Source organism: Vreelandella neptunia (assembly GCF_022489065.1).
In the GTDB taxonomy this organism is placed as follows: domain Bacteria; phylum Pseudomonadota; class Gammaproteobacteria; order Pseudomonadales; family Halomonadaceae; genus Vreelandella; species Vreelandella neptunia_A.
This window is the reverse complement of the sequence record NZ_JAKVTW010000019.1, coordinates 1-96,282: the sequence shown is the minus strand read 5'-3', so window position 1 is coordinate 96,282 and position 96,282 is coordinate 1. Positions and strand designations below refer to the sequence as shown.

The following is a 96,282-nucleotide window of genomic DNA, read 5'->3' as shown; positions in this document are numbered from 1 at the left end:
ACCATCTAAAGCTGCCCAGTGATTCTTGATATACGTATCTAGTAATTCGTCCTCGCTTGTGTATAAAAACATAGCGTGATTTGGGATACTTCGATATCGCTCCAACAGATCGTAGCCACGACTAGCTGGCTCAGATCCAGGGCGCACTTTTACACCGGCTTCTGACAGCTCCTCAAAAGTTGGTGTTTCTGGTATCTTTCCTTTATCGCTCATGTTGCTAACGAAGCTTTTCTAAAGCTTCTTGATCTGAATCTGCACGACTAAAGTACCAATGGGTGCTTCTCCACTCCATATAAACTTTATGATGTGGTTCAATCATCATTCCTTTTGAAGCCTCATATTCGGTTGCCAAGCCTAAGAATTCTTCTTCAGTAGTATCTTTCAGAGATCGAATTTCAGGGTGGCGTCGACTAATCCAATCTATAAAAGCAATAACTCCTGAGTATCTAATTGGATTCATAGTTTACCTCCAGTTGTATGTGATGTTCTTAAAGCCTAACGCTCAAAGTCAGGTGCGCTTTTAAGCGTCACCTGCACTGCCTTGTTCGGTGTTGTCTGGCTTTGGTATATGTGCAGACCATTTCTCCTTAACGTAATCCTCAAAGCCATCAAGACCCGGTGCTCTGACGACATTAGCAAGCTCCCGACCTATCTGTGTCAAAATAACATTGCCAATGGAAATTTGATTGTCCGAACTCTTTTGCATTACCAACTTAAGAGGTCTTCCACAGTACGTTACAACAAATTCTTTTGGGAGCTTTATTCTTTGAAATCCAGTTACGCTATTAAACTGGATTAACCCAATGCTATCGAGATGAGTTAATGCGCCAAAATTAATTCCTATATCGTTGTAGATTTTGTCGCTTGGATCGAACACTAGCGGAGTGAAGCCACCAATGATCCATCCAAGTCTGCATAATGACTGAAATATCTCGGCATCTCTTTTGTCTAGATCACCCAGAAAGTTCACAGTACGCTTTGAGTACGTGCCAGGTGAGTTAGCTTCGCCAGCTAGAACACTAGACCAAATGGTCTGCATCTCTGCATCCGATACTATTCTCGATTTGTCATAAAAGTTGGTAATCCAATCATTTTCGATATTGTCTGGATTAGATTTGTCGTCGAGCAGTGGTATAGCTTGCTCCGTGATCTTTTCCATGTTGTCTTGTCGCTGGGCTTCTTCTTCGACGAAGCGATGCATTGCGCGGCGATGAAGGTCTGTAATTTCGATTTCCGCTTTTGCCTTAATTAACCCAGCTTCTGCCTCTGCCTTAGCTACTCTTGTAATTTGCCATGGCTCGAATAAGCCACCCACTGCGGATGAAACCTTCTTTATCAAAGTGTCTGCTGGCTTTGATAATTTGCCGAGATTTACTATGGAAACTGATTTATCTTCTGACATATTTTGACACCGAACAGTTTATTAGTGCGCATGCGCGTTTTTCTGGAAAGCCAAGCCTCACCAAAAACCTATAAAACATTGATAAAATTAAAAAATTAATAACTTTCATGCTTGATCTCGCTAGGAAAATGCGCATGCGCGTTATCATTTTAAGTCATCTTTACAAATTGCATATAAACACAAAGAAATTCATCAACCACTTGTTATTTTTATGTTTTATAAAACAGTACACAGAAAATTGAGCACCCACCCATGTCAGGGAGACAGAAAAGCACGCATTGCAGATTGTAGATGCCCAATTATACTTTTTTAAATACAGTTAATTGAGGATTTCCCCAAATGGCTAGCAGCCCTTTACTTAATGAGGTTCGCACCTCAATCCGCGTTCGTGGGATGAGCATCGGAACGAGAAAACATATATTTACTGGATACGTTTTTTCATTCGATACAATAATTGCCGCAACCCCAGAGAGATGGGGGCAGCTGAAGTAGTACGTTTTCTGGGCTACCTCGCCACTGAACGGAATGTGGCAGTTAACGCCCAGCGTATTGATGCTATAGCTTAGTTACTATGCAATTATTCCTCCTTTAGCCACGCTACCGCCTCGGTGCATCTGGGCTGCGTTAAAACGCTCCGCTTGTGACCGTATTTATCTTATTAATCATACTTTATTCATAAATCTGGCTTAGGTCACGTACCTTGGTGAGAAAATACGTTGTATTTAAGTTGAATAATTTACTTGGCTTTTGTCCGGGCATCGCTGCGCGATGCTTCCGCGGGTGCCGCGCTTCGCTCGTTACCACGCGCTACGGGATGTGGCTGCATTGGGTTCAATGTAATCGTTATTTATCGGTGTCATTGATGTGTGTTGTTTAGCGGGTTTGGTGGCGTTGGCTTGGCATCGCTTCGCGATGCTCCCGCGGGTGCCTCATTTGCTCGTTCCTCGCAGATTCGTTACCACGCGCTACGAAATGTGGCTATGCATGAATTAGTGCCAACCAAGGGCACTGCTGCTTCGCTCTTTACTAGGCGCTACATAAAGCCCCTCCCCTAACTCTTAGCTTACTGCTGGCCTTCCTTTGCAAATCCGATTAGCCTGCTAATTCACTATTAAGGGTTTGGCATGCAAGAGACGACTCCTCGGCAGCGCTTGGCGGGCGTGCTGATTCTGCTTGGTTTGATCGCGCAAATTATTGGTTTCACCGGCTGGTTGAGCACTGCACATACGGTGAGCTATTTGCTGTGGGCGGCGGTTGTGTTGCTGTGGCGGGATATTCCTAAACGTTCGCGCATTCAGGCGGGCGTGCTGATTGCACTGGGTGTGGGCATGCTTTTGGTGGCGCGGTTTGTGTATGGCGCTGAGGTGGATTGGCCTGCGATGTTACAGGGCAATGCTTTTGTGGCGGCGATGCTAGTGGGCGTTAGCTTTATTTCGCTGATTGGTAAGCAAGGTACTAAGGGCGCGTCGGGTAAGCGTGTTACCGGTGCTAGCGGCGTAATGAGTACCTGGTTGGGGGTTCACTTCCTGGGCACGATTTTAAATCTCTCCACCGTGTTTATGGTGGGCGACAAGCTGGCCCGGCGGGGGCCGCTGACCACGCCGCAACTGTTAGCGCTTAACCGCGGGCTTTCCAGCGCGGCGCTATGGTCGCCGTTCTTTGCTTCCATGGGCGTCGTGATCGCACTGGTGCCTGAGGTTGAGTATGCACAAATCGCCGTGGTGGGCTTTCCCATTGCGATGCTGTCGGGTCTGTTGACCACGCTAGAGTTGCGTCGCCGGTTTGATCTTAGCGAGGTGGATGGCTACTCACTGGCGCCACGCAGCCTGTTGATGCCGGTGGGTATGGCCGCGCTGGTGATGCTATTTCACTTTGTGCTCACCCCTACCCTGACCATTGTCAGCATTATCACCTTTCTACTGCCTAGCGTTGCCGTGCTGAGCAATTTGCACCGCGGGCCACGCTTTACCCTACGGCGGATTGGTCAACACACCACGACGCGCTTACCCGCCATGCGCGGGGAGATTTCGCTGTTTTTAGCCGCAGGCCTTTTGACGATTGGCCTTTCGACGCTGGTCACGGCAGCGGCAGGCAGCGACTGGACGCTGTTCACCCGCTTTGGCACAACCCAGGCGATGATTAGTTTTGCAGCCATTACGCTAAGCGCGTTAGCGGGCCTACACCCGATTATTGGCGTGTCGGTGTTGGCATCGATACTTAACCTGCAAAACGGGGAGCAGACGCTGTTTGCGTTTGTGGCCTTAAGCTCATGGGCGGTAGGCACTAGCGTGGGGCCGCTTTCGGGGATCAACCTGTCACTGCAGGGGCGCTACGGGGTAAGCGGTTATCGCATTATGAAGAATAACCTGCTGTATGCGGCGGTGATGAGCCTGCTTTCGCTGGGGGCGATCGCAGGCGTCAGTCTACTGGTGGCCTAGTGAATCATGTCTCAATGATTTTGCTGGGAAAACGGTAGAAGTAGCGATGGCCGCACTCATGGCAAGGCTCCAGGCGCGCAACGGTAGGCAGCATTACCTGAGCATCGCAGTGGGTGCAGGCCATTAAACCGGGCGCGGCCATTTCACCTTCGCAGTAGTCAGCGCGAGCGGCTTCCAGGTCTTCCTCAAAGCGTTCGCGCTCCACCACGCTACGGTCGGCAATCGAAAGCAGCGATTCCGCTACGCGGCGAGAAAGCCCGTCTATGTCGATGCCTAGCCAGCTGGCTACCTGTTTGCCGGTATCCGCCATGAAGTAGCGCATATCTTTCAGGTCGCGCTCTACCCAGGCGCGCAGCAGCGCTAGCTCGTCTTTGGTGTACTCTTCAAGCTCCGATTCAAACTCAACCGCGTCGTCCAAATCCTTCTGTAAATTCTCCCAGGTCAGCTCATTGGCGCCCCCCTGCATCCGCTCCAACAAACGTTCGTAACCTTCGCGTAGGCGATTGTCATTCTGTTGTTCACTCATGGTGCCTCTCCTTTTGTCGACGCATGCGGTTTCCTATCATCGGCTTACCGTTCAAGGATACACCTGCATAGGATACAATCGACCTTACTTATCTGACAGATGTCATCTCACATTCACTTTGCGCCCCTTTTGGGCGAATACGCCAAGGCATTAATAAACCGATGGACGCACACTACAGCCCTCGTGATATCGAACGCGACGCCCAGCAGTACTGGGACAAACATCAGTGCTTTAAAGCAGTAGAGGACGCGAACCGCGAGAAGTTTTACTGCCTCTCCATGTTCCCCTACCCCAGCGGTAAGCTGCACATGGGCCACGTGCGTAATTACACTATCGGTGACGTGGTGTCGCGTTACCAGCGCATGCAAGGCAAAAACGTTATGCAGCCCATGGGCTGGGATGCGTTTGGCATGCCTGCGGAAAACGCCGCCATTCAGAACCAGGTGCCGCCCGCCAAGTGGACCTACCAAAACATCGACTACATGCGCAATCAGTTGAAGGCACTTGGCTTTGCCTACGACTGGAGCCGTGAATTCGCCACCTGCGATACCAGCTACTACCGCTGGGAGCAGTGGTTCTTCACCAAGCTGGTGGAAAAAGGCTTGGTGTATAAGAAAATGTCGACGGTCAACTGGGATCCGGTTGACCAAACCGTGCTCGCTAATGAACAGGTCATTGATGGACGTGGCTGGCGTTCCGGCGCGCTGGTTGAGCGTAAAGAGATCCCGCTGTGGTTCTTGAAGATTACCGATTACGCCGATGAACTGCTGGCTGATCTGGATAAGGTTGAGTGGCCGGAGCAGGTCAAAACCATGCAGCGCAACTGGATTGGCAAATCCCGCGGAGTTGAGCTCACGTTTGATATCAAGGCAAAAAACGGCAGCGCCTGCGACCCGCTGGCGGTATACACCACGCGCCCGGATACACTGTTAGGCGTGACTTATGTCGCGGTTGCGGCAGGCCACCCGCTGGCCAAGCAAGCGGCTGAGCAGAACAGTGAGCTGGCAGCCTTCTGCGATGAGTGCGCCAAAGGCGGCACTTCTGAAGCGGAAATGGCCACCAAAGAGAAAAAAGGCATGCTCACCGGCCATAGGGCGGTTCACCCGCTAACCGGCGATGAAGTACCAGTCTATGTGGCGAATTTCGTGCTGATGGAGTTTGGTACCGGCGCCGTCATGGCGGTACCCGGCCACGACCAGCGTGACTGGGAGTTTGCCACCAAGTATGGCATTGCGATCAAACCGGTTATCGCCGATGAAAGCGGCCAGCCTGCCGACGTTTCGGAAGCGGCCTACGCCGAATACGGCATGGTCGTTAATTCTGGTGAGTTCGATGGCCTAGGTTTTGAACAGGCTTTTGATGCCATCGCCGCCAAACTGGCCGAGCTTGGCCGTGGCGAAGTCAAAACCAACTACCGCCTGCGCGATTGGGGCGTTGCCCGTCAGCGCTACTGGGGTGCGCCAATTCCGGTCAAATACGGCCCGGAAGGTCAAACCGTTCCGCTGACCGATGACGAACTGCCGGTCTCGCTGCCCATGGAAGTCACCGTCGATGCCTCAGGCTCGCCGCTGAAGAAAATGCCAGCGTTCTCAGACCTTGGCGATGGCTGGACCCGGGAAACCGACACCTTCGACACCTTTATGGAGTCCTCCTGGTACTACGCGCGCTTCTGCTGCGCCGATAACACTGAAGCGATGCTGGACGAACGTGCCAACTACTGGCTGCCGGTAGATCTCTACATTGGCGGCATCGAGCACGCCATTCTACACCTGTTGTATGCGCGCTTCTTCCACAAGCTAATGCGTGATTTTGGTTTGGTTGATTCTGACGAGCCGTTCCAGCAGCTGCTGACCCAAGGCATGGTCATCGCCGAGACCTTCTACCGCCCTACCGATAACGGCGGCAAGCAGTGGTTCAACCCTGCCGATGTGGAAGTGAAGCGCGATGAGAAAGGTCGCCCGCTGAGCGCTATATTAATGAGCGACGGCAAGCCGGTTGAAATGGGTGGCATCGAGAAGATGTCCAAATCGAAAAACAACGGTGTTGATCCGCAGTCGATGATCGATAAGTTCGGTGCCGATACCGTGCGCCTGTTTATGATGTTTGCCGCCCCGCCCGAGCAATCCCTGGAGTGGTCGGACTCCGGCGTTGAGGGTGCCCATCGCTTCTTGAAGCGACTTTGGCGTCAGGTTAATGATCATCTGGAAGCGGGCACTCCCGGCAAACTGGATATCAGCGCTCTCAATGACGACCAAAAAGCACTACGTCGTAAAACCCACGAGACCATCAAGAAAGCCAGCGACGACATTGGTCGCCGCACCACTTTCAATACGGCGATTGCGGCCGTCATGGAGCTCTCCAACGCGATTGGTAAGTTCGATGATAGCTCTGAGCTTGGCCTCGCAGTAACCCGCGAAGCGTTGGAAGCCGGAGTACTTCTGCTCTCACCGATTACACCGCACCTATGCCACAGCCTCTGGGAAGCGCTTGGCCACTCGGGGCCCGCTATCGAAGCGACCTGGCCGGTAGTGGACGAGTCTGCCCTTACCCGCGATAGCATTGAGCTGGTGGTGCAGGTTAACGGTAAGTTGCGCGCCCGTCTCGAGGTGCCTTCAAGTGCCGATAAAGCGTCTATCGAAAAACTCGCCATGGAGCACGAAAACGTTCAGCGTTTCCTTGAAGGCAACACCGTGCGTAAAGTGATCGTGGTGCCCGGCAAACTGGTTAACATTGTGGTGAGCGGATGAATCGTCGCAAGTTTCTTACCTTAAGTATTGCCGCTTCGGCGGCGTTACTGCTCAGCGGCTGCGGGTTTCGGTTGCGAGGCTCTGAATCGCTGCCTACGCTGCCCCCGCTTGCCTTAGAAGGCGACACCAATAGCGCTGTCGCTCAGCAGGTCGCTACGCGCCTTCAGCAGTTGGGTACTCAGGTAACGGCTGAGGCGCCATGGCGGGTCACATTGGGCACACCCACCTTAATTGAGCGCCGTTTGGGTGGCGATGGTCGCGGCAGCCGCGAGCATGAACTAACCCTGAGTACGTCACTGTCGGTTCAAGAGCGCGCGTCGAATGCTTACCATATTAACAATGCTACGCTTTCGACCAGCACACGGATTCGCGTCAGTGATGACGACCTGCTTAACCGTGAAACACTGATGATGGAAGCGGAACAGTCCCTTTCACGCCAACTGGCTCAGCGTATTATTGAGCGTCTTAGCTACATTGAGGGTATGCAGTGAAGGTATTTGCTGATCAGCTCCCCGCTGCGTTGGCAAAAAAGCTTCCCCGGGTAGTCATCGTGGCGGGGGATGAACCCTTACAGCATCGCGACGCCTGCGACGCTGTAAGGAGAGCGGCGCGCCAAGCAGGCGTTGAAGAGCGGGAAGTGCTGGATGTAGAGCCCAATTTTGCTTGGGGTCGCTTGATGGAGATGTCTAGCAACCTCTCGCTGTTCGCGACCAGTAAGCTGATGGAACTGCGCTTGGGAAATCACAAGCTAGGGCAAGAGGGCAGTAAAGCGCTAGCGCAGTACGCTGAGACCCTGGATAACAGCGATGACGTTTTGCTCATCAGTATGGGTAAGCTAGACGCCAAACAGCAAAAAAGCGCTTGGTTCAAAACGCTGGATAAGCACGGATTATTTGTACCAGTCTGGCCCGTAGATGTATCCCGGTTGGGTTATTGGCTGCGGGATCGCGCTTCACTGCACGGCTTACAGATTGACCTTGAAGCGGCTCGCCTGCTGGGTGAGCGCACCGAGGGTAACCTGCTAGCGGCCGACCAGGAGCTGCAGAAACTATCTCTGATTCACACCCAGGGCACCCGCTTGAACGTCGAAAGCATTGCCCAGGGCGTTGAAGATAGCACCCGCTTTGATGTCTTCAATTTGGCCGATGCCTGCTTAAAAGGCGAACCTAGCCGCGCATCGCGTATCGTCAATGGCTTACGTAGTGAAGGGGTCGAGGCCCCTATCGTGCTATGGGCACTTACCCGGGAGCTGCGCACCCTACTCTCGTTGCATCAACACCTTGATCAAGGCCAAAGCTTTGAGCATGCCTGCAAAAGCCAAAAGCCGATGATTTTTGATAAGCGACGCCCGGGCTACCAAAAGGCGATTGGCCGCTTACCTATGAAACGGCTGCATAAATTGCTGTTAATGGCGCAGCGACTCGATTTAGCCGTTAAAGGTGCCGCGGCGGTGCCTCTTTGGCCTGGTTTACACGATCTCGCCATGACCATGGCTGGAGGTAGAGGATTACTTTCTGAAACTGCATGGACCTATCGCATTAGTGCAAATAATTAGCACTTTGCACATTAGACTTAAAAATTGAGTCATTTGTTTCTATACTACTGATTCAAGACAAAATAGTTCAGGCCACTAAAAAGCTTGTCCCACCCCGACTAGTCTATAAGGAAGAAGACGATGAAAACATTGCGTGCTTACCTCTCAACTCTGCTGATCACGGCGCTCATCATTACCAGCTTGCCTGTTGCCGCCGCGCCTGCTGCACCTCAATCCATGGATTTAGTCTCTACCCAATCTGTTTTGTCAGCTGATCGTGCGGGCGCTGACCGTGAGCGTATTAACGAAATTCTGGCTCGTGCCGACGTGCAAGATCAGCTGCTAAAACAGGGTGTTGACCTTGACGAAGTAGATGCTCGTGTTGCTGCCTTAAGCGATTCTGAAGCAAAGCAAATGGCTGATCAGCTAGAGATGATGCCTGCCGGTGCCGGTGGTGGCGTTATCGGAGCACTCTTTGCCGTCTTTATCATTCTATTGATTACCGATATCCTCGGCCTGACTGACGTTTATCCGTTTACGCGTTGATAGGCAGCTGATGACCACTAAGTCTACAAATATGCTCTCTAACGCCCGCTTCGCGGGCGTTTTTATTATGCTGTTACTGCTGAGCGGCTGCGCACGAAACCCGGTACTTTTACAAAGTACCTATCAAGCGCTTCCGCCCCATGCCGAAATCACCAGCGTGCCCTTTTACGCTCAAACGGAGTTTCAGTGCGGACCTGCCACGCTGGCGATGGTGCTTAACCATCAGGACGTCGACACAGACGTTGAGCAACTAATCCCCCAAGTGTTCTTACCTGAACGCGATGGCAGCGTACAGCCAGAAATGCTGGCGACTGTGCGACGTTATGGTCAACTCGCTTACCCCATTCGTGGCACCATGGATGCGTTGTTAGGGCATTTGGCCGCTGGCGATCCGGTGATAGTAATGCAGAATTTATCACTCCCTATCTACCCAATGTGGCACTACGCTGTCGCCATTGGCTACGACCTGCCCAATGAAACGCTTATTCTGCGCAGTGGTGAAATTGAACGCCATACAATGTTGTTTAGCCGTTTCAATGCCACCTGGGCGCGCACTGAGCGCTGGGGATTTGTGGTTGCCGAGCCCGGCACGCTACCCTCGGGCATAACCGCCCGTAATGCCCTTGAGGCAATTAGTGCCTACGAAGAAACTAATGGCCCTCGTGCTGCGCTATCAAGCTGGCAATCGTTTACCCAGCAGCATCCCACCAATGCTATTGGGCAATTCGCACTGGGTAACGCGCTTTACGCTGATGAGCAACCCGATAAGGCACGCCATGCGTTTGAGCGTGCAACACAACTCGATGAAGAGATGGGCGCTGCATGGCTGAACCTAGGCCTTTTACTGCTACAAAACGATGAACCTGAGGCGGCTCGTGAAGCTTTAATCCAGGCCGCATCTCTTGAAGGAAGTTGGCAAGCAAAAGCACAATCATACCTGGTTGAGTTAGACGTAACCCATGAATAAATGACAAGAAAATAGCGCAAGGAAGCACAAGTCTAATCCCTGAATTAGTAAACATGATGGATAGTAGAAACCCCCTCTCAATGCTTAAGTAATAAAGGCCGTAGCCAATTATTCGACCATGGGTTTATCAACCATCCGTGGTAGCAATAATATGCAGCTTCGGCCTTTTCAACTGAAAAGACATTCTTGTTATGCTGATAAAATTGCTGACAAAATTCGTCACGCACTATTTTTAAGAGGTAAATTGCATGGATAGCAACCCAAAAAATAGCGCTAATTTTAAAATGAAGCACAAATACCAATGGCACCTTACTCGCTGGAAATTAGTGTCCCTTTTCATGGTCGTTTTTTTCATAACATCCTTATTAATGGCTATCTATTTAGCTACTTCGCGTCAGCAGATCAGTACTAATTATACGACATTGGTTGATGAAATCGTGCGCGCTCAGCTTGCTGCGCCCAACCTAAGACTCGCCATTGAAGAGAATAACAGCCAAAGAAAAACACACGACATTAGCCACCTTAAAAACATTGCAACCCTCTCTACACAGCATTTAAATAGGATTCAACTCAAGCTATTTAACAAACAACAATTAAGCAATGACATTATTTATATGCAAGATAATTTTAGCAACTTAAATGAAAACCTAGCTAGCTTACAACAGCAATTAGAGACAGCTGAAGAGACGCAATTCATCCCAGCATCATTGTATAACAACGCGGTCGATATTGAAGAAAACCTTAAGTGGACATATAGCACTCTAATTGATGAAGTTCATAATGCATCTAATCAGCAACGCTTATTAATGCAACGCCTCTCAATTGCAGTTAGTGTTTTACTTATATTAGTCATAAGCGCAGCTGTAACATTATGCATTGCAGTAATTCATCTTCAGCGCCAAAGAAACCAGATGCAAAAATTAATGCTAACAGATGAACTGACCGGACTCTATAACAGACGCCATTTAGTAAATGTTGCGTTTGCGGCATTAACTCAAGCGAAGCGTGAAAAAACCTCTCTTAGTATATTGCTTTTAGATCTAGATTTTTTCAAACGAGTAAACGATACCTATGGGCATCCGATAGGAGATGAGGTATTAAGACAAGTTAGCGAACGTTTACGCCAATGTAGTAGGCCTACTGACACTCTTGGCAGAATCGGCGGAGAGGAGTTTTGCCTATTAATGCCAGCGACTCACACTCATGATGCACTTCAAGTAGCTGAGCGTCTACGCCGAGAAATCGAAAGTATAGCACTAAAAGGCCTAGAGCTTAACGCTACACCAACCGTGAGCATTGGGGTCACAACAAGTAATGGGGGATCATTTACATTTGATGAGCTTTACTCATTCGCTGACAAAGCACTTTACCAAGCTAAAGAACTGGGGCGTAACCGGGTTGAAAGCGTGTTACCCCCCAAAACATCAAATTTTGACAACATTGAGGGGGCTTATACCCACTCAGTTATCCACTAAACTCCGCTTCGTTGAAATTCACACCGCTAAAAAACTCGATTTAAGCCATTCTGCGCTGCCACACGATAGGCTTCTGCCATCGTTGGGTAGTTAAACGTCGTATTAACAAAATACTTAAGCGTATTCGCTTCGCCCTTTTGCTGCATAATCGCTTGACCGATATGCAAAATTTCAGAGGCTTGGTCACCAAAACAGTGAATTCCAAGTATCTCCAGAGTGTCTTGATGGAAGAGTATTTTTAGCATCCCCACGGTATCGCCGGTGATCTGAGCGCGGGCGGTGTCTTTGAAGAAGGCTTTGCCCACTTCGTAAGGCACTTTTGCCTCTGTTAACTCACGCTCGTTTGGACCGAAAGAGCTAATTTCGGGGATGGTATAAATCCCGGTGGGCACATCACTGACAAAGCGATACTCTTTATCCAGCAACTCATTACATGAGTTCAAGCCTTGATCGTAGGCGGCGCTGGCTAAACTTGGCCAACCGATCACGTCCCCCGCAGCATAGACGTGGGGCACTTCGGTGCGGTAGTGCTCATCAACACTGAGCTGACCCCGCCCATTAGCGCTCAAGCCAATATTTTCAAGACCCAGGCTATCGGTATTACCCGTCCGACCGTTGGCCCACAAGAACGCATCAGCGCGAATCTTCTTACCCGACTTTAGCCTTACGACAACGCCAGACTCATCGCCTTCAACACTCTCGTACTCTTCATTATGACGAACCAATACACCGTGTTTACGCAGGTGGTAAGAGAGCGCATCGCTGATTTCATCATCCAAGAATGACAGTAGGCTGTCTCGGTTATTGATGAGATCAACCTTGACGCCTAATCCCGAAAATATCGACGCGTATTCACAGCCAATCACACCCGCTCCAAAAATCACCAGGGTGCGCGGCGTATGGGAAAGACTCAAAATGGTGTCAGAGCAGTAAATACGCGGATGACGGAAATTAATATTCGCCGGACGATAGGGGCGTGAACCGGTAGCAATAACGATTTTTTTAGCGACCAGTTCCTCCATCCCTTCCTGACGGTCACGTACTACCAGGGTGTGCTCATCCTTAAAACGGGCGACGCCATGAAATAGGTCGATACGATTACGCGCATAAAACGTAGTGCGCATTTCGACTTGCTTATCGATGGTGCCGCGGGAGCGCTCCATCACTTTGGGAAAGGAGAACCAGCGTGGTTCACCAATATCGCGGAACATACGGTTAGTGTTGAACGCCATGATCTGTTTGACCTGATGACGCAACGCTTTGGAAGGAATCGTACCCCAATGGGTACAGTTACCACCTACCTGTGCTTGCTTCTCAATAATCGCTACGCGCTTGCCATGCTTAGCAGCGTTAATAGCAGCGCTTTCACCCGCAGGCCCTGTACCGATCACCACGACATCATAATTGTGAACCGCCATGCACTCTGCGTCTCCTGTTTCCGTTTATTTAGCGCCCTGCTAACTGCATGTCATTTTATTAGCGACGAGATGCGTCGTAGCCTAAATCAGCACCACGGCTTTCATCGCTACGACGGCGTACGCTACCTCGCTTGCGATTCTCTTCTTCGCAGACTTCGTCTTTACCACCACAAATGTCGCAGCCGTCTTTCATGCCTATTTGATTCAAGCCACCACAAGAGCCTGCAATCGGCTTACGACCCATAATGACGCCAACGGCCATAACACCCATAATCAGTGCCATAAAGCCGAATACCAGTAGCCAAATCGCCATATCAATCTCCCAGCGTTTCATTGCCTAGCTTTAAATTATTTGCCTCACCTGCCGACAACAGTCGTTCAGATAAGTGCCTCGCGGTCTTTATTCATTTCCCCTATTATACCTCAGCAGCGCTATGCATATCAGTGCTCTTCATATCAGCACTTAGTCACGCCTTAATCATACTGACTCATAAACAAACGGGGCCAGCCTAAAAGGCCAGCCCCGCTTATCACTACAATCGACATTACACCGATTGGTTAGCCACCGAAATCATCCAGAAGGATATTTTCGGGCTCAACGCCCATATCAAGCAGCAGTTTGATAACCGAGGCGTTCATCATCGGCGGCCCACACATGTAGTACTCGCAATCTTCCGGCGCCGGGTGGTCCTTCAGATAGTTTTCGTACAGCACGTTATGGATAAAGCCCGTTGGGCCGTCCCAGTTATCCTCTTCCTGCGGATCAGAAAGCGCTAAGTGCCACTCAAAGTTGGGGAACTCTTCAGCTAACTGGTCGTACTCTTCGTTATAGAAGGTTTCACGCCAGGAGCGTGCGCCATACCAGAAGCTAATCTTGCGGTCAGACTTCAAACGCTTCAACTGGTCGAAGATATGGCTACGCATCGGCGCCATACCAGCACCACCACCGATAAAGATCATCTCAGCGTCAGTATCGCGGGCAAAAAACTCACCGAACGGCCCCATTACCGTCACTTTGTCGCCTTCTTTTAGATTGAAGACGTAAGTCGACATCAGGCCCGGTGGGTGATTTGTGCCAGGAGGCGGTGTCGCGATACGGATGTTGAACTTGAGGATACCCTTCTCGTCCGGGTAGTTCGCCATGGAGTAAGCGCGAATCACTTCCTCGTTGTTCTTATGGGAAATTTTGAACATATCAAACTTTTCCCAATCACCCCGATACTCCTCCTCGATATCAAAATCTGAGAATTTGACATCGTAAGGCGGTGCAACAAGCTGTACATAACCACCGGCGCGGAAGGCTACTTCTTCGCCTTCAGGCAGCTTCAGGTTCAGCTCTTTGATAAAGGTGGCAACGTTGGGGTTAGCGATAACCTCACATTCCCACTTTTTCACGCCAAAGACTTCTTCAGGCACTTCGACCTTCATGTCCTGCTTGACAGGCACCTGACAAGAGAGGCGCCAGCCCTCTTTCTTCTCACGCATGGTGAAGTGCGACTCTTCTGTCGGCAGAATAGAGCCACCGCCCTCTTCTACACGGCACTTACACTGAGCACAAGAACCACCGCCGCCACAGGCGGAAGAGAGAAAAATGCCGTTAGCAGCAAGCGTATTTAGCAGCTTGCCACCTGCCTGGGTCTGCAACGTATGCTCAGGGTCGCCATTGACCTCAATGGTCACGTCCCCGCTACTCACAAGCTTGCTGCGCGCTGCCAGAATGATCGCCGTTAAACTAATAACGATGATCGTGAACATGACAACACCGAGCAAGATGACAGTTGTATCAACCATGTCGGTTTCCTATTGCTGGAGGTTTTCTATTACCAGCGGTGCTTGGCACCGCTGGGAAAAACCGGCTCCGATTAAAGCTGAATGCCAGAGAAGGACATAAAGCCCAACGACATAAGCCCCACGGTGATGAAAGTAATGCCCAGCCCTTGGAGGCCACCCGGCACATCGCTGTACTTCAGTTTTTCACGAATACCCGCCAGGGCGGCAATTGCCAATGCCCAACCGGTGCCCGCGCCAAAGCCATATACCACGGCTTCACCAAAGTTATAGCTACGCTCTACCATGAACAGTACGCCACCAAGAATGGCACAGTTAACGGTAATCAGCGGTAGGAATACCCCTAGCGCGTTGTAGAGCGACGGCACGTACTTATCAAGGAACATCTCCATGATCTGTACTAGCGCGGCAATAACACCGATGTAGGAGAGTAGACCCAGGAAAGACAGGTCAATGTTTTCAGCACCACTGATACCGGTCCAGGTCAGCGCACCTTCTTGTAGCAAGTAGGTGAATACCAGGTTGTTTACCGGCACCGTTACGGTCAATACAACGATTACGGCGATACCCAGGCCAATCGCTGAGGAAACTTTTTTAGACACAGCCAAAAAAGTACACATCCCCAAAAAGAAGGCCAGTGCCATGTTTTCAACAAACACCGAGGCAACAAAAAGACTCAGATAATGTTCCATGTTACACGGCCTCCTGAGGCTTGGTGTTTTCCTTCATTTTGAACTCATTATCTTCAATTTGCTCAGGGTTAACAGAACGCATCACCCAGATCAGTAAGCCGATAATAAAGAACGCGGAAGGCGGCAGTAACAGCAAGCCATTTGGCACGTACCAACCGCCGTTTTGCACGGTTTGGAGAATCGTAAAGCCGAATACGCTGCCAGCGCCGAGGAGTTCACGGAAGAAGCCTACAACCATTAGTACGAAGCCATAGCCCAGGCCATTGCCGATACCATCTAAAAATGACATGCCTGGTGTGTTGGACATCGCAAAACCTTCTGCACGCCCCATGACGATACAGTTGGTAATGATCAGGCCCACAAACACCGAGAGCTGTTTGGACATCTCATAGGCATACGCTTTCAGAATCTGATCAACCACGATAACCAGCGAGGCAATAATGGTCATTTGAACAATGATACGAATCGAAGAAGGAATATGATTCCTGATCAACGATACGAACAGGTTCGAGAACGCCGTTACGAATATAACCGCCAGTGCCATAACGAGCGAAACGCTCATACTGGTGGTTACCGCCAGCGCAGAACAGATCCCCAGAATTTGCAGTGCAATGGGGTTGTTCTGGAAAATCGGCGCTGTTAAAACGCCTTTTGCATTTACGTCCGCCATGATCAGGCCCCCTCAACGTCTTCGAAGTCGGTCTCGGTCTCTTCGGCGTCTTCCGGCTCAGTGCCACTACGGAATTTAGCCAAATAGGGTCCGAATGCTTCTTCGCTTAACCAGAACTGCAGCATGTTCGTTACGCCGTTACTGGTCAGCGTAGCGCCAGATAGCGCATCTACTTCGTATTCGCTGCTAGCACCGCCTTTGGTCAGGTGAATTTCCGGTGAGAGGTCGCCCTCTTCATCGTAAATTTTCTTCCCTTCCCACTGGGCTTGCCAGCGCGGATTGTTAACTTCAGCGCCCAGACCTGGCGTTTCGCTGTGCTCGTAGTAAGTGATACTGACAATAGTATTGCCATCACCCTCTACTGCCAGGAAGCCACGCATTAAGCCCCAAAGGCCTTGTCCACGAATAGGTAACACGATTTGTTCCGGATCTTCTTCATCACCAATCAGGTATACCGTGGCGTAATTTTCGACGCGAGATAAACCTGCAATATCAGTATCACCGGAAAGCGTGCGGCCCGAGGCCGGATCACGAGCAGCTTCGAAACTATCATAGGTATCAGGATCAAACTCATCTGAGTACTCACCGGTATCCAGATCAACGACCCGTGCGGTAATTTCCTCGCCGAACACCGCTTCAACGTCCATGCCGGGCTCATATAGCTTCGCGACATTTAGGATATTCGTTTTACGGTCGAGCTCCTGATTAAGCTGCTGCATTGGCCGCAAAGCGACCGCCGCGGTCGAGACAATGACAGAACACACGATACACAGTGAGAACGCCACAATCAGGACTTTTTTGATGGAGTTGTTACCTTGTGCCATTAGGCAGTCTCCTCGGCCGGTACGCCGGTACGCTTAACGCGACGCTTGATGTTGGCCTGGACGAAGAAATGGTCAATCAGCGGTGCAAACAAGTTAGCGAACAGAATCGCTAGCATGATGCCTTCCGGGAAAGCCGGGTTCACAACGCGAATCAAAACGGTCATAACACCAATTAGCGCACCAAACAGCAGACGGCCCTGGTTGGTCATGGAAGCTGACACAGGGTCAGTGGCCATGAACACCATACCAAAAGCAAAACCGCCGATTACCAGATGCCAGTACCACGGCATGGCAAACATTTCGTTGGTGTCTGAGCCAATGAGGTTAAACAGCGTGCTGGTAACGACCATGCCCAGGAACACGCCTAACATGATTCGCCACGACGCAATCCGAGTCCAAAGCAGCACAGCTGCACCAATGAAGATTGCCAGCGTCGAAACTTCACCTACAGAACCGGGGATAAAGCCAAGGAAGGCGTCCCACCAGCTAAAGGCATCCGTCAGCGCAGACATACCATCCTGAAACGCTAAAGAAAGTGCTGTTGCGCCAGTGTAGCCGTCGGCGGCAACCCATACAGCATCACCAGAGATTTGCGCCGGGTAAGCGAAGTAAAGGAATGCACGGCCAGTCAGCGCCGGGTTCAAGAAGTTCTTACCCGTGCCACCGAAGATCTCTTTACCGATCACAACGCCAAAGGTAATGCCTAGCGCGACCTGCCAAAGCGGGATAGTGGCTGGCAGAATCAATGCAAACAGTACGGAGGTAACGAAGAAACCTTCGTTCACTTCGTGACCGCGCTTGATCGCAAAAAGCACTTCCCAGAAGCCACCGACAGCGAAGGTGACCAAGTAGATAGGCAAGAAGTAGGTAGCACCGAGGACAAAGTTGGCCCACAGGCTGCTGGCGTCGTGACCTGACGCCAAGGTCATCATAATCGCTTCACGCCAGCCACCCATAGAGGCGTAGCCCGCATCAATAGCCGTGTTAGCCTGCCAACCCGCGTTCCACATGCCGAACAGCATTGCCGGGAAGGTACACATCCACACGGTGATCATAATGCGTTTAAGATCGATGCCGTCGCGCACGTGGGCAGTGGTTTTAGCCACGCTCGGTGGCGAGTAGAAAATAGTATCGACCGCTTCAAATAACGGATAGAACTTTTCGTACTTTCCGCCTTTGTGGAAGTGCGGCTCGATATTTTGGAGTGTCTGTTGAATACCCATCATCAGGCCTCTTTCTCGATCATGGTGAGATTGTCACGCAGGATGGGGCCATATTCGTATTTGCCGGGGCAAACATACGTGCACAGCGCCAGATCCTCTTCGTCCAGCTCCAAACACCCAAGCTGCATGGCAACCTCAATGTCGCCCACGATCAACGAACGCAGTAGCTGAGTTGGCATGATATCCAGCGGCATTACCGTCTCGTAAACACCTACCGGCACCATAGCACGCTCGGAGCCATTGGTAGAGGTCGTCGGCGCGTAGTTGGTCAGACCTTTAATCTTGGAGATATAAATACCCATGACCGAGTGGCGATTAGCACCAGGAGACAGCCAACCCATAAATGTGCGCTTGTTGCCTTCTTCCAGCAAACTCAATTGATTGCTGAATCGGCCTAGATAAGTCAACTTACCTTCAGCGGCAAAACCAGAGAACACTGAGCCAGAGATAACGCGAGTGTCGTCAGGTTTGATGACTTCTTGAGCCAGGAGTTCATCGGTACTAGCGCCGACTCGGGTACGTATCAAACGCGGGTTCTCAGCGCGCGGCCCACCAATGGCGACCACTCGGCTAAGATCCAGCTTACCTTCCACAAACAGTTTACCGAACGCGATAACGTCCTGATAACCGATGTGCCACACTTTTTTATGCAGTGCGACTGGGGAGAGATAATGGATATGAGTACCGACTAGACCGGCTGGGTGAGGACCTGCGAAGCTTTCGGTTTTAACACCCTCTACATCGCCACCCGGAATTGAAGCATTTTCACCCGTACACAAGAAGACGTTGCCCTCGGTCAGGCGCGCTAACACCTTGAGGCCATCTTCAAATGCCTGCGACTGCTCATTGATGATCAGTGCAGGATCAGGACATAGCGGATGGGTATCCACGGCGGTGACAAAAATATCAGCCGGGCTGCTATCAATAGCCGGTGTACGCGAGAAAGGACGCGTGCGTAACGCTGTCCAAAGTCCCGATTCTACCAGTTGGTCGACAACGACCTGACGCTCAAGCTGTGCAATGGCACTACGATCATGAGCAGCGAATTCAACCGCTTCCTCAGTTTCGTCGACTTTGATTACGACAGACAGTAAACGACGTTTTTCGCCACGGTTAATTGCAAGCACTTCACCGGCAGCGGGCGCTGTATAGCGCACACCATCAATTTTCTTATCGGTAAAGAGCAATTGGCCTAGTTTGACCTTATCCCCTTCCTGAACTTCCATGGTTGGCTTCATGCCAACGTAGTCAGTACCCAGGATTGCCACGTGGCGCACAGGCCGCGCATCTTCAATACGCTGCTCGGGCGCTCCCGTGATGGGGAGATCCAGGCCTTTTTTGACTTCGATCATAGTCTCGCCCAGTTGTTGGATCGGATATACGAAGGTATGGGGTTCGAATGCTTATCTTCTGCTCAGCGAATTGTTAGTTTCTGCTCAGATTGTTACCAGTCCGGCCCAAGCAGCACTTGAACCACCCCGAAAAATCCATCGTATTATAAAGATAAGCGCGTCCAATGACCACATCCCTGAGGGGCGCCAAAAGTGCTATATACATTAATAAATCACTTGAATTAGACAAAAAAAACGCCACCCGAAGGTGGCGCTGTCTCGTTACTTAGGCTTAGAGCCCCACTATACGGCTACTCTAGCGCTGCGTTAGCGCGGTAGTTTCAAAAATCGTACATTAGACATTTGCTGCAAAATACGTACAACTTGGCAGCTATAGCCAAATTCGTTGTCGTACCACACATAAATGACCGCTTGATGACCATTGGCGATGGTCGCTTTAGCATCGACAATGCCGGCATGGCGGTTGCCCACAAAGTCCGACGACACCACTTCAGCGGAATCAACAAAGTCGATCTGTTTCTGGTAAGCGGACTCAATTGACATACGGCGTATATAGTCGTTTAGCGCGACAGCGTCCGTCGTTTTATCCAGAGTCAGATTGAGAATGGCCATAGAAACATTAGGGATCGGCACACGAATAGCATTACCCGTCAGCTTACCCTCTAGCTCGGGCAGCGCTTTCGAGGCGGCCTTGGCTGCGCCGGTTTCGGTCAACACCATGTTCAGTGCCGCACTGCGGCCACGACGATCGCCTTTATGGTAGTTATCGATCAGGTTCTGGTCGTTAGTGTAGGCATGCACGGTCTCTACGTGACCATTGACCACACCATACTCATCGTTTAACACCTTCAATACCGGCACGATAGCATTAGTGGTACATGATGCAGCTGAAACAATTAGGTCGTTATCGCCGATAGATTCGTGATTAATGCCATACACGATATTTTTGATATCGCCCTTACCTGGCGCGGTCAGCAGCGCTTTAGCGGCGCCTTTGCACTTCAAGTGCTGGCCCAAGCCCTCCTCATCACGCCAAATACCCGTATTATCAACGATTACGGCATTATTGATGTCGTAGGCGGTGTAATCAATCTCACTCGGCGAATCGGCATAGATAACCTGAATGACATTGCCATTCACGGTTAGCGTGCGCGCCTGCGCATCCACCATGATGGTGCCATCAAAAGGCCCATGCACGGAGTCACGACGCAGCAGGCTGGCGCGCTTCTCAAGATCTTTTGCCACATCACCACGGCCACGAACCACTATGGCGCGCAACCGTAGCAAGTTACCGCCACCAGCTTTCTCCACCATCACTCGTGCAAGCAAACGGCCAATACGACCGAAACCATAGAGCACAACGTCTTGTGGCTCGCCGGTACTGGCACCTGGCTGGAAGCCATCAATAATTTCATGCAGCTCTTTACGCAGGAAGGCTTCTACATCTCCCCCGCCCTGGCGTTTGAACATCACTGCCAACTTACCTACATCGACGTGCGCAGGGCCGAGGTTTAACTCAACCATGGTTTTAACAATCGGATAGGTGTCTTCGACGGAGAGCTCAGTACCCTCAATTTTCCGCACGAAACGGTGGTCTTTAAGAATACGAATGACCGACCGTTTAATAAGCGAACGTCCGAACATGGTGGCAACGACATTATTCTGACGATAGAGCTGCCCTACTAACGGGATCATCTGCTCCGCCAAGGCTTCGTTGCCTTGCCATTCTTGAAAAACGTTTTCGAGCGCTTGCTGACTCACGTGCGGCCTCATTAGGTAATGGACAATATTCGAGAGGCATTATCCGGGGCGAGCTCAGTCATCGCAATGAAAGGATAGTCGCACAACATGTAGGGGTATTACAGAAATGCCGATCTCACTACAAAACCACTCTCATTACAGATTAACCCGCTAACTAAAGCCACGGCACTCTAACTGAAACGGGTGATCGTGTATGATCTGTTTTCCGTTTCAGCGCAAAACGATATCTTGATTATGCCGACTTTCTCTCTGCTCGAACCGCCCCAGCCCGAAGGGACTCGCGATACGCTCTACTGGACATCGCCGCCGGGCAGCGCGACTGCTCTGGCTCTTTCACGGGTTGCCAAGCACGCCCCGCTATTGGTGATCACCCCCAATACGGCTAGCGCGCAACGTCTGGAACAAGACCTCTACTTTTATAGCGATGTACCCGTAATGCCTTTCCCCGATTGGGAAACGCTACCCTATGATAGCTTTTCACCCCACCAGGATATTGTCTCGGCAAGACTGCGGACGCTGCGTCAGCTTCAAGATGGCGTACGCGGCATCGTATTGGTTCCAATCAATACACTGATGCAACGCCTTCCCCCGGTCGAATATATTGCCGGGCGGGTGATGACGCTCAAAACCGGCGAGCGGTTAAATCGCGAAGCGTTCCGGGAGTCACTTTCGCGGGCGGGCTATCGCGCCGTTGAAACGGTGTATGAGCCTGGCGAATATGCCATGCGCGGCGCGTTGATCGATCTATTTGCGATGGGTATGGATGAGCCGATCCGCATTGATCTGTTTGACGATGAAATCGACTCCCTGCGCCACTTCGATCCCGGCAGCCAGCGCTCGACCGACAAACTAGACACCTTGGAGCTGCTACCCGCCCACGAATACTCACTGAGCCGTAGCGCCATCGCCTGCTTTCGCGAGCAGTTTGAAACCCTTTTTGATGTCGATCCACGCCAGTGCCCTCTTTACAACGATGCACTAAAAGGCATTCCTTCACCGGGGCTTGAGCACTATCTGCCACTGTTTTTTGAGCAAACCGCCTCACTGTTTGACCATTTAACCAACGATACCCGGGTAGCACTTCTGCCGGGAGTTTTTGATGCCGCTGAACAGCACTGGCAGTCTATCGATGCCCGCTATGTTAATTTGGGCGTTGACCCGACCCGGCCACTGCTGCCGCCACACCGGGCATTTTTCCCGGTCAGCGATGTTTTTTCGGCGATAAAAGCACGCCCGCGCATAGAGCTTACTGAGGATAGCGAGCAGCGCCACGCGCATCTGCCTGAAGCAGCGCCATTGCCGACGCTCTCTATCAATGCTCGAGCCAAGCAGCCGCTGGGCGAGCTTACGGCGTTTTTGAAGTCGCATGCCAAAACCCGAGTGCTGTTTGTAGCGGAATCACGGGGTCGCCGTGAGGCGCTGGAAGAGATTTTGGCACCACTTCAGCTTTCGCTCCCACACACCGATAGCTTTCATGACTTTCAGTCCAGCGATCATACCTATGCCATCACTGAAGGCTTGGTGGACAGCGGCCTGTGGCTGAATAACCCAAGCATTGCGGTAATCAGCGAAACCGAGCTATTTGGCGATGTAGTACGCCAGAGCCGGCGGCGCGAAAAAGCCACCGATGACAATGAGCTTGCGGTACGCCATCTGTCAGAACTGCGCGAAGGCGCGCCCGTGGTTCACCAGGCCCATGGCGTTGGGCGCTATTTAGGGCTGGAAACGTTAGAAGCTGGCGGTCAAGCAAACGAGTTTTTAGCGCTCTCTTACGCCGATGGGGCCAAGCTTTACGTACCGGTCGACAGCCTGCACATGATCTCCCGCTACAGTGGTGCCGGTGATGAACTGGCACCACTACATAAGCTGGGTTCCGATCAGTGGGAAAAAGCCCGCCGCAAGGCCGCCGAGAAGATTCGCGATACGGCTGCTGAGCTTTTAGACGTTTACGCGCGCAGGGAGGCGCAGCAGGGCGTCGTCTACGAAGCACCGGGCGAGGAGTACGTTCGTTTTGCCAGCAACTTCCCCTTTGAGGAGACCGCCGACCAGCACGCGGCGATTGAGGCAGTCATCAGCGACATGACATCTCCACAGCCGATGGATCGCGTGGTATGCGGGGACGTAGGCTTCGGCAAAACCGAAGTGGCCATGCGGGCGGCGTTTCTGGCCGTGCAGTCCGGCCGCCAAGTAGTGGTTCTGGTGCCGACCACACTGCTGGCGCGCCAGCACTTCGAGAATTTCCGCGACCGTTTTGCCGACACGGCCGTCAATATTGGCTTGATCTCTCGCTTCACCAGCGGCAAAGAGTTTACCCAAACGCTAGAGAGCATTAAAAGCGGCCAAACGGATATCGTGATTGGCACGCACAAGCTGCTCGCCAAAAGCGTTGAGCTGCCCAAAATGGGCCTCCTCATCATTGATGAGGAGCACCGTTTTGGGGTAGCGCAAAAAGAGAAGCTCAAAACACTGCGTGCAGAAGTCGATATTTTAACGCTAACCGCGACGCCTATTCCGCGCACGCTGAATATGGCCATGAGCGGTATCCGCGACCTATCGATTATCGCCACTCCACCCGCTCGGCGTTTGTCGGTTAAAACCTTCGTTCAGCAGCACGATACCAGCATTATTAAAGAGGCCCTGCTGCGCGAGATATTGCGCGGCGGCCAGGTTTATGTGCTGCATAACGAAGTCAAAACCATTGAGAACAGCGCCGAAAAAATCCGTGAGCTGATTCCTGAAGCGCGTGTGGCGGTGGCCCACGGTCAATTGCCTGAGCGCAGTCTTGAGCGCATCATGTCGGATTTCTATCACCGCCGCTTTAATGTATTAGTATGCTCGACCATTATTGAGACCGGCATTGATGTACCTAGTGCCAACACCATCATTATTGAACGCGCCGATAAGTTTGGCTTGGCACAGCTTCACCAGTTGCGGGGCCGCGTTGGCCGTAGTCACCATCAGGCGTATGCCTACCTATTAACACCGCCGCCTAAAGCGATGACCCGCGATGCTATCAAGCGCCTGGAAGCCATTAGCGCTTCTGATGATTTGGGCGCTGGTTTCACCCTGGCCAGCCACGACATGGAGATCCGCGGAGCGGGCGAGCTACTGGGTGACGAACAGAGCGGGCAGATGGAAACCATCGGCTATACGCTCTATATGGAGATGCTTGATCGCGCAGTGAAGGCTATTCGTTCAGGCAAAACACCCAATATTGATGCGCCCTTCAATACTGGTGTGGAAATTAGCCTTAATCTGCCCGCATTGATTCCCAATGATTACATTCACGATGTGCAACAGCGCTTAGTGATGTATAAGCGGATTGCCAATACCCAGGGCGATAACGAACTCAGAGAGCTGCAGGTTGAGTTAATCGACCGTTTTGGCCTGCTGCCTGCGCCGTTAAAGAACCTTATTCGCCAAACTAAGCTTCGCCATCGCGCAGAGCAGCTTGGCATCAGTAAGATCGAAGCAGGCGAAAGCCGCGGGCGCATCCTGTTCGATGGCTCTACTCAAGTGGATCCTTTAACACTGGTAACGCTCATTCAGACTTCTCCCAAGCACTATCGATTAGACGGCTCTGACACCTTACGATTTGAATTACCTATGGAAAGTGTCGACAAGCGCTTCCAGCAACTTGAAAACCTACTCAGCACGCTTAATCAAAAAGTAGCGGCGGCGTGAAGCTTGGGGCAAACTTGCCAGTAGCCATGCCATAGTTGACCCACAAGCGTGAGTCATCATCAGTGGCCCAACACCGCGCATCAGCAGTGAATTAACATATTAGGAACGATCATGAACATTCGCGACACCTTTACCCTCTGGGGCCCCACTAGCTTGGCAGTGCTCTTAGCCGCAAGTTTAGCAACTCCCGCTTTTGCGCAAACAGCTGCCGAGCAGGCCGACAGCCAACCTCAAGAGCAAGCTCAAGAACAGTTACAGGGGCAGGAGCTGGAGCAGGATCAAGAGCAGCAGCAACAAGCACAGGAAGTCAGCATCGACGCCGTTGATAGCGCCGCTCAGGTAGCTGACCAAGATGAGCTGCCACGTGGTCATTTCCGCCTACCCGAACAAGGCGATGTTATTGGGGAGCGTTACACCGTTGTTGTCGAAGACCCCAAGCAGACGCTGATCGACATCGCTAGGCGCCACAACATTGGCTACGAAGAAATTCGCATGGCCAATCCGGATGTCAGCCTTTGGGTGCCCGGCGCAGGTACCGAGGTAGTGATCCCAGCTCAGTACATTCTACCGCCCGCCCCACGTGAAGGCGTTGTGGTGAACCTTTCTGAGCTACGCCTTTATTACTACCCTGCCGACAAGCCCGGTATCGTGGAAACTTACCCGGTAAGCGTAGGGCGTGAAGAGTTCGCTACACCAGTGGGCATCACCCGCACCACGGTAAAAGTGAAAGACCCTGCCTGGGCACCGCCATCGTCCATGCGTCGTGAAGCAGCTGAACGTGGTGAACCTGCACCTTCTGTAGTTCCACCAGGCCCGGATAACCCCCTTGGCGAGCACGCTATTCTACTCGCAATGCCGAGCTATCTGATTCATGGCACCAACCGTCCTGATGGCGTGGGTATGCGCGTAAGCCGAGGCTGTATTCGCATGTACCCGGAAGATATCAAATCGCTTTATGAGCGCTTGCCCAGCGGCACTCAGGTCAACCTGATGGATGCGCCATTCAAAGCGGGCTTTGCAGCCGACGGCACACTGTTTGTACAGTCTTTCCCGCAGTTGGAAGAGAACGTAGAAGGCTTTGAGCCACTGCTTAACGCCCTAGAGCGCGTCACCGCACTGACTGAGAACGACGTTGAAGTAGACGCTGAACGCATTCAGCGTGCTGTAGAAGCCCCAGATGGCCAATTTATTGCCCTTTCTGGGCCTCAGGCGCCTGTAGCAGAACCCGAGCCTGTGGAATTGATTAATGAGGTCGAGCTTAGCGCCTCTACGACGCCTAACGAAGACGCATAAGCAAAAGGCATAAACAAAAAACCCCGCCGAGGCGGGGTTTTTTGCGTAGCTAGTGACAAGAACCGCTTGCCTTACGTATTAACTTACTACGTATTACTAACTACAGCTTTCATCCAGCAACTGATGAGAAAGTCTGAACTCACTCAACAGCCCAAGCAGAATTACTTCTGCATTGAACGCTGGAACATACGGTTCATTTCTTCACGGTTCTGCTCAGACATCTGCAGAGCAGCCTGCGCATCGCGCTGGGCTTGGTTTGCAGTGTTCATAGCTTGTGAAGCCATGCTACGTGCTTCTGCAGCGTCAGCTTGTGCAGATTCTGCAGTCATGCGAACTTCTTCCAGCGCGCTGGTAGAAGCACAACCTGCAAGAATTGCCAGTGAAGCGGCAGCAGCAGTCATCTTCAGAGTAGTTTTCAGAGTCATAGTGTTCTCCTTGAGTCGTCCTTGGGTACTACATTAAGGGTATGACAAAGGTAAGGCTAGTCACTTAGATTAAGTTCCAAGCTTAAATTTGTCTACCTGCGGTGCAGGTTCTTTACAGTGACTTGTTGCGATGCTCGCAAGTCAAACGCTGTTTTATAATAGACCACAGCGGTTGTCTATAGCCACTTTTTAAAAACCTCGAACTTCCTTCAACGGCAATAGCTTAACGGATCACTACACGGGTGCCAACACCCACTAGCTCTGCCAAGCGATCAATTTGCTCGTTGGTAACGGCAACACACCCTTGGGTCCAGTGGTAGCGACCGTGGATATCAGGATCCGCGCTCCCCAGGCCATGAATCCCAATTGCCCCACCCAGGGCCGTATTTTGCGGCGGGTGGCCGTTACGGCGGTAGTAATCGAAGTAATCTTCATAATCAGTTTGGGAATAAATTCCCTTTTCAAGCGCCATGCGAGCATGGGCTGGTGTGGGGAAATCAATCCCCATAAACGTACGCCACTGGCTTTCGTAATTAAAACGGTTGATACGAAACTCACCCATTGGGGTCACATTATCACCACGGACACGCTGGGTTTTAGCACCTGCGCGCCCTAATGATATAGGCCCAAAACGCTCTAACAGGTCATTACCCCGGAATACACTGAGGGTCGCTTCTTGATCATCAACCAGCACCCATACCTCGTTGGAATGGCGCGGCAAATGGGCACGAGTCAGCATTGTGGCCACAAGGTCAGAGGGGGCAGCCTGACTGGGCCCAGTGACGGCAGCGCTGGCCACGGCTGGCAAGCTCAGTGCCATAGCTAGAAATCGACGGCGATTGACTAAAAACATGGCAGCTCTCGAAACAAATTAGCCTGTGGTTGACTAACTAGGCGCATATGGTCGCTTTTATACCTTATTCCCACATCCGCCGTTAGTAATTTCGTCATATACGTAATACTGGTGACACCCCGTTGTGCAAAAAATGACTGTTCATTCGCGCTTAAAATCCGTTTACTCGCCTGCAACCCTAACTAACAGGCGATCTACCACTCAAAACTGGTTTCACGCAAAGCACCTATTTCACGCTTGGCAGATTGAAGATTGTCTAGCAGTTGAAGACGTAAATCGGCTTGATTCCCCACCGCAATCATAGCGGGATTGTGCGCGGGGCGTCGCGCTGCACCTTCGTCGCTATGCAGGCGCTCAAGCTGAGTTACCAGCCAATTTAACCAACTTTCTGGCTGAGCCATTAAGTCGCGAAGGCGTTGTAACTCTGCTAAAGCCGGGCCGTCATCGGATAACAACACGTTCCAGCGGTGCTCTGGCAAGCGGGCATGCTCCGTCACTTCACGCAAAAGCGACTCCAACGCCAACTCAAAGAGCGCCAAGGCGCTCTCCTCTAACGCCATCTGCCGTGCGGGAGCATGCTCATCCTCCCCCGCCTCTAAAGTGGCTAGCAGCTCCGCCTGATAGAGTAGCTGATTGGTACGCGACCTTGCATTCACTTGCGCTTGTCCTCCACGTGCCATTTGCCAGCATCGAACATGGCTTTCCAGCCGGTGGCTTTGCCCTCTTCATCCGTCATCACGTACTGCTCTTTACTCTTACGCGAATAGCGGATTTGTGCGGGACGACCATCCGGATCTTCACTGGGCGCTTTGAGAATAAAGTGATACTTCTCCGGCAGCTCATCGGCATGCGCTTTCAGCTCTTTCACCAACGGTGGCCGGGTTTCACGATTTTTAGGGAATTTACTCGCGGCCAAAAATAGTCCGCTTGCCCCGTCACGCAACACGTAATGGTCGTCTACTTTTTGACAGGCAAGCTCAGGCATCGGGATCGGATCCATTTTCGGCGGTGCCACATCGCCACTCTTCAGCAGCTTGCGGGTGTTTTTGCACTCGCTATTGGTACAACCAAAATACTTGCCAAACCGACCTGACTTCAACTGCATCTCAGAGCCACATTTATCGCACTCAATGATCGGACCGTCATAACCCTTGATCTTGAATTTGCCGCTCTCCACTTCGTAGCCGTCACAATCGGGACTGTTACCACAGATGTGCAGCTTACGCGTTTCATCGATCAGGTAGTTATCCATCGCCGTGCCGCACTTGGCGCAGCGACGCTTGGCACGCAGTGCGTTGGTTTCGGCCTCTTCACCCGCGTCTTCAGCCACCGCTTCCTCACCAGGAATCAAGTCGATGGTCGTCTTGCAGCGCTCTTTGGGGGGCAAGTTATAGCCGCTACAACCCAGGAATACGCCTGTGGAAGCAGTGCGAATCTGCATATGACGACCACAGCTTGGGCAGTCGATATCCGTCGGTACCGGCTGATTCGGCCGCATACCATCTTCGCTTTCAGCCTTTGCCAGCTCTTCACGAAACTCGCCGTAGAAGGCATCCAGCAGTGCCTGCCAGTTGCGTTCGCCTTCCGCCACCTCATCTAGGCTATCTTCCATACGCGCGGTGAACGAGAAGTCCATCAAATCGGGGAAGGACTCTTTCAATCGCTCAGTAACGATGTCGCCTAACTTTTCGGCATAAAAGCGGCGATTTTCCAGCTTTACATAGCCACGGTCTTGGATAGTGGAGATGATAGAAGCGTAGGTAGAAGGACGACCAATACCCTGCTTTTCCAACTCCTTAACCAAGCTTGCTTCGGTGTAACGCGGTGCTGGTTTGGTAAAGTGCTGCTGAGGATCAAGCGCTTCCAGTGCCATAGAGGTGCCTTTGGGCAAATCAGGCAAGCTTTGATCTTCGTTTTTACCACTGGGCTTCATCACCCGTGTGTAACCATCAAATTTGAGCACGCGCCCTTTGGCACGCAACTCATAGCCATCAACCTCAACGCTCAACGTGCTCGACAGATACTCAGCGGGGGTCATTTGGCAGGCCACAAATTGGCGCCAGATGAGTTCATAAAGGCGTTCTGCGTCCCGCTCCATGCCAGCCAGGTCTGATGCTTTGCGCTCTACGCTGGAGGGGCGAATGGCCTCGTGCGCCTCCTGGGCACTCTCTTTGCTGCTATAGCGATTAGGCGCCTCTGGGAGGTAGCGGTCGCCAAACTCTTCACCGATATAACTGCGAACGCCTTCCACTGCATCTTTTGAAAGATTGGTGGAGTCGGTACGCATATAGGTGATGTAGCCCGCTTCATAAAGGCGCTGGGCCATGGTCATGGTTTTCTTCACAGAAAAACCTAACCGACCACTCGCCGCTTGCTGCAACGTGGAGGTAATAAAAGGTGCAGTTGGCTTGGAGCTGGTGGGCTTATCTTCGCGGGAAGTAATCGCCAGCTTGGCTTTTCTGAGCTGTTCAATGCGCGCCAAGGTGTCTTTTTCAGAGGTGGGCCTAAAGGCCTTACCGTCTTGACGTACCAGTGCAAAGCGCACCAGCTCACCTTCGGGTGAGGCCAAATCCGCATGCACATCCCAAAACTCTTCAGGAATAAAGGCACGGATCTCGCGCTCTCGCTCAACGATCAAACGAACGGCAACAGACTGTACCCGACCCGCCGATAGGCCACGCGCTACTTTTGCCCACAGCAGCGGCGAAAGCATAAAGCCCACCACACGGTCTAGGAAGCGCCTAGCTTGCTGCGCTTCGACTCGCGGTATGTTAAGCGCACCAGGTGCTTTGAACGCGTCCTGAATAGCGTTTTTGGTGATTTCGTTAAACACCACACGCTTGTAGCGGCTGTCGTCGCCACCGATGGTCTCGCGCAGGTGCCAGGCAATGGCTTCCCCTTCGCGATCCAAATCCGTTGCGAGATAGACAGCGTCAGCTTTTTCAGCCAGCTTTTTTAGTTCGGCAACGACTTTCTCTTTTCCGGGCAGCACCTCATAGCGGGCTTCCCAGCCGTTGTTGGGGTCGATCCCCATCCGCCGAATAAGCTGATCCTGACTTTTACGCTTTTTATACGTTTCTTTCTCTTCCGCCGACATCTTGCGTGTCGCTGCGGCCTGGCGCGCGCGCTCCTTGGGGTCGGAGGCTGCCTTACCTGAGCCGCTGGTCGGCAGGTCACGAATGTGACCTACGCTCGACTTCACGATGAAATCGTTGCCGAGATACTTGTTAATCGTCTTCGCTTTCGCTGGCGACTCGACGATGACCAGTGACTTGCCCATAGTGCTCCACTTTCCTAATGCACGGGCTGTCTAGCGCGTGCTCTGAATTCGGTGCCGTATCGCCGGAATGAAACCGCCCGAGAAAAAAGATACGGATGAAAAAATGCGCCTACCCTACCCCAGCCCTTGGCTAAGCGCCAGTGGCAACCAAGTCCTAGGCAGAATCCATGATTTTTAGGTTGATAGGCATAGCTTTTAGACATAGCTTCAGACAAAGAGTAGCTAGACACTAGACTGCCACTGGCATTACGGCAACCCAAAAGGTGTTAAAGCAAACAAAGCGCCCCCACCAAATAGGCGGGGGCGCGTTAGCTAACGTACTGTTTTAGTGCTTTTCGGGGGGCTTGCCACTCACGCCGTTACCTTTGGGCTGCGCCGCTGGCTTAGCGCCTTCTTCATCAGTTGGTGAAGGTTTCTTCGCCTTCTCCTCTGCAATCACTGAGGATTTAACCGACGCCAGCTGTGCTGCTTTTGGCTTAGCGGCAGCCGGCTTGGCTGCAGGCTTCGCAGTTGGCTTGGCTGCGGCTGGCTTGGTTGATGCAGACTGAGCTACGTCTGACTTAACGGCTGCGGATTTAGCTGATGGCGGCGTAGACCCAGCATCTTTAGCCTTATCAGCCTTAACCACGTCTGACTTTGCAGATGCTACCGGTGATTCACTGGCCACTGCAGGTTTAGCAGCGGTGTCAGCCTTTACGGCTGTAGCCGCAGGCGTTGTAGATTTCGCCTCAGTAGCTTTTGGCTTAGTGGTAGTTTTTGGTTTAGCGGCAGCTTTTGGTTTAGTGACGGCTTTCGGCTTTGGCATCGCTTTTGGTTTAGCAGGCGTTACTTCCGACGTGGGCCGCGCCTTATCAAAAAGTGCCTTAACTTGAGTAAACCGTTCGGCAGCATGCTCTGAAAGCTCGCCGCTGGCAGCAAACACGTGTTCAAGGTGGCTAATGTAGCCGTCGATATCGTCGTTACTACTACCCTTGAGCAAAATAGGCAGTGAGTTTAATGCCTTATCGCGATCCAGCTTCAAGATAAAGAACTGCTCGCGCACTAGGTTTTTAAAATCGCTCAGTTTAATGCCTGGCTCAAGCTCCGCGCGAGAAGCGCGTAGCCGCTTAAAGTTGCGCTCGTCAGTGGCTGGCGCCCCACCTAGCACATAGATAAGTGAACGCATAACGGCTTCATGGGCACTACCTTGGGCAATCTTCTCGCGCAAGGCTTCCTGGCGATGTTCAACGAAACGTTGATGTTCAGGCTCAGCACCTGGACGACGACGATGTACGTGGGCGTCTCCATAGAGGCCAACGGCGGCTTGCAGCAGCGGTTGACCGTAAATATCCATGAACATCTTTTCAGTGCTGCTATCGCGTAAATCGCGCATCGCATTGAGGCTTGCAACCAGCTGGTCTGACCCCATGGTCTCAAGCGCTTTGTACAGGTTTTCCTGTGACACAGGGTGACGATTTTTCCGCACAGCATCCGCCATCACCGGAAGCGGCACAGAAAGCGGATTGCGATCAGAAAGTAGCTTGTAGCCCAAACGGATCGGGTGCATGCGACGAATCAAACGCGCCGACTCAGGGGTTATCATGGCTTTTAGCCAGGGCTGAATAAAGAGACGGTACATACCCAGATTAATTTCCGAGATACGCGCAACCGTTGCAAAGCGACGATCATCCTCAGGCTTATGCATGACGGCCTGATCCAGCTCTTCAAAGTTACGCGGCATGAACTCAAGCAAGTAGTCACGCTCGAACAACTCGGCATCTGCGCCCTTCTCAGCCGGGGATATGGAGGTTTCGTAGAGCCCTGGCGGCAGGACGTCAATGTAATCCATATTAGCGGTGAATTCGGTATGCTCTTTGCGCGACACACTGCCCGAAACAAATATCCCTAGGTGGCCAGTGGTATCATGCTGGCAATAGACGATGGTTTGCTCGTTGGCAATGATGTCGTCCGTGTTTTCATATAAATCACGAATCCACCCTAGGGCTTGCGGCGGCGGGGTAATATCATCACCACGTGAACAGAATACGACCACCGGCGAGCGCACGTTACGTAGATCAATGCGTCGCCCATCCCGGGTCACCAGCTGCGCGGTCGATAGCCGATTACCGACAAAAAGGTTATCGACAATATATTGAATCTCTTCACCGCCCAGTACGACGTGCCCGCCCCACCAGCGTTCAAAGTCGAGGTATCGGCCCGCTTCGGTGTCAATATTGTCGTAAAGGTGGTACTGCTTTTTCCAGTAGGTATTAGCCGGGTTTAGGCGCTCAAAGTTTTGCACCAGCATTGCCCCGTCAAACAGGCCATCGCCAATGTCACTCGCCAGCGCAGTCATCCAACTACCGCCCGACATCCCACCGGTATAACGCATAGGCGCTTTGCCATGCTCGCCCGCCCAGTAAGAGAGCGGTGCTCCGGCAATCAAAATAGGACCAAATACGTCCGGCTCTAAAGCCGCCGCCATCATGATTTGCCAACCTGCCTGACAATTACCCACCACCATGGGCTTTTCGGTGGTTTCTGGGTGCAGCTCAATCACATGGCGAAGGAAAGCAATTTCTGACTCGACCACATCTTCAACTGTTTGACCCGGCTCTGGAAACGGCAAAAAACCAATAAAGTAGCACGGGTGCCCCGCTTTCAGCGCTACACCCAGCTCACTGTCAGGCTTAAACCCCCCGATCCCTGGCCCATGCCCTGCACGCGGATCAACCACGACGAAAGGGCGTTTACCTAGATCAGTCTCAGTCCCTTCATGGGGCAGTACGCGCAACAACTCATAGTTCGTTGGCCGCGGTAGCGTCCGACCATCCATAAGCACTTCGGTATCAAACCCCAACACACTTGGCTTAGTTTGCTCCATATGCTCAAGGTACTGATTGCCACGCTCACGCATGACGTCCAGGTACAAAACGCTGCGTTCCATGCTATCGCGCCAGTAATCAAAGGCCGCACGCCCAAACCCAAAGGGGTCGAACAAGGAAGCGACCGCTTCACTACCAGGTACCGCTGTGGAACCACTTTGTTGCTTACGCCAAGCACTAGTGAAAGCACTGACAGGAAACAAAGGATTGGCGAGAAAGTTCATAAGTTCTCCCATTGGATTGATGCGCCGGCATCAATCCCGATAGCAATGATGCTGCAATGCAATATAGTCTAGGCCACAACGTGCTTGACGTCGATCTTTACACCTAACAATTACGCCCTATGCGACTAATGAGGCTCTATTTAAGCAGCGCCCGAGACTCAGTGTTAGCATGCTTTGCCCTGATGTTGAAGCCTATTTCGGGTATTACAACTTACGAGCTTACAGGGCGTTCTCAATGGGATTAATATGCTATCTATCCGGCTATCTTCGGCACTTCTAGGCACGATCTAGTTGCTGCGCCCTCAGGCCTGACGGTGTCCTGTTGACGGCGAGATATGTTACATTAGTAGGCATAGCGCGATGATATATCGGAAGCACTTCGTATTAATTAATCAGGTATCAATTGGCAGGCCTTGAAAGGGCTCGACGCCCTCAACTGACCTCGGCCTACCGCACAAAAGAGAGGCTCTGTCCCTATGAGCAATATCCCTCCGCAACGCGTGTCTAGCGGTGAAAAATACCGTAATGAGCATGGCATGACGGTGATCAAGGACGGCATGAAGCAGCGCAAAGCGCAGGCAGAAGCCCCTTCTCTTGAACGCAAGCCCAAGTGGCTACGGGCACAGATCCCGGGAGGGGAGCGTTTTGAGGCGGTCAAGAAAAATGTCGCCACTCATCGACTGAGCACTGTTTGCGCTGAATCTCACTGTCCCAATATGGGCGAGTGCTGGAGCAACGGTACGGCAACAATTATGCTTATGGGCTCAGTATGCACGCGTGCCTGCCGCTTCTGCGCGGTAGATACAGGTAACCCACAAGGTTGGCTGGATCACGAAGAGCCTGAAAACACCGCTAAGTCGGTAGAGTTGATGGGGCTGCGCTACATCGTACTCACATCGGTAGACCGCGATGACCTTGACGATGGTGGAGCGTCGCACTACGCCAACTGCATTATGGCGATCAAAGCGCGTACGCCTGAGGTAGTCGTGGAAGCCTTAACGCCCGACTTTGATGGCGAGCTAACCGCTATTGAACGCGTCGTCGACTCAGGCCTGCAAGTGTTTGCCCAGAACGTTGAAACCGTTGAACGGCTAACAGGCCGAGTGCGTGACCGTCGAGCAGGTTATCGTAAAACCCTTGATGTACTTGCCCATGCCAAACGCTATCGCCCCGATATCATTACCAAAACCAGTTTGATGCTGGGACTGGGCGAGACTGACGAAGAGATTTTGCAAACCTTTGATGACCTTCGTGAAATCGGAGTCGATATCGTCACGCTAGGCCAGTATCTGCGTCCGACCAAAAACCACTTGGCGGTTGAACGGTGGGTTACCCCGGAAGAGTTTGATCGCTACCGTGTTATTGGCCTGGAAAAAGGCTTTATGGAAGTCCCTTCCGGCCCACTAGTACGCTCCAGCTACCGTGCTGACCGGGTCTTTGAGAAAAATAACCTGGGCCTTGCGTCACCAGCAGCCATTCCTGGCCAAGAACAAGAAGCTAATCCCAACCTGATCCCAGCGCTCAACGTAGGATAGTGATTACCGCGACACAGAGCCTGCCACTATATTGAGTTAAATTTAGTTAAGCGGTTGAAAGGGCTTAGAGAGAGCTTTAAGAAAGCTCTACCCCTGCTCTTATCAACCGACTTATAGGGGCTTTATAGTGGCGAGCTCTCGATATGAACCAATTCGCGGTTCAGCCGCACAGCCAAGGCGTTCGCCAACTGCTCTCCTACCCGGTGATTGTCGGGCAGTGCTACAAAATCAGCTAACCGCACCATGGGCATACCCGCATAACCGCAGGGGTTAATCCGTAGAAAAGGCGCCAGGTCGCCATCGACATTTAATGCCACGCCATGAAAGCTTGCACCACGCCGAATACGTAGCCCCAGAGAGGCAATCTTCGCCTCTCCCGCTGCTGTCATTACATAGACACCTGGCGCATCAGGGCGAGCACGTGCATCTACACCGTAGCTGCTTAAAACATCAATTACCGCGTTTTCCAATGCCGTGACTAAATCGCGTACGCCAATTTTGCCTCGCCGCACATCCAGCAGCGGATACAGAACCACTTGACCAGGACCATGATAGGTCACCTGCCCGCCTCTATCCGTGTGTACGACAGGAATGTCACCCGGCAGCAGTAAATGCTCTGGCTTGCCTGCCTGCCCCTGAGTAAATACAGGATCGTGCTCGACTAACCAGAATTGATCAGGGGTATAGGTATCGCGGGTATCGGTCAGCGCACGCATTGCCTCCCAAACCGGTAGATAGGCTTGGCGGCCAAGGTTATACAATCCAATTGGCGAGGCATCGCTCACGGCTATACCACCATATGGACACGACCCGTGGCCTTGAGCGCATCAAACAGCTCTTTAATATGCTGCTCTCCGGTCGCTCTTATCACGACACGAACCGATTGGAAACGACCATTGCGGCTGTCGACAACCTGCATGGTCGTGGCATCGAAATCAGGCGCATGGCGCACAATGACCTGACACACAGAGGCAGGAAAATCTTCGGCGGCATCGCCAACGACTTTTAACGAGTAATCACAGGGGAAAGTGATTTTTGGCGGCTCTTGAACCGCCGGTTGACGTAAATCGCGCAGTCCCTGTGGAGTACCTTTTTTCATAGCAACCCCATCATTACAGATACAATATCCAAGGCCTAATCTGGACCAGATTTAATCAGTAAAGTTACTAATTAGGCCATTAAAGAAGCGCTGAACCTGATCAAATAAACGCTTGAAGAGGCCACCCTCTTCAACATTTTCAAGTGCCACTAAGCGACGCTCACCAACTACGTCGTCACCCAGATGAACTTCTAGAGTGCCAACCTCATCACCAATAGCGATCGGTGCCTGAAGGTCCGGGTCAAGGTTAAGTCGCGCGCGCAGCTCTTCATTACGGTTGCGCGGCAGGGTCATAAAGACCTCTTCATCGACACCCACCCGCAGCTCATTGATATCACCACCCCAAACACGCGGTGTGGCCAGTACGGCACCGCGCTCGTAAAGTTTCATGGTCTCAAAAAAGCGGAAACCATAGCTGAGCAGTTTTTGGGTTTCCTGGGCACGCGCCTCATCAGAGGTGGTGCCCATTACGACAGAAATCAAACGCATATCGTCGCGCTTGGCTGATGAAACCAGGCAAAACCCCGCTTCCGTCGTCCAGCCGGTTTTTAGGCCATCGACCGAAGGGTCGCGCCACAGCAAACGGTTGCGGTTTGGCTGATCTATACCGCCAAAGGAGAACGTGCGCTCTGAATAGATTTCATAGTGTTCAGGGTAATCATTAATAATATGCTGCGATAAGCGAGCCATGTCGTGGGCAGTTGAGTAGTGATTATCACCTGGCAAACCGGTCGCATTTTGGAAATTTGTATTGTCCATTCCCAAGCGCGTGGCATGCTGATTCATCAGATCGGCAAAAGGTGTTTCTCCGCCCGCTAAATGCTCCGCCATCGCAACACTGGCGTCATTACCAGAAACGATGATGATCCCATGAAGCAAGTTGTCCACCGAGACTTGATCACCTACCTCAATAAACATCTTAGAGCCGCCGGTGCGCCAAGCATTCTCACTGATGTTAATCATATCAGTCAGGTTAATCGTACCGCGATCGAGCTCACGCTCAACCAAATAGGCCGTCATAAGCTTGGTCAAACTCGCCGGCGGAAGGCGCTCATCGGAATTATGCTCCGCCAGTATACGTCCGCTGTTGGCATCCATGAGTATCCACGAACTCGCCGCTAACTGAGGCGCCGCTGGGATAATGGTTTGCGGCTGTGGAATTACCGGTTGAGGAACTTGCTGCGCACTGGCCGGCACAGCAATCGTCGCCACAGCAGCAAAAAGGCACAGGCGTGCAGAGCGACCAATGGATGTAAACACGTTCATAACGTCAGTCTCACTTACTCGAAAGCTTACTTGTAAAGCTTATTTAAAAACACAGAGGCGCGGAAGACGCGCCACAAGAAATAAATAGGGGGCTAATTATCGCACAACAAACACCTGGGGGAACCCTGCTTGACGCAGCGTTTCACGTGCTTGCGTCTCTTGCCCAGGATTAATAGGGCCTACTTGAACACGGTAGACGTCGGCATCACTCATAATACGTACTTTATGGGGCTGTTCCACTTGCAAACGCTGCTGCAACTGCTGAGCGCCCTCTGGGTTACCTAAGGCAGCAATCTGGAGATAAACCGCCTCGCCTGACCCGCTTTGGCTGGGCGCTGGCTGGGATACGCTGGTTTGTGATCGTGACACCGGTGCTGCAGTATCTGGAGCCGCAGGACGGGTAGAAGCTGGCGGAGCGCTTGAAGCGACTTGCCTTGGCTCTGGAGCCCTTGCCTGTGCGGGCACACCCCCGCCCCTTCCTTGCTCAGCTAGCCACTGTTCTGGGTTAATAGCTTCCACTTTAACCGACCCAGTGCCATGGTCGAGAAACCCAAGGCGGGACGCTGCGGCGTAGGAGAGATCTATTTCACGGTCACTATGAAAAGGGCCGCGATCATTGACCCTAACAATCACCGATTGCCCGCTATCGAGGCTGGTGACGCGAGCAAAGGTAGGTAGCGGCAGCGAACGGTGTGCTGCTGACATTTTGTACATGTCATAGATTTCACCGTTTGACGTTGCGTAACCGTGAAACTTTTCACCATACCATGAGGCGGTACCACGTTTTTCGTAGCCCGTTGCATCGGGCAGAACGTGGTAGGTTTTACCCCATACTTCGTAGGTTGACCGGTTACCACCCCGAGAGGGCTGTTCAATTCGCGGCTCGGCATCAGGCACCTTGGTCACATCCGGTGGCTCAAGGGGGTAAGCATCACCACTCATCGCATAGCGACCACCACTGGTACTGGCAGCCGTTGAAGCGGGAGCAGTTGCTTGATTGGCTGAGCTAGGCGTGTCAATCCGCTGGGGCTCGTTACTTGCACAGCCACTGACCAGTGCCAACAAGGCAACGACCCCACCCGCACGCCGGGTTATCGTCAGTTTGCTATTCATGCCTCATCCTCATGCCGCTTATCGTGCAATTCGGCGATCGCTTCCGCCAGCTCAGTTACTGCCATGGCGTAGAGGTGGCTGTGATTGTAGCGGGTTATCACATAAAAATTATACTCGCCAAACCGATAGTGGGTCTGCCCATCCGCGTACTCAAGCGCTAGCGGAACGACCAACAAATCATCATCGAGCGGCTCATTGGGCTCAAGCCCATGGACGGCAAGCTGAGCGATACTGACCGACGGAGGCGATGTCTGATTGAATGAAAGCTCTTGTAGTAGCTCGACCGGCAATACGTCAGGGCCACTCGCCTGATGATAAATATCAGCACCTGGCTGCCATTTGTGTTCGGCGAAGTAATTCGCAACGCTGCCTATCGCATCAACCGGGTTTTCCCACAGATCGCGACGGCCATCGTCATCGAAATCCACTGCATACGCTTGATAACTGGTAGGAATAAACTGCGGATAGCCCATAGCGCCCGCATAAGAGCCCTGTAGTTCGGTAGGATCCACCTGCTGCTCGTAGGCTATTCGTAAAAACGCGGCCAGTTCACCGCGGAAAAAAGCGCCCCGGGCCGGATGGTGAAATGCCAACGTGGCTAGCGAATCCAGAACACGGTGCTGGCCTTTGTGGCGGCCGTAATAGGTTTCAACACCAATAATAGCGGTAATGATTTCAGCAGGAACACCATACGTGCTTTCAGCTCGCGCTAAAGCATCAGCATGCGCGTCGATAAACTCAACGCCCTCTTCAATGCGCTGTTGGGTCATGAAAATAGCGCGATACTCATGCCATTTCAGACGACGCTCCGCGGCCCCTTCCATAGCATCCAAGACACTTTGAGTGAAGGTTGCCTGCCCAAGCGCCTTTTCTAGCCACGCTTGCGGCAGCCCTTGCTCGACCAACTCTTCCATCAGCAGCTGACTGTCCGCATTCTGCGGCGGAGCAAAATGCTGAGAAGGCTCATCGGCAAATACTGAGGGCGTTACCCAGCACATCATGGCTGCCAATAGGTAGCTGTTCGTTTTCCCTTGAACCTTGTTCATTAACTCTCCACTCCTGAGCTCTTCATTCCAGAACGATGAATCCTAGAACCATCCATTCCTGAGTTTTCCATTGCCGAGCAACACAGGCGTCTGAACTATATGTCTGGGCTGGGCAGCTTCGCTAGCGGGACAGTAGCCGCCGGTGAGCATGTATGGACATGAGAATACCGAAACCCGCTAACAAGGTCACGCTTGAGGTGCCGCCATAACTCACTAACGGCAACGGTACGCCTACCACGGGTAGAATGCCGCTCACCATGCCCATATTGACAAAAACATAGATAAAAAACGTTAGGATAATACTGCCCGCCACCAAGCGGCCAAAGGTGTCTTGAGCAGCGCTGGCCATCCATAATCCACGGCTGACGATCAATAGATACAGACACAACAGCACCAACATACCGACCAAACCAAACTCTTCACCCAAGACGGCAATGATGAAATCCGTATGCCGCTCCGGCAAGAACTCTAACTGAGACTGGGTACCTTGTAGCCAACCTTTGCCCCACAGCCCGCCGCTCCCAATGGCCGTGGTTGACTGAATGATATTCCACCCTGAACCCAGTGGATCGCTTTCAGGGTTTAGAAACGTCAACACCCGTTGCCGCTGGTAGTTGTGCATATTCATCCATAATACCGGCACGCCCGCAGCCCCCAGCGCGGCAATGAAACCTATTAAACGCCATGACAATCCTGCCAACAGCACGACGATTAAGGCAGCGCTAGACACCAGCAGAGAGGTGCCTAAGTCGGGCTGAATCGCCGTTAATACAACGGGCACACCGATAATGACCCCGCACACCACAATATCGCGCAGTCTCGGCGGTAGTTCACAGCGATTAAGGTAGGCTGCGACCATTAACGGGGCCGCCAGCTTCATCATTTCAGATGGCTGAAAACGAATGACACCAGGAATCTCCAACCAGCGTTTGGCCCCCATTCCGACATCGCCCACGACATCAACAGCCACCAGCATGGCTACACCAACACCATAGGCCAGGGGGGCAAAGCGTAGAAAAGTAGAGGGCGAGAATTGGGCAATAATCACCATGCCTACCAGGGCGATGCCAAAACGTACGCTCTGGCCAATCACCGCATCAATGGATTGTCCGGAGGCGCTGTATAGAACGATCAAACCGCTGCCCATCAGCACTAGTAGCAGGCCAAGCAGCCAGGGATCGATATGAATCCGTTCCCAAATACTTTTGCGCCGAGCAATCCCACTCTCAGGCGGGCGAACAGGGTAACCACGCATCGAGCGCGCTATATAATGCCAAGGCATGGCTTAGTTACCCTCCACATTGGCATCATCTTCTTCTAACACTTCGCGCACTTCCTCTACGTCAGGCGCCTCATCCTTGAGCAACCAGGCATCAGTCATGGCTCGCGCCAAATGAGCCGCATGGGTACTGCCGCCGCCTGCATTTTCAACAATAACGGAGACAGCAATCTGGGGATCTTCTAATGGCGCGAAAGCCATGAAAAGCGCGTGGTCTCGTAACCGCTCTGCTAACTCATCGGCGTTATAGCGCTGATCCTGGCCTAGCGAAAATACCTGTGCAGTGCCTGATTTGCCGCCCATACGATACTCAAGCCCCACACCGGTTCGGCGCGCCGTGCCCTCAGTGCCACTAATCACTTTCTCCATGCCGCTAAAAACCCTATCCCACCAGCTATCGCTGGCTAACTGGATGTCATCCAAGGTTTCTGGCAAATCTCGTGGGACGGGTGTATCACCAATCTGTCGAGCCAGGCGCGGCTTCACCCAGTGGCCGCGATTGGCCAGGGTTGCTGTGGCGCTGGCGAGCTGCAAAGGCGTCACTTGCCAGTAGCCTTGTCCAATACCCACTGAAAGCGTTTCACCGGGGTACCATGGCTGGTTAAAGCGACCACGCTTCCAGTCGCGCGAGGGCATCAAAGCGCCGCTCTCTCCCTGTACGTCGTGGGCAACACGCTGACCAAAGCCAAAATTGCTCATCTGCTCATGCAGGCTATCGATGCCTAAATCATGCGCCAGGGTGTAGTAGTAAGTGTTGTTTGATACGGCAAGAGAACGCTCCATATCGACACGACCATGTCCCCAGCGCAGCCAGTTGCGGTAACGGCGGGAGTCATTAGGTAACTGGTAATAACCCGGGTCATTGATCGTGCTATCGGGCGTAATAACGCCCTCCACCAACCCGGCTAGTGCCAGAAAAGGCTTGATCGTTGAGCCTGGCGGATAATGACCACGAATAGCGCGGTTAAACAGGGGCAGATCAAGATTTTCCTGCAAGCCGCGATAAGAAGCGACGTCGATGCCAGTGACAAACTGGTTACTGTCAAACCCTGGTGTTGACACCATGGCGAGAATTTCACCGGTAGCGGGCGCGATAGCAACAATAGAGCCGCGACGCCCATCCAACAGCTCATAAGCCAGCATTTGAAGTGACTTATCGAGAGTTAATGTTAAATTCTCACCCGGCACTGGGTCCGTGCGGCCTAGCTCTCGCAATACGCGGCCTCGGGCGTTAGTTTCCACTTTTCGCAAGCCAGCCTGACCGTGCAGCTCCTCTTCATAAAAACGCTCAATACCGGTTTTACCGATAAAGTGAGTACCTGCGTAGCGTCCCGCATCAAGTGTTTCCATCTCTTCGGCGTTAATGCGGCCAACGTAACCTAGCGCATGGGCCATTATTTCCGCGTCAGGATAAAAACGCAGCGGCTGAGCCTCTATCTCCACCCCCGGTAGACGGTGGCGATTTACGGCTAAGCGGGCGATTTGGTCTTCGTTTAGATCGCTGGTCAGCAGCGCAGGTTGGAAAGGTCGTTGCCGTTGGCGCGAACGAACATTGAACGCTTCAATCTCCTCTTCGGGTAGCTCAAGAAGATCAACCAGCAGCGCCAGCGTCTCGTCAAGGTTATCGACGCGTTCGCGTACTAGCGTCAGGTTATAGGTGGGGCGGTTTTCAGCCAGCAGAACGCCATTTCGGTCATAGATCAAGCCCCGATTAGGTGGCAGTGGCTCGACACGCACCCGGTTATTTTCGGATCGGGTGCTGTACATATCATGCTGAACGATCTGTAAATAAATTAAGCGCCCCGTTAACAAACCTGCCAGCGTCAACACCACTAATACCGCAAGCAGCGCTCTAACACGGAAAATACGCAATTCTTGCTCGGAGTTTTTTAGCGTGTTGGGGCGCTTGAGCATGGCAACGATGACTCTCAAATCAAACAATCAAATCAGACAAAAGGCGCAGCAGGCCATCACACTGATCGCCCGCCATCTCAGTCAGCCGTTAGCGGTGATAAGGGTGACCGATCAATAATGTCCAGGCGCGGTAGAGCTGCTCGGCCAGCATTATCCGCACTAGCGGATGGGGCAGCGTCAGCGGGGAGATCGACCACTTTTTATCGGCCATCGCCGATAGCGAGGGTTCGAGACCATCCGGCCCACCCACCAGCAGCACAACATCGCGCCCGGCCATGCGCCAGGCGTCGGCTTCTTGCGCTAGCTGTTCGGTGGTCCAAGGCTTACCTTTGACTTCCAATGCCACGACGTATTCATCACCACGCAGCTTATCGCGAATACGCTGCGCCTCTTGGGCGCGTGCTTTGGCGATATCGGCGTTTTTGCCACGCTGGCCGAGGGCTATTTCTTCTATCTCGAGATTAAAATCTCGCGGCAGCCGCTTGCGGTAAGTGTCGACGCCCTCTTCTACCCACGCAGGCATTTTGCTTCCTACCGCTAACAGCCGGATCTTCATGACATGCCGGCTCGCTCTTGAAAGCGCTCAAGCGACTCACCAATGGCACCCGAGTCACTCGGTAGATCTGCCCATAAGCGCTCTAAGTCATAGAGGGTACGTGCTTCGGGCATCATGACGTGAACCACAACATCACCTAGGTCAACCAGCACCCAATCGGCGTTGTCACCACCTTCTACGCCTAAAGGGCCAAGACCCGCAGCCTTAGCTTTTTCCACTACATTTTGCGCCAAAGCGGCAACATGGCGGGTCGACGTACCGCTGGCAATCAACATGAGGTCGGTGACCTCGGTTAATTTGGCAACATCCAACTGCGTAATGTCGCGTGCTTTCAGTTCTTCTAGCGCGTCAACCGCTAGATTTTTCAATGTATCGATGTGCATGACTCCTAAAGACAACCTCTTGGGGTAATCGGTCAATAAAGCCGGCCATTGTAACGGCTTATTCGGTGACTGCCAGCGCTATTCACACTGCCGGTAAAGTCCGTGGTGGGTAATAGCCTGTTCAACAGCGGGCGGTACCAGATAGCGTACACTCTTGCCAGCTTCTAGCCGCTTACGAATATAGGTCGCGGAAATCGCCATTAACGACGGCAGCTGAAGTGACAAATAGCCCCCACATGGCCGCTGCATTAATGTCTCTACGCTATCGACTGCTCTATGCGCCACCAGTTCCCTTAATGACGCTGGCAGTGGATCGCTATAGCCGGGGCGATCAATAACGACCAGATGGGCATATTCAAATAAACGTGCCGGCTGGTGCCACTGGGCCAGCCGCAAGAATGCATCGAAACCGATAGCCATTACCAAGCGCGCTTGCTCACCATACTCGCCACGCAGCTCAGCAAGCGTATCAGCACTGTAGGAAGGCCCTGCCCGTTGCAATTCGCGATCATCAGCTACCAGACCTGGCGTATCGCCGATGCCTGCTTGTAATAGCGCCAACCGCTGCTGCGCCGACACCAGCGGCTGATCCCGCAATGGTGGCTGTTGCGCGGGTATCATGTGAAGTCGATCAAGCGACAGCGCTTCATGCAACTCTACGGCACTACGCAAATGGCCCAAATGAATAGGGTCAAAGGTGCCGCCTAACATACCAACACGTTGCACAACCTGACTCATACCGCCACCTTACTCACGCACCTGACCATCACCGAACACGACGTATTTTTGGGTGGTTAACCCTTCTAACCCTACCGGACCGCGGGCATGCAGTTTGTCGGTTGAGATACCAATTTCAGCTCCCAGCCCATACTCAAAACCGTCCGCAAAACGTGTCGAGGCATTGACAATGACGGAGCTGGAGTCGACTTCTGCCATAAAGCGCCGCGCCAGTGAGTAGTCCTGGGTGACAATGGCATCGGTGTGGTGTGAGCCGTACAGCTCGATATGGGCGATGGCTTCATCAACGCCATCAACCATCTTGATCGCCAGCACCGGAGCTAAATACTCGGCATACCAATCTGACTCTTCAGCCACTGCCGCTTGAGGCAACAGAGCCCGTGTGCGCTGGCAACCGCGAAGTTCGACTTGATGCTCGGCATAGGCCCGGGCCAACTCAGGCAATAACAGATCAGCAATGGGCGCATCGACCAGCAACGTTTCCATCGTATTACAGGTGCCGTAGCGGTGGGTTTTGGCGTTGACCGCAATGGCTAAGGCTTTGGCAGGGTCTGCAGTGGTATCGATATAAACATGACAAACACCATCAAGGTGTTTGATGACCGGTACGCGCGCATCGCGGGTAATACGCTCGATCAGCGACTTACCACCGCGCGGGATAATGACATCCACATACTCAGGCATGCTAATCATTGCCCCCACGGCCGCACGGTCGGTGGTCGCTACCACCTGAACGCTTCCCGCAGGAAGGCCGACATCGGCAAGTCCTGCCTGAATGCAGGCACTGATGGCCGCATTTGACTCACTGGCTTCTGAGCCGCCACGTAAAATACAGGCGTTACCCGATTTGAGGCACAGGCTGGCGGCTTCCAGCGTTACGTTAGGACGCGACTCGTAAATAATGCCGATTACGCCAAGCGGCACACGCATTTTGCCAACCTGAATACCGCTGGGACGATAGCGCATATCACTAATTTCGCCCACCGGATCTGGCAGCCCCGCCACTTGGTGTAAGCCCTCAATCATGGCGTCAATACGCGAATCATTTAGGGCTAAACGGTCCAGCAGTGCACTCTCTAATGCGTTCTGACGACCGCGCTGTAAATCCTCAGCATTGGCGTCTAGAATGCGACCACGCGCTTCTGACATACGCTGCGCCATCGCCATCAAGGCACGGTTTTTCAGCCCCGTATCCGCCCGACGGAGCTCGCTGGCTGCATGGCGTGCTGCTTGTCCCAAAACCTTGACATAGGCGGGCACATCTCCGGCTGACAGGTGCTGATGGGCCTCTTCTTGGAACGGTGTTGAAACGCTCATACAGTCTCCGTACGTCATCGTGCGTGCTAAGGTGAATGATGGCCTAAACAGTGCCAGGGTAACGTGTGCAGCGGCTATGAATCCATAAGCTCACTGCTGTTGGCTGACATAAGCACACAGCCATTTTTACGTTTGTGCTTATATTACGCCATTTCATCGTTATACTGAGGATGATTAAAGCGCTAATGTGTGTTGTGTACGTTTGTCGTCATACGCTCACCCACTTGCTCAGATTTTTCTGGTTATTCAGGACGAATAGTAAGTCACCATGCAAAGCAAGTACAAAATACGACTGCTACGTGCCAATCTTTTAGCTGCTGCTGTGGCGTTGGCGCTCTGGACACCGTCAACGCCACCAGCGGCTGCACTGGTGCTATGGCTATCAGTCGGCTGGCTATTTATAAACGCCTTCATGCTCGATTTCAGCCACCGCCGCTCCCGAGGCTTACCCTGGCAGATTGTGCCGGGCCTGCTGTTGGTCGCTTTAATTGCGGCTGCGCCAGAGCGACACGGCATTTTAATTTGGGCCTGGGCTGCAATGCTGATGCTGCCGCAAAATAATTGGGTGGCCGCTTTTAATCTCAGTGCGGCACTGATTAGTTCTGTTCTGGTGGCCCCTCAGTTGGATATGCCAGCCTTGATTTTGCTGCTCTGCTGCCTGCTGATACTTGGCTTGCTGGCCCTCTCCAGAGCACAGCAACTTATCGATATGAACGGCTCCATTCGCCAACGCTTACGCTTGATTCCAGGTCTCAATCTTTGGGCTGGTGAACAATTACTGCGCGACATTGCTCGTGAACAAACGCGCTGTGAGCGCGAGGGCATATATGCGGAAGTATTTATTCTGCACGTTAAGCGCCATCAACTTTGGCCCACTGCTCAAAAACTTTGTGAATTAACGCATGATTTTGAAAATGTATATCGCTTAAGCAGTACCACACTGGTTACCCTGATGCTTGCACGCTCACCTACAGAAGCTGCTCAACGACGCAGTTTGCTGCTCGCAGATTTACCCGACAACATTACCAGTGAATATATTGAATTAATTGATATCGAACCGACCTCCCTATCGGTGTTTGAGATGAACAAACTACCGGCTGAGCGGGTGCGGGAGACGATATGATTGAGCACCATATTCCCAAGCGGTTAATGACGCTTGCTTATGCCGCCAGTATTGCACTGATGACAGGCTACGCTCTTTGGCTATACGCCATGGGCGACTATCGCGACCTGCTTATTCCCACCTTCATGACTCTGCTGCTGATGTCAGCCTTGCTAATGCATATTGGGCAAGGGCTAAAGAGCTACCTGCCGAGCTTTGTGTTGCTATGTTGTACCTACTCGGCTGTATTGGGTGCTTTTTACTATCACCCCCAGATGTCTCCCATTTGGCTAGGCCTGCCCATTACCGCCGCTTTTTTATTATTACCGTTATGGGCTGCGCTAGTTCTCAATATCGCTATTGGTCCCTTGTGGTGGCTACTGCCTGCCGTCGCTTCTGCACCCTCTGCGATCATTGTTGGTTATGTCGCTTTAACCCTCCTCCTGGCGCTACCTCGCTGGGAGCACGCCCGCCGTCGTGCACTCCTTCGAGCTACCGACCCAAACGATAGCGACTGCAATGCCTACAATATTGACACGCTAAAAGAGCGCTTGAATAGTGAGTTTCAGCGCGCGGCCATGCTCAATCAGCAGTTGGTGGTGTTAGTGCTCCATTTACCGCAACTGGATATGGCTGAGGAGCAGTTTGGCCATCGTGCACAGACAGCTTTATTAGGTGCACTGTGCAGCGAAGTAAATAGTCGCTGCCGGGATCACGATGTGCTTGGCCGCGCTGATAACGCCACTTTCTGGCTAGTCCTGCCGGACACCAGCGAAAGCGGCGCACTGCTGGTGCGAGAGCGTTTACAGCGCGCGCTCTCACAACGAGTGCTGGTTGAAACTGGCCAGCTTGAAGCTCGCATAGCGGCCTGCTTGCCCAGTCGAGCAGAGAGCTTCGAGCGTTATGTAAAACGGCTTGAAGCTCGCGGCAATTCACTCGCTAAGCTTTAAACGCTCGTTAGTCTAAGCCCCTATATTTATCGCCGGAGAAGTATGTGCCGCTAGTCGATATGCTTCACTCGTTAACACCATCGCCGCCACTATTAGTGTGTTTAGTATTGATAATTTCATTAGTGGAATCGCTTGCGCTGGTGGGGCTTCTGGTGCCAGGGGTGGTGTTAATTACCTCAGTGGCTTCTCTGGCAGGGCATCAAGATATTGCACTGGCGTGGCTGATGGGAGCAGCCTTCGTAGGCGCTATATTGGGTGACGGAATCAGCTTTTCACTCGGCTACAAACATCGTGAGCAAGTAACTCAGCGCTGGCCTCTTTCACAGCATCCCGAATGGCTGGGCCGAGGTGCACGCTTCTTTGAACGCTACGGCATATGGTCGGTGTTTATCGGCCGCTTTGTTGGCCCTGTCAGACCTATTATCCCGCTGGTTGCCGGCATGATGAGGATGTCACCGCGCACCTTTATTTGGGCCAACGTAACGTCTGCGGCGCTGTGGGCGCCTGCCTATATTCTGCCCGGCTACTTATTGGGCCGCACATGGCAGCACCATTTAAATCTACCGCCAGCCCTTGAAGCGGCACTGCTTATTCTGGCCGCTATTATGGTCACACTCGCGGTCATTTTCTCCTGGGGTCGGCATCAAGCAACACGGCATGGGCGACTTTACCGGGCCATTGCCGGTAGCGTGCGTAAACTGCCATTGCTTAGGAGGCCCTGGCTAGCGATGAGCCAGTCAGGAGATGTACCACTAGCCTCACTGCTGCTGTTGGTCTTAGCGCTCGGCAGTCTCTCAGGCTGGACACTGATGGTCATTGCCGAAAGTGGCCCGCTGAATATGGATATATTTATTTATCGTCTATTTGCTGGGCTGCAAAGCGATGTGTCTTACGCCGTGGGTAATATATTGGCGCGAATAGGCGACACCTTCGGCATTATCGCCTTAGTGCTACCCTGGGCGGTGTGGTTACTAATAGTTAAACGCTGGGATGCCTTATTGCACTGGGCGGGCGCATTTGCAGGCGTAGCGCTGCTTAACATCATTGGGAAAGGCGTTTTCGGACGTGCTCGGCCTGACACACCGGACTATCTAATGGGGTCGTTCTCATACCCAAGCGCACATACATCTACCGCGGTGGTGCTGTTTGGTTTAACGGCGGCATTTATTGCCGCCGAAATCCCGCGCCAGAAACGCTTTTGGGCTTACTGGATAGCCCTTGCACTTGCACTGCCGATGGCGTTATCAAGATTGGCCGTGGGCGTTCACTGGTTTAGCGATTTGGTGGGAGGAGCGCTGTTGGGGCTGGTGGTCTGCGCACTGACCCTACTGCATTGGCAACAGCAGCCTCGCCCCCCTCTTCGCCCCTGTCCTTGGCTGCTACTCGGCATTTCATCCCTGGTACTTATCAGCGCCCGCGTCAGCCTACTGCCGCCAGTCTGATGCAAACCGATGCTTGTTTAGCCAAGCGCTAACCAAAGGCCCACACCAATCATCAACGTACCAGCGATACGGTTAAGCAAACGTACATTACCGCTCTTGCCGAGCACATTGCGCAATGTTTTACCGCCGGTCGCATATACCAGCATACTGGCAAATTCGATGGTTAAAATGACCGCAATCAGAAGGCTAAGCTGACCCGACAGCGGGCGGCTGCCGTCTAGAAAAGGGGGTAGCAACACCATAAAAAACGTCCATCCCTTAGGATTTGCCACTGCGGTCACAAAGCCCTGCATAGCAAGCTGTAGCCGACTGGCCGGGGGGCCAGCATCCAGCTCACTAGGGATCGCCATCCGCCCACGTGAACGCCACATCATCACGCCTAAATAGCCTAAATATGCGCCCCCCACCCACTTAAACAACACGAACAGCTCTGGTTGACGAAGCATCAATGCCGCAACTCCAGCGCCAGCTGCCGCCGCTACCAAGCCTACCCCGATCAACTCGCCAATCATCATCCACAGCGTTCGCTTAACGCCTTGGGTCATGCCCAGCACCATGGCGAGCGTCATACACATGCCGGGGGTAAGCGAAACAAACAGAAACGTTGGTACAAAAACCGAGAGCGTCGCCCACGACATCATAGGTCAGTCATCCTTCGCTGATGAGGAACTGTCAGTACTGTCTACTTCGCCCCAGCGCGGCATTAGCGAATGCTCAATCCCCAACTGGTTTAGGATCCGCGCCACGATAAAGTCAATCAGGTCATCAATGTGCTGCGGGCGGTGATAAAACCCCGGCGCCGCTGGCAAAATGACCACACCAAGACGGCTTAACGTCAGCATGTGCTCAAGGTGAATGGGGGAAAACGGGCTTTCACGGGGAACCAGCACCAGCGTACGGCGCTCCTTGATCGCGACATCGGCCGCCCGCTCGATCAGATTATTACTAGCCCCTGTAGCAACCGCTGAAAGTGTTCCCGTTGAGCACGGGCAGACCACCATAGCGGACGGCGCGCCGGAGCCTGAGGCGACCGGGGCCATCCAATCCTCGCGGCCGAAGCAGCGAATTTGCCCCGGTTGGGCACCACTGCGCTTGCTTAACGCCTGCACTAAACGTTTGGGCTGTGCTGGCAGCTCACTATCGGTTTCTGTGGCAATCACCATGTGGGCAGCCTTGGAGATCATCACCCATACTTCATGCCCCGCTGCGACCAACACATCAATCAGGCGTAATCCGTACTGGGCGCCAGATGCACCGGTAAGTGCGACGGTAATCGGCTTTTTAAATTCCACTTCAGACTGATTGGTCACGCTTGCCCCTCTTTGACGGCGGCTTTTTGGGCATTCGTCAAGGCGGCAAGCAAGCGTTCGTGCACGCCCTCAAAACCACCGTTAGACATCACCACGATACGGTCTAGTGGTGAGGCTTGCGTGACCACCGCCGTCACCAGCTTATCGATGTCATCATACAGCTGAGCACGCGCCCCCTGGGAGGCCACTAACGCTTCCATCGACCAATCAAGGCCGGCGGGCTGAAACCAAAACACACCGTCAGCGTCAGCCACACTCTCGACCAGACGCTCGCGTAGCGCGCCTAAGCGCATAGTGTTGGAGCGCGGCTCAATCACAGCCAGCAGTCGCCCTTTGGTTGTTGCTGCGCGTAACCCTTTAAGCGTGGCGGCAATCGCCGTGGGGTGGTGAGCAAAATCATCAATGACCTGAATGCCATTGATTTCACCGCGCACTTCCTGCCGCCTTCTGGGGGTTTCAAAGCGCGCAAGCGCTGCGCAACCACGCGCCAGATCCACCCCACAAAGATTGGCGGCCGCCAATGCTGCCAATGCATTACGGGCGTTATGCTCACCGGTGAGAGCCCATTCGACGACCCCATCTTCATCCTGGCCATGTTTATTCTGGCCTGACTCACCTTCGCCACCACAATGAAGCACCTGGAAACGGCTGGCATCGGCACGCTCGAGGGTAAACTGCCATTCACTAGTCGCCTGATCCCCAAAATGGGCGACCGGTGACCACACCCCCTGGGCAAGCACTCGTTCAAGGGCAGGCTGCTCATCGGCCACGAGTAGTTGGCCTTGGCTTGGAACAGTACGCACTAAATGATGGAACTGACGCTCGATGGCCGCTAAATCGGGGAATATATCCGCGTGGTCGAACTCAAGGTTATTGAGTATTGCAATATCCGGGCGGTAGTGAACGAACTTGGAGCGTTTATCGAAGAACGCCGTGTCGTACTCATCCGCTTCTACTACAAACGGTGCCTGTGCATCGCCCAAGCGCGCCGACACGCCAAAGTTACGTGGGACACCACCGATCAAGAACCCTGGGGTTAATCCACCGCTCTCCAATAGCCACGCCAATATGCTCGCCGTGGTCGTCTTTCCATGGGTACCCGCTACTGCAATGACGCGTCGGCCTGGCAAAACATGCTCTGCCAACCACTGCGCGCCAGAAGTATACGGCACACCGCTGTTGAGCAAGGCTTCGACTTCTTCATTGCCGCGTGACATTGCGTTACCCACTATCACAAGATCTGGCCTCAGATCCGGCTCTGGCGATAGGTGGTCAGCGTGATAGCCTTCCATTAAGGTAATGCCCGCATCAACCAATTGGGTACTCATGGGCGGGTAAACATGCTGGTCAGAACCACTTACCTGATGACCCAGCTCACGTGCTAACAGCGCCAGGCTGCCCATAAAGGTGCCGCAGATACCAATAATATGCAGATGCATGGCTTTCGCCCCGTTATTCGCCAATAAACTAATCGCACAGACGTTTAATAAAAAACCAAAATATGGCGTAAAAATGACCAATTAGACTAGCATGTTGGCTCCATTTGCTCATCCACTCATCGCACTAAACCGCCATGATTGGGGTTAAAAATGCCCTTCAAGTGACAAATCTTTCCAGTTGTTGCAGGATGCGGCCACCGTTTACTAATGGTGGCTATTTCTCTTTTTCCCATTTGTCACGCTGACCTAAGCCTAAATATCAGCGAAAGGAGCCTTCCGATGCGCATATTAATCCGCTATTTTTTTCGCGGCGTTCGCTTAGTGCTTGCCCCGTTTATGCTGATCTCTGAAAAGCTCTCAACGCCTAAGTCAGTTGAACGATCGCCTGAAGAGCAAGCCAATATTGACCAGACATGCCAGCGTCTTGCGCTGTATCAGTTTCGTACTTGCCCGTTTTGCATCAAGGTTCGCAAAGAGATAGCGCGACTAGGTTTGAACATCGAGGTGCGCGATGCCCAACTCGACCCTGAGCATAAGCAGGCACTTTTGGAAGGCGGGGGGAAAGTCAAAGTGCCCTGTCTCAAGATTATTCATGATGACGGGCGTGAAGAGTGGATGTACGAGTCTGATACGATTAATGCTTGGCTGCACAAGCAGTTTGACTAACCGATCACTACTCAACAGCCCCTAAAGAGTCTGAGGTGCAGAGAAACTACCCGAGGCCGACGAGGATCGGCCGCGGGATTAAAACTCTATTTTTTGCGCCTTAACATCGAACTCAACGTCAATCGCTATACTCTCTTCTGCGCTCGGTGGCTCACCCAGTTCGACTTGAAGCGCCAACACACCCTCTATTTTACCAGCAACATGAATCCATTGACTGGTTCGCTCGTAGTGGGTCAACGTTACGTCTACCCCTCCCTCGTCGGAACCTTCCCTTTCGGAAGTATAAAGCGGTGGGGAAAGCGATGTGCCTAGCGGATGAATGACTACAGCACTGACCAACTGCTCTTCGCTTACTGTCAGGCTAATTGAGAGCGCTTCTTGAGTATCCCAGGCCTCCTCATCCATAAAGCCGGTAATATCGATAGTGACGTCATCTCCGAGTTCAACGAACGATGCATTTGAGTCATTACCATGACTTAAAATAAACCATTCGCGCTGCTCGCCATCCAGCGACCCTTTGATCTGAGCCGCTAATTCCGGCGCGTTTGCCTGCGGATCCTCACTAGCTTGCCCAGCCACGCTATCTGGCGCTGCCTCACCGGCGACAGCCAAGGTGGGAAGGAACCAAGCGATGCCTGCAATTGCGATTTTTTTCCACATAACGCCTCTCCACCTATTTTCGACTGCTCTTTTTAATTACTACTTTCGTCTAATCAAAAACCGCTGATGTGCCGCTATCAGCCCTGTCATGTAGCAGACGAATGATGCCTGTCATTATTTCGATTGTATGACGCGATAGGCACTCTCTATGTTGTTAGTCTGTATTACTAACAAGGCTATCAAGCTGACCGTGTCTGTTTTACGGGGATTTCCGCCGTTTAGCGAGAGGAAAATGCCCGTAAAACGAACAATAAACAATGACCCAAGGGAACAATTATGACGCTCAAGAAAACCCTACTGGCTTCTGTTATTGGTGCAGTGGTTGCAGGTACGACATTGCTGCCAATGACGGCAAGTGCTGAAACACTTCGCATTGGTTACTCTGCCGACCCTGAAACGCTCGATCTACATGAACAGCTTTCTGGCGGCGTGCTGCGCTTTTCTCATCTGGCGTTCGACCCGCTCGTACGCTGGACAAAAGATTTCGATTTTGAGCCGCGCTTGGCCACAGAGTGGGAACAAGTAGACGAAACCACTATGCGCATGACATTGCGTGAAGGCGTTACGTTCCACTCGGGTAACGAATTCACCGCTAAAGATGTGGTATGGACCATTGAGCGTCTGAAAGAGAGCCCTGACTACCGTGCCATTTTTGAGCCGGTTGCCAGCGCTGAAGCCGTTGACGATTACACCGTTGAGATCGTCACTACCGAACCTTACCCGCTGATGCTCAACCTCGCGACTTACATCTTCCCAATGGACAGCGAGTTCTACACCGGTGAAACCGACGATGGCAGCGACAAAGCTGAAATCGTCAAAGCGGGCAACTCCTTCGCTTCTCGCAACGTTTCAGGTACAGGTCCGTTTGTTGTTACTGACCGTCGTCAAGGCGTTCGGGTGGATTTCGAGCGTTTTGAAGACTACTGGGATACTGAAAGCGAAGGCAACGTATCCAACATCGTGATGACGCCTATCGCTGAGAACGCCTCGCGCGTTGCAGCGCTGCTTTCTGGCGGCGTTGACTTTATTGATGCCGTACCGCCTAACGATTTAGACCGTGTACGTGAGGCCGATGGCGTAAACCTGATTGAGATTGACGGTACGCGTATCATTGGCTTCCAAATGAACGAAGAGCGCGTTGAAGCCTTCCAGGACGCCCGCGTTCGCCAAGCGGTTGATCTAGCCATTAATCAGGAAGGCATTGCTGACCGTTTAATGCGCGGTTTTGCTAACCCCGCAGGTCAATTCTCTCCTGAAGGTTACTCCGGCTATAACGAAGAGTTAGTGCCGCGCTACGACATCGAACGTGCTAAGGAGCTCATGGCTGAAGCAGGCTATGAAGAGGGCTTTAGCGTCGAGATGATCGCTCCAAACAACCGCTACGTGAACGATGCTCAAATCGCTCAAGCGGTAGCCAACATGCTGGCACAAATTAACATTGACGTTAATTTGCGCACCATGCCACTAGCCCAGTACTGGCCCGAGTATGATACTCGCCAATCAGACATGGCAATGCTCGGCTGGCATTCCGATACCGAAGATACTGCTAACTTCTTCCAGTATCTCTCCTTCTGTATTGATGAAGAGACCGGCGCTGGTCAGTACAACTACGGCAACTACTGCAACGAAGAGATCGATGCTCTGGTGACCGAAGCAGATAGCGAAACGGATCTGGAAAAACGCAACGAAATGCTGCGTGAAGCCGAGGCGATGTTGTACGAAGACGTAGGCTTCATCATGCTGCATTGGCAGAACCTTGCCTACGCCGCCGCAGACGGCGTTGAAGCTGAACCTGTGGTTAACGCTATCGACTTCCCCTATTTAGGTGACCTAGTCATTAACCGTAGCGAAGACTAAAACTCGCCTTGCTAATCAGTAGCATAGCGTTTTGTCAAAAGAGTCGCTGCAGCATTAACTGCTAGAGAGTTAACCGCAAGGATGCTTCGCTCCCTAATCGCTTAGGGGGCGAAGCCTTTTGTTTTGCCCCTACTCCCTTTGATGAACCCTTCACATAGGTGGCGTACGCCATGATTGCCTTTTTAATCAAGCGGCTGATGCACGCGATTTTGGTGATGTTTGTCATCAGCGTGCTGGCCTTCGCCATTCAGGACAACCTGGGTGACCCCGTACAGCAGATGGTCGGCCAGTCGGTGCCGGAAAGTGAGCGCGAAGAAATTCGTGAACGTTTAGGCCTCAATGACCCCTTCCTGGTGCAATACGCGCGCTTTGCTAAAAATGCCGTTCAAGGTGATTTTGGCTACTCCTACTTTTACCGCGAACCGGCGTTAGAAGTTATCGCCCGTCACTTACCTGCCACTTTAGAGCTGGTATTTGCCGCAACGCTGATTATCGTGCTGTTTTCAGTGCCTATCGGGGTGTATAGCGCAATCAAGCCGCGTTCGCCGATATCCCGGCTGTTTATGGGCGTCTCAATAATCGGTATTTCTATCCCTGTCTTTCTGACTGCCATTGTACTCATTCAAATTTTCGCGATTGGCGTGACAGTAACGCTATTCCCCGAAAGCACCGGATGGGGCGCTTGGCTGAATGATTTCTTTTCGACCGAAGGCAATATGCCCTCCTTTGGTCGTGGCTATGACTTGGTCAATGTAGTGGGTAATTGGGACACCAATTTAGCCACTTGGAACGGCTTACAACATCTGGTGTTACCGGCCGTCTCATTGGCCTCTATCATGCTACCGCTGTTTATTCGTCTTATCCGTGCCGAGATGATGGAAGTGCTGCAGTCGGAATACGTCAAATACGCCCGTGCAAAAGGCATCTCAATGCGGCGTGTCTATTTCGTGCACGCTCTCAAAAACACCATGCTACCGGTCATCACCGTGGGTGGTGTTCAGATCGGCACCATGGTGGCCTACACCATCCTTACCGAAACCGTTTTTCAATGGCCTGGTATGGGTCTGATGTTCTTGGACGCCATTAACCGTGCTGACATCCCGCTCATTGTCTCCTACCTGATGATTGTCGGCGTTATTTTTGTGGTCACCAATACCATTGTTGATCTGATCTACGGCATGGTGAACCCCACCGTAAAACTGACTGGGAAGCCCGCATGAGCACCTCAACTAATTCTCCATCAGCGAGCGCTACACCCAGCCGCTGGGAGCGCCTGCGCGACTCTTATATGTGGTACAGCTTCAAACGCGACTACACTGCTCAGCTGTGTTTGGCCGTGTTTATCTGTATGGTCATCGCTGCCTTTGCCTCACCGCTGTTGGCGCCGACAGACCCTTACGACCTTGCTCAAATAGACATCATGTCATCAGAACTGCCGCCCTTCTGGATTGAAGGGGCGGATGAGCGCTACTCCCTAGGCACGGACGCACAAGGCCGCGATCTGTGGTCGATTGTGCTGTATGGCACCCGCGTCTCACTGCTGATTGGCTTCGGTGCGGTTATTTTGCAGGCGCTATTGGGGGTCACGTTTGGCCTGATGGCTGGCTATCTGGGCGGTCGTGTTGATACCATTTTGATGCGTCTTGCCGATATTCAGCTCTCCTTTTCGACGCTGATGGTAGCTATCGTGGTAGGCGCCTTGGTGAAAGCGACCATGGGTAGCGCCTTTTACAGCCAGTATGCAGTAATGATGCTGATCCTGATTATCGGCTTGGCCGAATGGCCACAGTATGCCCGTACCGTGCGCGCTTCCGTGCTGGCTGAGAAAAACAAAGAGTACGTTGATGCGGCCCGCGTCATGGGGCTGCGCAGCAAGCGCATTATGTTCCGCCACGTGCTACCCAACACGATGTCGCCGATTTTTGTTATTTCCACCGTGCAGATTGCCAACGCCATTATTTCTGAAGCGGCGCTGTCGTTTTTAGGATTGGGCATGCCGGAAACACACCCCTCATTAGGCTCATTGATTAAATCAGGCTTTGACTATATCCAGTCAGGCTCCTGGTGGATCACCTTAATTCCAGGTGCGGTACTTGTTGTGTTGGTGCTGTCGATCAATCTACTCGGTGATTGGCTGCGTGATGTCATGAACCCACGACTCTACAAAGGCTGAGGACACCATGGCACTACTTGAAGTCAATAATCTTGATGTCCGCTTTGCATTGCGCCAAGGTGAAGTACACGCCCTGCGGGACATTAGTTTCAGTCTTGAGCGCGGTGAACGCTTGGGTATCGTCGGTGAGTCCGGCGCGGGCAAGTCGGTGGCTGCATTCTCGCTACTCAACCTGATCGCCAAGCCAGGCTTTATCGCGGGTGGCACGGTAAATTTCGATGGCCAGGTACTTAACCGCATGTCTGAGCGCGGCCTGCGTAAAGTCCGCGGCAACCGCGTTTCGATGATTTTCCAAGACCCCATGATGACGCTGAATCCGGTGCTCTCCATTGGCGAGCAAATGGTTGAGTGTTTGAAAGCGCATCGCCGTATCTCGTCCAAGGAAGCCCGGGCGATTGCTCTGGACAAACTGCGCCAGGTACAAATTCCTTCACCCGATAAGCGCCTGGATCAGTACCCCCATGAGCTTTCGGGCGGTATGCGCCAGCGGATTATTATCGCTATTGCCCTGTTACTCGACCCTGACATCATCATCGCTGATGAGCCGACCACGGCGCTCGATGTGACGATCCAGGCAGAAATCATGGCGCTGCTGCTAGAGTTATGCGAGGAGCATAACGTTGGCTTGATCCTGATCACTCACGACCTAGGCGTCGTCAGCCAGGTCACCCAGCGCATGTTGGTCATGTACGCGGGACGCGTCATTGAACAAGGTCCAACTCGAGAAATTATTAATGACCCGCAGCACCCCTACACCCAGGGGCTAATCAACGCCCTGCCGCAGATGGCAACCCCCGGCGAAAGGCTCAATCAGATTCGTGGCAGCATGCCGTCGCTCTCCAATCTGCCAAGCGGCTGCGCGTTTCATCCACGCTGTGATTTTATTAACCGGGCCGATGGCCAGCCCCGCCCCGCCTGCACCCAACAGGTTCCTGAATTTGTCCAGTCCGGCAACTGCCGTGTAGCGTGCCATATGGTGGCTGAAATGCTTGAAGATCGCCGTTTGAAGGAGGAAACCTCATGAGTGCGCACGCTGAGGCCATCACGGAAAGCCATACGCCTACCCCGCGTCAGAACGAAGAGAGCGCTGACTCGCTGTTGCAAATTCGCGATCTGAAGAAGCGCTTCTCTCTTTCTGGGGATTTCCTCGATCAGTTGCGCTTTAAAGGCGGCAAGCTGGTTCGGCATCAAGAGCACGTCCACGCCATCAACGGCGTCAATCTGGATATCAAACGCGGCGAAGCACTCTGTGTGGTCGGCGAGTCGGGCTGCGGGAAATCCACAGTGGCACGCACCGTTATGGGGCTGCTTACCCCCACAGAGGGTGAAATACGCTACGACGGCAACCGCATTGATAACTTAAGCTCGCGCCAACTGCTACCGTATCGCAAGCGGATGCAGATGATCTTCCAGAATCCCTATGCGTCACTCAACCCGCGTATGACCATTCAACAAACGCTGGAAGAACCGCTGCGGCTGCACCACCCTGACTGGAAACGGCCGCAGATTCTCGACAAGGTGGAAGAGGTCATGCGCTCGGTGGGTATCGACCCAGACTGGGGCAAGCGCTTTGGTCACGAGTTTTCCGGTGGGCAACGCCAGCGTATCGCCATTGCCCGCGCGCTCGCCGTCGACCCTGAGTTTATCGTTGCCGATGAGCCCATTTCTGCGCTGGATGTCTCGATTCAAGCGCAGGTGCTCAATCTGCTAATGGAAGCCCAGCAAGAGCGCAACCTGACCTACCTGTTCATTACCCACGATCTAGCCGTAGTGGAGCACTTTGGTACCCGCGTGGCCGTGATGTACTTAGGTACGGTATGTGAGATTGCCACCACAGCGACGCTATTTGAAAAGCCGCGCCACCCCTATACCCAGGCGTTGCTCTCGGCAATCCCGCGCTTGAAGGATGACCGGCCCCAGCATATTCGCCTCACCGGCGAGGTGCCGACCCCGGTTAATCTGCCTAGCGGCTGCGTATTCCATGGGCGCTGCCCCTACGCGAATGCGCGCTGTAAGCAAGAGATTCCTGTTCTGCAAACGCAGGATGACGGAACCCGTGTGGCATGCCACGCTGTTGAGGAGGGGCGCCTATGAAAGGGGCGCCATACATTACACAGCGAGCCAAGGCGCTGAGAGGTAGAGCATGGAAATTCGCTGGCTAGAAGATTTTATCGCCCTGGCCAGAACGCGGCACTTCTCACGCGCAGCAGATGATCAACACGTTACCCAGCCTACTTTCTCCCGGCGGATTAAACTGCTTGAAGAGGAGATGGGCGTAACACTGATTAATCGCCAAACGTTGCCCCTCTCGCTCACTCCCGCTGGGGAGGAGTTTCTGACCCTGTGTGAACAGGTGACCGAGCGAGTGCGGCTGACCCGCGACCGCGTACGAGAAATCAATGCCGGCCAGCAGCGACGCATTATGGTGGCGGCACCACAAAGCCTATTAGCGCATTTTTTGCCTGAGTGGCTTGCCTCCACCGGTTGGCAAGAGCGCGTGCAGCCCTATTTAAGGGCGACTGGTTGGGTAGCCAATGACTATTTTCAAGCCTTGGCACGCGCCGAGTGCGATCTGGCTATTTGCTACTGGCCGATAGGTCGTTGTGATCTGGATATTGATACCAGTGCATGCAACTACCGGGTGATTGGCCATGAAAGGCTCATTCCGGTAACGGGGCTAGACGCACAAGGGGCGCCTTGCGCCCTTCTACCGGGGGCACGCCACCAACCTGCCGCCTGGCTTGCCTACCCAAAACGCGGGCTGCTGGGCTCAGCGGTCAAAGCCCATTTGGCTAGGCTGCCACAAAGCACCTATTTAACGGCCCAGAGTGAGAACCTCTATGCAGCGGGGATAAAAGAACTCGTGCTGCTTGGCTACGGTATGAGCTGGTTACCTGAGCGCAACGTTGCCGCTGAACTTGCACAAGGCACGCTGGTAAGAGCGGGAGATAGCCGCTGGGATGTGCCTATGGAACTAAGGCTATACCGGCATCAAAGCCATCACCACGCTGAACTTGATGGGTTCTGGAGTGAACTCGTTACGCCACGTACTTGAAGCTGTATTAAGGCCGTATTTTAAGAAAGCTTACTTGAGAAAGGACACGGTTTGCATGTCAATAACGCTTTTTAACCTGCAACGCGATCATATAGCCCACTTACAACGTGCTTACGAAACTATCTTAGCCAACCAAGGTTTCGATAGCCTGGCTATTTACAGTGGCCATGCCAGTGTTCATTTTGCCGATGACCATACGCCCACTTTTCAGTCGTATGGCCACTTTATGCACTGGGTGGGCTTGGCCGATGTTCAGCACAGCTGGCTGATTATTCAGCCTGAAAAGCGCCCACAGCTCTATCTGTATGCACCGGCCGATTTTTGGCATTTACCTACGCATTTACCCGAAGAACCCTGGGTAGCCGAGTTCGACGTTCACTTCTGCAGCGACAAGATCACGCCATCAATTAACGGCAATGCCGCCATTATTGGTGATACTGAACGCCTCTCTGCAAGCGCTATACCAACCTTGAAAGCAGCATGTCAGCCGGAACAACTCGTCAATGCGCTGGATGAATTAAGGTTATTCAAGACGCCCTATGAAATCGCCTGTATTCGCGAAGCGAACCGCTTAGCATTAGCTGGCCATGAAGCCGCCCATGCAGCATTTATTGGTGCATCTGGTGAACTAGATATTCAGTTGGCCTACTTAGCGGCGAGTCGTCAGCGCGAGTCAAACGTACCCTACCAAAATATTATTGGTTTAAATGAGCATGCTGGCGTACTGCATTATCAGCACTATGACCTTACCGCGCCGAAACAGCGCTACAGCCTGCTAGTGGATGCGGGGCGTCGGTTCCGGGGTTACTGCGCCGATATTACTCGCGCTTATGCTGGTCCTGATGCACCCGCAGCGTTTGGAGAGCTAGTCACGGCAATGCACGGTTTGAAAGATGAATTAGTCAGCAGCATTGCCCCAGGGGTTAGCTTTATTGCACTGCACGAGCAAATGCATCACCACCTTGCTGAGATATTGATTGCCCACGATCTCTTCAAAGGTTCCGCTGAACAAGCGGTTGCTGAAGGCGTCACCCGGGCTTTCTGCCCTCACGGATTAGGTCACTCATTGGGATTACAAGTGCACGATGTAGCCGGTTTACGACACCCGAACGGCACGCCAGCGCCTGCGCCTGAAAACCATCCAGCGCTTCGACTAACGCGAACTCTGAGTACCGGCATGGTCGTTACTATTGAGCCAGGGCTCTATTTTATAACTATGCTGCTTGCACCACTGCGTAATAGCACACTGCCCCTTAACTGGAAGTTGATTGACCAACTCTCACCCTGTGGCGGCATTCGCATTGAAGACAACGTTGCGGTAACGGAAAGCGGTTTTGATAACCTAACACCCTGAGCATTTTACGATTTACCAGTAGCTAAAACGAACAATGCCCGGCGCAAGGCCGGGCATTAGGTGCTGCTAAACAACTTGCGACACTTAGAAGCGGTAAGTAACACCACCGCCAATGGTGACAGGTTCAATGTCGACTTCACCGCCCACATTAATGTCTGCGTTTACGTCTGCATAGCTTGCGTAACCGTTCAGCAAGATATTGTCAGTCACGGCTAGGTCAACACCCACTTGGCCGATGGCGCCGTAGCTCTCTTCAACATTTACACCGCTAGGCTCACCAGAGAAGCGAGTGTAGTTAAGGCCAGCACCCACGTATGGCTGAACTTTAGAATCCAGACCACCCATTGGGTAGTAGTTAACTAATAGGTTAACAGGCAGACGATCTACGCTACCTACATCGCCTTGAGCAGATGTATTCAGGTCGTGCTCGAATTTCTCAGAGCTGTTGAGCTCAACGCCCACCTTATCGGTAAACAGGTAACCAGCGCCAAATGTGAAGCCGCGAGCACTCTGCACGTTAAGGGAATCACCCGCCACGTTACCGTTTCCTGAACCCGTATCTGTCTGGGCAACGCCACCACGGACAAATACATCACCAGCGTTATAAGCGAGAGCCGCTTGGCTTGCCAGTGCGAAACCAGCAGTGATTACAGCGGCAGAAATCAGTTTCATATTACTCATCAGGTTCATCCTCTATGCTATGCGCCGTTCCTTGCGCGTTAGGATTGCGATACTTGCTATCCAACTTTCCTATACAGTATAGAGTATACGAACACTGTTTCCAAATTTCTTGTAAAATATTGTTATAAGTAATTCACGGCCGATAGTTTTTCTCTACATAAAATTCAGGCATAAAAAAAGTCCCCCGAAGGGGACCCAGGTGGAGCACGCCAGCTCACTCGGTTTATCACTACAGTTAGTAGCGATGTAGGTGAAGAAGGGAGAGAAGCACGTTTACTAATCCGTTGTTTCTCTATTCAGTCACCCTTTGCCATATATATTGCGATCTGCGTGCCATTTTTATTAAATGCCATTAATATCAACATTTTAAATAAAAAATCGACCTTCAGCATCAACCTGCATCGCGTTGCAGCAAGTAATTTGCACCAGTTTCGCTCACGAGAAGGCTAAATCGCATCATAAATGCACAGACATCGTTAGCTTGGGCTTAATAAGACACTTTATTGCGACCACCACGTTTAGCTCGATAGAGCGCCTCATCCGCAGCCACCAATAAGGTTTCTCGCTCATCTGCGGGTACGCTTGAGCTACACACCAAGCCTGCGGAGAGCGTGCAGGCAAACTCAATCTCGCCCTGCCTAAAGCTTAGCCGTGAAAAGTACTCACGAATATCTTCAAGACATTTCCAGCCGTCTTCCGCTCCACAATGCGGCAGCACAATTAAAAACTCCTCTCCGCCATAGCGACCAATCACATCCGTCTGACGAAGACGTTGTCGCAGCAGCGTCGCCACTGAGGAAATCACCACATCCCCTACTGCGTGGCCATGGGTATCATTAACCATCTTAAAATTATCGATATCAATCATTGCCACAACGACAGGGTACTTCTGACGGTAGCCGCGTGTGGCTTCATTCACGGCTGCACTTTTAATACTGGCATGCTTGAGTAGCCCGGTTAAACTATCCTTGTTCAATAACGCTGACAGGGTTCTTGCTCTCGCTATCCGGGATCGCACTGAAGTCACCAACTGAGCCGCTAATATAGGCTTAGCTAGAAAGTCATCGGCCCCAGGGCTGAGGGTATCAATTTGCTTATTCAGATCCGTTTCTGCAGAAAGGAACACAATGGGTAAATTACTCCACTCGTCATACTGCCTAACCACTGCGGCTAAATCAGCCCCATTGTATATAGGCATATGAACATCCATGAGCAGCATTTCAGGGCGGAATAAGCTTATATGCTCCATTATTTCGCAAGAAGTCTCCAGAATAAGCACCTCCATACCAGCAGCCTCCAGCACCAATTGATAATACATTGCCAATTGGTCGTCATCATCGATAATCATGATGCGTGCGGGTGGTGCCTGCCTATCGTTTAACAACTGCTCCAGCCGGTTAACTAATTGGGGAATATTAAGAGGCTTTAAAAAGTAACCTTGTGCATTCATTTGCGCGGCATGAATTCGCGCATCAAAGGTGTCTTGTTCACTAATGAAAAGCAGTGGGCAGGAAAGCTTACTAAGTGAGGCCAACTGACCCAAATTGCCCCTTACGTCCACGATTACAATGTCCGGTGCTACTTTGCTAGAAAGCTCACTAACCTGCTCAATTGATGAAAAAAGCCTAACAGTATAACTAAAATTACTTAATTGCTCTAAAATGCTGTTGCCTAAATCGAAGTCTTCTTCGATTAGCCAAATGACGGTGGCAGACGATATAGCGCTTTCGCCAGCCACTACGCTAGGTCTCGACTGGATGTCGAGCAGTACTTCGCTTTGCAGTTTTTGTAGCTGCTGAGCAAACGCTTTTAGCACTGAGGAAGCAGGTAGCGCATCGCTTGCCTCTAACCAGCTTTGCAACGTCACTTCTAGTGTTCTCGCTTGTTGTCCAACAGCATGAAAGCCAAAGGTACCTGCAGAGCCAGCTATTTTGTGCAAACGTTGCGAAACATTATCCAGCGCCATTTTTGACGATGCATTCACCACTTGCCTATCGCTATTCAAAGTACAGTCGCTAATCTGCACTTCAAAAGAGATTTGCATAAACACTTGGAAAAGCGCCGCCAAGTCGGCCTTTAAAGTAGCTAAGTAGCTCTGTTTCAATACCGCTAGCTTGCTCTCCAAGGTCTTCTGCTTATCCTTTACCACCCGATTTCTCCTACATGCTAACTACATTGTTTGGCCATTTTGACGGCTAAAGACTTACCAATAACAGCGCTAACTTCTGGTATCTTAATTTAATTGCAGCAAAAACTGTTACCAAAAGCACACCTAAATTAAAAAAAAGATACACAAACCCAAGCTATTCACTTTTCATAAAATTGATGTCGTCTGGAGCATCATCAACCAATTGAAATGCCACTCAGTATCCGTTGGCCTTGGGGTTTACCTCACGTACACTTGTTTGAATCTGATATTTATCATGCTTTCGACAAGCCGAGGCCCGCTATGGCGTTTGAATCCACTTCTTCCTATATCGCAACCGATGCGCTCAAGCAGGCGGTAAATGCCGCCGTGGTACTGGAGCGACCACTACTTATCAAAGGTGAGCCAGGTACTGGTAAAACGCTACTGGCGGAGGAGCTGGCAGAATCACTCGGCACAAAGCTGATCACCTGGCATATCAAATCAAGCACCAAAGCGGCCCAAGGGCTGTATGAGTATGACGCAGTCAGCCGCCTGCGAGATTCACAGTTGGGCGTCGAAGGTGTGGAGAATGTTGGTAACTACATCAAGCCCGGTAAACTATGGGAAGCCTTTACTGCAGGTGAGCGTGTGGTGTTGCTGATCGATGAGATCGACAAAGCGGATATCGAATTCCCCAACGACCTGCTCCAAGAGCTGGACCGTATGGAGTTCCACGTTTACGAAACCGGTGAAACCATCCGTGCCGAACAGCGCCCGATCATCGTTATTACCTCGAACAATGAAAAAGAGCTGCCGGATGCCTTTCTGCGCCGCTGTTTTTTCCACTACATCGAGTTCCCTGATCGCGAAACCATGCAGGCAATTGTTGATGTTCACTTTCCTGATATCGCCCCCAAGCTGGTCAGCGAAGCCTTAGAGGTGTTTTTCGAGCTGCGTAAAGCGCCAGGCCTCAAGAAAAAACCCTCAACGTCTGAGCTAGTCGATTGGCTCAAACTGCTAATGGCTGACGACATTGCCCAAGAAGCGCTCTATAACCGTGACCCAGCCAAAGCGCTGCCACCGGTGGCCGGCGCACTGGTTAAAAACGAGCAGGACACCCAACTGCTTGAACGGCTCGCGTTTATGATCCGTCGCCAGAAAGGCACAGGGCGCTAAGCCATGTTTATCGGCCTGTTTGAGACGTTAAAGCGCGCGGGCGTGCCGGTATCGCTGCGTGAGCTATTGGATCTTCACGCCGTGGTGGAGCGCGGTGTGGTATTCGCCGACATGGAGGCTTTCTATCAGGTAGCCCGCACGGTGATGGTTAAAGACGAGCGCCACTTTGACCGTTTTGATCGCGCCTTCTCCGTATGGTTTAAAGGCCTCGAAGATATGGACGCCGCCATTGAGGCGCTGATCCCCGACGAGTGGCTGCGCCGTGAATTTGAGAAGCAGCTTACTGACGAAGAGAAAGCCAAAATCGAATCCCTGGGCGGCCTCGAAGAACTCATCGAGACGTTTAAAAAACGCCTGGAGGAGCAAAAAGAGCGCCACGCTGGCGGCAATAAGTGGATTGGCACCGGTGGCACTAGCCCGTTTGGCGCTTACGGCTACAACCCGGAAGGCATTCGTATTGGCCAGGATGGCTCCCGCCACCGCCGCGCTACCAAGGTGTGGGACGAGCGGCGCTTCCAAGACTATGACGACTCTTTAGAGTTAGGTACCCGCAATATCAAAATGGCGCTGCGTCGGTTGCGCAAGTTTGCCCGCCAAGGGGCGCTGGAAGAGTTTGACGTTGATAGCACTATCCGAGAAACGGCCCGAGACGCAGGGCTACTGAACGTACAGATGCGCCCAGAGCGTCATAACACCGTAAAAGTGCTGCTGTTTCTAGATGTGGGCGGCTCAATGGATGACCATATTCGCGTTTGCGAAGAGCTCTTTTCAGCGGCTCGCTCGGAATTTAAGCACCTTGAGCACTTCTACTTTCATAACTGCCTGTATGAAGGTGTTTGGCGTAATAACCAACGTCGTGGCAATGAACGCATTCCGACGATGGATGTGCTGCATACTTACGGCGCGGACTACCAAGTCGTCATTGTCGGCGATGCTGCCATGTCACCTTATGAAGTGTCTCACCCTGGAGGCAGCGTAGAGCATTTCAATGACGAACCGGGCGGCGTTTGGCTAAAGCGTCTATGCGATACGTTTCCGCGTTTGGCATGGCTTAACCCTTTACCGCCCCGCGCCTGGGAGTACACCTACTCGACCAAGCTCATTCGTGAAATTATCGAAGACCGCATGTATCCCATGACGCTTGAAGGGTTAGAAACCGCCATGCGGGAATTGGCGAAGAAGTAATGGCTTAAATCGTAATGACTTAAATCAACGCATCCGTGTCAGTACATTGTGATGGGTCAGCTTGCGATGCAGGAAAGCCATCACGATGTGCCCTACGACGAGTGCAAGCAACGTCCAGCCTAGCTCACCGTGTAGCAGCCCGCCGAGATCCGTCATCCAGGTGATTTCTTCGCCCTCAAAGCCAGCCATCAGCGTAATACCAAAGACCTCGAGCGAGCGCCCAGAGCCAAACTGGCGAATAAGTGCAATGGTTGGCACGGCGATCATTAGCCCATAGAGGGCAATATGCCCAAGTTTGGCCATTACGCTGACTGATGGTGGGCGGCGAGACGCATTCGCCAACGCCCAGAGCGCCCGCAGTACTACCAGAGAAAGTAACGATACTCCCACGGTGTAGTGTGTGCCCCAGAAGAACTCCTCAAAGGGGGTATCGGGAAATAGCCAGTGCGCCGTGGCGCTGGTAAATTGCCACGCAAACAGCAGCGCCATCCCCCAGTGAAAAAATCGGCTGACTGCTCCATAACGAACTTTTGTATCCATAACCAATATCGACATACGCTTTTCCTTAACAGTATTAACAAGTAGCTAAACTATATTACCCAGCCAAACCGGCAACACCATGACAACAAGGTGCAAAACGGTTGCCAAAAATGGAACACGACGTTTTCAAATCGCCATTAAAGAACGTGCGGGAAATCATTCAAGCCTTTCAAGAATGCCAGTTTTGCTTCTTCAAAAGCTTTTGGATCATGCTTGAACCGACGCAGTATAAGAGCTTCATCCAAGCTCAAGGTGGGGGCCAGTTCGCCAACACTTTTGGCGGGATGGCGGGCTCCCAAGCCTATTCTCTTGCCACCTACGCCACCAAACCACCGCTTAATGCCACTTTGCTGGTAAAACGCTTCTTTCTCCGCATTATCCACCTCGACACGAAGCGGTGCTTTCAAGGTCAGCTCACGAATCAAGCGCTGCTGAGCATCTGGCTGATCAAACGCGCAGGCGTGAGTTACCGTCATGCCCTCGCCCTCTTCGTCTAGCACCAGCAGCGCCAGCGCTAGCGGCTTACCATTGCCATCAACGGCCGCAAACAGACGCGCCGCTTCTTGTGGAAAAAAAACACTGCAGGTACCGGTAAATACGACCAACGGCGTCAGACCGGCGTCTTGTCCGTAAACCTCAGCGCATAATCGCGCCAGACAGGCGTTGCGCTGGGCCTCTGCGTTAACGTGTACGACTTTCATTTGAATCATCCTCGCCGACTGAAAAGCCGCAAGCCTAGAACAAACATCACCTTTTTGACAGCATGATGTGCTACGCACTACGTCCATTCATTTTTGCTGATACTGAACACTACTGTTCATACCCTGTCGAAAGGGAACGTAAGCGTGAACATCACTTAGAAGGAGCTAATATGCCCACCTTTATGAATGACCCTACCATGCCCACACCAAGCTTCCCTGGTAGCCACATGGTAGTTGATGATCACTATGTCTTTATCTCTGGCTTGACTGTTGCTGACCTGTCTAACGGCCATGCCGTTCAAGGTGATGTTAAAGAAGAGACCCGTCTCGTGATGCGTGCACTGTTGCGCATGCTCGAAATGGAAGGTGGCAGTCTTGCCGATGTGGTGCGCGTGGATATTCACCTCACTGACCTACATGCCATCCAAGACATGGACAGTGTTTATGCGGAGTACTTTGAACCTGGCCGCTACCCAGCCCGTACCTGCACCGAATCGCCTAATATCTGTGGAGGTAGCAGTGTTGAAATTACCGTGATGGCGAAGCGCGCAAGTCGTTAATTTCTTTAAACACAAAAAGCCAATTTAATGGCTTTTTGTGTCTACGTCCCTAACGCGATTTTTTTACAAACCGGCAAGCATCCCTGTCGGATAGGTCAGCGTTAGCAGGTTCGCCATCCCCATCAAGAATAGCGTGACGCCAGCCGCCAAACCTACCGCCGCCACGGGCTTCATCCGTGCCACTACGAGCAAGAACCCTAGGCAAAATACCGCAGCGGCAAATAGGAAGCCCAACACCATTACGCCTCCAATCAACGCGAAGAAGCCGGCGACCCAAAGCAACTGCTGACTTAATGTTTGAGTTTGCCACTTCATGGGTTTGATGACCGTTCTGATAATTTCCAGCACGCACGCCGCTACAATAATGGCAATCGCCAGCCTAGGCATGATGCCGCCCAGCATGGAAAGATCCGCAAACGCCCACCACATGTATCCCGCGACTGCTAACAGGCTGCCCAGCAAAGCGACATCGATCACGCCCAGTGCCAGCGGAGTCACTTCCTCCTGAAACTCCTGGGTCGTGGACTCATCTGCTCGACGGCGCTTTTTCAAGTAGCTGCGTAGCGGCGGAAGTAGCAGTGAGGCCGCAATCAGTGCGCCAATGATCAGCACGCCAGGCCGCATAAAGGCCTCAGCTCCTTGAAACTGAGCGGCTTGATAGAAGTACGCTTCAGCACCCGGTGCGAGCACGAAGCCGATCAAGAAGGCGGGACGAGACCAGTTCGCCTGCTTAAACAGCACGCCAATCGCGCCAATAATGCCGAGTGCAAAGAGATCCCCTAGCGAACGCGTTGCTTGATAGGCCGCAAAGAGAATCAAAATGGTGATTAGCGGCGCTAAAATCACGAACGGCACTCGCGTTAAGCTCGCCACCGGGCGCGCTAACCCCAAACAGAGCGCAGCACCTAAAATATTCGCCAGGGCTAACGACCAAATAATGGTGTACGTCAGGTCAAGGTTCGTCTCCAACATACTCACCCCAGGCTGAAGGCCCAGCAGTAGCAAACCACCTAAAAACACCGCCGCCGTTCCAGACCCAGGAATACCAAACAGCAGCGTGGGTACCATCGCCCCGCAGGCACAGGCGTTGTTAGCCGACTCCGGCGCAATCACGCCACGAATATCACCTTTACCAAACTGAGACTTGTCTTTGGCGCTCTGCACCGCATGGCCGTAGGTGAGCCAATCCACCACTGAGCCTGCCAAGCCAGGAATCGTGCCCATCAAGCTGCCAATACCCGCACAGCGAGCCACTAAACCAGGCCGCTTGGCCACATCCTTGACGCCCTCTTTCCAGCCTTTGCCCAATTGGCAGGGCTGCTCGGCAATCGCGCCACGCTTCACTAATAAATCAATAATTTCAGGCAGCGCAAAAATACCTAACCCCACCACCACTAACGGCAACCCGTCGTAGAGGTAGTCAATTTCAAACGGCAGCCGGAACTCCCCAGTGGCGGGTGCCATACCGATGGTACCCACCAGTAAGCCAACGCCGCAGGCAGCAATGCCTTTAAAGACATCCTTGCCAGACAGCACCGCCACCATGGAGAGCCCCAGCAGCGTCAACATAAACAGCTCTGAGGAAGAGAACGAGAGTACGACAGGCCGGGCAATGAGGATAAAGGCCGTCAGCACCAGCGCACCGATAAGCCCGCCGATCATTGATGACAGAAATGCGCTAGAGAGCGCTCGTGCCGCCTGCCCTTTTTTTGCCAGCGCAAAACCGTCTACAACGGTGGCCTGGGAAGCGCTAGAGCCTGGAATGCCAAGCAGTACAGAGGCAAACGTATCGCCAGTGGGGATCACCGCCACTAAGCCCATCAGCATGCCCAGAGCAACGGAAGGCTCCATGCCATAAAGAAACGGTAACAGAAGCGACATACCGGCAATGCCGCCAAGCCCAGGAATGATGCCCACAATCAGCCCAATCAGGACACCAATCACCATGTACAGCATATGGGGAACAGTAAACAACTGCCCCAAACTGGAGAATAAGACATCTGTCATTGTCATGGCTCTTATGTTGTTTAGTGTAAGGGAGCCCAAAGGCACTGCCTCTGCAGTGCTTTTTTAGTGTTAACTGGCGTGTTAAATACGGGCACCGTGCTGCTCTAGCAGCCACTCGACCAACCACTGTCGCGTTGCATCATCCAGCGACATGGCATCCTGCAGATGCTGCTCAACGACCTCACCGACCACCGGTGTGTAGGGGCCCAGCTGGGCGATGGCGGCTTCTTTGAAGTCTTCCGTATCCACAAAACGGCGCGCCGCGTCGCGATACTCCTTAATGAGCGCTTCTGGGGCATCGTTTGGCAGTAGGATCAGCTTTTGCAGCGTGAACCCTGAAGCAAAGAACTTACGATACGCCTCGGCGGCAGGGCCGCTAGGCGCTTCACCATGCAAGGTTTCGTAAACTTCATTGAAGGTTGGCAAATCAGGGAAGGCAGGGTCACGTACGATCTCGCCGCTGTCATTGAGCACGCCCAGGGAAAACAATGGCACCGCTCGTCCGCTCTCCACCAGAGGCTCCACGCTGCTGAAATAGGCAGAGGTGGTTTGGAAATCGATATCCGCCTCGCCGCGCTCAAAGGCTAACCGCCCTTCTCCACGGCTACGCATACCAGAGACGGCCTGTACATCAGCACCCAGCAGATCAAGCGCAATCAATACCGGCAGCTCTAGCCCCGTATGGCTCTGCACGGCAAATTTAACGCGCTGGTTGGTCACCGCGTTCAGCACCTCCTCGGCGATATCACCCAGACTAGGTTGGGCATACACCACGCCGCCTGTGGGGGTCGCTAAAATCGGTGTCCAATCGTCGTAGCTATAACGTACACGCCGGTCTTGCAGCATGGCGGGGTATTGGGTGGAAGCAGAGGTACCTATCCATTGGCTGCCATCCGCGGCAGCCCGCATAGCGAACAGGTTACTGCCATTAATAGAGCCACCGCCGGGCACATTATCGATAACTAGCGTAGGGCTACCTTGAATATGGTCACTCATCCAGGTAGAGAAGAAGCGTGCCCACACATCGGTTCCACCGCCCACACCAAACGGAATGGTCCAGTGAATGGTGTCAGGCACGGTTACTTCGTCAGCTTGAGCATTCACGCTGATAGCGCCGAGCGTGGAACAAGCCACGACAAGTAGCGCTTTCTTAAACGTCTTTAGTGGCGTGTTCTTCAGGGTGGTCATGGCGATACTCCTGTTATTGATTATTGTCGGTTAGTAATAAAAATAACGTTATTCAATCAACGGTTTCGATGGCGTGATTCCCCGCTTCCTTTGAAGTGGCTGCGTAAAAAATTTGCCCGCTCATGATTTTGCGAGCCGTTCGAATGAGAGACACGCGCGCCAAGTCAAAGGCATTCTGCTGGCGATACTCTGCCGTTAGCTCAATAGAACCAGAAGGATGCTCTAACACAATTTGTGATAACAGCTGCCCAGCAGAAAGCTTCTGAGTGCTTATGGCCATGTGATTGGCCACCGAGCCGGGCACATTAATCGCCGCCGCCACGGCCATCGCCCCTGTCACGGCAATCGCCTTATGGCAGCGATGGGGCACAAAATAACGCACATTCAGCGTGTTCGATGCTGCTTCAGCCGATGAAATCAGCACCACCTTGGGCAGCACGCTCTGGCTAACATCGCCCATTCCCATCCGCCGCCCTGCTTCCCGGCGCAGGGTTTCTAAGTGAGTTAACAAGGCCGCGTTATTATCCAGCTCAGCAGGCGATTCTTGGCCGGTTAGCCCAACCGACTCAGCACGCAGCAGCATAATCGGGGTGGCGGCATCAATACAGCTCACCTCGACACCTTCGATCTCATCGCAGGGGTTGCCCGTGGGTAACAGTTGGCCCGTTTTACTGCCCATGATGTCTAAAAAGCTGAGCTGAATGCCCGCCGCACTGCCCGGAACGCCGCTAATGGTGACGCTGCCTTCGTACTGCACCTGTTTTCCCGGTGTGGGTACATGGCATTCGATCAGCCGCTGGGTGTTCAGGTTATGCACTTTCACCACGGTCGTACCGTCTTGCGGTTCCACCAGCCCTGTTTCGATAGCATAGGGCCCAACGGCAGAGAGCATGTTGCCGCAGTTCGGATTGAAATCGACGCGCTTGTTCACTACGTCTACTTGAGCAAACAGGTAGTCAACATCGGCATCAGGGTGTGATGAGCGCTCCACAATGGCCACTTTGCTGGTGAGCGGGTCGCCGCCCCCAATCCCATCGATCTGTAGCGCATGACCGGACCCCATCAAGCTCAGCAGTATATCGGCCTGCTGGGCCTGGTCACTGGGCAGGTCTTTCATACGAATAAAGGGGCCTCGAGAGGTGCCGCCCCGCATAATGACACAAGGAATGCTGTTCATATCGCTCCGCCATAGTTCGCGATGATTGTATGAACGGAGCATGTCAGCCAATGTTTAATGTCTCAAATGCAAATATAGGTTGTTATAAATCCAGTTTTTGCATTAATGTGTTTTGGTTATGAATACACCTTTTTAGCGCAACAATCCTATGCTGCATAGACTCGAATTTCTTGACCTCCAGGCCTTCATTTTGGTCGCTGAATTAGGCACCTTTCATGAGGCGGCGCAGCGCCTGCATTTGTCGCAGCCAGCCCTCACTCGGCGCATCCAAAAACTCGAAGAACTCCTTGAAGTTGAATTACTTGAGAGAACCACGAGGCGCACACGACTAACGCCTATTGGAGCTGACTTTCTACCCCGCGCCAGGCGAATGCTAGAGGAGTGTGAGTCGTCGATTTTGGGAATTCGCGAGCTCGTCACGCACCAAAAAGGCACGGTGACGATTGCCTGCTTGCCAACGGCGGCCTTCTACTTTTTGCCTAGTGTCATTCGCGTGTTTAGCGAGGCCTGGCCGGGCATTCGCATCCGAATTCTGGATGTCAGTGCCAACGAGGGGCTGGAAAAAGTCATTAATGGTGAGGCGGATTTCGGTATCAACATGATCAGCGCACAAAGCTCGGAGGTAAGATTTACTCCGCTGCTGCGAGATCCATTTGTGTTGGCACTGCGCTCAGACCACCCGCTTGCCAGCAAAAAGCAGATTGAGTGGAGCGATTTAGAAGATGTGCGGCTCATTACCGTTAGCCGCGATAGTGGCAACCGCACGCTGCTGGATAACGCGCTTTCAGCGGAGGGTATCCACCTCAACAGCTTTTATGAGGTACAGCATCTCTCTACCTCATTAGGGCTGGTGGAATCGGGATTGGGTGTGGCTATTTTGCCGCGCATGACCATGCCCGGTCCGGATCACGACACGCTCTGCTCTCGCGATCTACCCGAGCCACGCATTCAGCGTTCGATTGGATTGGTGCGCAGCAACTCGCACAGCTTATCAAGCACTGCGCAGCTATTTATTGATCTTCTTTTAGAGCACTGGGGTAAAGAAGCTATCTAGCGACTTTCAGAAGGTAGCAACGCTAATACCGCCTCAATATCTATATGGGCTTCCAGCATATCCGCCAGGCGATCAAGTTCACGCTCTCGATGGGCTTGGTAATCGCTTTGCTCGCCGTCAGCGAGGCCCAGTTTTTTTAACAGCGCATGGCAGGCATCAGGATGGTCAAATAGTCCATGCAGATAAGTGCCGAGGATTTGGCCATCTTCACTGACCGAGCCTTCTGATCGACCATTAATATCAAATAGCGGTTTGTCCAGGGCGGGGCCTTCGCTAATGCCGTTATGAATTTCATAGCCCGTGACCGTTGCCGTTTCCCCGACGAGCACACCGCTAACGTTACGTAGCTGCTTGCCCGGCACCATACGGGTGGTGAGCGGTAAAAGTCCCAATCCGGCTACTTTCCCTGGCGGGCCTTCCAGCCCGTCGGGGTCATCGACCCACTCACCCAGCATCTGAAAACCACCGCAAATGCCCAGCACCTTACCGCCATAGCGCAGGTGGCGCTGAATGGCATTATCCCAACCCTGGCGTTTTAGCCAAGCTAGGTCGCTGGCAGTGCTTTTGCTGCCCGGCAGGATGATCACATCGGCGGGAGGTATCGGCTGCTCGGGCCCCACGAGGGTCAGCGCTACCTGGGGGTGCAAACGCAACGGGTCAAAATCAGTGTGATTACTGATACGCGGCAATGCGGGTACGATGATGTTAATCACCTGGCTTTGTTTTTCCACCTGAACAGTGCCAATGCTATCTTCAGAATCGAGTACGAGTCCTTGCAGATAAGGCAGCGTGCCCAGCACCGGCTTACCGGTGCGCACTTCCAACCACTCAAGCCCAGGCTCAAGCAGCGCTATATCGCCTCGAAAACGGTTAATGATAAAGCCCTTCGTACGGGCCTGCTCACTCTCGCTAAGTAGCGCCAGCGTACCGACCAATTGGGCAAATACACCGCCCCGGTCAATGTCGCCTACTAACAACACCGGGCAGTCGGCGGCCTCGGCAAAGCCCATGTTGGCAATATCGCCTTTGCGCAGGTTAATTTCTGCCGGGCTGCCCGCGCCTTCAGCAATAATCACATCGAACCGCTGCTCTAGCGCTTGCCACGCCGCCATAACGCTCGCTTGGGCAGTACGTTTGAAGGCGTGGTAGTCCAGCGCGTCCATATGCCCATACACCTTACCGCGCAGAATCACCTGAGCGCCCCGGTCGGTTTCTGGCTTCAGCAGTACCGGGTTCATATCGCTATGGGGAATGACGCCCGCCGCCTGGGCCTGTAGCGCGGTGGAGCGCCCAATCTCGCCGCCATCCACAGTGACTGCGCTATTTAATGCCATGTTCTGAGGTTTAAAGGGTGCCACTGAGATGCCACGTCTTGCTAACACGCGGCACAGCGCAGCCACCACGGTACTTTTACCAGCATCCGAAGTGGTGCCTTGAATCATCAGTGTGGCCATAAAAAAGTCTCACCCTTGGGAACAAGAGCGAGACTTTAGCGACCTACGAGAATCAGCGCAATGTGATCAAGTGCATCAAGTAGCGCCTCGCTATGTCCCTTACCTCCTTCGTTACATCCACTTCTAAAACCTACTTAAAAAATACTTTTTAACGCCATCAATTTGTCACACGCCAACTTTAGTCTTATCTCAAACAAATGAGATCGATCTCATTCTTTCATCTAAGAGTTTAGATATGTCCGACTTACTCAGTGTGGCAAAGCTAGCCGGCGTTTCTCGAGCTACTGCTGCGCGGGCCTTTTCAAGCCCCGATCTAGTTCGCCCAGCGACCCGAGAGAAAATTTTTAACGCTGCTCAACAGTTGTCATTCAGGCCCAACAAAGTCGCCCAACAGTTGCGCTCGCAAGCAACGCAGATGATTGGTGTGATGGTGCCCAGTCTCGATAACCCGGTATTTGCCGAGCAGCTACAGGCCATGGAAGTGGCAGCACGCGCCAGCAGCTACTCATTGTTAGTCACGACTAGCGAGTACTCCCCCAGCCGCGAAGAAGAGATCGTCGAAGAGATGCTGCGACAGCGCGTCGACGGTTTGGTACTGACTGTTGCAGACGCTGGAAATAGCGCGGTGCTAGAAAAGCTAAGGCTTGAAAACACGCCCTGCTTGCTGGTTTACAACCCGCCAGGCAATAGCGGCTACGCCTCAATCGGCGTAGATAACAACGCCGCAGGTGCTGATGCCACTCGGCATTTGCTCACCCTGGGGCATGAACGAATCGGCATGGTCGCCGGCCCTCTACTGCAGTCAGACCGAGCTCAACAGCGTTATGAAGGTTACCGGCATGCTATGCGCGACGCAGGCTTCAAGCCTCGCCCGGTGGTTGAAATGAACCGCCATACCCAAGCAGACCTGGCAAGCCTAACACCTGAATTAAACGGGCCTGATTTTCTCACAGCCGTAATTTGTACCAATGACCTGCTCGCCATCAGCCTGATGGGTGAACTGCAACGAGCGGGGTTTAGTGTCCCCGGAGACCTTTCCGTAATGGGCTTTGACGGCATTGCTCTTGGCAAGCATCTCTACCCGTCGCTATGCACCATTGAGCAACCCCGTGCCGAGATCGGGCGTACCGCGGTACAAACCTTGTTAGCCATGATTCGGGGAGAAAGCTGCACACCCGCTCCCCTGCCCCACGCATTGCGTCAGGGCGAAAGTGTCGGAATCCCGACATTCCGTAAGTCCATGTTAGGCACTTCATAGAGGAGTACGTCATGAATCTCAAGCGTCTTTATCAAGCGGTATTGGCCACGGCGGTGATTAGCGCGTCGGGAAGCGCTTTTGCGCAATCAAGCGACAACGCCATTTGCTACAACTGCCCACCGGAATGGGCCGACTGGGGCACACAGCTGCGATTGATTGAACAGGAAACCGGCATTCGCGTGCCCCAAGACAATAAGAACTCCGGCCAGTCTTTAGCTCAGCTGGTGGCCGAAGCAGGCAGTCCGGTGGCGGATGTTGTTTATTACGGTGTGACCTTCGGCATTCAGGCCATGGAAGAGGATGTTGTAGCGCCTTACCAACCCCAACACTGGGATGAGATTCCTGAAGGCCTGAAAGACCCCGAAGGTAACTGGTTCGCTATTCATTCTGGCACGCTCGGTTTTATGGTTAACGTCGATGCCTTGGACGGTGCGCCGGTGCCCACCTCTTGGGAAGACTTACTGAAACCTGAGTACCAAGGTATGGTGGGCTACCTTGACCCCGCCAGCGCTTTTGTAGGCTATGTAGTCGCCGTTGCGGTCAACTTGGCAATGGGTGGCGATCTTAACGATTTCACCCCCGCCATCGACTACTTCAATGAGCTCGCCGAAAACGACCCCATTGTGCCTAAGCAGACTAGCTATGCACGGGTGCTTTCTGGCGAAATACCGATTCTCCTCGATTACGACTTCAACGCTTACCGTGCCCGCCACAGCGACGGTGCTAACGTTGAGTTTGTGATTCCCGAAGAAGGTAGCGTGGTCGTTCCTTATGTGATGAGCCTGGTAAAAGAGGGTCCGAATCCTGAGAACGGCCAGCAGGTGCTTGACTTCGTGCTGTCTGACCAAGGTCAAGCGGTATGGGCAGACGCCTATTTACGCCCCGTACGTGAAAGCGCCATCTCCGCTGAAGCACGGGAAGTCTTCTTGCCGGATAGCGATTATGCCCGCGCAGAAGCTGTCGATTACACCGCCATGGCGGCTGCCCAACGCAGCTTCTCTAAGCGGTATTTGTCGGAGGTGCGTTAATCATGACCGCGGCATCCAAGCAGCCCTCCGGGGCTGCTTCTTACTTTAGACGCCAGTCGGCTAGCGTAGGCCCAGCGAGGCGTAAAAGACTGATCGCTTTGTTAGCGCTGATGCCTGCGCTGGTCATCTTCTGCGCCTTCTGGTTGCTGCCTTTTTCACGCTTGATAGTGATGGGTGCCGAGGCTGACCGAAGTAGTGGCATAAGCGCCTATCTCACCATTCTCACCCATCGTCAGTACTTGATCAGTCTCGTGACCACCGTAGGCATCTCGCTCGTTGTGTCGATCACGGCGGTGGCCATAGCGGGCGTCGCTGGGTTCTTCCTCGCTCGCCACCGTTTTTTCGGTAAGGCGGCCTTGGTGGCGATCCTCACTTTTCCACTGGCCTTTCCAGGCGTAGTGGTGGGATTTCTGGTGATTATGCTAGGTGGTCGCCAAGGAGCGCTGGCGCAGACCAGCCTGTGGCTGTTTGGCGAGCGCTGGATGTTCGCCTACTCGCTGGCCGGCTTATTTATTGGCTACCTCTACTTTTCGATTCCTCGCGTGATCACCACGGTGATGGCTGCCTGTGACAACTTGGATAAAAGCCTGGAAGAAGCCGCCCGCTCGTTAGGCGCTAATACTTGGCAAGTCACCAAAGACGTCATCGTACCCGGCATTGCACCCGCACTGCTCTCAACCGGTGCCATCTGCTTTGCTACCAGCATGGGCGCCTTTGGTACGGCGTTTACCCTCGGTACGCGGTTAAGCATTCTGCCGCTCAATATCTACGGGGAGTTCACCAACTACGCCAATTTCGCCATGGCCGCCGCGCTATCAGTGGTATTGGGGGTCATCACCTGGATGGCATTGAGCCTTGCCCGTCGGCTGGCAGGCGGCAACTTGGGAGCTTCGGTATGAAATCGCGCCTACGCTTCACACTACAACTGAGTTTCACCCTGCTGGTGTGCTTATTTATGATCGTGCCCGTGGCCATGTCGGTGATGGCGGGGCTGACCGAAAACTACTTTGTCGGCCTTGAGAGCGGCCTGACCCTGCGCTGGGTGAATGAGGTGTGGCAGCTCTACGCCGATACGATCTGGCTGTCGATTAAACTGGCGATTGCCTGCCTATTGATCACTATTTTGATTGGTGTGCCAGCGGCCTACGGTCTGCTGCGCAGCCGTCGCCGCTGGGCCAACGCAATTGAAGAACTCCTGCTGCTACCGGTTGCCGTGCCGGGGCTAGCCACCGCGCTTGCCTTGTTACTAGCCTACGGCAGTTATCGTGAGTTTCGCGGTAGCTGGCTGTTCATTCTTGTTGGCCATGTGCTGTTTACCCTGCCCTTTATGGTGCGCGCGGTGCTCTCCGTGATGCAAACCGCCAAACTTCCCCAACTGGAAGAAGCGGCTGCCAGCTTAGGCGCCGGTTTCAGGCAGCGCTTTTTCGGAGTGGTCATCCCCAACAGCATGAGCGGGATTTTGGCGGGCGCCCTGATGGTGGTCACCCTCTCCATCGGCGAATTCAACATTACCTGGATGCTGCATACGCCTTTGACCAAAACACTCCCGGTCGGCTTGGCCGACAGTTACGCCTCGATGCGCTTGGAAATTGGCTCGGCCTACACGCTGATATTTCTGGTCATGGTGGTGCCACTGCTGGTGGCGATTCAGTGGGCGGGAAAACTCACCCAGCAGCGCGACTGAGCAATCGAGCCGCCACCCACCTTTAAAGTCATCTGATTGCTTTATTCGAGAAACTTATATGAGTTCATCTGTCAGCATTACGCTTACTCAATGCAGCCGCACCTTCGCTGGCGGCAACACTGCTCTGCAGCCGCTGGATCTGCACGTCAACGCGGGCGAAACGTTAGTGCTGTTAGGGCCTTCTGGCTGCGGCAAAACAACGACACTACGCATTATTAGCGGCCTGGAAAGCCCCGACAAAGGAGGGCAAGTACTGTTTGGCGAGCGCGATGTTACCGCCCTACCGATCGAGAAACGCGACGTGGGAATGGTGTTTCAAAATTACGCGCTATTTCCCAATATGAGCGTTGCCGACAACATCGCCTATGGCCTTAAAATTCAGCGCCTGCCAAAGGCCGAGATCGCCCATCGGCTTGACGAAGTGACGCGCATGGTCGACTTACAAGGCTTTGGTGGGCGGCGCATCGATGCCCTTTCAGGAGGCCAAAAGCAGCGCGTTGCCCTCGCCCGCGCGATTGCCGTTCGCCCCAAGGTGCTGCTGTTTGACGAACCCTTGGCTGCCCTCGACGCCAAACTGCGTGATCGGCTGAGAATTGAAATTGGCCAGTTGCTTCGAGAGCTAGGCACTACAGCGGTTTATGTTACCCATGATCAAGACGAAGCAATGGCGTTAGGCGACCGCATCGCAGTGATGCAATCAGGCCGCATTGCCCAACTGGGCACGCCCCAGGAGATTTATCACCGACCGGCCAACGCCTTTGTAGCGGACTTTATTGGTGCGGTTAACTGCCTGGAAGTCATCGGCACGCGAGCCGACGGAGGGTTAATAGTGCCTGGGGGTGAACTTGTCGCTACCCACTTGCAGGGCGTCTCAAGCGTTTACTGTCGGCCTGAAGATATCCAGATCGTACCGCTCAGCCAAGCCGATATAAAAGGCAAGGTGGTACAGAGCATATTCCTTGGACAGACCCAGCGGCTGCTGGTCGATACGGGCGGCGCCTCTCCATTGCAAATAGAAGCGCCATCCCGCCAGCGCTGGCCAAACGGTACCGGCATAGGTTTGACCCTCACTCCAAGAGTACTTTTCCACCCAGACAAACCCACTGTGACTGGTAACGCCAAGGAGCAGGCCTATGGCTGATCAAGCTTTGAATTCTTGTAGCTGCCTTATCGCCCAGATTAGCGATCCGCATATCAAGGCAGGCGGTAAACTCTCCTATCGTCAAGTGGATACCGCCAATGCGCTGCGCCAAGCAGTTAATACGCTCAATCATTTAGCGCCACGCCCCGACCTAGTATTGATTAGCGGTGACTTAGTCGATTTTGGTCTTCCTGAAGAGTACGCCACCTTCAAGCAAATCCTGGCTGAGCTAACGCTGCCCGTTTACTTAATCCCTGGCAATCACGATGAACGTCAGCACCTATGCGCTGCATTTCCCGAACATCGCTACCTTTTTCAGCACCACCACTATTTGCAGTGGGTCGTGGATGACTACCCAGTGCGCTTAATAGGGCTAGACTCATCGGTGCCAGGTAAGCCGCACGGCGAGTTAAGCGATGAAAGCCTAGCTTGGCTAGACGCCACCCTTGCAGAAAAGCCTGAAAAACCTACTTTGGTTATGGTGCATCATCACCCTTTTGTGAGCGGTATCGACCATATGGATCGCCAGCCCCTAAAGCAGTCAACCGCTTTAGCCGAGGTAATAGGTCAGCATTCACAAGTTGAACGTGTGCTCTGTGGGCATCTTCACCGAAGTGTTCAAGCCCGTTTCGGGAACACGCTGGCCATTAGCTGCCCGGGTGTTTCCCATCAGGTGAGCCTGGATCTTAATCCAGATGGCCCTTCCCGCTTTCTGCTAGAGCCGCCCGGTTACCTTCTGCATCAGTGGTCAGCAGCGAATGGCATGATCACCCACCAAGGGTTTATCGAGCACTACCCAGGCCCTTTCCCTTTTTATGACGCTAACGGGTTAATTGATTAAGACGTGGCCATGGGGGAAAGCGCTGAATTGCTCACGGCTAGTTCCCAGGCTTGGACTATCTGCTTTTTCTCTAATCCCCACCGATAACCACCGAGTGCGCCACTCTGTTGAATCACCCGGTGGCAGGGAATCCATAGCGCGATGGGGTTAGCTCCCACGGCATTCCCCACCGCGCGGGATGATTTAGGTGTACCCAACGACTGAGCAATATGCGAGTAGCTGGCCAGTTGGCCTTCAGGAATCGTCAGCAGCGCTCTCCAGACCGCAATTTGGAAGTTGGTTCCCGTCACGTGCAGCGACAGTGCGGCCGCTCCCTCTTTGGGCTTAGCAAATAACGCCTCGACCGCATAGTGAGTAGCCTCTGGATTGTGCCGCAACGTGCTAAGCGGCCACTCTTTGGCAAGCCGTTCCTGCAATGCTTCTGCACTGGTGGCATCAACAAACCCCATTCGACAAATACCGCGGGGTGTTACGGCCACAAACATACGGCCAAGCGGCGTTTCATGCACACCGTAGACGATCTCCACCCCATCACCCTGGCGCTTAAACTCTCCAGGCGTAACCGCCTCTAGTTGCACAAAGTGATCGTATAATCTGGAACCACCGCTAAGCCCCAGCGAGTGGGCAATATCCAGCAGCGAGGCAGAAGTCTTCATTAGCTGCTTACCCCGCTCTAATGTCAGCGCCTGCAAAAAGCGCTTGGGGCTAATCCCCACATAACGACAAAATATCCGCTGGAAGTGAAAGGCGCTTAAATGAACGTGAGCAGCCACCATTTCCAAATTAGGCTGCGCTGCCGCATGTCCCACCATAAAGGCCATCGCTTTCTCGATACGCTCATAATCGTTCATTCTTGAGTTTCTCTCGCTGGCGTATAATAGAGTTCTTAACTGCGTTACCCAACATCCTAAACGGCCAAATGCCCTTTGCCGACCCGAATCTTGCTCATTGATTAGTTAACAGGCTCAGACTGTTTTAGCGTCACCATTTTGATGATGCAAAAAGACAACACCCCCATTTTCCGCTAGGGTGAGGCCCCGCCTCCATTGACGGTACACATCAAACCCATGCAAGACTTAATCAACGACATTGCAGCCGCCATGGCGAAAGAAGAGGAGCGTGGCAAGGTCGCGGACTACATTCCCGAGCTTGGCCATGTTGACCCACAGCAGTTTGCCATTTCGCTGGCCACCGTGGATGGCAACGTTTATTCGGCGGGCTGCGCGACCACTCCCTTTTCAATCCAAAGTATTTCGAAAGTCTTTACGCTGACCATCGCGCTGGGTCAGATGGGCGATTCGCTCTGGACAAAAGTGGGTCGTGAACCGTCAGGCGACCCCTTCAACTCCATCGTGCAGCTTGAACACGAAAGCGGTAAACCGCGTAATCCGTTTATCAATGCGGGGGCTATTGCGGTGGTCGATGCGATCATGATGGGTCACGAGCCCAAGGAAACACTGGGCGAGATCCTTAGCTTTGTGCGCTATATCGCCGATGACGACACTATTTGCTTTGACCATGCGGTTGCCGCCTCTGAGATGGCGCACCGCGACCGCAATGCCTCATTGGCGCACTTCATGAAGGCCTTTGGTCACCTTCGCCATGATGTCGACAAGGTACTGGGCACCTATTTCCATCAATGCGCCATCGCGATGAGCTGTGAACAGCTCGCTCACGCTGGCTTGTTCCTAGCCTCAGATGGCGTCAACAAACCCAGCGGCATCCGTGTGGTAGCTCCTCAGCGGGCACGGCGTATCAATTCACTCATGATGATGTGCGGGCACTACGACGCCTCGGGGGAGTTCGCCTTCCGAGTTGGCCTGCCGGGTAAAAGCGGCGTGGGAGGCGGCATTCTGGCGATTGCGCCAGGCCATGGCTCCATTGCGGTTTGGTCACCAGGATTAGACGCCTACGGCAACAGCCTGCTAGGCACCCAAGCGCTCGAAATGTTTGTTCAGCGCACCGGCTGGTCAGTGTTTGGGCATTAAAGTAAGCACCTTCGTCTGCTTCTCCTACGCTAGACAATAGTAAGTCACTCCCACAGTATAGGCAGCCGCCCGAATACGGATATTTTGCAACGCCATATCAAGTCAGGAGGACACCATGGCCAATAGTATGAAAAACCCCGATCATCGTGATGCGATTACCCTTTTCGCTCGCATGGGCTACGCATCCCGCGGCATCGTTTATGTGTTAGTGGGTGGTCTGGCCGCGCTGGCAGCCTTTGGTCAAGGTGGCCAAACAGAAGGTAGCCGCGGTGCACTGGAAAGAGTCCTCACTGCCCCCTTTGGCAAAGTCTTATTGGGCATTATCGCTGTGGGTTTGGTTGGTTACGCCATGTGGCGCACCATTCAAGCGGTTAAAGACGCCGATCACCATGGCACGGATACCAAAGGCATTGCCATTCGCACAGGCTTAATGGTTAGCGCTGTTACGCATATTCTTTTGGCTTTTTTTGCCGCTAGCCTTATTTTCCAATTTGGTGGTTCGTCGTCTGGCGATTCTGGCGGTGGCTCTCAAGGCATGGCGAGCTGGCTGATGCAGCAGCCGTTCGGTCGCTGGCTTGTAGCTGCCGTCGGTATTGCCATGATAGGCGCTGGTATCGCCCATGCGATTAAAGGCTACAAAGCCAAATTCGATAAACATTTCGCGATGCCTCCCCAAACCCAACAATGGGCCTACCCCGTTTGCCGCTTTGGATTAGTAATTCGCGGGATTGTGTTTGTGATTGTGGGTAGCTTCTTTATTATTGCCGCTTATCAGTTTAACCCTGATCAGGCAGGCGGTACGGCTGAAGTATTTAGCACGCTGCGTAGCCAGGCATACGGTCAATGGTTGCTGGCAATTGTTGCTGTTGGCCTTTTCGCGTTTGGCTTATACAGCATATTAGCGGCTATCTATCGCCGTATTAATCCCGACATGTAGCGACCCATAATGGCCATCACATCAAAACGAACTAAGCAGTGGTTCGAGCGCATTAATGGCTCGAAGAATATGCTGTGGTTACTCAGCACCCTCTCCTTTTTGGAAACCATCATTCTGCCAATTCCCATTGAGTTGGTGCTGATACCGCTAATGGCCGCCAATAAGCAACGCATATGGTTGCTTGCAACGGTTACAACTGCTGGGTGCTTGGTTGCATCGCTGGTCGGCTACAGTGTTGGACTGGTGCTCTATCAGTCGGTGGGTACGTGGTTTATTGAATTTATGGGTATGGAACAGAGCTATCAGTCCTTTCAAACCTTCTTCGATCAGTATGGTTTTGCCGCGATTTTAGCCATTGGCATTCTGCCCATCCCTTTTCAGGTCGCAATGATTACCGCAGGCCTTTCTGGCTACCCGATCCTGCTTTTCGCACTGGCAGCGTTAATTGCCCGGGGCCTGCGTTACTTCGGGCTGGCCTGGCTGGTTCACCGCTTTGGCCATCGTGTATTGGTGCTATGGAAACGACACGCCTTGGTGACCAGTTTGATTGTTGGTGTGATTGTACTGGTGGTGGCGCTGGGAATGCAGGCCCTGGCGGGGCTGATTATGTAGCGTCGGAAGTCAGTGGTCAGCAGTTGAAAAGAACTCCTTCATCTATGCTGAGACTACTGAATGTAATAGCCGCTGACCTTCCATGCATCCCCTTCCAAATGTGGGGTAATCGTTTCAACCCCTCTAGGTTTGTTCTCAAACTGGGTCTGGAAGGTAAACACCATATAGTCGCCTGAGGGAGCGCCAGGCATTGAGGTATCACGGATAACTCCCACTCGCCGACGCGACTGAACAGCACCTAGATCACGACGAGCGGCTCCGATTGTGCGCTTTAGCATGTCTGGGGAAAGCGGTCTTTTAAGCAACGAAGAAGAGGATTCCCAGGCTTGCTCATACTGGCCGCTATCAATGGCTTCTAGCCATGCCATCGCCGCCGCCTCGGCCGCATTTGTATTTGAATGGGCCTGCGTAGTTAGTAGTAAAAGGCAGGCGGCAACGATCAAGGTCACTGGTTTCGACATGGCAGACTCTTTGGCGGTATGAGGCATTGGTGCGTCTTAAGTAATTATCGGAAGATTGCGTAATTTCTTTAGTCGTAATACTTCGTTTAAGGTAAATAGAGGCTAATTTCGGGCCTTAATTAAGTAAATGCCTTCACAGGTCGTTTTGCTCTACGCATGTTGATCTCTCTGTTACCGCAATCCCCGAACGACAATCAAAAAAAGCGAAGTGTCATCGGCTTGCGGCACCTGCTTCTCAAATCCCACCGGCTCGTTTACTATGCGCAACCCACTGATTCCAGTGTTCACCATTAGGCTACTATGTCCGACAACGCGCTCTACACCGACCTTTCTGGCTACTACGATTTGATGTGCGTGGATATCAACTACCAAGCACAAAGCGATGCCATTCGTAGGCTACATCAGATCTTCGGTAACGACGGAACGACCCACCTCGATTTAGCCTGTGGCACTGGCCCCCACGTGCGCCATTTCATTGATTTTGGCTACCTAAGCAGTGGGCTTGATATCAATCAACCCATGCTGGATATTGCCGCTACGCGTTGCCCAGAAGCCCAATTTACACTGCAGGACATGAGTGATTTTGAGGTTAACGCCCCCCAAGACTTGATTACGTGTTTTTTATACTCGATTCACTACAACGACGGGATTGAGAAGCTACATGCGTGTATCTCCAGCGCACACCGCGCGCTCAAGTCTGGCGGTATTTTCTGTTTTAACGCGGTCGATAAAGACAAAATCGATAACGGTTTATCTGTTAAGCACAGCGCCAAACAAGCAGACGATTCTTTCACCTTCCGCTCGGGCTGGCACTACAGTGGGCAGGGTGAAAAGCAGTCGCTTAGGCTAAGCATTGAGAAGACCAACGCAGAAGAGACTCAGGTCTGGAACGATGAGCACCCTATGGTGGCGGTTAGCTTTGCGGAGTTAATCGATCTCCTAGCGCCGTACTTTGAAGTGCATGTGTTTGAGCACGATTATGAAAAAATCACTTCCTGGGACAGCCTCTCAGGCAATGCGATTTTTGTGTGCGTAAAAAAGTAATAGCTGACCACGGTTGCAGCATGATTGATAAGGCAAGAGATGAACGTTGCTAATCCCCCTTGCCTCTGAGGCGATACAGATTATTGACGCTGTGCTAGGCAGTTATGCTTCCGCACTGGGATGTTGTTGATTGGGGCGTAACTGAAGCTGGATGCCGAGTAAGAAATTTCGCAGCACCTGATCTTTGCACTCGCGATAATTCTTGTGGCTTGGCTTGCGGAAAAACGCGCTTAATTCATGATTGCTTAAGCGAAAACCTGCCAGCTCAAAAGCTGCCAGTATATCTTCAGCCTTTAAATTCAGCGCAATACGGAGCTTCTGGAACACCATATTGTTGTTCAACTGCGATTCTGGCGCAGGCTGTGGGCCTTCGCGCTTGCCACGCTTAAAGCTAATAAAACCGTTCAGAAACGCCGCCAGCTCTCTGTTCTTCATCGTCATAAAGGCGTCGTCTTCATCTTTTTTCAGCCAGGCAGTTACCTGCTCTTGAGCCACGCTGACCTCTGCCAAAGCGAAGATATCCACGATGGTGCTGTCTTTTAAATCGAAGGTGTAGCGTATACGGCGAAAAATGTCATTATTGGTCAAGATAGTGTCCCTAGTCTTAGGCAAACCCAGCACAATCAAGCTTCATGTGCATGTACGTCTAAAGTGAAGAATATTCAAAATAACAGCTTAACAATTTAACCAGTGGTCAGCTTTCCAAGCAGCTCATCTATTTCGTCTTTAAGCTCGCCATCTTCTATTTTGTTAGCCGTCATTTGGGCATTTTTTAAGTTGTTGATCGCCGCATCGGTCTGGCCAAGTTCAACCTGCAGCTTCGCCATGGAGAAGGCGATGGATGACATGTGGTCTTTAGAATTAACCGCGACGGCTTTTTCAAAGGCTTTTTCGTAGACAGCCAGCGCCTCATCCAGTTCTTCAGTAAAGTCAGCCAGCGTTTCCCACTGCTCTGGGTGGTCTTTATCGCTGTTTTCGTTCTCAGTGCAGATAGCTTCCAACTCCGCATAGAGCGAATCGAAAGCCTCTCTATCCTCTTTATCAGCAGCCTTCATGAGCTTTTCAGCGAGTTCGTAAACCGCTTTGTAAATTTTGGTGTTAATCATGAACGACTACCCTTTTCTATTAAAAACAGTAACAAGTAAAAACCTGCTAAAAATCAACGTTTATGGAACAGCCAACTCATCGTGGCCGTTGACATTATACCCTTTGAGGATGGGGCTACGGGCGTTCATTTTTCGGTTTTTGTAGCAGGCGTGCTGTTGTGGTTTAAATGGAGCAGCAAGAACTCTTCAGTGCTTTATTAAGTGATTCTAAACTATCAGGGCCACCAACCAACTGAACACATCTATCTGGCTCTTGCGCCCATGTGGCTGCTGAAGACAGATGGAGGTGAACAGAAATTTGAGATTCCGTTGCTTCATCAAGCAAACCTGCTGGAACCCATATCAAATCAGTGTTTCTCAGTTTATTGGGCACCGGACTGCCGCAGGCCGAACAAAAATCACTTCGATAGCCGGTTGGCTTTTGAAAAGAGCGTATACTGGATTGGCCAGACAACCAACGAAAGTTATTCCATTCCACAAACGTGGCAGCGTTAGCGCTAGACCCGGTCGCTTTGCGACATAAGGAACAGTGGCATTGATAGAAGTTTGGTAGCTCACCCTCAATTTCAAACGCCACCTCTCCGCAAAGACATTCACCTTTCATCAAACGTTCCTTTGATAATAACTGGTTTCCCCTTAGCGTTAACAGTAATGCTCCATGATGAACTCAGGTTGACCCGTTTGCTCATCAATCTGCTCACCTAGGGAAATGAAGCCATGCTGCTTATAAAAATTGATGCTGGGGGCATTCTGACTGTAGACACTGAGCTGCAAACACGACCTTCTGCTCTTGGCATCCTCAATCAAAGCTGACCCTATACCATTGCCCTGCAAGCTTGGTGACACAAAAACAGCTGCCAACGTACTTCCATAGAGGCAGTAAAACCCTGCTATCTGCTCATCAGCTTCATATACAAAGGTTTCCGATGCAGGAATGTATACATCACGCATTTCGCTAACTTTTGACTGCCAATATTCTGACCCAGCGAAGGAGTGAGCTTTAATCGATGCTGAAAGCCAGATATCCAAAATGTGTTCAATATCTGCCTCCCGGTATTTACGAATCATCTAGATGTTCCTACTGATGGCCAATGAAGCTAAAGGCGTTACTATGAATCATTTGATACACGCTTTCTAGGCAGTGCAGAACGAAGCACATTAGGAATCCCCTCAGACTTGTAAAGAAAGGGGTCATGTTCGAGTAATTTGTCCAAATTATACCATTCCCACGTATGCCACACTCTGCTCTAAATAATGCGCAGCGTTTAAGCCTGTTCTATTTAATACGATGCCTACTGAATGAGCGATAAGCCCAGATTGCGCGCCAAGCCGGTTACGCATTGATGGATCGTAATTAACTGAAATATCCAAGCCTACTCACAGCATGCCATACTGATTCGCGAACACTTGCATGTACTGAAGTGTATTCAACTGATCTCACTTAAGCTGGCACCAATGGTAAAATCAGCGGCAACCTTTTAATCACTAATCTGGTTTACGAAACCAGCTTCATCCCTAATACCAACTCGGTTGCCATCGGGGTCGGCGATGTTGATGGTTCTACCCCAAGCATTTTCGGTAATGGTGGCTTGAATACCCCAAGACCTGATTACTCTTAGCGCCTCTTCCAAATCATCAACGTTGAATCGCAATTTAAAACTACCTTCTTCTGGCGATTTAACACCTTTCTTTGCCTTACCACCCTGCTCGACCATCAAATAACCATGACCAAACTCTAGACAGGTTATCTTAAAGCCGTCTTCGTCTCTCTCAAATAACTGACGCAAGCCAAATAGCCCTTGATAGAAAGCTACGCATTCCAAGTAGTGTTCAGTATTAAGAATTAACCCGTACCGGGATACATTCGCGTTCATAAACACTCCTATTGCTTAGCGCCAGGCTGTGCTGCCGCTCCCGCAGCGACAGCCTGTGCAAGTTGCTTAGTACTGCCCGTAGCAGAATGAAAAACAACGGCAACGTTCATTACACCTCACCCTTCCGTTGCTGGACTGCTTGTTGCTGCGCTTCTCCCTGCACTACAGGTTGCTGAGCATCTCGGTTTAAATTCCGTTCCGCCGGGATGTCACTCAGATACTCGACAAACTCCACCTCAAAACCGGCAGGATCGACAAAGTAGACATTTTTACGAAACGGCTCTGTAGCGCCGGGTTTGGCAATGGCAAAACCCGCGTTATTTAACCTAGCCACAACGGCATCCAGGTTATCGGTCACATAAGCAAAATGGGCAAGCCCCACGCTGTGGCCTTTCAGATCACGGTTCGCGCCTTCACCGTGGTCGCTTAATGCCAGGTAATGTTCGTCGTCACCAAAGTGTACCCATTTACGTGGTTTGCCATACCACTCGCCATGGCCTTCATCGCGCACACGCCAGTGCGGGAATACAGCGCGGTAAAAATCCAGCATGGCATCCATATCATCAACGACCAGATTCACGTGTTCCAAGTACATAAGAGTCTCCTTGCATTAAGTGAAATGGCAGGATAAAACCTCAACTTCACTTGAGGTAAAGCTGTTTTTGGAAAAAAATGGCAAAAAGATTCAGGAGTACGTGATGGCAGAGGCAATCTGGAGTATTGGCAAGATCGCCAAGCGCTGTGGCATTAAAGTCAGTACCTTGCACTTTTACGAGCAACAAGGCCTGATCCACAGCTGGCGTAATGCAGGCAATCAGCGCCGCTATAAACCAGAAGTACTAAGGCGGATTTCGGTGATCAAAGCAGCGCAGAAAGTCGGCGTTAGCCTTGAAGAAATTAAGCAGGCTTTTGAATCACTGCCCAATAACCGCACACCGACGGTTGAAGACTGGCAAGAGCTTTCAAAACAGTGGCAGCAGATGCTTGATGGCAGGATTGCTTATATGCAAAAGCTGCGCGATAACCTAGCAGGCTGTATCGGCTGTGGTTGCCTGAGCATGACCAATTGCCCGCTTTATAACCCGGATGACCAGTTAGCAGAAATCGGTAGCGGGCCGGTGCTTTTGGATCAGGCTGAGCAGCGGGCTGGGATGGATCGATTGACCAGTTAACATGCACAAACCGCCTGGTGCTGGTTGATGTTAGAATTGTGACGCAAGGATGGGCTTCTAGCGCCTCAATTAGCCTCCGCCTCAGCGGTCGGCTGCTTTTACTTTATACTGCCTCATCTTTTATTTTCGACACACCTTACGACAATCTGTCAGGGCGCCTTATGCCATTTGCAAAACTAGGATTATCCACTCCTCTTGTTCAAGCGATTACTGAACTAGGTTACCAAACGCCAACGCCCATCCAGGAACAAGCGATTCCAGCCATTCTTTCGGGTAACGACTTAATCGCCACCGCACAAACAGGCACAGGCAAAACCGCTGCTTTTGTTCTGCCTCTGCTAGAACGCTTCAGTAACGCGGGAACGTTACGCGGCAAACGCATACGTGCGCTGATTCTCGTGCCGACCCGTGAGTTAGCGGTTCAGGTCGAAGCCAACGTGGCTCAATACGCTAAGCACACGCACTTAACCTCTATGGCTATGTATGGCGGTGTGGATACCGAAGCTCAAAAAGAGCGCCTAGTCAAAGGCGTCGATATTCTGGTCGCCACGCCGGGCAGATTGCTTGATTTGGCGCATCAGCGTGCGCTGCATTTTGATGAACTTAAAGTCATGGTATTAGACGAAGCGGACCGAATGGTCGACATGGGTTTTGCCGACGATATCCATAAAATCATTGAGCGCCTACCTGAAAACCGTCAGAACCTACTGTTTTCGGCCACCATCACAGAAGACGTTCGCGCCCTCGCCTACGACTTTTCAGATAGCAAGATGACTGATCTGGCGGCTGAAATATCCATTTCTCCCAACGTCCGCGCCGCCGCTAATGTCAAACAGTGGCTAATCACCGTCGACAAAGATACTAAGTCCGCCTTGTTGAGCCACTTAATTAACGAACAAAAGTGGGATCAGGCGCTTATTTTTACCGAGAAAAAACACAATGCGGCCAAGCTTGTTGCTCAACTGGAAAAACGCGGCATCACAGCGGATTCCATTCATGGCGATAGAAGCCAAGCCATGCGTGAAAAGATTTTGGCTCAGTTCAAATCTGGTGAGCTAAAATACTTGGTCGCCACGGGGGTTGCCGCGCGGGGTTTGGATATTGATGAACTGAGTCGTGTGGTGAATTACGATTTACCTTTTCAGCCAGAAGAGTACATCCACCGTATTGGCCGAACCGGCCGCGCGGGTGCCTCAGGTGAAGCCATCTCTTTAGTTGACATGAGTGACTTTAAAAATCTTTGTGCCATTGAACGGCGATTAAAAAGCGTTATTGAGCGCAAAGAGATTGCAGGCTTTCCGGTTCGAAAAGCAGTGCCTGAATCAAACTTGAATTTCAGTAAAAAGTAATCGTTAAAACTTACCCAAGAAGCTCACCTTTTAAAAGGGTGGGCTTCTTTATTATCTATATTTCACGAATCCGGTAAAAATACATCTAACAGCTCGGCATTAGTGGGATATTTATCCAATAACTCAAGCAACTTCTGCGCGCCTTCTACTGGCTTAAGCGTTGTCAAACCTCTACGCAATGTCCTTACTTTCTCAATATCTTTTGCATCAATCAAAAGCTCCTCTCGACGGGTGCTGCTTTTGGCAATATCTATCGCCGGGAAAATCCGTTGATTGGCAACGTCCCGTGATAACACGAGCTCCATATTGCCCGTGCCCTTGAACTCCTCGAAAATCACCTGATCCATACGGCTTCCCGTATCCACCAGCACTGTGGCCAGAATGGTGAGCGATCCACCGTTTTCGATCTTTCGCGCAGCGCCAAACAGTTTTCGGGGTATTTCCATTGCTCGGCTATCCAGCCCACCCGACATCGTACGGCCATTGCCTCGCTGCTCGGCATTATGAACCCGCGAGAGCCTGGTAAGAGAATCGATCACAATCATCACATTATGACCTTCGCCAGCTTGCTTACGCGCCGTCTCAAGAAGCTTATCGGCCATACGCACATGGTGTGTGTAGCTTTCGTCTGAAGACGATGCATGTACTTCTGCCGACACACTGCGCTTAAAATCGGTGACTTCTTCGGGGCGCTCATCAATCAGCAAGGCATATAGCTTTATATCAGGATGAGCTTCTGCCACGGCCTGACAAATATGTTTTAACATCGTCGTTTTACCAGAGCCTGGCGGCGCAACAATCAACCCACGTTGGCCCATCCCAATGGGCGTAATCAAATCCATCGCCCGCACCGTACGCTGCTTGGAACCAGGCTCTAAAACAATGCGTGGGGAAGGATGAATAGCAACGCCATTTAAAAAACGTTTTTCGGGATCATTAGGGAATTGATCTTCAACTTCATCGGCAGTCTTTCCATCTATCTGTCTTTTCGCCTTTAAACCTAGTGTTTTTCTCGTCATAATATTGATGTATCTCCTTGAATAGCCTGAATTTATGGAATAGCTTCTACGCTTTTAAAATGATATTGTTATTGCGGATAGCGACACGGTGCTTCTGGATTGGACAGGGCAAAAAACGAGCGCCCAACAAGAGCCAAACTCCTAGTCCTAGGTCATATCCACCAAGTAAAGGTTCCGCATTTAACTGCTAATTTTTTAATACAAGCGATTAAAATGCTGTCGAAGCGCAAAAGGATACGCGTCAGCCAAAAAAATATATAACCGTTATAGAGCTATCAGTCACACTATTTCCACTGAGCTCTAATTTCTTCAAAGCGCTGCATATAAGATTTAAGACCTCTCCCTGCTTGCCCATTTAAAACTCCTTGTTGAATCATCTTAGCTCTATCTACATTATTGGTCGGGTCTTCTACATCATCTTTCCAGTTGGAAAAATCAACAATAACAAGCGCTGAGCTTATCTCTATATTCTCTGGCCAATCTGGATCGGCATCATCAGCAAAATATCTCCATCGACGAAGTGGTTCGTGCGATAGCGCCACATAGAATTTGTGGCGCCAATATTCTTCTATTTCGTCGAATATAATCTTATAAGTGGAATGCGTTACTTTCTCACCAAGCTTTTTTGCGCGCAGTAAATGTCTAGCAGCAGTAAGCCAATTTAGTCTATCTGCAACTGGCGGAATGTTCGCGCCGTTGTCCGTAAGGACTTCATACGCCCACTGAAATGAATTTTTGGCTTGTGAAGTCAACTCTCTATCTCGCTCTCGAACACGGTCATCCTCTTGTTTTTTAACGTTTGCACGATACGCTAGAAATGCAATCAACACAGAGAAAAGAGTTAACGATCCAAGAGCTAAATTTGTAACTTCAATCCAGGTTCCGATAGACATGATTTGATCCTAGCCCTTAACACTGCTATGAGCGATACAAGTTTGCGAGTAACCAGAAAACTTTGGGAAAAATTTGATACCTTTGCTATTAGTCACTTTTAGAATGATAGGCGGTTCATGGGCCAGCTGACCTGTCGCATCCTTGTAGCTATTGGGAGGCTGAAGCCGATAGTTTATCACTACCGTAATGTTCTGAGAGTCGTTATAAAACTTAATGCGATGCATAATAACCACTCCTCGACTGTTTCATCGGATCCTATCAAAATTAGGTATAGCGGGGGTTTTAGCCCCAAAGCTTGCAGTATGCGCGCCTAGGAAATGGAGCCGAAGACAGAATGTAGTGGGCACCGCCGTGCTTGCAATTTTTAGCGCATTCTAAACTCATTTCGCTAGTACAATATTTGCATAAAATACATCACCGAAGCCCCAGACTAAGGTTCCGACAGCAACGACGAAATACGTTACATAATTAATTACCCGAAGCTTCGCCTGGTATTTATTCTCAATGTACATGTGGCAGTACAGAAAGGAGTGATCGCGGGCAATAATCAGCCTATCTATAATCACTACTCTCAACTCCGCCAATAGTGCAAGAACAACCATGATAGATCCGCTCCTTTGAAACCATAGCGCGGGGTCTTGAGTCTCCATTCTTAGAAAGCTCAGAGCGATCGGTGATACAAGCCCAATCAAAACAAGAGCGAGCCACTTGGTTGTTTCACGTCGAATTCTAGCTTCTTGCTCGTCAACCCAAACCTTACCGGATCCCTCCAGCATACCGTAGGTAATAATTTCTATAGCCAAATCAAAATCCCTAGTCGCATCAATTGTTCAATCATGCTGATGAAACGCTATACTGCCAACTCGTAAAGTTTTTTAGTGGAGGCGAAACCGCAACGGAAAAGCTGTCGTAGTGATTTGCCTTGTTACCAGATTTACTTAATGTTTTTGTGTAACCACTGACAGCGATCCTTCGCTTTTGGCCCAAAGTATGACCAATAACGCTTCGCTTCTTCACGTGGAAGTGCTAGGACTAGAACGCTAGACGGCCCAGGCGACATCGCCTCTTTTACAACATCTTTCCATTGTGAGGCCGTTAACCCGCCAACTATCCAGGTATTCTCATGGCGGTGCCACCATCCGTTTGCTTTATCTTTAATAGCGGCATGAACCACTTCACGTTCTTCATTGCTAGCTCGATCTAACAGAACCACATACCAATTACCAGTCATTCTGAACCCTCCTCGTCTTTGGGCTCATCAAATGCGGCCTTTTTAGAAAAACCAGATTCCAATTCTTCGTTTGACTGAACCTCTAAGTATTCTCCTGAGTTGCTATCACCAAGAGTAAGTTTTTTATTTTCAATATAATCATGACCCGAAATCTGGCCTAACATTAGAACAGTTGGATCTTTCCATGCTGTTACAAAAACGCCTACCAATACAGTAACAACAACAAATGCAGCAAAAAGCAAAATCCAAGGAATATATGTGTGCAGTGACTCAACTCTCGAAAGTAATCCAATTACCGCTGACGTCCCTGCGATTAATATTCCAACAACGATTGCAAAAAAACCAAGTATAGTTTTAGGAGATTTATAGCTAGCATTCCTAATGGTATGCGACGCCTCTTTTGGCACCATAAGCTACTCCTCTTTTTGCTAATAGTGATCAGAATGCATGTTTTGATATTGAATGAATGCGCAATGCTCTTCAACATTTTTACCATGTATACAAAACAGCTTTAATTACCTGGCACTTAATTCAAATAATTTAGCTTTTTAT

The 96,282-nt window shown here is 52.1% G+C and carries 91 protein-coding genes and 1 pseudogene; 38 read left to right on the top strand and 54 right to left on the bottom strand.

The genetic code is table 11. From position 1 onward, the window contains the following. The 3 genes from MLE19_RS19460 to MLE19_RS19450 form a co-directional block, all read right to left on the bottom strand. Positions 1 to 213: hypothetical protein (locus tag MLE19_RS19460; protein ID WP_240719774.1), on the bottom strand; the 213-nt coding region annotated here is incomplete at its 3' end. A 4-nt stretch (positions 214 to 217) separates the two neighbouring features. Then, the gene (locus MLE19_RS19455) at positions 218 to 460 is read right to left on the bottom strand and encodes a hypothetical protein (protein WP_240719773.1); all 243 of its coding nucleotides are present in this window, start codon (positions 458 to 460) and stop codon (positions 218 to 220) included. 60 nt (positions 461 to 520) lie between these two features. Continuing rightward, positions 521 to 1,402 carry a DUF2806 domain-containing protein gene (locus tag MLE19_RS19450; protein WP_240719772.1) on the bottom strand — a complete coding sequence of 294 codons (882 nt, stop codon included), beginning with the start codon at positions 1,400 to 1,402 and terminating at the stop codon, positions 521 to 523. A gap of 413 nt (positions 1,403 to 1,815) precedes the next feature. On the opposite strand from MLE19_RS19450, the pseudogene MLE19_RS23240 reads away from it, so the two are divergent. Beyond that, positions 1,816 to 1,968 (top strand): annotated as a pseudogene (locus MLE19_RS23240) (phage integrase N-terminal SAM-like domain-containing protein); the annotation flags it as partial. Positions 1,969 to 2,526: 558 nt separating this feature from the next. Next, positions 2,527 to 3,840 carry a hypothetical protein gene (locus MLE19_RS19445; protein ID WP_240719771.1) on the top strand — a complete coding sequence of 438 codons (1,314 nt, stop codon included), beginning with the start codon at positions 2,527 to 2,529 and terminating at the stop codon, positions 3,838 to 3,840. Between the two features lie 4 nt (positions 3,841 to 3,844). Here MLE19_RS19445 and MLE19_RS19440 read toward each other — a convergent pair whose 3' ends face one another. After that, positions 3,845 to 4,366, bottom strand: a complete 522-nt coding sequence (locus MLE19_RS19440) for a zinc ribbon-containing protein (RefSeq protein WP_101145756.1) — start codon at positions 4,364 to 4,366, stop codon at positions 3,845 to 3,847. A 161-nt stretch (positions 4,367 to 4,527) separates the two neighbouring features. Here MLE19_RS19440 and leuS point away from each other — a divergent pair, with 161 nt between their 5' ends. From leuS to MLE19_RS23055, 6 genes are all read left to right on the top strand, one after another. Beyond that, positions 4,528 to 7,113, top strand: a complete 2,586-nt coding sequence (gene leuS / locus MLE19_RS19435; RefSeq protein WP_240719770.1) for a leucine--tRNA ligase — start codon at positions 4,528 to 4,530, stop codon at positions 7,111 to 7,113. Then, positions 7,110 to 7,604 carry a hypothetical protein gene (locus MLE19_RS19430; RefSeq protein ID WP_240719769.1) on the top strand — a complete coding sequence of 165 codons (495 nt, stop codon included), beginning with the start codon at positions 7,110 to 7,112 and terminating at the stop codon, positions 7,602 to 7,604. The genes leuS and MLE19_RS19430 overlap by 4 nt, the downstream gene beginning before the upstream one ends. Then, positions 7,601 to 8,668 (top strand): DNA polymerase III subunit delta, encoded by a 1,068-nt coding sequence (holA, locus tag MLE19_RS19425; protein WP_240719768.1) that lies wholly within the window; start codon positions 7,601 to 7,603, stop codon positions 8,666 to 8,668. Before MLE19_RS19430 ends, holA begins: the two co-directional genes overlap by 4 nt. A 120-nt stretch (positions 8,669 to 8,788) precedes the next feature. Then, positions 8,789 to 9,193, top strand: coding sequence for a PA2779 family protein (locus MLE19_RS19420; RefSeq protein ID WP_240719767.1), 405 nt, complete (start codon positions 8,789 to 8,791; stop codon positions 9,191 to 9,193). 10 nt (positions 9,194 to 9,203) lie between these two features. Then, positions 9,204 to 10,160 carry a PA2778 family cysteine peptidase gene (locus tag MLE19_RS19415; protein WP_240719766.1) on the top strand — a complete coding sequence of 319 codons (957 nt, stop codon included), beginning with the start codon at positions 9,204 to 9,206 and terminating at the stop codon, positions 10,158 to 10,160. Between the two features lie 248 nt (positions 10,161 to 10,408). Continuing rightward, the gene (locus MLE19_RS23055; RefSeq protein ID WP_276322504.1) at positions 10,409 to 11,635 is read left to right on the top strand and encodes a GGDEF domain-containing protein; all 1,227 of its coding nucleotides are present in this window, start codon (positions 10,409 to 10,411) and stop codon (positions 11,633 to 11,635) included. Positions 11,636 to 11,661: 26 nt separating this feature from the next. Here the strand turns inward: MLE19_RS23055 and sthA are convergent, their stop codons facing one another. From sthA to MLE19_RS19365, 9 genes are all read right to left on the bottom strand, one after another. Further along, positions 11,662 to 13,053 carry a Si-specific NAD(P)(+) transhydrogenase gene (sthA, locus tag MLE19_RS19405; protein ID WP_240719765.1) on the bottom strand — a complete coding sequence of 464 codons (1,392 nt, stop codon included), beginning with the start codon at positions 13,051 to 13,053 and terminating at the stop codon, positions 11,662 to 11,664. A gap of 58 nt (positions 13,054 to 13,111) precedes the next feature. Beyond that, positions 13,112 to 13,366 (bottom strand): (Na+)-NQR maturation NqrM, encoded by a 255-nt coding sequence (nqrM, locus tag MLE19_RS19400; protein ID WP_240719776.1) that lies wholly within the window; start codon positions 13,364 to 13,366, stop codon positions 13,112 to 13,114. Between the two features lie 245 nt (positions 13,367 to 13,611). Further along, positions 13,612 to 14,844, bottom strand: a complete 1,233-nt coding sequence (nqrF, locus tag MLE19_RS19395) for an NADH:ubiquinone reductase (Na(+)-transporting) subunit F (RefSeq protein ID WP_240719764.1) — start codon at positions 14,842 to 14,844, stop codon at positions 13,612 to 13,614. Positions 14,845 to 14,915: 71 nt separating this feature from the next. Further along, positions 14,916 to 15,533, bottom strand: coding sequence for an NADH:ubiquinone reductase (Na(+)-transporting) subunit E (gene nqrE / locus MLE19_RS19390; RefSeq protein ID WP_240719763.1), 618 nt, complete (start codon positions 15,531 to 15,533; stop codon positions 14,916 to 14,918). A gap of 1 nt (position 15,534) precedes the next feature. Then, a complete protein-coding gene (locus MLE19_RS19385) occupies positions 15,535 to 16,203 on the bottom strand; it encodes an NADH:ubiquinone reductase (Na(+)-transporting) subunit D (RefSeq protein ID WP_240719762.1) in 669 nt (222 codons plus the stop codon). A gap of 2 nt (positions 16,204 to 16,205) precedes the next feature. Further along, positions 16,206 to 17,027 carry a Na(+)-translocating NADH-quinone reductase subunit C gene (locus MLE19_RS19380; RefSeq protein WP_240719761.1) on the bottom strand — a complete coding sequence of 274 codons (822 nt, stop codon included), beginning with the start codon at positions 17,025 to 17,027 and terminating at the stop codon, positions 16,206 to 16,208. Then, positions 17,027 to 18,253 (bottom strand): NADH:ubiquinone reductase (Na(+)-transporting) subunit B, encoded by a 1,227-nt coding sequence (locus tag MLE19_RS19375; RefSeq protein ID WP_240719760.1) that lies wholly within the window; start codon positions 18,251 to 18,253, stop codon positions 17,027 to 17,029. Before MLE19_RS19375 ends, MLE19_RS19380 begins: the two co-directional genes overlap by 1 nt. Next, positions 18,253 to 19,602, bottom strand: coding sequence for a Na(+)-translocating NADH-quinone reductase subunit A (locus tag MLE19_RS19370; protein WP_240719759.1), 1,350 nt, complete (start codon positions 19,600 to 19,602; stop codon positions 18,253 to 18,255). The genes MLE19_RS19375 and MLE19_RS19370 overlap by 1 nt, the downstream gene beginning before the upstream one ends. A gap of 306 nt (positions 19,603 to 19,908) precedes the next feature. After that, complete coding sequence (locus MLE19_RS19365) at positions 19,909 to 21,363, bottom strand: glyceraldehyde-3-phosphate dehydrogenase (protein ID WP_240719758.1); 1,455 nt, start codon at positions 21,361 to 21,363, stop codon at positions 19,909 to 19,911. A 234-nt stretch (positions 21,364 to 21,597) separates the two neighbouring features. Here MLE19_RS19365 and mfd point away from each other — a divergent pair, with 234 nt between their 5' ends. Together mfd and MLE19_RS19355 are read left to right on the top strand one after the other, a co-directional pair. Beyond that, positions 21,598 to 25,047 (top strand): transcription-repair coupling factor, encoded by a 3,450-nt coding sequence (gene mfd, locus MLE19_RS19360; RefSeq protein WP_240719757.1) that lies wholly within the window; start codon positions 21,598 to 21,600, stop codon positions 25,045 to 25,047. A gap of 111 nt (positions 25,048 to 25,158) precedes the next feature. Then, the gene (locus tag MLE19_RS19355) at positions 25,159 to 26,340 is read left to right on the top strand and encodes a L,D-transpeptidase family protein (protein WP_240719756.1); all 1,182 of its coding nucleotides are present in this window, start codon (positions 25,159 to 25,161) and stop codon (positions 26,338 to 26,340) included. Between the two features lie 161 nt (positions 26,341 to 26,501). Here MLE19_RS19355 and MLE19_RS19350 read toward each other — a convergent pair whose 3' ends face one another. The 5 genes from MLE19_RS19350 to MLE19_RS19330 form a co-directional block, all read right to left on the bottom strand. Next, a complete protein-coding gene (locus MLE19_RS19350; RefSeq protein ID WP_022523170.1) occupies positions 26,502 to 26,765 on the bottom strand; it encodes an Lpp/OprI family alanine-zipper lipoprotein in 264 nt (87 codons plus the stop codon). A gap of 223 nt (positions 26,766 to 26,988) precedes the next feature. After that, entirely contained in the window at positions 26,989 to 27,618 is a 630-nt protein-coding gene (locus MLE19_RS19345) for a L,D-transpeptidase family protein (protein WP_240719755.1), read from the bottom strand. Positions 27,619 to 27,812: 194 nt separating this feature from the next. Then, the gene (locus MLE19_RS19340) at positions 27,813 to 28,274 is read right to left on the bottom strand and encodes a DUF6586 family protein (RefSeq protein WP_240719754.1); all 462 of its coding nucleotides are present in this window, start codon (positions 28,272 to 28,274) and stop codon (positions 27,813 to 27,815) included. After that, entirely contained in the window at positions 28,271 to 30,898 is a 2,628-nt protein-coding gene (gene topA, locus MLE19_RS19335; RefSeq protein WP_240719753.1) for a type I DNA topoisomerase, read from the bottom strand. Before topA ends, MLE19_RS19340 begins: the two co-directional genes overlap by 4 nt. 325 nt (positions 30,899 to 31,223) lie before the next feature. Continuing rightward, on the bottom strand, positions 31,224 to 33,986 hold the full coding sequence (locus MLE19_RS19330) for a DUF3141 domain-containing protein (protein WP_240719752.1): 2,763 nt from the start codon (positions 33,984 to 33,986) through the stop codon (positions 31,224 to 31,226). A gap of 476 nt (positions 33,987 to 34,462) precedes the next feature. On the opposite strand from MLE19_RS19330, the gene lipA reads away from it, so the two are divergent. Continuing rightward, positions 34,463 to 35,521, top strand: a complete 1,059-nt coding sequence (lipA, locus tag MLE19_RS19325; protein WP_240719751.1) for a lipoyl synthase — start codon at positions 34,463 to 34,465, stop codon at positions 35,519 to 35,521. A 122-nt stretch (positions 35,522 to 35,643) separates the two neighbouring features. Here lipA and lipB read toward each other — a convergent pair whose 3' ends face one another. From lipB to MLE19_RS19270, 11 genes are all read right to left on the bottom strand, one after another. Next, a complete protein-coding gene (gene lipB, locus MLE19_RS19320) occupies positions 35,644 to 36,306 on the bottom strand; it encodes a lipoyl(octanoyl) transferase LipB (RefSeq protein WP_240719750.1) in 663 nt (220 codons plus the stop codon). Between the two features lie 2 nt (positions 36,307 to 36,308). Then, positions 36,309 to 36,620, bottom strand: coding sequence for an HP0495 family protein (locus tag MLE19_RS19315; protein WP_240719749.1), 312 nt, complete (start codon positions 36,618 to 36,620; stop codon positions 36,309 to 36,311). 51 nt (positions 36,621 to 36,671) lie between these two features. Further along, positions 36,672 to 37,886: a D-alanyl-D-alanine carboxypeptidase family protein gene (locus tag MLE19_RS19310; RefSeq protein WP_240719748.1), complete on the bottom strand. Its 1,215-nt coding sequence runs from the start codon at positions 37,884 to 37,886 to the stop codon at positions 36,672 to 36,674. A gap of 96 nt (positions 37,887 to 37,982) precedes the next feature. Beyond that, positions 37,983 to 38,999 (bottom strand): septal ring lytic transglycosylase RlpA family protein, encoded by a 1,017-nt coding sequence (locus MLE19_RS19305; RefSeq protein ID WP_240719747.1) that lies wholly within the window; start codon positions 38,997 to 38,999, stop codon positions 37,983 to 37,985. Beyond that, on the bottom strand, positions 38,996 to 40,045 hold the full coding sequence (mltB, locus tag MLE19_RS19300) for a lytic murein transglycosylase B (protein WP_240719746.1): 1,050 nt from the start codon (positions 40,043 to 40,045) through the stop codon (positions 38,996 to 38,998). Before mltB ends, MLE19_RS19305 begins: the two co-directional genes overlap by 4 nt. Before the next feature lie 121 nt (positions 40,046 to 40,166). Further along, the gene (gene rodA, locus MLE19_RS19295; protein WP_240719745.1) at positions 40,167 to 41,327 is read right to left on the bottom strand and encodes a rod shape-determining protein RodA; all 1,161 of its coding nucleotides are present in this window, start codon (positions 41,325 to 41,327) and stop codon (positions 40,167 to 40,169) included. 3 nt (positions 41,328 to 41,330) lie between these two features. After that, positions 41,331 to 43,238, bottom strand: a complete 1,908-nt coding sequence (gene mrdA / locus MLE19_RS19290) for a penicillin-binding protein 2 (protein ID WP_240719744.1) — start codon at positions 43,236 to 43,238, stop codon at positions 41,331 to 41,333. Positions 43,239 to 43,326: 88 nt separating this feature from the next. Then, a complete protein-coding gene (gene rlmH / locus MLE19_RS19285; protein WP_240719743.1) occupies positions 43,327 to 43,794 on the bottom strand; it encodes a 23S rRNA (pseudouridine(1915)-N(3))-methyltransferase RlmH in 468 nt (155 codons plus the stop codon). Continuing rightward, positions 43,791 to 44,177 carry a ribosome silencing factor gene (rsfS, locus tag MLE19_RS19280; RefSeq protein WP_007112938.1) on the bottom strand — a complete coding sequence of 129 codons (387 nt, stop codon included), beginning with the start codon at positions 44,175 to 44,177 and terminating at the stop codon, positions 43,791 to 43,793. Before rsfS ends, rlmH begins: the two co-directional genes overlap by 4 nt. A gap of 78 nt (positions 44,178 to 44,255) precedes the next feature. Further along, positions 44,256 to 44,915, bottom strand: a complete 660-nt coding sequence (gene nadD, locus MLE19_RS19275) for a nicotinate-nucleotide adenylyltransferase (RefSeq protein WP_240719742.1) — start codon at positions 44,913 to 44,915, stop codon at positions 44,256 to 44,258. 9 nt (positions 44,916 to 44,924) lie between these two features. Continuing rightward, the gene (locus MLE19_RS19270; protein WP_240719741.1) at positions 44,925 to 46,232 is read right to left on the bottom strand and encodes a glutamate-5-semialdehyde dehydrogenase; all 1,308 of its coding nucleotides are present in this window, start codon (positions 46,230 to 46,232) and stop codon (positions 44,925 to 44,927) included. 268 nt (positions 46,233 to 46,500) lie between these two features. Between MLE19_RS19270 and MLE19_RS19265 the strand changes: the two genes are divergently transcribed. The 3 genes from MLE19_RS19265 to MLE19_RS19255 are packed head-to-tail and all read left to right on the top strand — an operon-like array spanning position 46,501 to position 49,726. Then, positions 46,501 to 47,355 carry a hypothetical protein gene (locus MLE19_RS19265; protein ID WP_240719740.1) on the top strand — a complete coding sequence of 285 codons (855 nt, stop codon included), beginning with the start codon at positions 46,501 to 46,503 and terminating at the stop codon, positions 47,353 to 47,355. Beyond that, a complete protein-coding gene (locus tag MLE19_RS19260; protein WP_240719739.1) occupies positions 47,352 to 48,284 on the top strand; it encodes a diguanylate cyclase domain-containing protein in 933 nt (310 codons plus the stop codon). The genes MLE19_RS19265 and MLE19_RS19260 overlap by 4 nt, the downstream gene beginning before the upstream one ends. A gap of 44 nt (positions 48,285 to 48,328) precedes the next feature. Next, entirely contained in the window at positions 48,329 to 49,726 is a 1,398-nt protein-coding gene (locus MLE19_RS19255; protein WP_240719738.1) for a bifunctional DedA family/phosphatase PAP2 family protein, read from the top strand. Between the two features lie 17 nt (positions 49,727 to 49,743). Here MLE19_RS19255 and MLE19_RS19250 read toward each other — a convergent pair whose 3' ends face one another. The 3 genes from MLE19_RS19250 to mpl are packed head-to-tail and all read right to left on the bottom strand — an operon-like array spanning position 49,744 to position 52,475. Further along, a complete protein-coding gene (locus MLE19_RS19250; protein WP_240719737.1) occupies positions 49,744 to 50,367 on the bottom strand; it encodes a LysE family translocator in 624 nt (207 codons plus the stop codon). 3 nt (positions 50,368 to 50,370) lie between these two features. Next, positions 50,371 to 51,036 (bottom strand): UbiX family flavin prenyltransferase, encoded by a 666-nt coding sequence (locus MLE19_RS19245; RefSeq protein WP_340163111.1) that lies wholly within the window; start codon positions 51,034 to 51,036, stop codon positions 50,371 to 50,373. Then, positions 51,033 to 52,475, bottom strand: coding sequence for a UDP-N-acetylmuramate:L-alanyl-gamma-D-glutamyl-meso-diaminopimelate ligase (gene mpl, locus MLE19_RS19240; protein ID WP_240719736.1), 1,443 nt, complete (start codon positions 52,473 to 52,475; stop codon positions 51,033 to 51,035). Before mpl ends, MLE19_RS19245 begins: the two co-directional genes overlap by 4 nt. A gap of 279 nt (positions 52,476 to 52,754) precedes the next feature. Between mpl and MLE19_RS19235 the strand changes: the two genes are divergently transcribed. Further along, positions 52,755 to 53,141 (top strand): glutaredoxin family protein, encoded by a 387-nt coding sequence (locus MLE19_RS19235; protein ID WP_240719735.1) that lies wholly within the window; start codon positions 52,755 to 52,757, stop codon positions 53,139 to 53,141. A 78-nt stretch (positions 53,142 to 53,219) separates the two neighbouring features. Here the strand turns inward: MLE19_RS19235 and MLE19_RS19230 are convergent, their stop codons facing one another. Then, positions 53,220 to 53,801 carry a hypothetical protein gene (locus tag MLE19_RS19230; RefSeq protein ID WP_240719734.1) on the bottom strand — a complete coding sequence of 194 codons (582 nt, stop codon included), beginning with the start codon at positions 53,799 to 53,801 and terminating at the stop codon, positions 53,220 to 53,222. Between the two features lie 276 nt (positions 53,802 to 54,077). Between MLE19_RS19230 and MLE19_RS19225 the strand changes: the two genes are divergently transcribed. From MLE19_RS19225 to pepQ, 7 genes are all read left to right on the top strand, one after another. Continuing rightward, positions 54,078 to 55,658: an ABC transporter substrate-binding protein gene (locus MLE19_RS19225; RefSeq protein ID WP_240719733.1), complete on the top strand. Its 1,581-nt coding sequence runs from the start codon at positions 54,078 to 54,080 to the stop codon at positions 55,656 to 55,658. 170 nt (positions 55,659 to 55,828) lie between these two features. After that, positions 55,829 to 56,878, top strand: coding sequence for an ABC transporter permease (locus MLE19_RS19220; RefSeq protein WP_240719732.1), 1,050 nt, complete (start codon positions 55,829 to 55,831; stop codon positions 56,876 to 56,878). Further along, positions 56,875 to 57,831 carry an ABC transporter permease gene (locus MLE19_RS19215; RefSeq protein ID WP_240719731.1) on the top strand — a complete coding sequence of 319 codons (957 nt, stop codon included), beginning with the start codon at positions 56,875 to 56,877 and terminating at the stop codon, positions 57,829 to 57,831. Before MLE19_RS19220 ends, MLE19_RS19215 begins: the two co-directional genes overlap by 4 nt. A gap of 7 nt (positions 57,832 to 57,838) precedes the next feature. Then, positions 57,839 to 58,855: an ABC transporter ATP-binding protein gene (locus tag MLE19_RS19210; RefSeq protein ID WP_240719730.1), complete on the top strand. Its 1,017-nt coding sequence runs from the start codon at positions 57,839 to 57,841 to the stop codon at positions 58,853 to 58,855. Beyond that, positions 58,852 to 59,925 (top strand): ABC transporter ATP-binding protein, encoded by a 1,074-nt coding sequence (locus MLE19_RS19205; RefSeq protein ID WP_240719729.1) that lies wholly within the window; start codon positions 58,852 to 58,854, stop codon positions 59,923 to 59,925. The genes MLE19_RS19210 and MLE19_RS19205 overlap by 4 nt, the downstream gene beginning before the upstream one ends. Before the next feature lie 49 nt (positions 59,926 to 59,974). Then, positions 59,975 to 60,886, top strand: coding sequence for a LysR family transcriptional regulator (locus MLE19_RS19200; RefSeq protein WP_240719728.1), 912 nt, complete (start codon positions 59,975 to 59,977; stop codon positions 60,884 to 60,886). A 55-nt stretch (positions 60,887 to 60,941) separates the two neighbouring features. Next, positions 60,942 to 62,240 (top strand): Xaa-Pro dipeptidase, encoded by a 1,299-nt coding sequence (gene pepQ, locus MLE19_RS19195; protein ID WP_240719727.1) that lies wholly within the window; start codon positions 60,942 to 60,944, stop codon positions 62,238 to 62,240. Positions 62,241 to 62,324: 84 nt separating this feature from the next. Here the strand turns inward: pepQ and MLE19_RS19190 are convergent, their stop codons facing one another. Beyond that, positions 62,325 to 62,921, bottom strand: coding sequence for an OmpW/AlkL family protein (locus tag MLE19_RS19190; protein WP_240719726.1), 597 nt, complete (start codon positions 62,919 to 62,921; stop codon positions 62,325 to 62,327). Between the two features lie 487 nt (positions 62,922 to 63,408). Beyond that, entirely contained in the window at positions 63,409 to 65,070 is a 1,662-nt protein-coding gene (locus MLE19_RS19185) for a diguanylate cyclase (RefSeq protein ID WP_240719725.1), read from the bottom strand. Between the two features lie 300 nt (positions 65,071 to 65,370). Between MLE19_RS19185 and MLE19_RS19180 the strand changes: the two genes are divergently transcribed. Both MLE19_RS19180 and MLE19_RS19175 read left to right on the top strand, forming a co-directional pair. Then, entirely contained in the window at positions 65,371 to 66,225 is an 855-nt protein-coding gene (locus MLE19_RS19180; protein ID WP_240719724.1) for an AAA family ATPase, read from the top strand. Positions 66,226 to 66,228: 3 nt separating this feature from the next. Next, positions 66,229 to 67,410, top strand: a complete 1,182-nt coding sequence (locus tag MLE19_RS19175) for a vWA domain-containing protein (protein WP_240719723.1) — start codon at positions 66,229 to 66,231, stop codon at positions 67,408 to 67,410. A gap of 24 nt (positions 67,411 to 67,434) precedes the next feature. Here MLE19_RS19175 and MLE19_RS19170 read toward each other — a convergent pair whose 3' ends face one another. Together MLE19_RS19170 and MLE19_RS19165 are read right to left on the bottom strand one after the other, a co-directional pair. Further along, positions 67,435 to 67,965: a cytochrome b gene (locus tag MLE19_RS19170; protein ID WP_240719722.1), complete on the bottom strand. Its 531-nt coding sequence runs from the start codon at positions 67,963 to 67,965 to the stop codon at positions 67,435 to 67,437. A gap of 122 nt (positions 67,966 to 68,087) precedes the next feature. Next, the gene (locus tag MLE19_RS19165; protein WP_240719721.1) at positions 68,088 to 68,651 is read right to left on the bottom strand and encodes a hypothetical protein; all 564 of its coding nucleotides are present in this window, start codon (positions 68,649 to 68,651) and stop codon (positions 68,088 to 68,090) included. Between the two features lie 170 nt (positions 68,652 to 68,821). On the opposite strand from MLE19_RS19165, the gene MLE19_RS19160 reads away from it, so the two are divergent. Beyond that, a complete protein-coding gene (locus MLE19_RS19160; protein ID WP_240719720.1) occupies positions 68,822 to 69,211 on the top strand; it encodes a RidA family protein in 390 nt (129 codons plus the stop codon). A 63-nt stretch (positions 69,212 to 69,274) separates the two neighbouring features. Here MLE19_RS19160 and MLE19_RS19155 read toward each other — a convergent pair whose 3' ends face one another. The 3 genes from MLE19_RS19155 to MLE19_RS19145 all read right to left on the bottom strand — a co-directional run bounded on the left by MLE19_RS19155 (position 69,275) and on the right by MLE19_RS19145 (position 73,583). Further along, positions 69,275 to 71,218: a tripartite tricarboxylate transporter permease gene (locus tag MLE19_RS19155; RefSeq protein ID WP_240719719.1), complete on the bottom strand. Its 1,944-nt coding sequence runs from the start codon at positions 71,216 to 71,218 to the stop codon at positions 69,275 to 69,277. Positions 71,219 to 71,299: 81 nt separating this feature from the next. After that, positions 71,300 to 72,406 (bottom strand): tricarboxylate transporter, encoded by a 1,107-nt coding sequence (locus MLE19_RS19150; RefSeq protein ID WP_240719718.1) that lies wholly within the window; start codon positions 72,404 to 72,406, stop codon positions 71,300 to 71,302. Positions 72,407 to 72,458: 52 nt separating this feature from the next. Further along, positions 72,459 to 73,583 carry a 4-oxalomesaconate tautomerase gene (locus tag MLE19_RS19145; protein ID WP_240719717.1) on the bottom strand — a complete coding sequence of 375 codons (1,125 nt, stop codon included), beginning with the start codon at positions 73,581 to 73,583 and terminating at the stop codon, positions 72,459 to 72,461. A gap of 148 nt (positions 73,584 to 73,731) precedes the next feature. Here MLE19_RS19145 and MLE19_RS19140 point away from each other — a divergent pair, with 148 nt between their 5' ends. Then, a complete protein-coding gene (locus tag MLE19_RS19140) occupies positions 73,732 to 74,637 on the top strand; it encodes a LysR family transcriptional regulator (RefSeq protein WP_240719716.1) in 906 nt (301 codons plus the stop codon). Here MLE19_RS19140 and MLE19_RS19135 read toward each other — a convergent pair. Next, the gene (locus MLE19_RS19135; protein ID WP_240719715.1) at positions 74,634 to 76,091 is read right to left on the bottom strand and encodes a cobyric acid synthase; all 1,458 of its coding nucleotides are present in this window, start codon (positions 76,089 to 76,091) and stop codon (positions 74,634 to 74,636) included. The two genes, MLE19_RS19140 and MLE19_RS19135, sit on opposite strands and share 4 nt — an antisense overlap. Before the next feature lie 235 nt (positions 76,092 to 76,326). On the opposite strand from MLE19_RS19135, the gene MLE19_RS19130 reads away from it, so the two are divergent. The 6 genes from MLE19_RS19130 to MLE19_RS19105 are packed head-to-tail and all read left to right on the top strand — an operon-like array spanning position 76,327 to position 82,043. After that, positions 76,327 to 77,349: a LacI family DNA-binding transcriptional regulator gene (locus MLE19_RS19130; RefSeq protein WP_240719714.1), complete on the top strand. Its 1,023-nt coding sequence runs from the start codon at positions 76,327 to 76,329 to the stop codon at positions 77,347 to 77,349. Between the two features lie 11 nt (positions 77,350 to 77,360). Further along, positions 77,361 to 78,377 carry an ABC transporter substrate-binding protein gene (locus tag MLE19_RS19125; protein WP_240719713.1) on the top strand — a complete coding sequence of 339 codons (1,017 nt, stop codon included), beginning with the start codon at positions 77,361 to 77,363 and terminating at the stop codon, positions 78,375 to 78,377. A gap of 2 nt (positions 78,378 to 78,379) precedes the next feature. Then, the gene (locus tag MLE19_RS19120; protein ID WP_240719712.1) at positions 78,380 to 79,276 is read left to right on the top strand and encodes an ABC transporter permease; all 897 of its coding nucleotides are present in this window, start codon (positions 78,380 to 78,382) and stop codon (positions 79,274 to 79,276) included. Continuing rightward, positions 79,273 to 80,061 carry an ABC transporter permease gene (locus MLE19_RS19115; RefSeq protein WP_240719711.1) on the top strand — a complete coding sequence of 263 codons (789 nt, stop codon included), beginning with the start codon at positions 79,273 to 79,275 and terminating at the stop codon, positions 80,059 to 80,061. The genes MLE19_RS19120 and MLE19_RS19115 overlap by 4 nt, the downstream gene beginning before the upstream one ends. 58 nt (positions 80,062 to 80,119) lie before the next feature. Beyond that, positions 80,120 to 81,202, top strand: a complete 1,083-nt coding sequence (locus tag MLE19_RS19110) for an ABC transporter ATP-binding protein (protein ID WP_240719710.1) — start codon at positions 80,120 to 80,122, stop codon at positions 81,200 to 81,202. Further along, a complete protein-coding gene (locus MLE19_RS19105) occupies positions 81,195 to 82,043 on the top strand; it encodes a phosphodiesterase (protein ID WP_240719709.1) in 849 nt (282 codons plus the stop codon). Before MLE19_RS19110 ends, MLE19_RS19105 begins: the two co-directional genes overlap by 8 nt. On the opposite strand, the gene MLE19_RS19100 is transcribed toward MLE19_RS19105, so the two are convergent. Further along, positions 82,040 to 82,894 carry a bifunctional transcriptional activator/DNA repair enzyme AdaA gene (locus tag MLE19_RS19100; protein WP_240719708.1) on the bottom strand — a complete coding sequence of 285 codons (855 nt, stop codon included), beginning with the start codon at positions 82,892 to 82,894 and terminating at the stop codon, positions 82,040 to 82,042. The two genes, MLE19_RS19105 and MLE19_RS19100, sit on opposite strands and share 4 nt — an antisense overlap. Before the next feature lie 216 nt (positions 82,895 to 83,110). Here MLE19_RS19100 and MLE19_RS19095 point away from each other — a divergent pair, with 216 nt between their 5' ends. From MLE19_RS19095 to MLE19_RS19085, 3 genes are all read left to right on the top strand, one after another. Next, the gene (locus MLE19_RS19095; RefSeq protein ID WP_240719707.1) at positions 83,111 to 84,031 is read left to right on the top strand and encodes a glutaminase; all 921 of its coding nucleotides are present in this window, start codon (positions 83,111 to 83,113) and stop codon (positions 84,029 to 84,031) included. 115 nt (positions 84,032 to 84,146) lie between these two features. Beyond that, on the top strand, positions 84,147 to 84,968 hold the full coding sequence (locus tag MLE19_RS19090; protein WP_240719706.1) for a DUF1206 domain-containing protein: 822 nt from the start codon (positions 84,147 to 84,149) through the stop codon (positions 84,966 to 84,968). A 9-nt stretch (positions 84,969 to 84,977) separates the two neighbouring features. Beyond that, positions 84,978 to 85,580: a YqaA family protein gene (locus MLE19_RS19085; protein WP_240719705.1), complete on the top strand. Its 603-nt coding sequence runs from the start codon at positions 84,978 to 84,980 to the stop codon at positions 85,578 to 85,580. 53 nt (positions 85,581 to 85,633) lie between these two features. On the opposite strand, the gene MLE19_RS19080 is transcribed toward MLE19_RS19085, so the two are convergent. Continuing rightward, entirely contained in the window at positions 85,634 to 86,041 is a 408-nt protein-coding gene (locus tag MLE19_RS19080; protein ID WP_240719704.1) for a DUF4019 domain-containing protein, read from the bottom strand. Between the two features lie 300 nt (positions 86,042 to 86,341). On the opposite strand from MLE19_RS19080, the gene MLE19_RS19075 reads away from it, so the two are divergent. Beyond that, positions 86,342 to 87,085 (top strand): class I SAM-dependent DNA methyltransferase, encoded by a 744-nt coding sequence (locus tag MLE19_RS19075; RefSeq protein WP_240719703.1) that lies wholly within the window; start codon positions 86,342 to 86,344, stop codon positions 87,083 to 87,085. A 102-nt stretch (positions 87,086 to 87,187) separates the two neighbouring features. Here MLE19_RS19075 and MLE19_RS19070 read toward each other — a convergent pair whose 3' ends face one another. From MLE19_RS19070 to MLE19_RS19045, 6 genes are all read right to left on the bottom strand, one after another. Continuing rightward, entirely contained in the window at positions 87,188 to 87,673 is a 486-nt protein-coding gene (locus MLE19_RS19070; RefSeq protein WP_240719702.1) for a DUF1456 family protein, read from the bottom strand. Positions 87,674 to 87,768: 95 nt separating this feature from the next. Then, positions 87,769 to 88,191 carry a tetratricopeptide repeat protein gene (locus MLE19_RS19065; RefSeq protein ID WP_240719701.1) on the bottom strand — a complete coding sequence of 141 codons (423 nt, stop codon included), beginning with the start codon at positions 88,189 to 88,191 and terminating at the stop codon, positions 87,769 to 87,771. Between the two features lie 163 nt (positions 88,192 to 88,354). Continuing rightward, positions 88,355 to 88,795 (bottom strand): GFA family protein, encoded by a 441-nt coding sequence (locus MLE19_RS19060; RefSeq protein ID WP_240719700.1) that lies wholly within the window; start codon positions 88,793 to 88,795, stop codon positions 88,355 to 88,357. 38 nt (positions 88,796 to 88,833) lie between these two features. After that, complete coding sequence (locus MLE19_RS19055) at positions 88,834 to 89,259, bottom strand: N-acetyltransferase (protein ID WP_240719699.1); 426 nt, start codon at positions 89,257 to 89,259, stop codon at positions 88,834 to 88,836. A gap of 410 nt (positions 89,260 to 89,669) precedes the next feature. After that, positions 89,670 to 90,065 carry a VOC family protein gene (locus MLE19_RS19050; RefSeq protein ID WP_240719698.1) on the bottom strand — a complete coding sequence of 132 codons (396 nt, stop codon included), beginning with the start codon at positions 90,063 to 90,065 and terminating at the stop codon, positions 89,670 to 89,672. Between the two features lie 109 nt (positions 90,066 to 90,174). Then, positions 90,175 to 90,660 carry a VOC family protein gene (locus MLE19_RS19045; protein ID WP_240719697.1) on the bottom strand — a complete coding sequence of 162 codons (486 nt, stop codon included), beginning with the start codon at positions 90,658 to 90,660 and terminating at the stop codon, positions 90,175 to 90,177. Positions 90,661 to 90,763: 103 nt separating this feature from the next. Between MLE19_RS19045 and soxR the strand changes: the two genes are divergently transcribed. Both soxR and MLE19_RS19035 read left to right on the top strand, forming a co-directional pair. After that, positions 90,764 to 91,237: a redox-sensitive transcriptional activator SoxR gene (gene soxR, locus MLE19_RS19040; RefSeq protein ID WP_240719696.1), complete on the top strand. Its 474-nt coding sequence runs from the start codon at positions 90,764 to 90,766 to the stop codon at positions 91,235 to 91,237. Positions 91,238 to 91,398: 161 nt separating this feature from the next. Continuing rightward, positions 91,399 to 92,586, top strand: coding sequence for a DEAD/DEAH box helicase (locus tag MLE19_RS19035; protein WP_240719695.1), 1,188 nt, complete (start codon positions 91,399 to 91,401; stop codon positions 92,584 to 92,586). A 62-nt stretch (positions 92,587 to 92,648) separates the two neighbouring features. Here the strand turns inward: MLE19_RS19035 and rho are convergent, their stop codons facing one another. From rho to MLE19_RS19010, 5 genes are all read right to left on the bottom strand, one after another. Next, positions 92,649 to 93,605, bottom strand: coding sequence for a transcription termination factor Rho (gene rho, locus MLE19_RS19030; protein ID WP_240719694.1), 957 nt, complete (start codon positions 93,603 to 93,605; stop codon positions 92,649 to 92,651). A 284-nt stretch (positions 93,606 to 93,889) separates the two neighbouring features. Next, entirely contained in the window at positions 93,890 to 94,498 is a 609-nt protein-coding gene (locus tag MLE19_RS19025) for a hypothetical protein (protein WP_240719693.1), read from the bottom strand. Positions 94,499 to 94,879: 381 nt separating this feature from the next. Continuing rightward, the gene (locus MLE19_RS19020) at positions 94,880 to 95,302 is read right to left on the bottom strand and encodes a hypothetical protein (RefSeq protein WP_240719692.1); all 423 of its coding nucleotides are present in this window, start codon (positions 95,300 to 95,302) and stop codon (positions 94,880 to 94,882) included. Between the two features lie 131 nt (positions 95,303 to 95,433). Next, positions 95,434 to 95,730: a hypothetical protein gene (locus MLE19_RS19015; protein WP_240719691.1), complete on the bottom strand. Its 297-nt coding sequence runs from the start codon at positions 95,728 to 95,730 to the stop codon at positions 95,434 to 95,436. Further along, on the bottom strand, positions 95,727 to 96,140 hold the full coding sequence (locus tag MLE19_RS19010) for a hypothetical protein (protein WP_240719690.1): 414 nt from the start codon (positions 96,138 to 96,140) through the stop codon (positions 95,727 to 95,729). Before MLE19_RS19010 ends, MLE19_RS19015 begins: the two co-directional genes overlap by 4 nt. Positions 96,141 to 96,282 lie beyond the last annotated feature (142 nt).

Excerpts from the sequence above, each read along its gene's own strand:
- MLE19_RS19310 (WP_240719748.1), bottom strand. The coding sequence starts at position 37,886 with ATGAACGTGTTTACATCCATTGGTCGCTCTGCACGCCTGTGCCTTTTT.
- MLE19_RS19165 (WP_240719721.1), bottom strand. The coding sequence starts at position 68,651 with ATGAAAGTCGTACACGTTAACGCAGAGGCCCAGCGCAACGCCTGTCTG.
- MLE19_RS19455 (WP_240719773.1), bottom strand. The coding sequence starts at position 460 with ATGAATCCAATTAGATACTCAGGAGTTATTGCTTTTATAGATTGGATT.
- MLE19_RS23055 (WP_276322504.1), top strand. The coding sequence starts at position 10,409 with ATGGATAGCAACCCAAAAAATAGCGCTAATTTTAAAATGAAGCACAAA.
- MLE19_RS19265 (WP_240719740.1), top strand. The coding sequence starts at position 46,501 with ATGCAAAGCAAGTACAAAATACGACTGCTACGTGCCAATCTTTTAGCT.
- MLE19_RS19170 (WP_240719722.1), bottom strand. The coding sequence starts at position 67,965 with ATGTCGATATTGGTTATGGATACAAAAGTTCGTTATGGAGCAGTCAGC.
- MLE19_RS19210 (WP_240719730.1), top strand. The coding sequence starts at position 57,839 with ATGGCACTACTTGAAGTCAATAATCTTGATGTCCGCTTTGCATTGCGC.
- MLE19_RS19130 (WP_240719714.1), top strand. The coding sequence starts at position 76,327 with ATGTCCGACTTACTCAGTGTGGCAAAGCTAGCCGGCGTTTCTCGAGCT.
- MLE19_RS19065 (WP_240719701.1), bottom strand. The coding sequence starts at position 88,191 with ATGATTAACACCAAAATTTACAAAGCGGTTTACGAACTCGCTGAAAAG.
- MLE19_RS19055 (WP_240719699.1), bottom strand. The coding sequence starts at position 89,259 with ATGATTCGTAAATACCGGGAGGCAGATATTGAACACATTTTGGATATC.
- MLE19_RS19450 (WP_240719772.1), bottom strand. The coding sequence starts at position 1,402 with ATGTCAGAAGATAAATCAGTTTCCATAGTAAATCTCGGCAAATTATCA.
- MLE19_RS19350 (WP_022523170.1), bottom strand. The coding sequence starts at position 26,765 with ATGACTCTGAAAACTACTCTGAAGATGACTGCTGCTGCCGCTTCACTG.
- MLE19_RS19250 (WP_240719737.1), bottom strand. The coding sequence starts at position 50,367 with ATGATGTCGTGGGCGACGCTCTCGGTTTTTGTACCAACGTTTCTGTTT.
- MLE19_RS19355 (WP_240719756.1), top strand. The coding sequence starts at position 25,159 with ATGAACATTCGCGACACCTTTACCCTCTGGGGCCCCACTAGCTTGGCA.
- MLE19_RS19140 (WP_240719716.1), top strand. The coding sequence starts at position 73,732 with ATGCTGCATAGACTCGAATTTCTTGACCTCCAGGCCTTCATTTTGGTC.
- MLE19_RS19430 (WP_240719769.1), top strand. The coding sequence starts at position 7,110 with ATGAATCGTCGCAAGTTTCTTACCTTAAGTATTGCCGCTTCGGCGGCG.
- MLE19_RS19315 (WP_240719749.1), bottom strand. The coding sequence starts at position 36,620 with ATGAAAAAAGGTACTCCACAGGGACTGCGCGATTTACGTCAACCGGCG.
- MLE19_RS19150 (WP_240719718.1), bottom strand. The coding sequence starts at position 72,406 with ATGACCACCCTGAAGAACACGCCACTAAAGACGTTTAAGAAAGCGCTA.
- soxR (WP_240719696.1), top strand. The coding sequence starts at position 90,764 with ATGGCAGAGGCAATCTGGAGTATTGGCAAGATCGCCAAGCGCTGTGGC.
- MLE19_RS19375 (WP_240719760.1), bottom strand. The coding sequence starts at position 18,253 with ATGATGGGTATTCAACAGACACTCCAAAATATCGAGCCGCACTTCCAC.
- MLE19_RS19345 (WP_240719755.1), bottom strand. The coding sequence starts at position 27,618 with ATGTTTTTAGTCAATCGCCGTCGATTTCTAGCTATGGCACTGAGCTTG.
- MLE19_RS19035 (WP_240719695.1), top strand. The coding sequence starts at position 91,399 with ATGCCATTTGCAAAACTAGGATTATCCACTCCTCTTGTTCAAGCGATT.
- MLE19_RS19230 (WP_240719734.1), bottom strand. The coding sequence starts at position 53,801 with ATGTGGAAAAAAATCGCAATTGCAGGCATCGCTTGGTTCCTTCCCACC.
- MLE19_RS19085 (WP_240719705.1), top strand. The coding sequence starts at position 84,978 with ATGGCCATCACATCAAAACGAACTAAGCAGTGGTTCGAGCGCATTAAT.
- leuS (WP_240719770.1), top strand. The coding sequence starts at position 4,528 with ATGGACGCACACTACAGCCCTCGTGATATCGAACGCGACGCCCAGCAG.
- MLE19_RS19445 (WP_240719771.1), top strand. The coding sequence starts at position 2,527 with ATGCAAGAGACGACTCCTCGGCAGCGCTTGGCGGGCGTGCTGATTCTG.
- nqrF (WP_240719764.1), bottom strand. The coding sequence starts at position 14,844 with ATGGTTGATACAACTGTCATCTTGCTCGGTGTTGTCATGTTCACGATC.
- MLE19_RS19050 (WP_240719698.1), bottom strand. The coding sequence starts at position 90,065 with ATGAACGCGAATGTATCCCGGTACGGGTTAATTCTTAATACTGAACAC.
- MLE19_RS19200 (WP_240719728.1), top strand. The coding sequence starts at position 59,975 with ATGGAAATTCGCTGGCTAGAAGATTTTATCGCCCTGGCCAGAACGCGG.
- MLE19_RS19220 (WP_240719732.1), top strand. The coding sequence starts at position 55,829 with ATGATTGCCTTTTTAATCAAGCGGCTGATGCACGCGATTTTGGTGATG.
- MLE19_RS19415 (WP_240719766.1), top strand. The coding sequence starts at position 9,204 with ATGACCACTAAGTCTACAAATATGCTCTCTAACGCCCGCTTCGCGGGC.
- MLE19_RS19090 (WP_240719706.1), top strand. The coding sequence starts at position 84,147 with ATGGCCAATAGTATGAAAAACCCCGATCATCGTGATGCGATTACCCTT.
- MLE19_RS19260 (WP_240719739.1), top strand. The coding sequence starts at position 47,352 with ATGATTGAGCACCATATTCCCAAGCGGTTAATGACGCTTGCTTATGCC.
- rho (WP_240719694.1), bottom strand. The coding sequence starts at position 93,605 with ATGACGAGAAAAACACTAGGTTTAAAGGCGAAAAGACAGATAGATGGA.
- MLE19_RS19115 (WP_240719711.1), top strand. The coding sequence starts at position 79,273 with ATGAAATCGCGCCTACGCTTCACACTACAACTGAGTTTCACCCTGCTG.
- MLE19_RS19105 (WP_240719709.1), top strand. The coding sequence starts at position 81,195 with ATGGCTGATCAAGCTTTGAATTCTTGTAGCTGCCTTATCGCCCAGATT.
- rsfS (WP_007112938.1), bottom strand. The coding sequence starts at position 44,177 with ATGCACATCGATACATTGAAAAATCTAGCGGTTGACGCGCTAGAAGAA.
- mltB (WP_240719746.1), bottom strand. The coding sequence starts at position 40,045 with ATGAACAAGGTTCAAGGGAAAACGAACAGCTACCTATTGGCAGCCATG.
- mpl (WP_240719736.1), bottom strand. The coding sequence starts at position 52,475 with ATGCATCTGCATATTATTGGTATCTGCGGCACCTTTATGGGCAGCCTG.
- MLE19_RS19010 (WP_240719690.1), bottom strand. The coding sequence starts at position 96,140 with ATGGTGCCAAAAGAGGCGTCGCATACCATTAGGAATGCTAGCTATAAA.
- sthA (WP_240719765.1), bottom strand. The coding sequence starts at position 13,053 with ATGGCGGTTCACAATTATGATGTCGTGGTGATCGGTACAGGGCCTGCG.
- MLE19_RS19370 (WP_240719759.1), bottom strand. The coding sequence starts at position 19,602 with ATGATCGAAGTCAAAAAAGGCCTGGATCTCCCCATCACGGGAGCGCCC.
- MLE19_RS19420 (WP_240719767.1), top strand. The coding sequence starts at position 8,789 with ATGAAAACATTGCGTGCTTACCTCTCAACTCTGCTGATCACGGCGCTC.
- MLE19_RS19145 (WP_240719717.1), bottom strand. The coding sequence starts at position 73,583 with ATGAACAGCATTCCTTGTGTCATTATGCGGGGCGGCACCTCTCGAGGC.
- MLE19_RS19045 (WP_240719697.1), bottom strand. The coding sequence starts at position 90,660 with ATGTACTTGGAACACGTGAATCTGGTCGTTGATGATATGGATGCCATG.
- nadD (WP_240719742.1), bottom strand. The coding sequence starts at position 44,915 with ATGAGTCAGGTTGTGCAACGTGTTGGTATGTTAGGCGGCACCTTTGAC.
- MLE19_RS19025 (WP_240719693.1), bottom strand. The coding sequence starts at position 94,498 with ATGTCTATCGGAACCTGGATTGAAGTTACAAATTTAGCTCTTGGATCG.
- nqrE (WP_240719763.1), bottom strand. The coding sequence starts at position 15,533 with ATGGAACATTATCTGAGTCTTTTTGTTGCCTCGGTGTTTGTTGAAAAC.
- mfd (WP_240719757.1), top strand. The coding sequence starts at position 21,598 with ATGCCGACTTTCTCTCTGCTCGAACCGCCCCAGCCCGAAGGGACTCGC.
- MLE19_RS19440 (WP_101145756.1), bottom strand. The coding sequence starts at position 4,366 with ATGAGTGAACAACAGAATGACAATCGCCTACGCGAAGGTTACGAACGT.
- MLE19_RS19120 (WP_240719712.1), top strand. The coding sequence starts at position 78,380 with ATGACCGCGGCATCCAAGCAGCCCTCCGGGGCTGCTTCTTACTTTAGA.
- pepQ (WP_240719727.1), top strand. The coding sequence starts at position 60,942 with ATGTCAATAACGCTTTTTAACCTGCAACGCGATCATATAGCCCACTTA.
- MLE19_RS19160 (WP_240719720.1), top strand. The coding sequence starts at position 68,822 with ATGCCCACCTTTATGAATGACCCTACCATGCCCACACCAAGCTTCCCT.
- rlmH (WP_240719743.1), bottom strand. The coding sequence starts at position 43,794 with ATGAAGATCCGGCTGTTAGCGGTAGGAAGCAAAATGCCTGCGTGGGTA.
- MLE19_RS19175 (WP_240719723.1), top strand. The coding sequence starts at position 66,229 with ATGTTTATCGGCCTGTTTGAGACGTTAAAGCGCGCGGGCGTGCCGGTA.
- MLE19_RS19235 (WP_240719735.1), top strand. The coding sequence starts at position 52,755 with ATGCGCATATTAATCCGCTATTTTTTTCGCGGCGTTCGCTTAGTGCTT.
- MLE19_RS19110 (WP_240719710.1), top strand. The coding sequence starts at position 80,120 with ATGAGTTCATCTGTCAGCATTACGCTTACTCAATGCAGCCGCACCTTC.
- MLE19_RS19135 (WP_240719715.1), bottom strand. The coding sequence starts at position 76,091 with ATGGCCACACTGATGATTCAAGGCACCACTTCGGATGCTGGTAAAAGT.
- MLE19_RS19155 (WP_240719719.1), bottom strand. The coding sequence starts at position 71,218 with ATGACAGATGTCTTATTCTCCAGTTTGGGGCAGTTGTTTACTGTTCCC.
- MLE19_RS19095 (WP_240719707.1), top strand. The coding sequence starts at position 83,111 with ATGCAAGACTTAATCAACGACATTGCAGCCGCCATGGCGAAAGAAGAG.
- MLE19_RS19080 (WP_240719704.1), bottom strand. The coding sequence starts at position 86,041 with ATGTCGAAACCAGTGACCTTGATCGTTGCCGCCTGCCTTTTACTACTA.
- MLE19_RS19225 (WP_240719733.1), top strand. The coding sequence starts at position 54,078 with ATGACGCTCAAGAAAACCCTACTGGCTTCTGTTATTGGTGCAGTGGTT.
- MLE19_RS19125 (WP_240719713.1), top strand. The coding sequence starts at position 77,361 with ATGAATCTCAAGCGTCTTTATCAAGCGGTATTGGCCACGGCGGTGATT.
- MLE19_RS19015 (WP_240719691.1), bottom strand. The coding sequence starts at position 95,730 with ATGACTGGTAATTGGTATGTGGTTCTGTTAGATCGAGCTAGCAATGAA.
- MLE19_RS19060 (WP_240719700.1), bottom strand. The coding sequence starts at position 88,795 with ATGAAAGGTGAATGTCTTTGCGGAGAGGTGGCGTTTGAAATTGAGGGT.
- MLE19_RS19215 (WP_240719731.1), top strand. The coding sequence starts at position 56,875 with ATGAGCACCTCAACTAATTCTCCATCAGCGAGCGCTACACCCAGCCGC.
- MLE19_RS19205 (WP_240719729.1), top strand. The coding sequence starts at position 58,852 with ATGAGTGCGCACGCTGAGGCCATCACGGAAAGCCATACGCCTACCCCG.
- MLE19_RS19385 (WP_240719762.1), bottom strand. The coding sequence starts at position 16,203 with ATGGCGGACGTAAATGCAAAAGGCGTTTTAACAGCGCCGATTTTCCAG.
- MLE19_RS19305 (WP_240719747.1), bottom strand. The coding sequence starts at position 38,999 with ATGAATAGCAAACTGACGATAACCCGGCGTGCGGGTGGGGTCGTTGCC.
- MLE19_RS19075 (WP_240719703.1), top strand. The coding sequence starts at position 86,342 with ATGTCCGACAACGCGCTCTACACCGACCTTTCTGGCTACTACGATTTG.
- MLE19_RS19330 (WP_240719752.1), bottom strand. The coding sequence starts at position 33,986 with ATGAACTTTCTCGCCAATCCTTTGTTTCCTGTCAGTGCTTTCACTAGT.
- lipA (WP_240719751.1), top strand. The coding sequence starts at position 34,463 with ATGAGCAATATCCCTCCGCAACGCGTGTCTAGCGGTGAAAAATACCGT.
- topA (WP_240719753.1), bottom strand. The coding sequence starts at position 30,898 with ATGGGCAAGTCACTGGTCATCGTCGAGTCGCCAGCGAAAGCGAAGACG.
- nqrM (WP_240719776.1), bottom strand. The coding sequence starts at position 13,366 with ATGGCGATTTGGCTACTGGTATTCGGCTTTATGGCACTGATTATGGGT.
- MLE19_RS19100 (WP_240719708.1), bottom strand. The coding sequence starts at position 82,894 with ATGAACGATTATGAGCGTATCGAGAAAGCGATGGCCTTTATGGTGGGA.
- MLE19_RS19380 (WP_240719761.1), bottom strand. The coding sequence starts at position 17,027 with ATGGCACAAGGTAACAACTCCATCAAAAAAGTCCTGATTGTGGCGTTC.
- mrdA (WP_240719744.1), bottom strand. The coding sequence starts at position 43,238 with ATGCTCAAGCGCCCCAACACGCTAAAAAACTCCGAGCAAGAATTGCGT.
- MLE19_RS19190 (WP_240719726.1), bottom strand. The coding sequence starts at position 62,921 with ATGAGTAATATGAAACTGATTTCTGCCGCTGTAATCACTGCTGGTTTC.
- rodA (WP_240719745.1), bottom strand. The coding sequence starts at position 41,327 with ATGCCTTGGCATTATATAGCGCGCTCGATGCGTGGTTACCCTGTTCGC.
- MLE19_RS19180 (WP_240719724.1), top strand. The coding sequence starts at position 65,371 with ATGGCGTTTGAATCCACTTCTTCCTATATCGCAACCGATGCGCTCAAG.
- MLE19_RS19270 (WP_240719741.1), bottom strand. The coding sequence starts at position 46,232 with ATGAGCGTTTCAACACCGTTCCAAGAAGAGGCCCATCAGCACCTGTCA.